At 68.4% G+C, this 107,636-nt stretch carries 74 protein-coding genes, 1 tRNA gene and 1 pseudogene; 34 read left to right on the forward strand and 42 right to left on the reverse strand.

From position 1 onward, the window contains the following. Positions 1–34: 34 nt before the first annotated feature. The 5 genes from ACFFJC_RS01435 to ACFFJC_RS01455 all read right to left on the reverse strand — a co-directional run bounded on the left by ACFFJC_RS01435 (position 35) and on the right by ACFFJC_RS01455 (position 8,784). The gene (locus ACFFJC_RS01435) at positions 35–1,336 is read right to left on the reverse strand and encodes an APC family permease (RefSeq protein ID WP_379485798.1); all 1,302 of its coding nucleotides are present in this window, start codon (positions 1,334–1,336) and stop codon (positions 35–37) included. Next, positions 1,333–2,802 (reverse strand): S10 family serine carboxypeptidase-like protein, encoded by a 1,470-nt coding sequence (locus tag ACFFJC_RS01440; RefSeq protein ID WP_379485799.1) that lies wholly within the window; start codon positions 2,800–2,802, stop codon positions 1,333–1,335. The genes ACFFJC_RS01435 and ACFFJC_RS01440 overlap by 4 nt, the downstream gene beginning before the upstream one ends. A gap of 1 nt (position 2,803) precedes the next feature. Beyond that, a complete protein-coding gene (locus ACFFJC_RS01445) occupies positions 2,804–4,000 on the reverse strand; it encodes a pyridoxal phosphate-dependent aminotransferase (RefSeq protein WP_379485800.1) in 1,197 nt (398 codons plus the stop codon). A gap of 73 nt (positions 4,001–4,073) precedes the next feature. Beyond that, positions 4,074–7,166 (reverse strand): TonB-dependent receptor domain-containing protein, encoded by a 3,093-nt coding sequence (locus tag ACFFJC_RS01450; RefSeq protein ID WP_379485801.1) that lies wholly within the window; start codon positions 7,164–7,166, stop codon positions 4,074–4,076. A gap of 160 nt (positions 7,167–7,326) precedes the next feature. Continuing rightward, positions 7,327–8,784: a S10 family serine carboxypeptidase-like protein gene (locus tag ACFFJC_RS01455; protein WP_379485802.1), complete on the reverse strand. Its 1,458-nt coding sequence runs from the start codon at positions 8,782–8,784 to the stop codon at positions 7,327–7,329. 177 nt (positions 8,785–8,961) lie between these two features. Here ACFFJC_RS01455 and ACFFJC_RS01460 point away from each other — a divergent pair, with 177 nt between their 5' ends. The 3 genes from ACFFJC_RS01460 (at position 8,962) to ACFFJC_RS01470 (ending at position 13,960) form a co-directional block, all read left to right on the forward strand. Beyond that, complete coding sequence (locus ACFFJC_RS01460) at positions 8,962–10,194, forward strand: aminotransferase class V-fold PLP-dependent enzyme (protein ID WP_379485803.1); 1,233 nt, start codon at positions 8,962–8,964, stop codon at positions 10,192–10,194. Positions 10,195–10,214: 20 nt separating this feature from the next. Then, positions 10,215–11,738, forward strand: a complete 1,524-nt coding sequence (locus ACFFJC_RS01465; RefSeq protein ID WP_379485804.1) for a S10 family serine carboxypeptidase-like protein — start codon at positions 10,215–10,217, stop codon at positions 11,736–11,738. A gap of 71 nt (positions 11,739–11,809) precedes the next feature. Beyond that, positions 11,810–13,960 (forward strand): TonB-dependent siderophore receptor, encoded by a 2,151-nt coding sequence (locus ACFFJC_RS01470; protein ID WP_379485805.1) that lies wholly within the window; start codon positions 11,810–11,812, stop codon positions 13,958–13,960. Positions 13,961–14,005: 45 nt separating this feature from the next. Here the strand turns inward: ACFFJC_RS01470 and ACFFJC_RS01475 are convergent, their stop codons facing one another. Further along, a complete protein-coding gene (locus ACFFJC_RS01475) occupies positions 14,006–14,827 on the reverse strand; it encodes a rhamnogalacturonan acetylesterase (protein ID WP_379485806.1) in 822 nt (273 codons plus the stop codon). Positions 14,828–15,266: 439 nt separating this feature from the next. On the opposite strand from ACFFJC_RS01475, the gene ACFFJC_RS01480 reads away from it, so the two are divergent. Then, positions 15,267–18,629 (forward strand): TonB-dependent receptor, encoded by a 3,363-nt coding sequence (locus tag ACFFJC_RS01480; RefSeq protein WP_379485807.1) that lies wholly within the window; start codon positions 15,267–15,269, stop codon positions 18,627–18,629. 208 nt (positions 18,630–18,837) lie between these two features. On the opposite strand, the gene pelA is transcribed toward ACFFJC_RS01480, so the two are convergent. Continuing rightward, complete coding sequence (gene pelA, locus ACFFJC_RS01485) at positions 18,838–20,130, reverse strand: pectate lyase (RefSeq protein ID WP_379485808.1); 1,293 nt, start codon at positions 20,128–20,130, stop codon at positions 18,838–18,840. Positions 20,131–20,150: 20 nt separating this feature from the next. Beyond that, on the reverse strand, positions 20,151–22,778 hold the full coding sequence (locus tag ACFFJC_RS01490; RefSeq protein ID WP_379485809.1) for a glycoside hydrolase family 3 C-terminal domain-containing protein: 2,628 nt from the start codon (positions 22,776–22,778) through the stop codon (positions 20,151–20,153). Positions 22,779–22,881: 103 nt separating this feature from the next. Here ACFFJC_RS01490 and ACFFJC_RS01495 point away from each other — a divergent pair, with 103 nt between their 5' ends. From ACFFJC_RS01495 to ACFFJC_RS01505, 3 genes are all read left to right on the forward strand, one after another. Next, the gene (locus tag ACFFJC_RS01495) at positions 22,882–23,958 is read left to right on the forward strand and encodes a LacI family DNA-binding transcriptional regulator (protein ID WP_379485810.1); all 1,077 of its coding nucleotides are present in this window, start codon (positions 22,882–22,884) and stop codon (positions 23,956–23,958) included. 158 nt (positions 23,959–24,116) lie between these two features. Beyond that, positions 24,117–27,248: a glycoside hydrolase family 2 protein gene (locus ACFFJC_RS01500; RefSeq protein WP_379485811.1), complete on the forward strand. Its 3,132-nt coding sequence runs from the start codon at positions 24,117–24,119 to the stop codon at positions 27,246–27,248. After that, complete coding sequence (locus ACFFJC_RS01505; protein WP_379485812.1) at positions 27,248–28,231, forward strand: pectinesterase family protein; 984 nt, start codon at positions 27,248–27,250, stop codon at positions 28,229–28,231. Before ACFFJC_RS01500 ends, ACFFJC_RS01505 begins: the two co-directional genes overlap by 1 nt. 41 nt (positions 28,232–28,272) lie before the next feature. Here ACFFJC_RS01505 and ACFFJC_RS01510 read toward each other — a convergent pair whose 3' ends face one another. After that, on the reverse strand, positions 28,273–29,289 hold the full coding sequence (locus ACFFJC_RS01510) for a hypothetical protein (protein ID WP_379485813.1): 1,017 nt from the start codon (positions 29,287–29,289) through the stop codon (positions 28,273–28,275). Between the two features lie 233 nt (positions 29,290–29,522). On the opposite strand from ACFFJC_RS01510, the gene ACFFJC_RS01515 reads away from it, so the two are divergent. Together ACFFJC_RS01515 and ACFFJC_RS01520 are read left to right on the forward strand one after the other, a co-directional pair. After that, positions 29,523–33,422 carry a LamG-like jellyroll fold domain-containing protein gene (locus tag ACFFJC_RS01515; RefSeq protein ID WP_379485814.1) on the forward strand — a complete coding sequence of 1,300 codons (3,900 nt, stop codon included), beginning with the start codon at positions 29,523–29,525 and terminating at the stop codon, positions 33,420–33,422. Beyond that, positions 33,419–34,084, forward strand: a complete 666-nt coding sequence (locus ACFFJC_RS01520) for a LamG domain-containing protein (protein ID WP_379485815.1) — start codon at positions 33,419–33,421, stop codon at positions 34,082–34,084. The genes ACFFJC_RS01515 and ACFFJC_RS01520 overlap by 4 nt, the downstream gene beginning before the upstream one ends. A 189-nt stretch (positions 34,085–34,273) precedes the next feature. Here ACFFJC_RS01520 and ACFFJC_RS01525 read toward each other — a convergent pair. Then, positions 34,274–34,348: transfer RNA gene (locus tag ACFFJC_RS01525), tRNA-Gln, on the reverse strand. Positions 34,349–34,469: 121 nt separating this feature from the next. Continuing rightward, positions 34,470–35,318 carry a glutathione-dependent disulfide-bond oxidoreductase gene (gene yghU, locus ACFFJC_RS01530; protein WP_379485816.1) on the reverse strand — a complete coding sequence of 283 codons (849 nt, stop codon included), beginning with the start codon at positions 35,316–35,318 and terminating at the stop codon, positions 34,470–34,472. A 195-nt stretch (positions 35,319–35,513) separates the two neighbouring features. Here yghU and ACFFJC_RS01535 point away from each other — a divergent pair, with 195 nt between their 5' ends. Next, the gene (locus tag ACFFJC_RS01535; protein ID WP_379485817.1) at positions 35,514–36,116 is read left to right on the forward strand and encodes a DUF7700 domain-containing protein; all 603 of its coding nucleotides are present in this window, start codon (positions 35,514–35,516) and stop codon (positions 36,114–36,116) included. 54 nt (positions 36,117–36,170) lie between these two features. On the opposite strand, the gene ACFFJC_RS01540 is transcribed toward ACFFJC_RS01535, so the two are convergent. After that, a complete protein-coding gene (locus tag ACFFJC_RS01540) occupies positions 36,171–37,271 on the reverse strand; it encodes a branched-chain amino acid aminotransferase (protein WP_379485818.1) in 1,101 nt (366 codons plus the stop codon). A gap of 617 nt (positions 37,272–37,888) precedes the next feature. Further along, on the reverse strand, positions 37,889–38,431 hold the full coding sequence (locus ACFFJC_RS01545; protein WP_379485819.1) for a hypothetical protein: 543 nt from the start codon (positions 38,429–38,431) through the stop codon (positions 37,889–37,891). A gap of 49 nt (positions 38,432–38,480) precedes the next feature. Between ACFFJC_RS01545 and ACFFJC_RS01550 the strand changes: the two genes are divergently transcribed. The 7 genes from ACFFJC_RS01550 (at position 38,481) to ACFFJC_RS01580 (ending at position 43,552) form a co-directional block, all read left to right on the forward strand. Beyond that, positions 38,481–39,305, forward strand: coding sequence for a TlyA family RNA methyltransferase (locus tag ACFFJC_RS01550; protein WP_379485820.1), 825 nt, complete (start codon positions 38,481–38,483; stop codon positions 39,303–39,305). 90 nt (positions 39,306–39,395) lie between these two features. Next, positions 39,396–39,950 carry a TspO/MBR family protein gene (locus ACFFJC_RS01555; protein ID WP_379485821.1) on the forward strand — a complete coding sequence of 185 codons (555 nt, stop codon included), beginning with the start codon at positions 39,396–39,398 and terminating at the stop codon, positions 39,948–39,950. 41 nt (positions 39,951–39,991) lie between these two features. Further along, positions 39,992–40,243 (forward strand): accessory factor UbiK family protein, encoded by a 252-nt coding sequence (locus ACFFJC_RS01560; protein ID WP_379485822.1) that lies wholly within the window; start codon positions 39,992–39,994, stop codon positions 40,241–40,243. Positions 40,244–40,307: 64 nt separating this feature from the next. Continuing rightward, a complete protein-coding gene (locus ACFFJC_RS01565; RefSeq protein ID WP_379485823.1) occupies positions 40,308–40,583 on the forward strand; it encodes a hypothetical protein in 276 nt (91 codons plus the stop codon). Positions 40,584–40,625: 42 nt separating this feature from the next. Beyond that, positions 40,626–41,231, forward strand: a complete 606-nt coding sequence (recO, locus tag ACFFJC_RS01570; protein ID WP_379485824.1) for a DNA repair protein RecO — start codon at positions 40,626–40,628, stop codon at positions 41,229–41,231. Positions 41,232–41,243: 12 nt separating this feature from the next. Beyond that, the gene (leuB, locus tag ACFFJC_RS01575; RefSeq protein ID WP_379485825.1) at positions 41,244–42,302 is read left to right on the forward strand and encodes a 3-isopropylmalate dehydrogenase; all 1,059 of its coding nucleotides are present in this window, start codon (positions 41,244–41,246) and stop codon (positions 42,300–42,302) included. A gap of 53 nt (positions 42,303–42,355) precedes the next feature. Further along, positions 42,356–43,552, forward strand: coding sequence for a glycosyltransferase (locus ACFFJC_RS01580; protein ID WP_379485826.1), 1,197 nt, complete (start codon positions 42,356–42,358; stop codon positions 43,550–43,552). A 46-nt stretch (positions 43,553–43,598) separates the two neighbouring features. Here the strand turns inward: ACFFJC_RS01580 and ACFFJC_RS01585 are convergent, their stop codons facing one another. Continuing rightward, the gene (locus ACFFJC_RS01585; protein ID WP_379485827.1) at positions 43,599–45,236 is read right to left on the reverse strand and encodes an AMP-binding protein; all 1,638 of its coding nucleotides are present in this window, start codon (positions 45,234–45,236) and stop codon (positions 43,599–43,601) included. Between the two features lie 153 nt (positions 45,237–45,389). On the opposite strand from ACFFJC_RS01585, the gene ACFFJC_RS01590 reads away from it, so the two are divergent. From ACFFJC_RS01590 to ACFFJC_RS01600, 3 genes are read left to right on the forward strand one after another with little or no spacing between them, the layout of a single operon-like run. Then, positions 45,390–46,568, forward strand: a complete 1,179-nt coding sequence (locus ACFFJC_RS01590) for an aromatic ring-hydroxylating oxygenase subunit alpha (RefSeq protein WP_379485828.1) — start codon at positions 45,390–45,392, stop codon at positions 46,566–46,568. 57 nt (positions 46,569–46,625) lie between these two features. Beyond that, positions 46,626–47,417, forward strand: coding sequence for a sugar phosphate isomerase/epimerase family protein (locus ACFFJC_RS01595; RefSeq protein ID WP_379485829.1), 792 nt, complete (start codon positions 46,626–46,628; stop codon positions 47,415–47,417). Further along, positions 47,414–47,791, forward strand: coding sequence for an EthD domain-containing protein (locus ACFFJC_RS01600; protein ID WP_379485830.1), 378 nt, complete (start codon positions 47,414–47,416; stop codon positions 47,789–47,791). Before ACFFJC_RS01595 ends, ACFFJC_RS01600 begins: the two co-directional genes overlap by 4 nt. A gap of 12 nt (positions 47,792–47,803) precedes the next feature. Here ACFFJC_RS01600 and ACFFJC_RS01605 read toward each other — a convergent pair whose 3' ends face one another. From ACFFJC_RS01605 to ACFFJC_RS01615, 3 genes are all read right to left on the reverse strand, one after another. Further along, positions 47,804–49,249, reverse strand: a complete 1,446-nt coding sequence (locus ACFFJC_RS01605) for a L,D-transpeptidase family protein (RefSeq protein WP_379485831.1) — start codon at positions 49,247–49,249, stop codon at positions 47,804–47,806. Positions 49,250–49,336: 87 nt separating this feature from the next. Further along, positions 49,337–50,023 carry a murein L,D-transpeptidase catalytic domain family protein gene (locus tag ACFFJC_RS01610; RefSeq protein ID WP_379485832.1) on the reverse strand — a complete coding sequence of 229 codons (687 nt, stop codon included), beginning with the start codon at positions 50,021–50,023 and terminating at the stop codon, positions 49,337–49,339. 122 nt (positions 50,024–50,145) lie between these two features. Next, positions 50,146–52,920 (reverse strand): putative bifunctional diguanylate cyclase/phosphodiesterase, encoded by a 2,775-nt coding sequence (locus tag ACFFJC_RS01615; protein WP_379485833.1) that lies wholly within the window; start codon positions 52,918–52,920, stop codon positions 50,146–50,148. A gap of 210 nt (positions 52,921–53,130) precedes the next feature. On the opposite strand from ACFFJC_RS01615, the gene ACFFJC_RS01620 reads away from it, so the two are divergent. Next, positions 53,131–55,395 (forward strand): putative bifunctional diguanylate cyclase/phosphodiesterase, encoded by a 2,265-nt coding sequence (locus ACFFJC_RS01620; RefSeq protein ID WP_379485834.1) that lies wholly within the window; start codon positions 53,131–53,133, stop codon positions 55,393–55,395. Between the two features lie 89 nt (positions 55,396–55,484). On the opposite strand, the gene ACFFJC_RS01625 is transcribed toward ACFFJC_RS01620, so the two are convergent. Both ACFFJC_RS01625 and ACFFJC_RS01630 read right to left on the reverse strand, forming a co-directional pair. Further along, positions 55,485–56,924 (reverse strand): aromatic ring-hydroxylating oxygenase subunit alpha, encoded by a 1,440-nt coding sequence (locus ACFFJC_RS01625; RefSeq protein WP_379485835.1) that lies wholly within the window; start codon positions 56,922–56,924, stop codon positions 55,485–55,487. A gap of 186 nt (positions 56,925–57,110) precedes the next feature. Then, positions 57,111–59,420 carry an ATP-dependent helicase gene (locus tag ACFFJC_RS01630; protein ID WP_379485836.1) on the reverse strand — a complete coding sequence of 770 codons (2,310 nt, stop codon included), beginning with the start codon at positions 59,418–59,420 and terminating at the stop codon, positions 57,111–57,113. Between the two features lie 115 nt (positions 59,421–59,535). Between ACFFJC_RS01630 and ACFFJC_RS01635 the strand changes: the two genes are divergently transcribed. After that, complete coding sequence (locus ACFFJC_RS01635; protein WP_379485837.1) at positions 59,536–60,126, forward strand: hypothetical protein; 591 nt, start codon at positions 59,536–59,538, stop codon at positions 60,124–60,126. Between the two features lie 590 nt (positions 60,127–60,716). Here ACFFJC_RS01635 and rsmD read toward each other — a convergent pair. After that, on the reverse strand, positions 60,717–61,271 hold the full coding sequence (rsmD, locus tag ACFFJC_RS01640; RefSeq protein WP_379485838.1) for a 16S rRNA (guanine(966)-N(2))-methyltransferase RsmD: 555 nt from the start codon (positions 61,269–61,271) through the stop codon (positions 60,717–60,719). Further along, positions 61,268–62,566: a pseudouridine synthase gene (locus ACFFJC_RS01645; RefSeq protein ID WP_379485839.1), complete on the reverse strand. Its 1,299-nt coding sequence runs from the start codon at positions 62,564–62,566 to the stop codon at positions 61,268–61,270. The genes rsmD and ACFFJC_RS01645 overlap by 4 nt, the downstream gene beginning before the upstream one ends. A gap of 95 nt (positions 62,567–62,661) precedes the next feature. On the opposite strand from ACFFJC_RS01645, the gene ACFFJC_RS01650 reads away from it, so the two are divergent. Continuing rightward, a complete protein-coding gene (locus ACFFJC_RS01650; RefSeq protein WP_379485840.1) occupies positions 62,662–63,999 on the forward strand; it encodes an AmpG family muropeptide MFS transporter in 1,338 nt (445 codons plus the stop codon). An 18-nt stretch (positions 64,000–64,017) separates the two neighbouring features. Here ACFFJC_RS01650 and ACFFJC_RS01655 read toward each other — a convergent pair whose 3' ends face one another. The 4 genes from ACFFJC_RS01655 to trpB all read right to left on the reverse strand — a co-directional run bounded on the left by ACFFJC_RS01655 (position 64,018) and on the right by trpB (position 67,759). Continuing rightward, complete coding sequence (locus tag ACFFJC_RS01655; RefSeq protein WP_379485841.1) at positions 64,018–65,334, reverse strand: bifunctional folylpolyglutamate synthase/dihydrofolate synthase; 1,317 nt, start codon at positions 65,332–65,334, stop codon at positions 64,018–64,020. Positions 65,335–65,484: 150 nt separating this feature from the next. Continuing rightward, positions 65,485–66,270: a tryptophan synthase subunit alpha gene (gene trpA, locus ACFFJC_RS01660; protein WP_379485842.1), complete on the reverse strand. Its 786-nt coding sequence runs from the start codon at positions 66,268–66,270 to the stop codon at positions 65,485–65,487. Then, positions 66,270–66,521, reverse strand: coding sequence for a hypothetical protein (locus ACFFJC_RS01665; protein ID WP_379485843.1), 252 nt, complete (start codon positions 66,519–66,521; stop codon positions 66,270–66,272). Before ACFFJC_RS01665 ends, trpA begins: the two co-directional genes overlap by 1 nt. Then, the gene (trpB, locus tag ACFFJC_RS01670) at positions 66,518–67,759 is read right to left on the reverse strand and encodes a tryptophan synthase subunit beta (RefSeq protein ID WP_379485844.1); all 1,242 of its coding nucleotides are present in this window, start codon (positions 67,757–67,759) and stop codon (positions 66,518–66,520) included. Before trpB ends, ACFFJC_RS01665 begins: the two co-directional genes overlap by 4 nt. A 269-nt stretch (positions 67,760–68,028) precedes the next feature. Here trpB and ACFFJC_RS01675 point away from each other — a divergent pair, with 269 nt between their 5' ends. Continuing rightward, on the forward strand, positions 68,029–68,496 hold the full coding sequence (locus ACFFJC_RS01675; RefSeq protein ID WP_379485845.1) for an outer membrane protein: 468 nt from the start codon (positions 68,029–68,031) through the stop codon (positions 68,494–68,496). Positions 68,497–68,649: 153 nt separating this feature from the next. Here the strand turns inward: ACFFJC_RS01675 and ACFFJC_RS01680 are convergent, their stop codons facing one another. The 9 genes and pseudogenes from ACFFJC_RS01680 to ACFFJC_RS01720 all read right to left on the reverse strand — a co-directional run bounded on the left by ACFFJC_RS01680 (position 68,650) and on the right by ACFFJC_RS01720 (position 75,107). Continuing rightward, on the reverse strand, positions 68,650–69,294 hold the full coding sequence (locus ACFFJC_RS01680; protein ID WP_379485846.1) for a phosphoribosylanthranilate isomerase: 645 nt from the start codon (positions 69,292–69,294) through the stop codon (positions 68,650–68,652). A 94-nt stretch (positions 69,295–69,388) separates the two neighbouring features. Next, positions 69,389–70,147 (reverse strand): SIMPL domain-containing protein, encoded by a 759-nt coding sequence (locus ACFFJC_RS01685; RefSeq protein ID WP_379485847.1) that lies wholly within the window; start codon positions 70,145–70,147, stop codon positions 69,389–69,391. 96 nt (positions 70,148–70,243) lie between these two features. Next, the gene (gene pyrF, locus ACFFJC_RS01690; RefSeq protein WP_379485848.1) at positions 70,244–70,924 is read right to left on the reverse strand and encodes an orotidine-5'-phosphate decarboxylase; all 681 of its coding nucleotides are present in this window, start codon (positions 70,922–70,924) and stop codon (positions 70,244–70,246) included. Next, positions 70,921–71,304 carry a LapA family protein gene (locus ACFFJC_RS01695; RefSeq protein WP_379485849.1) on the reverse strand — a complete coding sequence of 128 codons (384 nt, stop codon included), beginning with the start codon at positions 71,302–71,304 and terminating at the stop codon, positions 70,921–70,923. Before ACFFJC_RS01695 ends, pyrF begins: the two co-directional genes overlap by 4 nt. A gap of 147 nt (positions 71,305–71,451) precedes the next feature. Further along, complete coding sequence (purB, locus tag ACFFJC_RS01700) at positions 71,452–72,762, reverse strand: adenylosuccinate lyase (RefSeq protein ID WP_379485850.1); 1,311 nt, start codon at positions 72,760–72,762, stop codon at positions 71,452–71,454. Between the two features lie 85 nt (positions 72,763–72,847). Then, positions 72,848–73,204, reverse strand: coding sequence for a hypothetical protein (locus ACFFJC_RS01705; protein ID WP_379485851.1), 357 nt, complete (start codon positions 73,202–73,204; stop codon positions 72,848–72,850). Between the two features lie 123 nt (positions 73,205–73,327). Beyond that, positions 73,328–74,074 carry an NRDE family protein gene (locus tag ACFFJC_RS01710; RefSeq protein WP_379485852.1) on the reverse strand — a complete coding sequence of 249 codons (747 nt, stop codon included), beginning with the start codon at positions 74,072–74,074 and terminating at the stop codon, positions 73,328–73,330. A 4-nt stretch (positions 74,075–74,078) separates the two neighbouring features. Beyond that, positions 74,079–74,243: pseudogene (locus tag ACFFJC_RS01715) on the reverse strand (JAB domain-containing protein); the annotation flags it as partial. Positions 74,244–74,477: 234 nt separating this feature from the next. Beyond that, positions 74,478–75,107: a Fic family protein gene (locus ACFFJC_RS01720; protein WP_379485853.1), complete on the reverse strand. Its 630-nt coding sequence runs from the start codon at positions 75,105–75,107 to the stop codon at positions 74,478–74,480. Positions 75,108–75,225: 118 nt separating this feature from the next. Between ACFFJC_RS01720 and ACFFJC_RS01725 the strand changes: the two genes are divergently transcribed. The 3 genes from ACFFJC_RS01725 to ACFFJC_RS01735 are packed head-to-tail and all read left to right on the forward strand — an operon-like array spanning position 75,226 to position 78,624. Continuing rightward, a complete protein-coding gene (locus ACFFJC_RS01725) occupies positions 75,226–76,791 on the forward strand; it encodes a recombinase family protein (RefSeq protein ID WP_379485854.1) in 1,566 nt (521 codons plus the stop codon). Beyond that, positions 76,788–77,696 carry a plasmid partitioning protein RepB C-terminal domain-containing protein gene (locus tag ACFFJC_RS01730; protein WP_446686264.1) on the forward strand — a complete coding sequence of 303 codons (909 nt, stop codon included), beginning with the start codon at positions 76,788–76,790 and terminating at the stop codon, positions 77,694–77,696. Before ACFFJC_RS01725 ends, ACFFJC_RS01730 begins: the two co-directional genes overlap by 4 nt. Beyond that, positions 77,689–78,624, forward strand: a complete 936-nt coding sequence (locus ACFFJC_RS01735; RefSeq protein ID WP_379485855.1) for a plasmid partitioning protein RepB C-terminal domain-containing protein — start codon at positions 77,689–77,691, stop codon at positions 78,622–78,624. Before ACFFJC_RS01730 ends, ACFFJC_RS01735 begins: the two co-directional genes overlap by 8 nt. Positions 78,625–78,850: 226 nt before the next feature. Here ACFFJC_RS01735 and ACFFJC_RS01740 read toward each other — a convergent pair whose 3' ends face one another. The 8 genes from ACFFJC_RS01740 to ACFFJC_RS01775 form a co-directional block, all read right to left on the reverse strand. Then, positions 78,851–79,081, reverse strand: a complete 231-nt coding sequence (locus ACFFJC_RS01740; RefSeq protein WP_036288946.1) for a helix-turn-helix transcriptional regulator — start codon at positions 79,079–79,081, stop codon at positions 78,851–78,853. Between the two features lie 277 nt (positions 79,082–79,358). Further along, on the reverse strand, positions 79,359–81,911 hold the full coding sequence (locus ACFFJC_RS01745) for a helicase-related protein (protein ID WP_379485856.1): 2,553 nt from the start codon (positions 81,909–81,911) through the stop codon (positions 79,359–79,361). Beyond that, a complete protein-coding gene (locus ACFFJC_RS01750) occupies positions 81,824–82,507 on the reverse strand; it encodes a hypothetical protein (RefSeq protein ID WP_379485857.1) in 684 nt (227 codons plus the stop codon). Before ACFFJC_RS01750 ends, ACFFJC_RS01745 begins: the two co-directional genes overlap by 88 nt. Next, positions 82,497–84,353 (reverse strand): phospholipase D family protein, encoded by a 1,857-nt coding sequence (locus tag ACFFJC_RS01755; RefSeq protein WP_379485858.1) that lies wholly within the window; start codon positions 84,351–84,353, stop codon positions 82,497–82,499. The genes ACFFJC_RS01750 and ACFFJC_RS01755 overlap by 11 nt, the downstream gene beginning before the upstream one ends. After that, positions 84,343–85,521: a DUF6361 family protein gene (locus tag ACFFJC_RS01760; RefSeq protein ID WP_379485859.1), complete on the reverse strand. Its 1,179-nt coding sequence runs from the start codon at positions 85,519–85,521 to the stop codon at positions 84,343–84,345. Before ACFFJC_RS01760 ends, ACFFJC_RS01755 begins: the two co-directional genes overlap by 11 nt. A gap of 4 nt (positions 85,522–85,525) precedes the next feature. After that, entirely contained in the window at positions 85,526–88,927 is a 3,402-nt protein-coding gene (locus ACFFJC_RS01765; RefSeq protein WP_379485860.1) for a UvrD-helicase domain-containing protein, read from the reverse strand. Continuing rightward, positions 88,924–91,578, reverse strand: a complete 2,655-nt coding sequence (locus tag ACFFJC_RS01770) for a PD-(D/E)XK nuclease family protein (protein WP_379485861.1) — start codon at positions 91,576–91,578, stop codon at positions 88,924–88,926. The genes ACFFJC_RS01765 and ACFFJC_RS01770 overlap by 4 nt, the downstream gene beginning before the upstream one ends. Positions 91,579–91,598: 20 nt before the next feature. After that, positions 91,599–91,742 (reverse strand): hypothetical protein, encoded by a 144-nt coding sequence (locus ACFFJC_RS01775; RefSeq protein ID WP_165608586.1) that lies wholly within the window; start codon positions 91,740–91,742, stop codon positions 91,599–91,601. A 123-nt stretch (positions 91,743–91,865) separates the two neighbouring features. On the opposite strand from ACFFJC_RS01775, the gene ACFFJC_RS01780 reads away from it, so the two are divergent. The 7 genes from ACFFJC_RS01780 (at position 91,866) to ACFFJC_RS01810 (ending at position 107,612) form a co-directional block, all read left to right on the forward strand. After that, positions 91,866–92,750, forward strand: coding sequence for a BrxR family helix-turn-helix transcriptional regulator (locus ACFFJC_RS01780; RefSeq protein ID WP_039244284.1), 885 nt, complete (start codon positions 91,866–91,868; stop codon positions 92,748–92,750). Between the two features lie 22 nt (positions 92,751–92,772). Further along, positions 92,773–96,276, forward strand: coding sequence for a DUF8742 domain-containing protein (locus ACFFJC_RS01785; protein ID WP_379485862.1), 3,504 nt, complete (start codon positions 92,773–92,775; stop codon positions 96,274–96,276). An 8-nt stretch (positions 96,277–96,284) separates the two neighbouring features. After that, positions 96,285–96,776, forward strand: coding sequence for a hypothetical protein (locus ACFFJC_RS01790; protein ID WP_379485863.1), 492 nt, complete (start codon positions 96,285–96,287; stop codon positions 96,774–96,776). Continuing rightward, positions 96,773–101,002, forward strand: coding sequence for a sacsin N-terminal ATP-binding-like domain-containing protein (locus ACFFJC_RS01795; RefSeq protein ID WP_379485864.1), 4,230 nt, complete (start codon positions 96,773–96,775; stop codon positions 101,000–101,002). Before ACFFJC_RS01790 ends, ACFFJC_RS01795 begins: the two co-directional genes overlap by 4 nt. After that, positions 100,986–103,718 (forward strand): DUF1156 domain-containing protein, encoded by a 2,733-nt coding sequence (locus ACFFJC_RS01800; protein ID WP_379485865.1) that lies wholly within the window; start codon positions 100,986–100,988, stop codon positions 103,716–103,718. Before ACFFJC_RS01795 ends, ACFFJC_RS01800 begins: the two co-directional genes overlap by 17 nt. 13 nt (positions 103,719–103,731) lie before the next feature. Next, positions 103,732–107,028, forward strand: coding sequence for a DUF499 family protein (locus ACFFJC_RS01805; protein ID WP_379485866.1), 3,297 nt, complete (start codon positions 103,732–103,734; stop codon positions 107,026–107,028). Positions 107,029–107,141: 113 nt separating this feature from the next. Beyond that, the gene (locus ACFFJC_RS01810) at positions 107,142–107,612 is read left to right on the forward strand and encodes a LysR family transcriptional regulator (protein WP_379485867.1); all 471 of its coding nucleotides are present in this window, start codon (positions 107,142–107,144) and stop codon (positions 107,610–107,612) included. Positions 107,613–107,636: the final 24 nt, after the last annotated feature.

Below are 107,636 nucleotides of genomic sequence, written 5' to 3' on the forward strand. Positions count from 1 at the left end.
TGCCATCATCTTCTGGTGCAATTGAGTCCGGAGCCTAGCCCGACCGCGCCCGCCGGTGCAGCGCGCGAAACGCCGCGCCGATGACGATCCAGCCGCCGAGCAGCGCGTAGGGCCGCCAGTCCGCCTCCAGCCCCACCAGCGCCAGTCCCAGCGCACAGGCCGCGCCCGCATAGGCGAGCGCGCGCATCCTGGGCCGCGCGAACTTGAACGCGGCGGCCTCGTAGAGATCCTCGTGGCGCTCGACCACGCGCGCGGCCGAGAGGCAGATGCTGGCGTACTTGAGCAGGTTGGGGATGTTGACCGCGAGGAACAGGAAGGTCAGCTCCATCGGCAGCAGCAGCCCCGCGCAGCCGATCGCGAAGACCGCCAGCAGCGCGACGTGGGGCGTCCGCCAGCGCGGGTGGACGCGGCCGAGCGCGGCGGGGAGCATGCCGGCGGTGCCCATCGCGTAGAGGCTGCGGCTGAACATCGCGAACATGGCGTTGAGCGACTTGCCGATCGACAGCACCGCGGCGAGCACGATCACCGGCGTCGCGACGGGACCCATGAAGGCCTTCGCGGCGTCGAGGATCGGCGCCTCGCTGGAGCCGAGCGCCGGCGCGCCCAGCACGCCGAGCGCGACGAAGCCCACCGCGAGGTAGAGCAGCGTCGCCGAGCCGATCGACAGCGCGATGCCGAGCGGGATGGCACGGCGGCTGTCGGCCACCTCGGCGCCCGCCTCGGTCGCGGCCTCGATGCCGAAGAACAGGCCCATCAGCAGCGGCATCGCGGCGACCATGCCGTGCAAGCCCTCGGGGAACAGCGGCTGGAGGCGCGAGAGGTCCACCGCCGTGGCCCCGCCCCAGGCGATGAACACCGCGAACAGCACCAGCATCGCGCCTAGCAGCCACTTCTGGACGGTGGCGGCGATGTGGACGCCGAACAGGTTGGCGAGCAGCGCCAGCACCAGCACCGCGAACATCGTCGGCTTGACCGGCAGCGGCAGGATCATCGAGCCGTAGCGCACCAGGACCAGCGCCAGCACCACCATGGCGCCCATGTTGGCGATGATCCGGGCCCAGGCGATGAAGAACCCCAGGGCCGGGTGCAGGAACCGCGCCGGCCAGGCGAACGAGGCGCCCGACACCGGCAGCGCCGAGCCGAGGAAGGCGTAGCTCACCGCGATGAGGTACATCGGCAGCGCCGCGACGAGCACCGAGAGCAGCATCGCCGGCCCGGCCACCGCCGTGGCGGGAGCGATGGCGGAGAAGATCGAGACCCCCACCGCGGTGCCGAGGCCCAGCGCCACCACGCCCCACAGGTCGATGCCCTTGGCGAGCGCGCGTTCGTCGCTCATGGGCGGGTGCCGGCGAGCACGAAGGCGCGGATATCGGCGACGAAGGCGCGCCAGCTGGCGTCGTCCGAGTAGGCGACGTGGCCGGCGGGATAGCGCCGGTTGACGAAGCGGTCGGCCGCCAGGCCCGACTGCGCGAAGAGGTAGTCCGCAGCTCCCACCGTGGTGGTCAGGTCGTAGAGGCCGGTGCCGACGAACAGGCGCAGCTCGGGCTGCGCGGCCATCGCGGCTTCGAGCCGGGCCATGAACGGCCAGTCGTTGAACGGGCTGTCGCCCGCGCCGTAGGACCACTCGCCCGCAAAGCGCGCAACCACCTTGTAGCGGGCCGGGTCCTGGACCCCGATGCGCGCCAGCTGGCCGATCACCGCCTTGCCGTAGAGGTCCGACACGGCGGAGAACGCGTCGGGCCCGACCACCTCGCCCGCGTCTGCGGGGCGCGGGGCGGTGTAGCGCGCGTCGTAGCGGCCCAGCACCTTGCCCTCGGCGCGCAGCAGTTCCACGCGGAAGCGCTCCTTGGAAATGCGCAGGTCGTTGGCGAGGTAGAAGCCGCGAGGAATGCCCGTCAGGTCCTCCAGCCTGGCCGCCACCGCGGCGCGCGCCGCGTCGTCCAGCGCGCGGCCCTTGTAGAGCGCGTCGAGGTAGGCCGGCCCGAACGCGGCGGCCTCCCGCGCGCTCTGCGCCGGATCGCACGGGGCGGGGCGCTTGCGGTGGTAGCAGGCCAGCGCGGCGAGGGTGGGCAGCGAGACCGGGTAGGTCACCACGTTGTCCGGCCGCTGCGAGGTCTCGATCATGTTCAACGCCTGGCCGAACAGCAGGACGCCGCGCACCTCGAGGCCTGCGTCCTGCGCCCGCAGCGCGTCCACCATCGCGGCGGCGCGGATGGTGCCGTAGCTCTCGCCCAGAATGAACAGCGGGGCGCCGGTCCGCCCGGCGGCGGCGAGCCAGGCCCGGGCCGCCTGCGCGACGGCATCGGCATCGCCCTGCACCGATTGGTAGAAGCCCTTGTCGGCATCGTCGGCGATGGCGGAGAAGCCGGTGCCCGGGGGATCGAGGAACACGAGGTCGGCGATGTCGACCAGCGAGGCCGGGTTGGCCGCGACGGGCGCCTCGGCCGGGAGCGGTGCTTGCGGGTCCTGCGGCACCTGCGCGCGCATCGGCCCCAGCGCGCCCATCTGGAGATAGGCCGAAGCGGCGCCGGGTCCGCCGTTGAACACGAACAGCACCGGCCGGTCCGGCCGCGCGCCCTTGCGCACGTAGGCGACGTAGCCCGCGCTCGCATCCTGCCGGCCCGGCGCGCTGGACACCGGCAGCACGCCCGCCTCGGCCGTATAGGCCAGCCGCTTGCCGGCGACGGTGATGGACTGCTCGGCCCGGCCCTCGATCCGGGCCGCCGGGCCGGACGTCGGCTGCGCCAGCGCGGGCGTGCCGGACAGCAGCGCTGCCAGCGTCGGGATCAGCCAGGTGCGCATCTCAGTAGGTCCCCTTGCGTGCCTGCAGGTCGCGGTAGCGGACCAGCCCGTCGGTCAGCGCCTGCAGGCCATAGTCCACGTCGGCCGGCGCCTGGGCGAAGCCGATGCGGATGTGGCCGGCGGCGCCGAAGTACTCGCCCGGCGCGACGATCACGCCGCAGCGGTCGGCGAGCCATTCGGAGAAGGCGATCGTGTCGTCAATCCCCGTCAGGCGCGGGAAGGCGATGCAGCCGAAGCGCGGGAGCGCGCCGGTCACCAGGCCCTCGGCCTGCCAGTGCGCATGATAGCTCTCGATGATCGGCCGAGCCCTGCGCATGGTCGCGGTGCGATAGGCGTCGAACGGCTCGGGCCGCTCCAGCACCAGCGCGGCCACCGCATGGGCGAGGTTGGAGACGCCGAACTCGATCTCCTCCGCCAGCGCGCGGATCCGGCGCATCGGCGCTGCGTCCGCCACGATCCAGCCGCAGCGCAGGGTGCTGAGGCCATAGGACTTGGTCAGGCTGTCGATGCCGATGATCGCGGGCGAGAGCGACACCGCGGAGGCGGGGCGCTGGTCTGCGTCGACGTAGGCGGCATAGACCTCGTCGACGACGACGTGGATGCCGCGGGCCTCGGCGATGCGGGCGACGGCGAGGAGGGTGTCCTGGTTCACCGCCATGCCCGAGGGATTGTGCAGGTTGGACAGCACGATCAGCCGCGTCGCGGGCGTGATCCGCGCGGCGATCTCGTCCGGGTCCACCGCGAAGCCGGGCCCGCGCCGCGTGAAGTGGTCCACCCCCAGGCCGTGCAGGCGGGCGATGGTGTGGAACAGGTCGAAGCCCGGCGTCTCGACCAGCACCGCGTCACCCGGCGCCAGCAGCGCCCGGTAGATCAGCGAGAGCGCGCCCGTGGCACCCGTCGCGCACAGCACCCGCTCGGCGGGCACGCCGTAGCGGCGCGAAAGCTGGCCCACGACGTAGGGGTTGCCGTTGAAGGCGCTGGTGTAGCGCGAGGTGATCGGCTCGGAGAAGCCTTCCAGCATGATTTGGCGCAGCAGCTCGACCGGCTCGGGCACGGCGCTGTCGAACAGGCTGACCAGCAGATTGCGCTCGGACCGCACCGAGCGGATCACCTTGCGGATCCATTGCGAGTAGGACCCGATGCCCGGCTGGGCCTCGTCGGCAACCGGGAGGAGGATGGGGGGCACCGGCCGGGTCATCGTCTGTTCGTTTTTTCCGTTCGATGCGGGAAAGAGGACCGCCGCCCGGTAGGGGACCGGGCGGCGGATCAGGTCACTTCAGCTTGATGCGCGCGCCGACGAAGAAGCGGCGGCCGAGGATGTCGCCATAGGCGATCTGCGGATAGGACGGGGACTTGTCGGTCAGGTTGTCGATGCCGGCGCGGAAGGTGATGTTGCCGGCTTCCAGCTGCGCCGAGACCGAGTGGACGATGTTCGACTTCAGGATCGGGTTGGGATTGGTCTCGATCGTGGCGTCGTAGGCGGCGCGGGTGCGGCCCAGGTAGTCGAGCTGGTAGCTCACGCGCAGCGGCCCCTTGTCCCACGCCGCGTTGAAGCGGCCGACCCATTCCGGGCTTTCATAGGTGTCGTCGGTGCGCGTGAAGGTGGTGCCCGTCACCGATCGGGTGAGCAGCGTGTTGTGCGTGGCGTTCGCGGTCAGGCGCAGGCTGCCGAGGTCGCGGCCGCCGAACAGGTCGCCCGGCGTGAAGGCGTAGTCCACCGTGTAGTTCTCGCCGCGATACTTGATGACGCCGGCGTTGAACGTCGTCGTGGTGCCCGTGACGATGGTGCCGCCGATGCTCGTGGCGTCGGGGCCGGCCAGCCGCGTGAAGGCGTCGCACACTTCGGCTGCGGGGTTGGGATCGTCGAAGCAGGCTGCGGCGAAGTCCTCGGTCGTGAACGGCGAGAGGCCGTCCTTGAGGTCGATCTCGATGCGATCGACGCTGATCGTCAGGCCCGGCACGAAGCGCGGCTGGAGCACGATGCCGTAGGTCAGCGTGTCCGAGATCTCGTTGCGCAGGGTGGGGTTGCCGCCGCTGATCACGGTGGTGCGGTTGAAGTTCTCCGCCGGATCCTGGAAGCGGGCCAGGCGCTCGGCCGGGCTCAGGCCGGACCCGGTGCCGTCCGGGTCGACGCCGTAGCCGGGATTGGCCGTGAACAGCGCCAGGCAGCTCTGGTAGCGGACCGCCGGGTTCGAGCCGGCGTTGATGCGGTCGGCGTCGCACGGATCGTAGCCGGAGGAGGCGAGCGTGCTGGTGCTGGGGGCCAGCAGCTGGGTCAGCGTGGGCGCGCGGAAGTTGCGGCTGCGCGATCCGCGCAGCGTCACCCCGTCGGTCACTTCCCAGCGCAGGCCCGCGTCCCACACGTTCTCGGTGCCGGCCAGCGAGTTGTCGACATAGCGGAACGCGCCCTTGAATTCGAGCAGCTGCACCAGCGGCAGGGTGAAGTCGCGGCCCACCAGCGGCACCACCAGCTCGGCCGAAAGCTCGTCGGTGTTGTAGCCCCCGGACTGGGCGACCTGGACCGAGCCGTCGCCGATGATGCCGGTGCGGTTCGCCTCCAGCGGGCTGAACGCGGCCTGCTCGTCGCGGTGTTCATAGGCGGCGCTGAACTGCACGTCGCCCATCGGCAGCGTGAACAGCGTGCCGCCCAGGGTGGCGAGCAGGTCCACCTGCTCGTTGGTCCAGTCGATCCCGGCGCGGGTGCTCACGTAGTTGCGCGCCGCGTCGCTGACGGTGCGGGAGCCGAAGGGGTTGATCGGCGCGCACGAAGGATCGTCGTTGGCGGTGCTGGCGTCGGCGTTGATGGCGCAGACCGGGGTGCCGTTCGACAGGACCGAGTTGATCGCGTTGTTGAAGCGGCTGTTGACCACTTCCCAGTTGCGGCGCTTGCCCTCGACGCGCGCGTAGCTGCCCGAGACCGACCAGTAGAAGTTGCGCTCGCCCACGTCGAAGTCACCGTCGAGCGAGAGGACGCCGCGCCAGGTATCGGTGGCGTAGGTCTGCACCGGGTCGGGCACCAGGTCGTAGAAGTACTTGGACAGGAACAGCGGGGCACCGGCGGCGAAGCTGGGGCGCGCGGCGATCAGCGCCGCCTTGGCGGCGTCGGTCAGGAAGGCGTTGTTGATGTTGAACGAGATCGGGCCGAGGTAGGTGCCGGCATTCAGCACGGTGCGGCTGTTGCCCTGCGGAATCTCGCGGCCCTTGACGTTGGCGTAGAGGAACTCGGCCGAGAGGGTGATGCGGTCGGTCAGGTCGTAGTGGCCGACGGCGTTCGCAGTCAGGCGCTCGACGCCGGTGCGCAGGCCGGCCAGCTCCTGGTAGGGAAAGCCCTCGCCGTCGGAGGCGAAGGGGATGCCCTGGATGGTGCCCGGGTTGTAGGGGATGACGCTGCCGTCGGTGCCGAACTGCAGCGGGCTGCCGGCGCCGTTGCGCAGCAGGAAGTTGGGCGGCGGGGCGGGGGCGGTGAAGATGACGCCGTTGCCGTTGAAGGGCCAGAAGCCCGCGTTGAAGATCTCCCGCAGCGCAGGGATGCCGTCGCTCGGCCCGGTGTCGGCGGCGTTGGTGACGGTGAGGCGGCCGAGGTTCGACAGCGGTCGGTCGGAGAAGCGCAGCGAAGGCGTCTTCGACCAGCCCACGTCGACCGCGAAGTTGCCGCGCCCGTCCGCGAAGTTCGTGCCCGCGGTGCCGCGCAGGGAATAGGTGCCGTAGTCGCCCCGGTCGGAGATGCCGGTCTGGCCGTCGAGCTCGAGGCCGGTGAAGTCCTTCCTGAGGATGTAGTTCACCGTCCCCGCGATCGCGTCCGAGCCGTAGACCGCGGCGCCGCCGCCCTGGAACACCTCGACCCGCTCGAGCAGGCCGATCGGCAGGATGTTGGCATCGACCTGCGCGTCGCCCACGCCGCCCGGATCGCCGATTCCCGAGCTGCTGGTCACCATGCGCCGGCCGTTGATGAGCGTCAGCGTGCGCCCGGCGCCGAGGCCGAAGAGGTTGGGGGCCTGGATGCCCGAGCCGCTCGACTCGCCCGAACCGTCGGCCTGGTTGAGCGAGGGGACGTTGGAGGGCAGGTCGTTGAGCGCGTCCGCGACGCTGACGTAGCCGCGGTCGAGGAGCTGCTGCTGCGCCACCTGGACCACCGGGGCAGCGCTGGAGTTTGCGGCCTGGCGGATTCGCGAGCCGGTCACGACGATGTCCTGCCCCACGTCCTCCATCGCCGCGCCGGGCGTGATGTCCTGCGCCTGCGCCGGTGCCGCGGAGGCGATCGCCGCGAACGCGCCGGTCAGGGCGGTGGTGGCCAGCAGGCCGCGAAGCCCCAAAGTTTGCTTGCCCAAGGTCGGCTTGCCCAGTGTCTGCGTGCGAAGTGTCATGCCCGTGTCCCCAGTCTGTCCCTGAAGGCCGCCGCATTCTCGCGGCGTTTCCCTGGACGGCATGATAGCGGCTGGACGCGGGAATGATCTTGCGTTCGCGAAGGGTGCTGCGCATCGCTCAGGCGAGGCCGTGTCGCGCCCTCGCCAAGACGCGCAATATCTATGCGCCTCCCAGGAGAAATGCGGAGAACTCACGCCCGAAGCGCTGCGTTTCGCGATCATCCTCATACATCATGTGGCCGCCTTCGTAGCAGCGCAGGACGAAGCGCACGGCGACCGCGGCGGGCAGGGCGGCGACCGTCGCCGCGTTGGCGGCGCAGCTGTTGAGCGAGTCGAAACGCCCCGCGGCGACCCAGGTGCGCAGCGCCGGTGCCTTCTCCATCGCGCGCAGCGACCAGGGCTGCGAGGGGCTGGGCGGACCCTCGCCCGCCATCGCGCGCGCCAGCGACTCCTTCGTGATCGGCGCCTGGTCGTACTGCCACCGGCCGCCGGCGTCAGGGGCGGGCGCGTCGATCCCGGCGTAGGCACCCTCGCGGTAGCCGAGCGTGCGGCGGTAGTAGTCCAGCACCAGCGCGGCCTCGGCGGCATCGTCGGCTTCCCCGTCGGTGCGGCGCATGTCGAAGATGCCGAGCGTCTTCTTCTCGCCCGCGAGCAGCGCCGTGCGGAACTGGCGCGGGGAGACCCACAATGTCTCGCGATCGATGACGGCGGGGGCGAGCCCCTGGTAGGCCGCCAGCCTGGCCACGATCTCGGCGCGACGGGCGGGTGCCAGCGCGCCTGGCGCGGCGAGCGCGGGGGCATAGTCCCGCACCGCCCAGGCGCGGGCCTGCGCCAGCGTCTTCGCGCGGTCCGCCTGCAGCGGCGGCGCGAGGCGGCCGAGGGCATGGGCGGTGGCGATGCGGCTGTCGAGCGAGAGCGCGCGCATCAGGTTGCGGTCCGGCATGTCGCCGAGCGGGATCCCGCCCGAGATCAGCGCGACCCCCGCCACCGGCGTGCCGGCATCGACCAGCGCCTCGGCCACGCCGGCCGCGCGCCAGGTCCCGAAGCTCTCTCCTGCCAGGTACAGCGGCGCCGCGGCCCGGCCGTACGCCGCGCGCCAGTCGCCCACGAAGCCCGCTACCGAGGCGATGTCGGCGCGCGTGCCGTAGAAGTCGGCGGCATGCTCGGGCGTGTCGGCGCGGCTGAACCCGGTCCCCACCGGATCGACGAAGACGAGGTCGCTGGTCGCGAGCGGGCTCACCGGATTGTCGGCGAGGCGCCCCTTCGCCACCACCCGGGGGCCGAGCGCGTGGAAGTGCAGCAGCCGCGAATCCGCGCCTGGCCCGCCGTTCCACACGAAGGTGAGCGGGCGGGGCTTGCGGCCGGGAACGAGATAGGCGGTGTAGAAGATCCGCCCGCGCACCTCGCCCTCGAGGTTGCGCACCGGCAGGGTGCCGGCGCAGGCGGCATAGGCGATGCGCTTGCCGCCGATCACCGCGTGGTGGTGCGTCTCCACCGCGCCGGCGCGGCACGCGGGCGCGGCCGGAGCGGGTGCGGCCGGTGCCGCCCGCGCGGGGGCAGCCGGGGCCGCCAGCGCGGCGGCGGTCATCAGGGCGGGGATAGCGGCCAGTCGCAGCATCGTCGGTCTCTCCAGGTCCGGGCCGGACGATAGCGGCGCGGCCTCGGCATTTTTATGCGCAGTTGCCCGCAGGCGCGGGGGGATGTCTGCCGCGGGAAGGGGACCCGCGCGCGCAACATCGGTGAAATCTATGCGCCGGGGCTGGACTAACGTGCATGATGACGAGGACAGGAGCGCATGGGACCCATCGCAATGACACGGCGCGGCCTGCTGGCCGCAGCAGGCGCAGCGCCGATCGCCGCCCGCGCCGCCACGCCGGCGGCGCTCGCGGCAGCGCTGCCCGACCGCGCCGCCTTCGCCCCGATGGCCGCCACCTATCTCGACAGCGGGACCATGCACCCGATCCCGCTCGGCGCACGCGCCGCGGTGCAGCGCTATCTCGACCAGCGCACGGCGATGGACGGCCACTATCCCACCGACGCGGTCGAGAAGCGCGTGAAGGACGGCTTCGCGCGCCTCATCAACGCCGCGCCCGAGGAGATCGCCTTCGTCCAGAGCACCACCGCGGGCGAGCAGCTGGTGATCGAGGCGCTCGACTTCCCCAGTGGCGGCGGGCGCATCGTCACCGACACGCTCCACTTCTTCGGCTCGTTCTACCTCTACCAGGAGCTTGCCCGGCAGGGCGTGGACGTGGCGTGGCTGCGGCCGGACCAGGGGCGCATCTCCGTCGAGGCGTACGAGCGCGCGATCACGCCGAGCACGCGGCTCGTCGCGCTCTCGCTGGTGTCCACCTACAACGGCTTCGAGCACGACCTGAAGCGCATCTGCGACATCGCCCATGCGCGCGGCGCGCTCGTCTATGCCGACATCATCCATGCCGCCGGCACCATCCCGATCGACGTGCGCGCCAGCGGCGTCGATTTCGCCGCCAGCGCCAGTTACAAGTGGCTGATGGGCGACTTCGGCCTGGGCTTCCTCTATGCCCGCGCCGACTTGCGCGCGCGGCTGAAGCGCACCCGCTTCGGCTACTACCAGCTCGCCGGCTTCACCCCGCACGTCTATCCCTTCGACCCACCGGGCGACACCATCGCCGACACCGTCCCGCGTGACGACATGGAAGGGCTGTTCGCGGGCGGCACCCGCTCGCACACGGTGCTGGCGCAGCTCGACTGGACGCTGGACTACATCCTCGGCCTCGGTATCGAGCGGATCGTCGCGCATCGCCTGCCGCTGCTGGCACGGCTGCGCGCGGGGCTGCGCGACAAGGGCTACGCCATCGTCACGCCCGAAGGCTCGCGCACGCCGCTGGTGACCTGCGCGCTGGAAGGCGCCTACGCGCGGCTGTCCGATCCGCTCAAGGCCGCCAACGTGCGCATCACGTTGTCGCGCAACCGCTTCCGGGTCTGCCCCTCGGTCTTCACCGAGGAGCAGGACATCGACCGCCTCCTTTCCGCGCTGCCCCGCGCCTGACCGTCACAGGAACCGTTCCCATGCGCCGCTTGCCCGTCCTTGCCGCACTGCTCCTGGCCGCCGTACCCGCCGCGCCCGCCGCGACCCGCGCCCAGGACGGAGACGCCCCGATGTCGCCCGCGTTCCTGCGCGCGATGGAGCCGATGGTCCCGCGCGAGAGTGCCGCCCCGCGCGTCGTCACCACCCGCCACCACGTCCGCCTTGCCGGGCGCAAGCTGGCCTACAAGGCGATCGTCACCGAGCTGCCGATGCCCGGCGCGGACGGCGCCCCGGTGGCGATGGGGGTGAGCTATGCCTACGTGGCCGAGACCAAGGCCGATGCGGCCTCCCGCCCGGTCGTCTTCGTGTTCAACGGCGGGCCGGGCGCCTCGTCCTCGCCGCTGCACATGGAGGCGTTCGGCCCCCGGCGCATGGCCGGGCAGGGCGACGCCGCGCGCCTGGAGGACAACCCGCACAGCCTGCTCGACGTCGCCGACCTCGTCTTCATCGACCCGGTGGGGACCGGCGCCAGCATGCCGCTGAAGGATCGCGACGCGTCGGCCTACTGGGGCGTGGGCGGCGACGCACGCGGCGTCTCGGCGATGATCGAGGCGTGGCTCCAGGCCAACGGCCGCACCGCCTCGCCCCGCGTGCTGGTGGGCGAAAGCTACGGCACCTCGCGCGCGCTGGCGATCCTCAACGAGGACGCCAAGGCCGGCAAGCCGTTGCCCGACGGCGTCGTGCTGCTCTCGCTGGCGATCGGCGATGCCGACGGGCCGGTGCTGTCCGATGCGGTCCACCTCCCGACCTTCGCCGCGGTGGCGTGGTACCACGAGGCGATCGACCGCGGCGGGCGCACCGTGGCCGAGCACTACGCCCGCGCGCTTGCCTTCGCGCAGACCGAATATGCCTCGGCGCTGATGCGCGGCCCTGCCTTGTCCGACGCCGAGCGCCGGCAGGTGGCAGAGCGGATGTCGGCGCTGATCGGCATCCCGGCCAGCACGATCGCGGCCAAGAACCTGCGGCTGGACAACTACGACTTCATGCTGGCGCTGCTGGCCGAGAAGGGCCTGCGCACCGGCCAGCTCGACGGGCGCGCCACCCGGGCCATCGCACAATCCAAGTTGCGTCCGCCGTTCGACGATCCCTCGATGTCGCTGGGCACCGGCTCGCGCGACGGGATCGAGCGCTACCTCAAGGACGAACTGGGCTACGCGCTGCCCAGCCCGTACCGCAGCCTGAACCTTGGCATCAACTTCCGCTGGAACTGGGACAAGGAGTATGGCGGCAGCTACCGCGCAACCTCCTTCGCCCCCTACCTCAAGGCGGCGATGGACGCGAAGCCCACGCTCAAGGTCTTCGCGGCCGGCGGGTACTACGACATCACGACGCCGGTCTATGCCGGGCAGTTCGCGCTGGAGCAGGCCGGGGTGCCGACCGACCGTGTGACCTACGCGCGCTACGCGGCGGGCCACTCTGTGTTCGAGGATGAAGGCGAACTGGCCAAGCTGAGCTCCGACCTGCACCGCTTCGTGACCGGGCTTTCCACAAGACCCACGCAGTAAGGCCTCCGCTGGCATGGTATTGCAATTGATTCTCATTAGAGATATTCACCACGTCAGCAGTGGGGGATATGATGAGACAAATTCTGGCGATGGCGCTGTCGGTATCGGCGCTGCCTTTATCAGCGCTGGCAGGGGCCACGAGCGCGCAGGCGCAGGAGGGCGATCCTGAAAACCGCGACGCGATCCTGGTCACCGGGACGCACCTTCAGGACGCCGTCGTCGCCGGCAAGGCGGACATTCCGCTGCTGGAGACGCCTCAGGCGATCTCCGTCGTCTCCGCCCGGGACATCGAGGCGCGCGGCGTCACGCGGCTCTCGGAAGCGCTGCGGACGGTGGCGGGCGTATCGCGCAGCACGACCTACGGCTTCTACGATGCCTACACGATCCGGGGCTTCGACGCCGCCTACGGCAGCGTCTACCTCGACGGGCTGATCAACGAGGCCGGCGTCGGCCTCAACCAGGAGCTGTCCGCCGTCGAGCAGATCGAGGTGCTCAAGGGGCCGGCCTCGATGCTGTTCGGCCAGGCGCCGCTCGGTGGGCTCATAAACCTGGTGAGCAAGCGCCCGGTCGAGGAGGCCTTCCTGAGGGTGACCGCCTCAACCGGGTCGTGGGACCTCGTCGAAGGCACTGTCGATGCCAACGCGCCGCTCGACGATGGCGGCACCTTGCTGGGGCGCCTGACCCTGACGTATCGCGACGCGGACAGCTTCGTGCGCAATGCCGGCATCAACCGCATCTTCGTCGCGCCCGCGGTCACCTGGCGTCCCGGCCCGGACACGACCCTGACGGTGCTGGGGCGCTACCAGCGCGACCACGACAACCCCATCTCGCCGCTGCCCGCCTATGGCACCGTCCTGCCGGCGCTGGTGGCGATTCCCGAGGACTTCGCGATCAATAACGCCGGCCGCCAGCGCGTGGCGAACAACCGCGATCGCATCCAGGCCGGCTACATCTTCGACCACCGCTTCAGCGAGGCGCTCACCCTCTCGCAGACGCTGCGCTACACCCGGCGCAAGGAGTACTGGAACCGCTGGATGTTCGCGGCCGGGTTCATCGACGCCGAGGGCAACTATTCCGACGTGCCGACCGACACCATCGGCCGCTACTTCTACGGTCCCTACAACGCCACCGACAAGGACTTCGCCGTCGACACCCGCCTCAAGGGCAAGTTCGGGACGGGCGGCATCGCGCACGAGTGGCTGGCGGGCGTCGACTATCGCCAGAACCGCAGCCATTCCTACAGCGCCGGGGACTACGACCCCACGCACTTCCCGCTGAACATCGTCAATCCCGACTACGACGCGATCTACGACACCAGCGCCGTCGCGGGTGCGCCAGCGCAGAGCAAGGCGCACCAGACCGGCATCTACCTGCAGGATCACCTGAAGTTCGGAGAACTGGTCACGCTGACGCTCGGTGGCCGCTACGACTGGGCCGAGGCCTCCGGGCAGAAGGACCACGCGTTCAGCCCCCGCATCGGCGGGACGCTGAAGCTGACCTCCGGCGTCAACGCCTATGCCAGCTGGTCGCGGTCCTTCGTGCCGCAGCTCTACAGCCAGCAGGTGGTGGGCTTCGACGCGCAGGGCAATCCGATCGGCGGCCCCGTCTCGCCCGAGCGGGGCAAGAACATCGAGCTCGGCGTCAAGTTCGCGCCGGAGGGCACGCGCCTGGGCGGCAGCCTGGCGATCTACCAGCTCACCCGCGAGAACGTCACGACGGCTGATCCGGTCTACATGGACTTCGTCGTCGTCACTGGGGAGCAGCGCGCGCGCGGCATAGAAGCGGAACTGCAGTGGCAGCCCGTGGCCGGGCTCAGCCTCAATCTCGCGTACACCTACGTCGATGCGAAGGTGACGAAGGACAACTTCTTCACCGTCGGCGCGCCGCTGTCGAACGTGCCCAAGCACAACATCGGCGCCTTCGCGCAGTACGAGCTCGCCTCCGGTCCCCTCGCCGGGCTGGGCGCGACGTTGGGCGTGACCTACAACAGCAAGCGCAACGGCGACATCTATTCGACCCGGCCGGACGGGTCGGTGCTGCTCTGGCTGCCGGCCTACACGCTGGTCGATGCCGGGCTGTCCTACCGGCGCGAGGGCTGGCGGGGGCAGCTGACCGTCGCCAACATCTTCGACGAGCGATACTTCCCCGACACCGGCGGCATCGACCGCGTCACTCCCGGCAATCCCCGCAACTGGCGTCTGACGCTGTCGCGGGAATTCTGAGCCAGGTTCGGGCTCAGGCCGTCGAGGCGGCCTGGAGCGCCGGCGTCACGGCAGCAGCAGCGGCCGCATCTCGGGCACCGCTTCCGACAGTTCGCGGGTCACCAGCGCGGCGAAGACGTTGGCGCCCTCGGTGCCGAGGTGGGTGTAGTCGAACGAGAGCTTGGGTGAAGCCATAGGCTGGACCTGCACTTCGGTGGCGGCAGGCGTCGTCGGAGCCGTCACCGCCGCCGCGGCGGTGCCCTTGGGGACCTGGGCGAAGCGGTTGGCATAGTCGCTCCCCAGCGCCTCGACCAATCGCGCGCTGTCGCGGTTGAGGTCGAGCAGCGGCACCTGCATCTCCGCCGCCACCCCCCGCGTCGCCTCGGCCCAGGGCGCGAGGTCGTTGACCAGCTTGCCGTCCTGGAAGATGCGGCGCGTGAGGGGGGTGACGAGCACCGGGATCGCACCCGCGGCCCGCGTCTCGCGCACGTAGCGGCGCAGGTTCTCGGGATAGCCGGTCTTAAGGTCGGTCGAGCGGCCGGGCTTGCCGGGCTGGTCGTTGTGTCCGAACTGGATCAGCACCCAGGTGTGCTGGTAGCCTTTCGCCTGCATCTCCGAGAGCGCCACCGCCCACGATCCCTCCCAGCGGTAGTTGCCCGAGCTGCGTCCCCCGCGCGCGAGGTTGAGGCAGGCGGCGAACGAGGTCACGTGGTAGGCGCAGAAGCTGGGGCCCCAGCCGCCCGCCACCGCCGTGGTGGAATCGCCGACAAGGATGATCTTCGAAGGCCGGATCGGCGTCACGGGCGGGGAGCCGGGCGGCGGCGTCATCTGCGCCTGCGCAGGGACGGCGAGCAGCGCGGCGGCTGCGGCAAGGATCGCGGATCGCATGAGGTTCCTCCCGTGGGACGACCGCTACGGCCGTTCTCCCGGGCCATGAAGATAGCGCTAACTTTTTGCTTGTCCAGCCCGTCCGTTTGCAGTACGCCTGAGACACAGTCCAGATAAATACTGGTTCGGAAAAGGGGTAGGATATGCACGAAGGCAGAAGGGGCATTTGAAAGTCAGGCAATAGCATTCGGCGAACGCATGGAGCACCAGCGTAGCCGGCAGGCCTGACTAGACGACAATCGTAGCGCGAACTTCGCTCGTATCGACTGGATCGAGGCGGGGAATGGTCGTGTCCGGCGTCGTCGATCGCAATCATGACCATGTGAGTAACGCCGAAGAGGAGCAGCTTCGGCGGTGGGTTCTTGCGTCCTTCTGTCGCGTGTCTCGCTCGGGACCGGGCGTGCGGAGGCGTCTTGGCCCCAACAGGGAGAGTACAACGATGTCGAAGTCCACCACTGCGTCGCGCACCCGCCTGGTGCTGACGAGCGCCGTTGCCGCGATGGCGACGGCCTGTGCGTTCCCCGCCCTGGCGCAGGACGCGGGCGAGGCCGTGCCGCCCGCGGGCGAGCCGGACGCTGCCGAGATCATCGTGACCGGCTTCCGCGCCAGCCTCGAGAACGCGATCAACACCAAGCGCAACGCGACCGTCATCGTCGATGCCATCAATGCCGAGGACATCGCCGACTTCCCCGACGCGAACCTCGCGGAATCGCTGCAGCGCATGACCGGCGTGTCGATCGACCGCGACAACGGCGAGGGCCGCACGATCACCGTGCGCGGCCTGGGCGGCGACTTCAACATCACCCGGCTCAACGGCCTGATGGCGCTCTCCACCTCGGGCTCCAACGATTCCGGCACCAGCCCGAACCGCAGCCGCTCGTTCGACTACAACACCTTCGCGTCCGAGCTGTTCAACTCGCTGAAGGTGCAGAAGACCGCCTCGGCGGCCACAGACGAGGGCGCGCTGGGCGCCAACATCGACCTGCAGACCGCCCGCCCGTTCGACTTCAAGGAAGACCGCTTCGCGCTCTCCACCGAGGGCAGCTACCAGAAGAACTCGAAGGCCTGGAGCCCGCGCATCGCGGGCCTCGTCTCCAAGAAGTTCCTCGACGGCGACATGGGCCTGCTGGTCTCGTTCGCCTACAACAAGACGCGCAACGAGCTCGATTCCTACCAGCGCTCGGCGGGCTCCTCGGACTACCTCTACCGTGGCTCCGATTTCGCAGGCAACGAGAACCCGCAGCGCGGCGGCTTCTCCGCCCCGGTCGGGACCAACCTCGGCGCCGGCGTCACCAACCCCTCGGCGATCGACGTGCTGACCGGGTCCGATCCGGAGGCCTACGCCAAGCTCTACCCGGGCGCGCCCTACAACACGCCCGGCCGCTTCGACGATTCCACCGTGCGCATCCCGGCGCTGCCCTCGATCCAGCAGCAGAACGTGAAGAACCAGCGCCTCGGCATCACCGCCGCCTACCAGTGGCAGGTGGCCGACCGCACTCGCCTCAACGTGGACGGGCTCTACTCGCGCTTCAAGAACAGCAGCACCAAGTACCAGGTCGGCACCGTCGGCCTCAACCGCAACAACACCAACGCCGCCTACAACACCGCCGGCAGCAACCTGACGCCGAGCGCCGCCCGCGCCCTCTACCCGGGCATCTGCACCCCGCGCGCGAGCTCGGACATCACCTATGGGCAGGACTGCGGCGAGAGCCTCTACGGCACCACGCCCGCGTTCGGGACCGCGCTGGACGCCAGCGGCAACACCGTCGCCTCGCAGTACGGCACCAACATCTTCAGCAGCAACCCGTACAACCTCGACCCCTACGACTACTACAACAACCCGAACTCGGTCGGCTACATCCCCTCCACCAACCGCCTTGCCTATCGCGGCGAGCTGATCGGCCGCCCGGGCGTCGACGTGCTCGACGCCAACGTCGAGAACGGCACGGCCAACTACCTGAAGCTGCGCAACGTCGACTGGCGCTCGGGCGCCGACCGGCAGGACTACACCACCGAGTTCTACCAGTGGTCTGTCAACGTCGACCACGAGTTCACCGACACGCTGCGCGGCAACTTCGTGTACGGCCAGTCGAAATCGACCAATGATTCGCAGGGCCTGCTGGTCGAGTTCAACCGCATGAACGCGCCCGAGATCTTCACCTACGACGAGCGCGACGGCGGCTCGATGCCGGTGTTCGATGCCGGGTTCGACCTGTCCAACCCGGACAACTGGACGACGGTCAAGGGCTTCTCCGCCATCCGCAACTACAAGCGCACCGTCGAGAACTCGCAGAAATCGGTGAAGGCCGACTTCCGCTGGGACGTCGACACGCAGTTCGCGGTGTCGTTCGGCGGCACCTGGCGCAAGTTCGGCTTCTACACGACGCAGTACGAGCGCGCCGTCGACACGCTCAACCCCACGCTGCTCGAGGCCGGCGTCTCGGCCTCCCAGGTGGGCAAGGTCGTGAACTTCGGCCAGGGCCTCGACGTACCGGAAGGCACCGCCAGCAGCTTCTTCGTGCCCGACATCGAGAAGTTCAACGACCTGTTCGACTTCACCTGCAACTGCATCAACAAGTGGGGTGACTGGCGCATCTGGAACACGCGCAACAACACCGCCACCTTCGGCGTGAACGAGAAGGAATACGCCTTCTACCTGCAGGGCGACTGGGACCTGACCGTGTTCGACCGCCCGTTCCGCGGCAACGTCGGCACCCGCGTCGCGGTCACCGACCTGACCTCCACGGGGCGCACCACTGCCGGCCGGCCGATCACGGGCACCAACAAGTACACCGACTGGCTGCCTTCGGTGAACCTGATCTACGAGCCGATCGACGACGTCGTGGTCCGCTTCGCCGCGGCCAAGGTGATGGCGCGCCCGCTGCTGGGCAACCTCTCGCCCACCGTCAGCAGCATCTCGATTCCCAACACCGGCGACACCACCGGCGGCACGCTGACGGTCGGCAACCCGAAGCTCAAGCCGTTCTACTCCACCAACCTCGACTTCAGCGCCGAGTGGTACTTCGCCAAGGGCGGCCTGCTGTCGGTCGCGCTGTTCAACAAGAAGATCAAGTCGTTCCCGCAGACGATCCTGTTCTCGGGCCCGCTCTCGCAGTTCCTGGATGCGCAGGCGCTGGAGGAGCTGCGCGCGCAGTTCACCAATGCCAACCAGCTCGCCTACATCGACAACGACTACGAAGTCACCGCGCGCCAGTTCCGCGACGCGCCGGGCGGCTACATCCGTGGCATCGAGCTCAGCTATCAGCAGAACTTCGACTTCCTGCCCGGCTTCCTCAGCCACTTCGGCGGCATCATCAACTACACGCACATCGAATCGGAGCTGACCTACATCCTCGATCCCGGCACCGCGACCAAGCCGCAGACACTGGGCAAGGCGCCGTTCCTGGGCGTCTCGCCTGACGCGCTCAATGCCACGCTGTTCTACGAGACCGAACGCTTCCGCGCCCGCGTCTCCGTGGCCAAGCGCAAGGGCTACAGCACAACGTACCCGCTCTCGGCCGGTGACTGCGCCCCGGGGCTGAGCAACTCGCCCGCTGATCCCTCGGTGGCGGGGACGATCTGCAACAGCCCGCTCATCAACGACTTCGCGTTCAGCAAGGGAACGACCAACGTCGATGCCTCGATCAGCTACAAGCTGACGGACTTCGCGACGGTGACGGTGGAGGGGCTCAACCTCACCAACCAGACCTCGAACAACTACGCCTACCAGGACTCGCCGGTGGTGACGAACTACTCGAGCTCGGGCCCGGTCTATCGCGTGGGCGTGCGCGCGCAGTTCTGAACCGGCTACTCCCCTGCGTGCCGCCGCTTCCTCCTCGCGGCGGCACGCTTTTTTTTTGGAGATGCGTGGCAGGACGCTAGCGGGGGAGCCGCCCGCCCGCTGCGTCAGCAGACGCGCTGGCACCTCCCCGAGCAAAGCTCAGGGAGAACGTGTTCGTGTGCGATCCACCCCGTTCCACAGGAGTGGGGTGGTGCAGGGGAAGGAAAGCTCAGCCCGCGGCGTGCGCCTTCGCCCAGGTCTCGTAGGCCTTGAGCGCCTGCGCCGGGCCGGCGCCGTACCAGCTGTAGCCGTTGCGGCGTTCCAGGCTGATGTCGTTGACGTCGTCTTGGATCGACTTGTCGCGGTCGCCGAAGATCGGCTTGAGCGTCTTCATGTCGTAGAAGCGCGCCCAGATCGGACCGGCGCCGGGCCTGTCGGCCAGGTGCTTGCCGGGGATGCCGTCGTCGGCGAGGCCCCAGGCCTTGTCGCGCACCGCGGCCGCGCGCAACCAGGCGATGCCGGCGTGGACCGCCGCGACCAGCCGGGGCGAGGGGGCGGGCTGCTCCATCAGCAGCATCAGCAGCCGCGCGCTCTCGTTGCTGGACAGCGCCGCCGGCTCGAAGTTGCGCGCGCCGACCGGGGCCAGCGTCAGCGGGTCGTGCTGCTGCGACCAGCCGGTGAGCCGCCCGCCCGTCCGCACCTGCGTCGCCAGGATCACGGCGATGCCGCGGGCGTGGGCGGCCTGGGCCCGGGCCGCCTCTGTCGGCGTGGCGAAGGCGAAGTCACCCTCGCGCGCCGCGACATCGCCCAGCAGCGACAGCACGTGGGCCATGGCATCGTCGTTGTAGGTCAGCGCATCGTGATAGCCGCCCTGCAGCGGGAAGACCTGCGGCCAGCCGCCGCTCGGGTACTGGGCTGTGAGCAGATAGGCGAGGCCCTTGCGGAACGCGGCGCGGGCGGCGTCGCCCTCGTGCCCCGGAAGCTGCGCCTGGACGCGGGCGAGGAAGCGCATCTCGTCCAGCGTCGCGTTGTTGTCGATGGTCCCGACATAGCGCCACTCGGGCGTGGCGCTGGTGATGTCCTCGCGCGCGTTGGCAGGCAGGTTCTCGTACGGAACCCAGCTCTGCCCGGGAACCCGCAGCGGGCCGGAGCGGTCCATGTTCTTGCCCCAGCCGCCGGCGGGCGTCTGGAAGCTGATGATGTTGGCGGCGATGTGGCGCGCCTCGGCGCCCGCATACCAGGCCGCGGGCCGGTCGAGCGGCATGCCGCCCCCGCCGGAGGGGCCGCCCGGCGCGTTGGCAGCGGGATGGCTCCTGCGCTCGGCGGCAAGCGCGGCCTTGTCGGCGGCCATGAGCGCTTCCGAGCGGGCGAGGTAGCGATCCCACGCGGCCTGCTCGGCCTTGGGCAGGGTGTCGATCCGGGCGGCGGTGACCGGCTCGGCCGGGGTCATGGTGCCGATCGTCGCCGCCTGCGCCGAAGTGGCGAAGGCGCTGGCGAGCAGCAGGATCTTCCAGTGGCGCATCGTTCTCTCCCGTCGTGATCTCATCGGGGCAGGGCCACTGCCTTGCCGGTCATGCGTACCCGGGCCCAGCCGCCGGGGGCGCCGGTGTCGGGCTGGCCGCCGCCGACCCAGACCTCGATCTCGCCTGGCTGCACGCTGCGCCGACCCGCGGCATCGACGGTGCTCAGCGCCCGGGGATCGAGCGTGAAGCGGACGGTGCGGCTCTCCCCGGGCGCGAGGGGAATGCGCGCGAAGCCCTGCAGCGCATGGCGCGGGCCGGCGGTGCCGGGATGGCGCACGTAGAGCTGGACCACCTCGTCGCTCGCGCGCGCACCGGCGTTGGTCACCCGCGCCGAGACCTCCAGCGGCTTGCCCGCCTCCACCTGCGGGGCCGTCGCGGGCGGCTCGTAGGCGAAGCGGGTGTAGCTGAGGCCGTAGCCGAAGGGATAGAGCGGCTTGCCCGCGAAGTAGCGGTAGGTGCGCCCCTTCATGGCGTAGTTGCCGAAAGCGGGAAGCTGGTCGGCCGATGCGTAGAAGGTTACCGGCAGGCGGCCTGCCGGGCTGAAGTCGCCGGCGATGAGGTCGGCCACGGCGCGCCCGCCGACGCCCCCCGGGTACCAAGCCTCGACGATGGCGGGCAGGTTCGCCTGCGCCCAGTTCACCCCCATGGCGCTGCCGCTCATCAGCACCAGCACCACTGGCTTGCCGGTCGCGTGGAGCTGCTCGAGCAGCCGCTGCTGCGGGGCGGGCAGATCGAGGCTGGTGCGGTCGCCGCCCGCGAAGCCGGCCGCGTTGACGCGCATCTCCTCGCCTTCCAGCCGCGCGTTGAGGCCGGCGGCGAAGATCACCAGGTCGGCCTTGCGCGCTGCGGCGAGCGCCGCGTCTTCCTGCTCGCGCAAGTCGGTCCACAGCAGCGACTGGTCGCCGCGGTCGCCCTCCTGCCGCGCCTCGACGGTGATCCGGTGCGGCTTGCCGGCGGTCAGCACAACGCCGTCATTGTGGATCGAGGGCGGGTCGCCCGGGTCCCAGGCGTCGGCGATCTCGCGCCCGTCGATGCTGATGCGGTAGCCATCGTCCACGTTCATGCGGAAGTGGTACTCGCTGGTCGCCTCGGGCACGATCCACCCGGTCCAGCGGATCGTGCTGCGGCGCTGGGCGCGGGTCGGGCGGCCCCAGTCGAAGCGCACCTCGGTGCCGGTGGCGCGGCGGACCGGCTGGCCGGCGAGCTCGGTTCCCGCGTACTCCTCGATCGTCACGCCCCTGGACGCGCACTGCGCGTCGAGGCAGAGCGCCGCCCGCGGCACCGGCTTGAGCGGCGGGCCGACGTGGCCGGTGCCCTGCACGTAGTCGATCCGCGCCTCCGGGAAGCGCTGGCGCAACCCTTCCAGCACCGTAACGGGGCGCGAGGGCGTTCCGTTGTAGTTGCCGACCAGGGCATCGACGCTGTCCGCGTTGGGCCCGATCACCGCGATGGCGCGCGGTGCCCGGGCGAGCGGCAGCAGCCCGTCGTTCTTGAGCAGCACCATCGCTTCGCGCGCCATCCTGCGGTTGAGCTCGGCGTGTTCGGGAGTGTCGTTGTTCTCGGGCGCGATGCCGGAGTAGGGGGTGGTCTCGGGGGGGAGACCAAGGCGCAGGCGGTCGGCCAGCGTGCGCTCCACCGCCCGGTCGAGCAGGCCCTCGGGCAGCAGCCGCTGGCGCACGGCTTCGACGATGATCGCCGGGTCGGACGACTTGTCGCGCCCGAACTCCAGGCAGATGAGGTCGGTTCCGGCGCGCACCGCGGTGGCGACCGCCTCCACCGGATTGCGGCTGTAGGCGTGGGCGTCGGCGTCGAAGAAGTCGGCCATCGCCGCGCAGTCGGTCACGACATGGCCCTTGAACGCCCAGTCGCCCCGCAGCCGCCCGGCCAGCAGCGGACTGCCGCAGGCGGGTACCCCGTCGATGGCGTTGTAGGCGCACATGATCCCGCTCGGCCGCGCCTCGGTCACCACCGCGCGAAACGCGGGAAGATAGGTGTCCTCCAGGTCGTAGGCGGAGGGGTGGACGTCCTCGCGATGGCGGTTGCCTTCCGGGCCGCTGTGGACGGCGAAGTGCTTGGCCACGGCGGCCGTCTTGTAGAACACCGGGTCGTCACCCTGGAGCCCGCGTACGAAGGCGACGCCCATGCGGCCGGTGAGGTGCGGATCCTCGCCGAAGGTCTCCTGCCCGCGGCCCCAGCGCGGATCGCGGAAGATGTTGATGTTGGGCGACCAGACGGTGAGCCCGCGATAGCGCTTGGAGCTGCCGTCGGGTCCCAGCGTGGCGCGGTACTTGGCGCGGAACTCGGTGGCGATGAGGTCGGCGGCCTGCTCCACCAGCGAGGCGTCGAATGTGGCGGCCATGGCGATGGCCTGGGGGAACACCGTCGCCTCGCCGGCGCGGGCGACGCCGTGGAGCCCTTCGCTCCACCAGTCGTAAGCGGGGAGGCCGAGCCGCGGAATGGCGGGTGCCTCGGCCTTGAGCTGCGCGGCCTTCTCCTCCAGCGTCATCGCCTGCACCATCCCCGCCGCGCGGCGCTGGATCGTGGCAAGCGAAACGGCCTCTGCGGAAGGCGCGGCGTCCTGCGCCTGGGCGGCTGTCGGCAGGATGATGGTGGTCGCGCACAGCAGCAGCCGGAGTCGAGGTGTCACGAGGCTCTCCCTGTTATTGTTGATAGCGCTATCAAGCGCCGGGGCGCATTGCAAGCGACTTGCAGCCGGGGTAGCGGCATCGAGCTAGAGGAGGGCAGGGACCATGGCCGAAGACATCGCCGCACCGCGCATCCGGCCCCGCACCTCGCGCCGCTCGCGAGCGGGCGCGACCATCGCCGACGTCGCCAGCGAGGCCGGCGTGTCCCTCATGACCGTGTCGCGGGTGATGAACGGCACCGCCAAGGTGCGCGACGAAACGCGCGAGCGGGTCGAGGCCGCGATCAAGGCGCTGAACTATTCGCCGAGCGCGGCGGCGCGCAACCTGGCCGCGGCGAGCGAGATCCGCATCGGCCTCCTCTACAGCAATCCGAGCGCCGGCTACCTCAACGAGTTCCTCGTCGGCAGCCTCGACCAGGCGAACCGGTCCAACGTGCAGCTGGTGGTCCAGCTCTGCGACGTGGAGGAGACGCGCGCCGGGATCGTGCAGCGGCTGGTGGAGGACGGCGTCGATGGCATGATCCTGCCGCCCCCGCTGTGCGACGCCGCGGAGATCCATGAGGTTCTGCGGGAGGCGGAGGTGCCCGCGGTGGTGGTGGCATCCGGCCGGCCGCCGGCGTTCTTCTCCTCGGTCAACATCGACGACCGGGCGGCGGCGGCGGCGATGACGCGGCACCTGCTGGCGCTCGGCCACAGGCGGATCGGGTTCATCGCCGGCAATCCCGACCAGACCGCCTCCGCGCTGCGCCTCCAGGGCTTCCGCGAGGCGCTGGGAGAGGCCGGGCTGGCCGCCGATCCGGCGCTCGAAGTCGAAGGGCTGTTCACCTACCGCTCCGGCATCACCGCGGCGCAGGCGCTGCTGGGACGGGCGGAGCGGCCGTCGGCGATCTTCGCCAGCAACGACGACATGGCGGCGGCGGCGATCTCGGTCGCGCACCGGATGGGGCTCGCGGTGCCGCGCGACCTCACCGTCGTCGGCTTCGACGATGCACCCCAGGCGACCACGACCTGGCCCGAGCTGACGACGATCCGCCAGCCCATCGCCGACATGTCGCGCGCCGCCATGGGCCAGCTGGTGGAGGACATCCGCACACGTCGCGCCGGCGGGCCGTTCACGCCCACCAACATGCAGATGGCGTACGAGCTGGTCCGCCGCGAATCGGACGGCACGCTCCCAAGCTGATCCCGCCGCATTAAATTCGTCATCGCGCATTGAGCTGCGCAAAGAGAGATGATAGCGCTATCCTAATCTGGACCGACCCGCAGCAAAGCGGGCGGCGGAACTCGGGAAGGGGATGGCATGATATCGCAAGAACCCACGCACCTGCAGGGCATCGCCGCATGAGCGCGCTCGACCGCCGCGGCTTCCTAGGCGTGGCCGGCGCGTCCGGTGCAATGACGATGCTGCCTGTCGCCGCGGACGCGGCGCAAGCCGCGCACACCGCGCAAGCCGGCAACCGGCTCTCCCTCCCCGACGAGGGATGGCGGCTGTGGCTCGACCGCGAGGCGCGCTTCGAGGATGACGCCATCGTGCTGCCCTCCCGGGTCGACCTGAAGCGCCTTCCGGTGCGCCCGCCGAGCGGGGGATGGGGCGTGCTGGACAGCGCGCCGCCGGTGGCAGTGACCCTGCCCACCACGGTCGAGGAGCACCTCTGGGGCAAGGTCGGGGAGCGGCCCTACACCGACGACGAGTACCGCTACGCCAACGACGATCCGGTGCCGCAGAACGGGGCCTACCGCGGCGTCTCGTGGTGGACGCGCGACTTCGATGCCCCGGCCGCGTTCGCGGGGCGGCGCACGCTGCTTCACATCCGCGGGGCGCGACTGCGTGCGGAGGTCTTCCTCAACGAGACGCTCGTCGGCTACTCGATCATGGCGGAACTGCCGATCGTGTGCGACCTGACCGCGGCGCTGCGGCCCGGCGCGCGCAACCGGCTCGCGATCCGCATCACCAATCCCGGCGGCCGCTACGACTGGCGCGATTCGACGACGATGACTTGGGGTGCGGTCAAGCTGTTCCGCTCGCACGGGTTCGGCGGGCTCGATCGCGACGTCCACATCACCAGCCATCCGCTGGAGGCGCATGTCGCCGACGCCTGGGTGCTGAACACGCCCGATCCCCATGTCGTCACCGCTCACATGGAGGTCGCCTGCAGCGATGCTGCGCTGGCGGCGCGCGGCAGCAAAATGGCCAAGGCGGTGCTGCTCGACGCCGCCGGCAAGCGGGTCCGTGCCCGGGTGGTGCTGGAGGAGGCGCGCGCCGAGGGTGCCACCGCGCACCTGCGCTTCCGCGTCGAGGCGCCGTCGGCGCGGCTCTGGGACCTCGACGAGCCGGTCTTGCACCGCTTGCGCCTCTCGTTCGGGAAGGACGCGCGCGAGGTCCGCTTCGGGTTCCGCTGGTTCGCGCCGGAAGGGCTGGGCAGCGACGCGCTGCTGCGGCTGAACGGGCGCCGGATCAAGCTCTACTCCGCGATCTCTTGGGGCTACTGGGGCTTCAACGGGCTGTGGCCGCGGCCCGAACTGGCGGTGCAGGAGGTCGAGTCCGCCAAGGCGCTGGGCCTCAACTGCCTCCACTTCCACCGCAACGTCGGCAAGCGCGAAGTGCTCGACCGGCAGGACGAGATGGGCCTGCTGCGGGTGATGGAGCCGGGCGGCGGCCGCTTCGCCATCGCCAATTACGACAAGAACGGCGCCTTGTCCGACGCCGACCGCTTCGCCCGCGACTACCAGGTGGAGAAGTGCGTGGCGATGGTGCGCGCGTTCCGCTCGCACCCTTCGCTGGTGCAGTACACGCTGCAGAACGAACTCGGCGCCGACCTCGCCAACCCGGACGTGCAGGCGGTGCTGCTGGCGATGCACCGCGCCGATCCGAGCCGCACGGTGATCCTCAACGACGGCTTCGTCCAGCGGGGCGCCGCGCAGGCGATGTACCTGCCCTACAGCGATCGCTACTACCGCTCGGACGAGGTCGAGTGGGGCGGCTGGTGGGACAACCACCAGGGCGCCGGCGACCAGTGGTACGATGCCTTCTACAAGGGGCCGGACGACTACATCCACCGCCAGACCGGCAAGCCCTTCATCGTCGAGTTCGGCGAGATGGAAGGGTGCGCCGTGGCCGACGATCATGCGGCCATGGTCGAGACGATCCGCAAGGGCGGCGGTCGCTCCTACGACCTCGCCGACCACGCCGAGATCCTTGCCGGGACCGAGGCGTTCCTCGACCGCTGGGGCTTCCGCCGGGCCTTCCCCACCGCGCAGGACCTGTTCCGGTCGATCGGCGGCAAGTGCTACGACGCCTGGGCCAACTACATGGAGAACATCCGCATCGGCGACGAGGTGGACGTGGCGGCGATCAGCGGCTGGGAGACCACCGCGATCGAGAACCACTCGGGCATCGTCGACAACTTGCGCGGCTTCAAGGCGGACCCGGCGCTGGTGCGCGCCAGCCTGCTGCCGGTGCGGCCCGTCGCCAAGCAGCGGCGGCTGGCCTACCAGGCGGGCGAGAGCGCGGTGCTCGACCTGTTCGTGTTCAACGACACCGGCAAGCGGATCTCCGGCGAAGTGGTGCTGTCACTGCGCGATCCGCGTGGCGCGGTGCGGGAACTGGGGCGCTACCCGGTGGCGCCGGCCGCGCCCGACCGCTTCGTCCAGCTCGTCGCGCGCGACGTCACGACCCCGGCGCTCGTGAGCGAGGGCGAATGGCAGGTGCGCCTGTCCTTCTCGGGCGCGCCCGACGCCACCTTCAGCCGGAGCCTGTGGGTCACGGCCCTGCCCGCGCAAGTGGCTCATGGGCGCCGCGTGGCCGTGTCCGGCATCGCGCGCAGCTTGCGCACGCAACTCGAAGGCTTGCCCGGCCTCCAGCTGGAGGAGTTCCGGCCCGGTCAGCGCTACGACCTCATCATCGCCTCGGGCCTCAAGGCGGAGGAGATCGCGCGGCGCCAGATCGGTGAGCAGACCGGCCTCGAAGCGCAGCCGAAGAAGGGCGAGAAGCCCAAGCTGGTGCTGGGCGAACTGGCGCCGCCGGTGCTGGCGGCGGTGAAGGCGGGCGTCCCGCTGCTGGCCTTGGTGCCCGAGGACGGGCTTTCCGAAGGCGTGGCACGGCAGCTCGCCGCGCTCGGCCTGCTGCGCTTCGACGGCGCGGTGGGCGATATCCGGGCGCCCTGGATGGGCAACTGGAACTACCTGCGCGCACATCCGCTGTTCGCCGGCATCCCGGCCGACCGCGCCGCCGGCATCTTCCACCAGGTCGACGGGCGCCTCTCCAACGGGTTGCTGGTGGAGGGCCCCGGCGTCGAGATCGTGGCGGGCTACAGCCGCGACCACGATCGCCACAACGGCGCCGCGACCCTGGTCGCCGCGAACAAGGGCATGCGGGCGGTGCTGCACCGGATGCCGGACATGGTGGCGCCCTTGCAGCGCCGTTTTCTCGCCAATGCCATCGCGTGGCTGGCGGAACAGGGGAGGACTTCGTGATGCACCGGCTGATTCTTGCGGCACTCTGCGCTCCGGTCGTACTGGCGGCGCCGGCGACGGCGCGCACCGTCCACGTCGATGCCGCGCGCGAAGGCGCCTTCCACACCGTCCAGGCGGCGATCGACGCCTTGGCCGCGGAGGGCGGGACGATCCTGATCGCGCCGGGCACCTATCGCGAGAAGCTGACGGTGGCGGCGGACGACGTGACGCTTGCGGGCACCGGCAAGACGCCCGACGCGGTGGTCCTGGTCTATGGCGATTCCGCCATGACCGCCGGCGGCACCTTCAAGTCGGCGACGCTGAGCGTCACCGGCGCTGGGTTCACCATGCGCAACCTGACCGTCTCCAACGACTGGTGGCTGGACCCCGCGCATGCGCCCTCGCAAGCGGTGGCGGTCTCGCTGACGGGCGACCGGGCGGTGGTGTCCCAGGTGCGGATGCTCGGTCACCAGGACACGCTCTTCGTCAACAACGGCGCGGGCGGGCGCAAGACGCGCGCCTACTTCGAGGACTGCTACATCGCCGGCCACGTGGACTTCGTGTTCGGCAACGCCAAGGCGTTCTTCCGCAAGTGCCAGCTCCACGGCGAGGCGCACGAGTCCGTCATGTACACCGCACAGAGCCGCAACGCGGCCGACGAGGACAGCGCCTTCGTGTTCGAGGACTGCCGCCTGACCGCGGACCCTGCCGCTAGCAACGTCTCGCTCGGGCGCCCCTGGCGCGACTACGCCGCCGTCGTGTTCCTCGAGCCGGTGCTGGAGACGCCGCTGGCCCCGGGCGCCTTCACCGAGTGGACCCCGGGCAAGACCAACAAGCTGCCGACCACCCGCTACGGGCTCTACGCCCCGACCGGGTCCGGAACGAGGGGCCTGACGCTCATCAAGGAAGCGGCGTGGCTGGACCGCGACGCGGCCGATGCCTGGCGGCTCGAGCGCTTCTTCGGTGGCGACACCGGGTGGGTGGTGAGGCAAGTCCGGCGTTGAAGCCCGGCGCCACGTTTCGTCGCTGAGGCCAGGCGGTCCACTCAGCTGCTGGCCGGCGCGCCGCTGGTGAGACTGCGCAGGCGAAAGCCGAAGCCGTTCTCGCGCGTCCAGATCAGGGTGGCGGGGATGCCCACGGCGCGGGGATCGGACGAATCTTCCGGCAGGATCGTGCCCTCGATCCGGACGCGGTCCGGCGTCTCGCCGTAGATCCGGGCCACGAGGAAATGAGCCTTGGCCGCCTGCTCGGCCCAGACGCGGGACGCGGCTTCCCAGCCGGTCACGGCGGGTTGACCCGGCCACGACAGCTCGGCCCGGTCGTGGAACAGGTAAAGGAGCGGGCGAGCGAAGTCCGGCCCGCCGGGCGAGGCGAACCAGGGCGTGCGGAACACGTTGTAGGCCTGAGCCGCGGCGGCGCGGTCGCCGGTCAGCAGCGTGCAATCCGCCAGCCGCGTGACATCGTTGCGTGTTCGTTCGGGATCGAGCAGCGCGCACGACGGCAGAGCGGCGACGGCCGCCTTGGCGATCCTGAAGCCGTAGCGCGCGACGAGGCCGGAAACGCACGTGCTTTCGACGCTTGCATGGCTCTTTCCGCCGGCGTCGACGGTCTCGACCCGAACCACCCAGCCGTGCAGGCAGATCGACAGCTCGGCGCTCGCCGGTTCGGGCGCCAGCGGGCGGTCGAATACCTCGCCGTCCGCCTGCAGGTCTTCCCACGTCGCCAACGGTACGACGCTGGAGAGCCGCACGCGAGGATCGTCTGCCGGCCCGGCAAGCGGCTGCATCCATTCGACCCTGGGCTCCGACGCGGGGCCCCGCACGAAGCTCACCAGCCCGACGTCACGGCCATAACCGTCGACGAAGAAAGCCCGGATCACCTGCGCGCCCCTGGCACCGAGCGCGTCTATGGCCTCTACCCCGTACGCCTTCTCCTGCCGTCTCAGCGCTTCGGGGGCGCAGCGCTCCGCCCCGTTGTCGTCGCGGCATCCGCGATCCTTCGCCGCAACCGGAACGACGGTGGTGGCGATGCCCAAGGCTAGAATGGCGGCTACGAGCCTCACAGGCGGGTCCCCTCGGAAGTCTCGCGTATCATGCGGTGTCGCCGGAGCGCGAGCAAGCCAAGAATAATGGCGCGCGCCCAGTGGGTTCTGCCGCGAGCGCGGGTTCGGGAAATTGATGCCGCGGAGGAGAGGATAAGCACTTGCAGCGCCATTGATACCGGTGTCATAGAAGGCGCTCCAGAGGCGAACGGGAAGGGCCCGCCGGTCTGATCCCGCAAGGGAGAGACATCTGCGTGCTGCATACCTTTCGGCGTTTCGTGGCCCATCGGGCCTGTTCCTCGCTGGCCCTGGCCGTCGCCGGCCTGGCCGCCGTTCCCGCGGCTCAGGCTCAGGCTCAGGCTCAGGCTCAGGCTCAGGCTCAGGCTCAGACTCGGGCCCAGGACGCCGGCGGGCTGCTGTTCCACGCGCCGCTGGATGACGGGTTCGATGCCAGCGTCGCACAGGGCGCCGCCGTGCCCAACTTCAAGAGCGATGTCGCGATCGTGCCGGACGGCGCGGCCAACGGCGCGGGGCGCTGGAGCGACGGCGGCTACGTCGCATGGGAAGCGCCGGGCAACATCTATGCCCAGCGCGGCACGCTCTCGTTCTTCTGGCGCAGCCACACGCCGGTCGGCGAAGCCCCCTTCGTGATCTTCCGTGCGAGCGCGGGCGACCACTCGAGCTGGGACATGGCGTTCCTGCGCATCGACTGGAACGGCCACGGCTTCGACGCCTTCGTGACGGACGCCAACCTCTCGCGCATCCGGGTGAGCTGGACGGTCCCGACGCCCCCCACGCCCGACGCATGGCACCACATCGCCTTTGGCTGGGACGAGACGCAGGGCGTGCGCCTGTTCTGGGACGGCAAGCTCGTCGCCGCCAAGCAGCAGGCGGCCGACCTCGACATGGCGCTGGACCAGTTCGGGCTCGCGGGCCGCGTGATCGCGCCGCACCAGGTGCAGAGCCGCTACAACTTCATGCGCGGCTCCGACCTCGACGACATCCGCGTCTACGACCACATGCTGGACGAGGCGGGCGTCGCCCGGCTGGCCGCGCGGCAGGAGCCCGCCGCGCCGGCGGCGGCGCCGACCGCCTCGGCCCTGCGCACCGCGTGGCTGCACCGCTTCGGCTGGGACACGGCGAGCCCGCCTCCGCTTTCGGAGGATACCACCGTCGTGCGAAAGGTGGAGTTCGCCGACGCCAAGGACCTCAAGGAGTGGATGTGGAAGGGCGTGGACGGCATCGCCGAGACCACCTGGCCCGGCGTCTACAACCGCTCGCGCCTGCCGGGGCGTGACGACTACTTCCAGCTGCCCGACTGGAACGTCTATGTCGAAGGCGGCAAGGCCTACGAACTGACGCTGCCGCAGGACGCCGCCTTCAACCGCGTCGAGATCCGCGGTGCCGCTTATGGCGCGCTGGAGTGGTCGCCGGACGGCAAGTCCTCGTGGCGCAAGCTGGCGGCGCGCAGCAAGGGCTTGGTGCGCTCTCTCACCGACACCCCCACGAAGACGGGTGGCGTGCTGCGGTTCACCAACGTGGTGCAGGAGCAGCCGATCCAGGAGATCTGGGCCTACGACGTGCGTCCGGGGCAGGTGCCTGCCGGCACGTTCCAGCTGAGCTATACCGTCAACGCCGGGGCGGCCTCGGACTTGGGTGCGCTGGACCGGCTCAACCGCTTCATCGCCGGGCGCTATCCCGCCCGTGAGCGCGCCACGGTGGTCGCGCTGCCGAGCAGTGGGGTAAAGGCGGCGGTCGGTGCGGGGAGCGCCGGCGCCTCGGGCACCGCCAGCCGCAGTGCGCAAGACCTGCCGATCGTCCACGTCCTGATCCCCTCCAACTTCGGCGAGGCGCCGGCCGATCGTCCGCTGGCGCGGGCGTGGAACTACGGTTGGGAGAACGTCCATGACGGACTGGACGGCGTGGCGCTGGATATCCCCGCGATCGACGCCAAGCCCGACGCCCGCGGGCTGATCCCGCTCAACATCCGGATCAAGGACCCGATCTGGCCGGAGCGCGACATGATCGACGTCCAGGTCTCCGTCCGCCCCGGCCAGCCGCGCACGCTCTGGCTGGACTTGCGCGACCGCATCCTGACCGTCGACAGCCTTTACCTCACCGTCGCCTCCGCGGCGCCGGACTTCGGCGCGAAGTCGCTGGACGGCATGAAGGTGCGCATGGTCTTCAAGGACCGCCAGGCGGCCAAGGCCGAGCACGTCACCGACCGCTTCAACCAGGTGAAGGACAACTGGGCCTTCCTGGTGGAGGAGCACACCGCCTCGAAGCGCGCCGCTCTCTATCGCCGGCTCTATGGCGACATCACCGACCTGCTGCGCGTCGATCCCGACAACCTGGAGGCGCGGCGCTACTGGGCGGACATCGGCTACTCGCAGGACCAGCTGCCGCCCTTCGTCCAGCCCGAGCCGCCGGCCGGCATGCCGCTCTGGGCCTTCCGCCAGCTGGAGGACCTCAAGCTCACGCGCCACTTCGTCAACTGGTGGATCGACAACCGGCAGGTGCCCTACGGCGATTTCGGCGGCGGCATCTCGGATGACACCGACCTTACCCAGCAGTGGCCCGGGCTGGCGCTCATGGGGGTCGATCCGGACAAGATCAACGCCTCGCTCAAGGCGCTGTCGGACGCGGTCTACAAGAACGGCATGATCGTCAACGGGCTGAGCTACATCAGCACCGACGAACTGCACGTCTACGAAGAAGGCATCAATTCCGACGCCGAGCGGCTCTACCTCAACTGGGGCGAGCCCAAGGCGGTCGAGCGCATAATGGCGACGGTGCGCGGCCTCAAGGACGTGATCCGCGTCAATCCCGCCGGGCACATGCACATCTCCTCCAGCTGGTTCGGCGGGCGCAAGATCTACCGCGACGAGCCCTGGGCCTGGCAGAAGCCCTATGGCTTCGTCATCATGCACACGCCGGTGCTGCTGGGCGTGTTCAACGCCGACCCGACCGCGCGCGGCCTGGTGACCGGGCTCATCGACGGCCTGCTGGCCCACGGCAAGCAGGGGGCGGACGGCCTCTGGACGTTCCCCAACGACATCAGCTTCGACCACGACAGCGAGCGGGCGGGCGATGGCGGCGGCGCTTCGCTGCCGATGCAGTCGGCCTGGGCGGCATGGCGCTTCACTGGGGACGACAAGTACCTGCGCCCGGTGCTCGGCCGGCTCGGCAAGAGCAGCTTCGGCCCGCTGACCGAGATCAACGAGAACGCCATCACCGTGCTCGACAAGCGCAGCGCCTGGCGCGACGCGGTGCTGAAGGCGGCGGCCGGCGGCAACGACTTCGCCCGGTTCGAGGCCTGGAACACGACCGGCGACCGCTCCTGGCTGGAAGCGCTGAACGCCGCGGGCATCGCCGACAAGTCGCAGCACATGTACATGTACACCGAGGGCCACTGGTGGAGCGACCGCGTGGATGCGCCCAACGATCTGCTCCAGCGCGAGCGGCTGGGCGGCATCGCGCTCAAGCGCAACCAGACCTACCCGGGCAACGCCGTCAGCTGGCGCTTCACCGATCCGGAAGGCGCGGTGAAGGTGGCCCTGCTGGTGCGCGACGCCACCCCCGAGGGCTTCACCGTGATCGGCTACAACACCACCGACGCCGAGCAGCGCGCGGACATGGGCACCTGGAACGTCGTCGCCGGGACCTGGGAGATGACCCGCGGCCTCGCTCCGGACGGCGGCGACACCGCGCAGGGCGGGGTCGAGACCCGCAACGTCGAGCTGGAGCGCGGCGGATCGCTGCCGGTGACCTTCGCGCCCGGCACCACCACGGTCATGACCTTCCGCCTGCGCGACAGGGCCCCGGTCCAGCCCGAGCACCGGCCGGACCTCGGCATCGGTCCCGATGACGTGACCCGCAAGGGCAGCCGGATCGGCGTGACCGTCCACAGCCTCGGCTCGGTCGATGCGCCGGCGGGCAGGGTGACGCTGGAGACGCCGGAAGGCGAGGTGCTCGCCTCGGTCCCGGTCGCGGCCCTCGCCGCACCGCGCGACCTGTCGCCGCGCACGACGCAGGTGTCGCTCACGGTGCCGAAGGGCGCGCCCTCCGTGCTGCACCTGCGGGTCTCCACCGGCGCTGCCGAGGTCACGCAGCGCAACAACGTGGTCGTGCTGGACGGGGAGGCAATCCGATGAGCCTGCGCGCAGCGCTGCTCCTCGCGCTCGCGCTCGTGTCCGCACCGGCGCTGGCGAAGGCGCACCGGGTCACCTGGACCTTCGACAACCTCGACCGCATCGGCGCCTTGCAACCGCGGGTGCTGGGCGAGCCGAAGGTGGAGGACGGCCCGGTCGGCAAGGCGGTGGTGTTCGACGGGGTCGACGACGCGCTCTATCTCGGGCGCCATCCGCTGGCGGGCGCCGCGCGGTTCACGGCGGAGGCGATCTTCCGGCCGGACGGCGGCGCCTTCGAGCAGCGCTGGCTGCACCTGGCCTCGAACGATCCGGAAAACCAGACGCGGATGCTCTTCGAGATCCGCGTGGTGGGCAAGTCCTGGTATCTCGACAGCTTCGTGAAGGGGAAGGGCTATTCGCAGGTGCTGATCGACCCGGCCAAGCTGCACCCGGTCGGCCGCTGGTATCACGTGGCCCAGACCTTCGACGGCACCACCTACCGCAGCTATGTCGACGGCGTCCTCGAGTGCGAGACACGCCTCGACGGGTTCGTGCCGCAAGCCCCGGGCGAGACTTCGATCGGCGTCCGCCACAACCGGGTGAACTACTTCCACGGGGCCGTTCGCATGGCCCGCTTCACCGACCGCGCCCTCGCTCCGAAGGAGTTCGCCCTGCGCAAGCGATGAGGGCTTCGACCGGCTCAGCCTGAGCGGGTGCAGTCGCGCTCCTCGCTCCGCTCATGCTGAGCTTGTCGAAGCATCCGACTTGCGCCCTTCAGCGCGCCTGCGACGAGCTCAGGCGGAGCGGAGTTTTCGCCGGCGGCCCAGTCCTGGCAGATGCGGACACCCCGTGTCCGCCAGCGGCGCGGAAAAGCTTGGCTGGGGCGGCAGGATTCGAACCTGCGAATGCCGGTACCAAAAACCGGTGCCTTACCACTTGGCGACGCCCCAGCAGCCGGGCCGCGCGGGCGGCCGGTCGGGAGACAGCGCGCTTAGCGGCTAACGCGGGTGCTGGGAAGGGGGTTTTCCGTCCCGCCCCCTTCCGCGACCGGCACCCGCGATGCCACGGGCCTCAGGCGCCGAGGACGGCGTCGATGTCGGCCGCGCTGTGGCGTTCGGCGACGAAGCCTTCGCCCTTGCGGTTGACGATGCGGCCGCGGCGCACCGGCTCGCGCGCACCCAGTTCCTCGCCCCAGCGCATCAGGTTCTCGTAGCTGGCGACGTCGAGGAACGTCTTGGCATCGCCGTACGCGTCACCGCGCACGAAGCCGCCGAACCAGCCATAGGCGGCGATGTCGGCGATCGTGTACTCCTCGCCCGCCAGGTAGCGCGTCTTGGCCAGCTGCTTGTCGGCCACGTCGAGGATGCGCTTGGTCTCCATGGCGTAGCGATTGATGGGGTACTCGTACTTCTCGGGAGCATAGGCGTAGAAGTGGCCGAAGCCGCCGCCGATCACCGGCGCGGTCGACATCTGCCACATCAGCCACGACATGCATTCGGCGCGCGCCGCGATCTGCGTCGGCAGGAAGGCGCCGAACTTCTCCGCGAGGTGGAACAGGATTGCGCCCGACTCGAACACGCGGATCGGCTCCGGGCCTGAGCAGTCGAGCAGGGCGGGGATCTTGGAGTTGGGGTTGATCTCGACGAAGCCCGAGGAGAATTGCAGGCCCTCCTGGATGGGGACGAGCCAGGCGTCGTACTCGGCCCCGGCGTGGCCAGCGGCGAGCAGTTCCTCCAGCATGATCGTCACCTTCTGGCCGTTGGGCGTGCCCAGCGAGTAGAGCTGGAACGGATGCTCGCCGCGCGGCAGCTCCTTCTCGTGCGTGGCGCCGGAGATGGGGCGGTTGATGCTGGCGAACTCGCCGCCGTTGGGCGCCTCCCAAGTCCAGACCTTGGGCGGGGTGTAGGTGAGATCGGCCATCGGGAGCGCTCCTTGGGAGGTGAAACCGCGCCACAGGTAGGTCCGCCCAAGGTTTGGGGCAAGGGCGCCCGAGCGGCCGGGCGGGCTCCTCGTCTGGACGCGCGATCAAGCCACCGGCGTTGACACGGGGCGGACGTCGGCCTGCAATCGGCCGGGCCAGGGCTGCCGGGCCCCCATACAGCGGGAGATCGCACCATGACCGTCGCCACCGCCGCTTCTGCGGCACCCCGCGCACCTGCCGGCAACCGCACCGTCGAGACGATCCGCGGCCAGCTTCACAAGTTCATGCTCATCCCGATGATCGAGTGCCACGCGCGCTGGTTCGAGGCCGGGCCGGTCGCCATCGCGGTGGAGGCCCGGGCGCTGGGCGACAGTCCCCAGCGGATGGTGCGCGGCCCCAGCATCCACGTCTTCGACGCCGCCCGCAACGAGGAATACCTGCGCTTTGACGTCTTCGGCCAAGTGCTGCACTACCACTACATCCTGAACGATGCGGGCCACAACGTGCTCTGGGGCTACGACCCCGACGCGAACGGACCGATGATCCCCTGGGCCATGGCCGCGCTGCGCGAGCGGCTGCCGGTGCTGCTGCGGCGCGCCGGGGCCGCCGCTCTGGCGGACGAGGTAGAGCAGCAGGGCTGGGACGCCTCGGTGCTGCCCGAGGTGGCGCGCGCGGCGACTCTCGCGCTCGCCCCGCGCGACGACGACCTGCAGCGGGCGCGCGAAGGGATGGACTGGATGGTCGAGTGGAAGCGCATCCACCCGCAGTTCAACACGGTGGACCAGGGGGAATACTGAACGGAGGGGATCGCCGTTCCGCCGCGATCCCGCTCCGTCCCAGGTGCGGCAAGATCAGGCGATCTTGCGGATCCAGCCGTGGGTGTCCGCCGCCTCGCCGCGCTGGATGGCCACCAGGCGGTTCTTGAGCTTGGCGGTGAGCTGGCCCGGGCCGCCCGAGCCGATGGTGAACGCGCCGTCGCGGCCGGAGACCTTGCCCACCGGCGTGACCACGGCGGCGGTGCCGCAGGCGAACGTTTCCACCAGCTTGCCCGAGGTGGCGTCGTCGCGCCACTGATCGAGGCTGTAGCGGCCTTCCTGGACGGTCAGGCCTTCCTCGCGCGCGAGCTGGAGCAGGCTGTCGCGGGTGATGCCGGGCAGGATCGTGCCGGTCAGTTCGGGGGTGAGCAGGGTGCCGTCGTCGAACACGAAGTAGAGGTTCATGCCGCCCAACTCCTCGATCCACTTGTGCTCGGCGGCGTCGAGGAAAACGACCTGGTCATGGCCGCGGGCAATCGCCTCGGCCTGGGGCACCAGGCTGGCGGCGTAGTTGCCGCCGCACTTGGCGGCGCCGGTGCCGCCGGGCGCCGCGCGGGTGTAGTCGCTCACCCAGATCGACACCGCCGGTGCGCCGGACTTGAAGTAGTTGCCGGCGGGGCTGGCGATGACGATGAACTTGTACTGCTTGGCCGGGCGCACGCCCAGGAAGGCCTCGGTCGCGATCATGAAGGGGCGCAGGTACAGCGAGGCGCCTTGGCCTTCGGGGATCCAGGCGCGGTCGAGCCGCACGAGCTGCTCGATCGCCTCCACGAACAGCGCCTCGGGCAGCTCCGGCATGGCGAGGCGGCGGGCGGAATCGTTGAAGCGGCGGGCGTTCGCCTCGGGGCGGAACAGCGCCACGGCGCCGTCCGCCTGCTTGTAGGCCTTAAGGCCTTCGAAGATCTCCTGCGCGTAGTGGAGCACCGAGGCGGCGGGGTCGAGCGGGATCGGCTGGCGAGGCCCGATCACCGCGTCGTGCCACCCGCGTCCCTCGGTCCACTCGATCGTCACCATGTGGTCGGTGAAGTTCGTGCCGAAACCGGGGTTCGCGAGCACGGCCGCGCGCGCCTCCGCAGCGACGGGGGCGGGATGGGCGGTGGTGGTGAAGGTCAGGCCGGCATCGGCGAGAGTCGCCATTGAACGATATTCCTCTGTCTGCAACTGGGATGCGCCGTTGAACGAAAATGTCTCGGAACGCAACCTAAAAGCAATATTGCTTCTCAAGCCTCGTGTCTTAGCACGCGCGGCAGGGGAGGCAAATCGCCGGAAAACCCGGGAAAAGCGCGTGGGAGGAAAGCGACGCGCACAAATGAGAAGGGCCGCACCGGCTGGCCGGTACGGCCCTTCGCATGGTCAGCGGCCGGAAGTGCCGCCAGCGAAAGCCTTTATCGCTTCATCAAAACTCAGCGATAATGCCTCGCGACGGAAATTGCCGACCTCTCTGCTGAACCATGAGACATCGGATCACCTCCTTTCGCGCTGTTGAGCCATAGTGCGCCGCTTGTGCGACTGAGACTTCGGCAGGCTCCGGGCGCGTTTCCCGGGAGCCGTCGTCCTGATGAAAATGTGGGACATCCCGCAGCGCACAACAAGTCTTGAATTGAATTTTTTTGCCGTCATGATCGCGGCTTCCGGCCAGTTATCCCCAGCCTGGCGACAGCGCGAAAAGCGGTCGCGGAGGCGGGGAAACGGCGTGTCCGGTGCGCCCGCCCATAGCCGGCCAGAACGGCTCTCGGCAGACTTGGGGAAGGGCCTCAGCGGCAATCCTCGATCACGCGGGAGACCTCGGCCCAGCTCGGCACGAACAGAGTCGCTTCTCCGGTCACCGCCACGGCGAAGCGGCCGCGGCTGAAGGCCATCGCGTCCAGCCCCGGATCGCGGCCCGGCACCGTGGCGGCCACGCCTTGCGGAGTGCCGGCCGCAGCGAACATGCGTGTACCGCTCGACGTGGTCACCGCGATGGCGGCGGGTGAGCCGTGCGGCGCCCCTGCGCGCACGAGAGTGACGGTGCGGCTGCGGCTGTCGCAGCCGATCGTGAACAGGCCGCCGGCGAAGCGGGCGGCGGAGCCGGCGGCCGAAGGCGCGTAAACCCAGGTCCCGGCGCTGAGCGGCGCATCGCGCCAATCGGCCACCGGCGGCGGGGCGGGTGCGGGCCGCGCGATTGGCCCGGCCGCCGCGGGCGCCGGGGCGGGAGCGCGCTCGGGCGGCGGCACGCAGCCGGCGACGAGGGCCGAGCAGAGCACCGCGGATGCGAGGGAGGGGGAAACGATGGCGCGCGGGCGCGGATTTGCCTTCATGCCCGTGGTATGGAATGACGCGCGGCCCTTCTCAAGTGTGCACCGACCCATGACCGACCCGTCTCAGCCCCGTTCCGTCGAAAAGCCCGGTTCCGCCGGCCGGCCGACTTCTCCCGCGAAGCCGGCGGCCAAGGCACGCGTGGACCAACTCCTCGTCGACCGCGGCCTGGCCGAGAGCCGCACCCGCGCCCAGGCGCTGGTGCTGGCGGGTCTGGTGTTTTCGGGCGAGACCAAGATCGCCAAGTCCGGCCAGAGCCTCAAGGGCGATGCCCCGCTCGAAGTGCGCGGGCGAGACCATCCCTGGGTCTCGCGCGGGGGGATCAAGCTTGCCCATGCCATCGCGCACTTCCGGCTCGACCCGGCGGGGGCGGTGGCGATGGACATCGGCAGCTCGACCGGCGGCTTCACCGACGTGCTGCTGGCGCACGGCGCGGTGCGCGTCTTCGCGGTCGATTCGGGCACCAACCAGCTCGCCTGGAAGCTGCGCACCGATCCGCGGGTGACCGTGCTGGAGCAGACCAGCGCGCGTGTGCTGACGCCCGAGCTGATCGACGCGGCCTGCGACTGGGTGGTCTGCGACGCCAGCTTCATCGGCCTCTCCAAGGTGCTCGAAGTGCCCTTGCGCCTCGCCGCGCCACGGTGCCGGCTGGTGGCGCTCATCAAGCCGCAATTCGAGGTGGGTCGCGGCGAGGTGGGCAAGGGCGGCGTCGTGCGCGACCCGGCGCTCCACGCCCGGGTCTGCGACGAGGTGCGCACGTGGCTGAAAGGCGAGGGCTGGACGATCCAGGGCATCGTCGAGAGTCCGATCACCGGGCCGGAGGGCAATGTGGAATTTCTCGTTTCGGCACACCGCGGGGATTCGGGCGTTGTCTGAACGGCGCGGACGATTGCGCCGCCGATCGCGGCGTTTCAAACAACCGCCGAGCCTTCGGGCAAAGCCCTGATTCGGGAGAACCGCCCGCCCATGTCCCTGATAGCCTCCCCCGGTCAGCTGCGGGCCACGTTCGTGCGGTGGCTGCTCGTCTGCGTGCCGGCGATCGTGCTGCTGGGTTTCCTGTCGGGCCGCGCGGCGCAGAGCGGGCCGGGCAATCCCTGGTTCGATGAACTGGTCAAGCCCGCCGCTTTCCCGCCGCCCGCCACCTTCGGGATCGTCTGGACCGTGCTCTACGTGATGATGGGCGTGGCGCTGGCGCTGGTGCTGGCGGCCAGGGGTGCGCGGGGCAGGGGCCTGGCGGTGACGCTGTTCGCGGTGCAGCTGGTGCTCAACCTCGCCTGGTCGCCGGTGTTCTTCGCGGCGCACCAGATGACGGTGGCGCTGGGGGTGATCGCGGTGCTGCTGCTGGCCGCGGCTGGGACGACGGCGCTGTTCTGGCGCATCCGCCCGGCCGCGGGAGCGCTGCTGCTGCCCTACCTGCTGTGGCTGGCCTTCGCCGGCTACCTCAACTACGCCTTCCTCCAGGCCAACCCCGGCATGGACGGCGTGCAGCGATCGGGCGCGGTCGAACGCTTCGACATCTGATCCCCCTTGCGCGCGGGGGCGCGGCGCTCCATTTAGCGCCCATGCAAAGCGAAAACCCCTTCGTCGCCGACTTCGTCAAGCTGATGAACAGCGCCGCCGGCACGCTGGCCGGCATGGGCCGCGAGGCACGCGAGAGCGCGCGCGAGCGGTTCAAAGAGTTCATGGGCGACATGGACTTCGTCAGCCGCGAGGAGTTCGAGGCGGTCAAGGAAATGGCCGCCACCGCTCGTCTCGAGACCGAGGGCCTGAAGGCGCGGCTCGACGCGCTCGAGGCCAAGCTCAACCAGGGCTGACCGACGGCGGGGAACGCGCGGCGTTCCTGCAGGTTGTCATTCGCAAGCTCATGAAAGTCTTGCGATGTTCACCCAGCTCAATCCGACCGTTCCCCTCCACGTCCTTGGCAAGGGGGATGGCTATGCCCTTGGCGTGATCGACTACGGGCAAGAGCACAATCTCATCTGGGTGACGGCGCTCGACGCCTCCGGGGAGATCTGGTGCGCGCCCAATCACACCGTCCGCCTCGGGCGCAACTGGACCATGGGGCGCACCGAGAACCCGCTCATCACCCGGGACAAGCAGGAGGCCCGCGCCTCCGCTGAGGCGGGCGGCGAGGCGCAGCATCCGTGCAACTGACGCGGTTGCCCTGCGCCCTTTGAGCGGCCACACAGCGCGGCGATGCACTTTCGCGCTCCCGCCATCGTCTGCGCCGCGCTCCCCCATGGCGAGACCGCCGTCATCGGTCGGCTGCTGAGCGAGGCCCACGGTCTCGTCGCCGCCTATGTCGCCGGAGGGCGGGGCCGGCAGCTGCGGCCGGTACTGATCCCCGGCAACACGGTCGAGGCCGAGGTGCGCTCGAAGTCCGACACCCAGCTTCCCTTCGCCCGCGTCGAGCTGGTGCAGAGCCGCGCGCCCTGGCTCTCCGAGCCGCTGCCCGCCGCCGCGATCGGCTGGGTCACCGCGCTCACCGCCGCGGTCTTGCCCGAGCGGCAGCCGTTCCCCACCCTTTTTTCTGCGCTCGGCGGCGTGCTGGAGGCGGTCTGCGTCGCTCCGTCAGCGCGGGGCTGGGCGCTGGGCCTGCTGCGCTACGAGGTGCTGCTGCTGCGCGAGCTGGGCTACGGCGCGCCGGTGGGCCGCCCGCCCGCCGGCGACTGGGGGGCGCTTCTCGACAGCTTCGACCGCGTCGGCCGCGAATTGGCCCGCTACCCGCTTGCCGATCGCCGCAGAGACGTTATGGCGGCGCGCGTCCTGCTGCGCGAGCGGCTGGGGCGGATCGAAGGCTAAGGACCATAGAGCATGCGGATCGCGGTTTTTGCAGGTGACGGAATCGGCCCCGAGGTGACCGCGCAGGCCGTGCGCGTGCTGCAGGCGCTGGACCTTCCCGGCCTCGAACTGGTTGAAGGTGACGTCGGCGGCGCCGCCTACCGCAAGCATGGGCACCCGCTTCCGCCCGAGACGCTTGCAATCGCCCGCAGCTCCGAGGCCATCCTGTTCGGCGCGGTGGGGGATTTCACGCTCGACCACCTGGAGCGCGCGCTGCGGCCCGAACAGGCCGTGCTGGGCCTGCGCAAGGAGCTGGGCCTGTTCGCCAACCTGCGCCCAGCGCGCGTCTTCGCGGGCCTGGAAGACCTCAGCACCTTGCGCCCCGATGTGGCGGGCCGCATCGACCTGCTCATCGTGCGCGAGCTCAACGGGGACGTCTACTTCGGCGAAAAGGGGATGCGCACGCTCGACGATGGGCGCCGCCAGGGCTGGGACATGATGTCCTACGCCGAGGACGAGGTACGCCGCATCGCCCACGCCGGCTTCAAGGCCGCGCAGGGCCGCGCCAGGGACGGGCAGCCGGGCAAGCTCTGCTCGGTCGACAAGGCCAACGTGCTGGAAACCTCGCAGCTCTGGCGCGACGTCATGATCGAGGTCGCCAAGGACTACCCCGAGGTCGCGCTCACCCACATGTACGTGGACAACGCGGCGATGCAGCTGGTCAAGGATCCGGGCGCCTTCGACGTGATCGTCACCGGCAACCTCTTCGGCGATATCCTGAGCGACCAGGCCAGCATGTGCGTCGGCTCGATCGGGCTGCTGGCCTCGGCCAGCCTCGCGGAAGGGAGCTTCGGCCTCTACGAGCCGATCCACGGCTCCGCGCCCGACATCGCCGGCCAGGGCATCGCCAACCCGATGGCGACGATTCTTTCGGCGGCGATGCTGCTGCGCCACTCCTTCGGCCTGGAAGAGCAGGCCGCGCGCATCGAGGCCGCCGTCGCGGGCGCACTGGCCGACGGCGTCAAGGGCGGCGACCTCGGCGGCAGCGCCGGCACGCAGGAAATCGGTGACGCGATCGTCGCGCGCCTGTAACGTCCGCGACCGGCACAATCGTTTCTTGACGTTTACCACCTAGCAATGGGCGCATGAACATTAGCAGTTCCGACCTAGCGCAGGCCGCCGTGGCCGCCGTCGAGACCGCTTCGCCGCAGGCGAAGCCGCTCGAGCTGGCGGTCGTCCTGCCTACCTACAACGAGCGCAAGAACATCGCGACGATGATCGAGCGGCTCGACAAGGCGCTTTCCGGCATCGCCTGGGAAGCGATCTTCGTCGACGACAACAGCCCGGACGGCACCTCGGACGAGGCGCGCCGGCTCTCGCTCGTCGATCCGCGCGTGCGCTGCATCCAGCGCATCGGCCGGCGTGGCCTCGCCAGCGCCGCGATCGAGGGCATGTGCTCCACCGCGGCGCCGGTCGTCGCGGTGATGGACGCCGACCACCAGCACGATCCCGCGCTGCTGCCGGGCATGCTCCAGGCGATCACCTCGGGCGCCTACGACATCGCCTACGCCTCGCGCTTCGCCGAGGGCGCGAGCACCGAAGCGTGGGGACGCCCGGACCGCGTCAAGGCCTCGGGCCTTGCCAACCGCATCGCCAACAAGGTGACCGGGGTCGAGCTGACCGACCCGATGAGCGGCTTCTTCATGTTGCGCACCCAGACCCTGCGCAGCGACGCGCACCGCCTGTCGGGCGTGGGCTTCAAGATCCTCCTCGACATCCTGGCGACGGTGGACACCCCGCTGCGCGTCAAGGAATTCCCCCTGAACTTCGCCGCCCGCGCGGAGGGCGAAAGCAAGCTGGACCAGACCGTCGTGTTCGAATTCCTCGTCGGCCTCTACGACAAGTGGCTGGGGCGCATCATCCCCACCCGCTTCGCGCTGTTCGGCACCGTGGGCGCGCTGGGCGTGCTGGTGCAGCTGGGCGCCTTGTGGATCATGCTGCACCTCGTCTTCGGCGAGCGCTTCGTGATGGGCAACTGGTCGGAAAGCACGACCTTCAACATCGCCAATACCATCGCCGCGCTGGTGGCGATGTCGTTCAACTTCGTGCTCAACAACGAGCTGACCTATTCGGACAAGCGGCTGCGCGGCTTCGGCCCGCTGATGCGCGGCTGGGCGCAGTTCGCGGTGACCTGCTCGCTGGGGCTGCTGACCAACGTGGGCTCGGCCGCCGTGCTCAAGACCATTGGCGTCCACAGCGCCGTCGCGGTGGTCACCGGCATCGTGCTGGGCTCGGTCTGGAACTTCGCGCTATCGTCCAAGTTCGTATGGGGCAAATACTGAGGCGGATGCCTCGGCCTAGCGCGCTGCCACCGCCCCGAGCACGCGCTCAGGGCGGCGTTTCGGCACCCGCTGTTCCCGCCGCATCCACCCGCAGCAGATCCTTGCGCACCTTGCCCGAGGCGGTGCGCGGGAAGTCGGCGCGAAATTCGAAGCGTTCGGGGATCTTCTGCTTGGCGAGGCCGCTGGCGGCCACATGCGCCGCAAGGTCCGCGGCGCTGGGCGGCGGGCCGGCGGCGATGACATAGGCGCAGACGCCTTCGCCCAGCCGCTCGTGCGGCATGGCGACGACGGCCGCCTCGCGCACGCCGGGATGGGCGTGGAGGACGTCCTCGATCTCCTTGGCCGAGATGTTCTCGCCGCCGCGGATGATGAGGTCCTTCTTGCGGCCGGTGATGGTGATCGCCCCCTCGGCCGAGCGCACGCCGAGGTCGCCGGTGCGGAAGAAGCCGTCGGCGGTCAGCGCCTCGCGTGTCTGGGCGGCGTCGGCATAGCCCAGCATCATGCCGGGCCCGCGCGCCAGGATTTCACCCTCGCAGCCGTCGGGCAGGTCGCGCTCCTGCGCGTCGACCACGCGGACCTGGTAGTCGACGATGGCGCCGTCGGTGGTGGCGGCGAGCGTCTCCGCCTCGGGCCAGCCGAACGTCACCAGCGGCACCTCGGACGCCCCGAAGACGCGGAAGGCGCGGCAGCGGGCGAAGGCGGCGTTGGCGGCCGGGATCAGGTCCGCCGGGACCGCGGCGCCGCCGCAGGCGAAGAAGCGGAAGCTCGGCAGGCGCTCCCCGCTCGCGCGGGCGGCGGCGGCAAGCTCGACCAGGAAGGGCGTCGCGGCCACGGTGCCGACCGCCTGGTGCCGCGCGATCAGCGCCAGCGCCTCGGCGGCGTCCCAGCTCTCCATCAGCACCGTGCGGGTGCGGCAGACGAAGGGCGCCTCCAGTCCGTTGGCGTAGCCCGAGATATGCGTCACGGGCGAGGGCATCAGCGTCGCCTCGCCGGGCGCGAGGCCCCAGTAGGCGCCGCTCTCGCGCAGGATCCGCGCGATCGACACGTGGCTGTGCAGCACCCCCTTGGGCCTCCCGGTGGTGCCCGAGGTGTAGAGCACCATCTTGACGTCCAGCGGGTCCACCGCAGGCCGCGCGAAGGCGAGGCTCCGCCCTTCCTCCACCAGCGCGGTGAAGTCGTCCGGACCCTGGCCGCGCACCGTGAAGACGTGTTCCAGCGCCGGCAGCGTCGCGGCGAGGCGGCGGGCCATCGCGGCATAGTCGAAGCGGCGGAAGGTCGCCGGCACGAACACCGCGCGCGCACCGCAGTCGGCCAGCATCAGCGAGACCTCGTGGTCGCGGTAGATCGACACGATCGGATTGACGACAAGGCCGGACATCGCCGCGGCGAGGTTGATGACCATGGCCTCGCGCCAGTTCGGCACCTGGAAGGCGACCACGTCGCCCGGGCGCAAGCCGCGGGCGTGCAGGGCCGCGCTCAGCGCCTCGGCATCGGCGACCGCCTGCGCACGCGTGACGTCGCCGGCGTCGTCGCTCAGCACGACGAAACCGGGATCCTCCTCGGCCAGCGCCGTCGCCGCCTCTGCAATCGTCCGTTCGTCCCAGAGACCCGTGCCCGCATAGGCGGCCAGGTGCGGCGGGGGCGTCTCGAGCCATGCCCAGGGCGGGCTTATCCTCTCCATCATCCCCTCTGAGTGCCTTCGCCGGGCGGCTGCGGCCAACTGTCCAAAGTGCCAAGCCGGCGGGCGAGCGCCTTCGTCGCCTATCACCTTGCGCAGCTTGCCGCCACCCGACCGCTCGCGCAGGATCGCCCGGATAAGACCTTACGGGAGAAGACTGTGGATCGCGTCCAGCGCATTGGCGACGTCGCCGAGATCATGCTCGACTACGTGGAGAACAAGAAGACCTTCCAGACCGACAAGCCGCTGCGCGTCCCCACCAGCAGCTACACCGACAAGGACCAGTTCAAGGCCGAGATGGAGCTGGTGTTCAAGCGCGTCCCGCTGATGCTGGCCTTCACCGCCGAGCTGCCCCATCCCGGCGACTACAAGGCGATGGACGCGGTCGGCTCGCCGGTGCTCATCAACCGCGACAAGGCCGGCAAGGTGCGGGCCTTCCTCAATGTCTGCTCGCACCGCGGCGCGCCCGTCGCCCCCGAAGGCCGCGGCAACTGCGCGCGCTTCACCTGCAAGTACCATTCCTGGACCTTCGGCGCCGACGGCAAGCTGATCGGCATCGCCGAGCCGGGCACCTTCGGAGAGGTCGACAAGAGCCGCATGGGCCTGCGCGAACTTCCCTGCGAGGAGCGCGGAGGCATGATCTTCGTGTGCCTCACGCCCAACGCGCCGATGGACCTCGATCACTACTTCCGCGGCTACCTGGAGGATTTTGAGGCGCTCGACTTCGCCAACTGGACGTACCTCGGCAACCGCACGATCGAGGGTGCGAACTGGAAGATCGCCTTCGACGGGTACCTGGAAGGCTATCACTTCAAGTCGCTCCATCCCGAGACGATCTTCCCGCGCACGCCGTCGAACTGCACCCACTACGAAGGCTTCGGCCCGAACATCCGCATCGGCTTTCCGCAGCATACCATCGCCGAGCAGCTCAAGGACGTGCCGCGAGCGGAATGGGGCAGCCGGGAGAACTTCGGCTACGACTTCGTGCGCATCTTCTTCCCGAACGTCTCGATCTTCATCGCGCCCGAGATCACACAGGTGGCGCAGCTCTTTCCGGGGCCGACGCCGGATCGCAACCGCACCGTGCTCAACTACCTGCGCCGCGAACCGGTGAAGGACGAGGCCGACCGCGCGGCGGCCGAGGCGGCGATGAACTTCTTCCGCGACGTCACCTACGAGGAGGACTACGTGATCGGCCTCGAGATCCAGAAGGGGCTGCAGTCCGGCGCCCACGACGAGCTGACCTTCGGCCGCAACGAACGTGGCAACCAGTACTTCCACGAGTGGCTGAACTGGTATCTCGAGGATGACGCCTCGCTGCCCGAACCGACGATGTAAGCTGCGTCCCCGGCCGCGTTCGCCGGCCGGGGCAGGGATCGACGAGGACCCACGCTGATGCACAAGCTGTCCCTGGCATCCGGGGTCCTCCCCGAGTTCGACGCCGTCGCGGTGATCGAGGCGGGCGCCGCCGCCGGCTACGACGCGGTCGGGCTCTGGATCGACCCGCAGCAATGGACCGCGCGGGACACGGCCGAGGCGCGGGCGGCGCTCGCCCGCACCGGGCTGCCGGTGCTCGACGTCGAGGTCGTCTGGATTAGGCCGGAGACGGCGCTCGACGACCATCGCCGGGTGCTCGACATCGGCGCCGAGCTGGGTGCCGCCAACGTGCTGTGCGTCTCCTCGCATCCGGAAGAGGGCGCGGCGGTGGAGCAGCTCGCCGCGCTCTGCCGCCATGCCGAAGATTCGGGCATGCGGGTGGCGCTGGAGTTCGGGATCTTCACGGAGGTGAAGACGCTGGCGCAGGCGCTCCGCGTTCTCGACCGTGTGGCGCATCCTCTCGGTGCGGTGCTGATCGATCCGATCCACGTCGACCGTTCGGGCACGACGCTGGCCGAGGTGGCGGCGCTCGATCCGGCGCTGCTGCCCTACGCCCAGTTCTGCGATGCGCGGGCGGAGCGTCCGGACGCTTCGAACTTCGCCGAGATCATCGCCGACGCCGTCGACTTGCGCGAGCAGGCGGGGAAGGGCGCGCTGCCGTTGGCCGCGATGCTCCAGGCGCTGCCCGCCGCCATCCCGCTCTCGATCGAGCTGCGCTCCGCCGCCCTGCGCGCCGCCTTTCCCGAGCCGGAGGGGCGCGCCCGCGCGGTGCTGGACGCGACGCGCCGCTGGCTCGAGCAGGCGGCATGACGGTGACCGTCGTTACCCTGCTCACGCGTCGCCCCGGCATGAGCCGCGAGGCGTTCCGCGCTTACTACGAGACCCACCATCGCGTGATCGGCGAGCGGGTGCTGGCAGGGTACGCCACCCGCTACGTCCGGCGGTTCCTCGATCCGCTGGATGGGACCGAGGCGCCTTTCGATTGCGACGTGGTGATGGAGATCGACTTCCCCGACGAGGCCACCCGCGACACCTGCTTTGCAGCGCTTGCCGAGCCTGCGGTCGCAGCGATGATCGCCGAGGACGAGGAACGCTTGTTCGACCGCGGCCGGACGCGAACATTCTCGGTCATCGAGCACGCCTCGAGCTTGGCGCCCCTCGCGCCCGGAGCCTCCGCGCGCTAGGCCGGCTTGCGGTCACGGGCCGACATCGCCGCCCGAGGTCTGCAGCCGGTGGCCCTGCCGCGAAGCGAAGCCCAACGCCGCCGCGACGCGATCGTCCCAGCCGTAAGGGTCGGAGCGGATGACCGGCTCGCCGTCCTCTCCGAACACCACCGTCTGGTAAAGCAGCCTGACCGGGATCTCGCGCGGCAGGGGGACGAAGGTCTCCTTGCCGGTGGCCCGGGCGCGATGCCACGCGTCCAGCACGCCTTCGTCGCGCGCCAGCATCTCGGCGAAGCCCAGCGCGTCGTCGACGCGCACGCAGCCGTGGCTGCGCTGGCGCTGCACCTCCTGGAAGAGCTGCTTGGCCGGGGTGTCGTGGAGATAGATCTGGTGCTCGTTCTTCATGTCGAACTTGACCAGTCCCAGCGAGTTCTTCGGCCCCGGCTGCTGGACGATCCAGCCGTCCTTCCACGCCATGTTGTTGCGCTGCAGGTACGCGCTGCCCTTGCCTGCGATCTCCTTGCTCTGGATCGAGCGCGGCACCGTCCAGGTCGGGTTGGCGACCAGGCGGTAGATCGGCGATCCCAGCTGCGGCGTCTCGTTCTCGGGCTCCCCCACCACCACCTTGCGGCTGTCGGCCATCTTGCCGTCGCGCCAGTAGGCGAGGCGACTGGCGGCGATGTTGACGTCGATGCGGGTCTGGGGCGGCGCCCGGTCCAGCCAGCGTAGCCGCTCCATCGCCACGGCCATGGCGCGGGCCCGGTCGGCGTCGGACAGGTTGAGGATTTCCAGAGCGTCGCTGCCGATGACGCCGTCGGGCTTGATGCCGTAGTCCGCCTGCATGCGCTTCACCGCCGCGACCATCGCGGGGTTGTAGAGGTTTCCTTGCGCGGCGGCGCGGTCGAGGTAGTCCGACGCGACGAGCTGGCGGGCGATGGCCGGAATGCGCGCATCGTTGGCGCCGGGCTCCAGCGGCTTGCCCTTGTCCGGTATGGCGGCGGCGGGGGTCTCGCCTTCGCCCCTCAGCGCGAGGTAGGCCTTGGAGAGGCGGCGATAGCCTTCGTCCTGGGGGGCCAGGCTCTCGAGCCACTCGCCGAGCTTGCCGTCCGCCAGCGCCCGGGCCAGCCCGGACACCAGGTCGGGCTTAGGGCGTGGGACGGTGTAGATCTCGTGGAGCTTCGCCGGATCACCGGCGCCGCGGGCCAGCGCGGAGGCATAGCGCAGCGCGCTCTGCGTCAGGGCGCGGTCGCCTTCGGGGCTGCCGGGCTGTCCGTCGACTGCGAACGACATGCGGTCGAGCCCATGGGCGGCGCGGTGCTGGATCGCCTCGCGCAGCTGCCCGACGGCGTCGTCGTTCCAGTGAACCTGGTCGATGCCGACCGGGGCGTCCGGACGTTCGGGACTTTGGGGACGATCATCGCATCCGGCGAGCATCAAAGTCAGGGCTACGAAAGAATGAGCGATCAGGCTACGACGCACGCGGATCTCCTTGAAAGACCCGTCAAATAACGGAGGGGATCGCTACATGTTTCCGTTCGGCCCAGCGAAGGGGTGCGAACAGGCGGGCTAGGCCCGGGCTGCGTAGATCATCCGGCCTTGGCCGAGAAAGCCGAACACATCGTCCAGCTTGTCCTCGCCCACCGCGAAGCACCCCTGGCTGCGGCCCAGCTTTCCATGGGCCGCGATCATGTCGTCGTTGGCGTACCAGGCGCTGTGGACCACGATCGCACGGTCAAGCGCGTTGCTGTTGGTCGGGTCCAGCCCCAACAGTCGCTGCGAGCGGCCGTGCCGGCCCACGTAGTAGTCGGAGGCCAGGAATGCGCCCTCGCACGAAGCATTCGAGCCGAAGGCGTTGGAGAAGCTCTTGAGGTAGCCGGTGTGCCCCGGGTCCGAGCCCGAGCCATGCGCCACCAGCAGCCGGGTGGCCTTGCCGCTGACGACATCGAGGAAGTGCAACCGCGGCTCGGCGGATGGGGCGGTGAAGTCGACGACGGCGATGCGGTCGCGTAGCTTGATCCTGGCGGCATGCCGGTCGAGCGCGGCGAGCGCGCGTTCGAGCAGCCGCGGCTCCACCGCAAAGCGGGAGGAGGCAGGCTCGCTGCGCGGCACGGCCGGCACCTGCGGCAGGGTGACCGCGCGCGCCGGCGGTGCCAGGATCGGCCTTGTCGTCGACCGGGCAAGAGCGCCGACGGCAAGGGTCGCGCCCGAGATCATCAGCGCGCGGCGACTGGAGTGCAAGCGATGTTCGACCATGGGCCCAAATATGGTATCATCCTGCTGAATTTGAAGCCCTTTTTTCAAGAATCTGCGTGCACTTCCGCACACGGGGGGGCGCGGGTTTCCGCGCGGCTGCGCCCCGTCCAGAAGCGAGCATTTCAGCGTCCGCCCCGGGCGCGATCGGGGGCATGCGGCAGACCCGGCTGCGCGTCCCATCCCCCGACGTCTTGCTTCAGGTGCGGCCATCCCTCCAGGAACGATGCCACCCGCTGCGCGCTGAGGGCCCTGCCGAAGAGGTAGCCCTGCGCGATGTCGCAGCCGAGTTCGCGCAGCCGTTCGAGCTGGGCCGGATTCTCCACACCCTCGGCGACGGTGCGCACGTCCATGCGCCGCGCGATGTCGATGATGCCGTGGACGATGGCGATGTCCGCGCTGTTGTCGCTATCGAGCCGCGAGACGAATGCGCGGTCGATCTTGAGCACGTCGACGGGGAACTGCTGCAGGTGTGTCAGCGAGGCGTAGCCGGTCCCGAAATCGTCGAGCGCGATCGTCACGCCCTCGGCCCGGAGGGTGGAGAGCGCCCGCTCCACGGTGTCGGCGACCTGTCCGAGGAACACCGTCTCGGTGACTTCGAGTTCAAGGAGCGCCGAGGGCAGGCCGAGCCGGTGCAGTCGCCCGAGCATACGCTCGGCGAAATCGCCCCGCCGGAAATCGGCGGGGGAGCCGTTGATTGCGATCCGTCCGATCGGCTGTCCCGCGCTGCTCCAGGCGGCAATGTCGGCGAGCACCCGGTCTAGCATCCGGTCGGTCAGCAGCGTCGAGAGGGCGCTGTCCTCGAACGCCGCCTGGATCGCCTGGGGAGGCTGCAGACCTCGTTCGGGATGATGCCATCGCAGCAGCGCCTCGAACCCGACGACCTCGCCCGATCCGAGCGCGATTTTCGGTTGGTAGAACGGGATCACGCGATCGTCCGCCAGTGCCGCCCGTGCATCGCGGAGCATGCCCTTGCGCAGTTCGACCGCGGCCCGCATTTCCGGGCGGAAGCTCTCCAGCTTGCCGGCACCGTCGGCCTTCGCGGCATAGAGCGCGAGGTCCGCGCTCTTGAGCACGGCTTCCGCATCCGCTCCGTCGACCGGCCAGATCGCGGCTCCTGCGCTGATGCCGATCTCGACCACGCCCTCGTCGATGCCGACCGGCCGGCTCACCGCGTCCAGCAGCTGGGCCACCCGGTCGGCGCAGCCCTCAGGACCGACATCGGGCAGGACGAGCGCGAACTCGTCACCGCCCAGGCGGGCCGCCATGGCGCCCGGTGGCAGTTCCGCGGCGATTCGTGCGCCCACCGAGCGCAGGACCGTATCGCCAGCGGCGTGGCCCATGCTGTCGTTGATCGCCTTGAAGTTGTCGACGTCGATGACCACCACGCCGACGCGCCGGTCGCCCTGGCGCGCCGCCGCAAGGGCCTGCCCCAGCTGCTCGGCGAACCGGGCACGGTTGGGGAGGCCGGTGAGCGGATCATGGTAGGCGGCTCGGCGCAGATCCTCCTCCGCGCGCTTCTCCTGCGTAATGTCCAGCAGCGCGCCGACCGAGCGCTTGGGCCTGCCCCGTCCGTCGCGCACCACGTAGCCGCGCGAAAGCAGGTGGACATAGGACCCGTCCGCCGTGCGGAAGCGGCACTCGTGGCTCCAGCTGTCGTCCGTCCCGTCGATCACGCGATTGCACATCGCGTCCATTTCCGGGCGGTCTTCGGGGTGGACGAGCTCGACCCACCAATTCGGGGTGTTCCGCAGCCCCTCGGTGTAGCCGAGCACCCGTTCGACCCCGTCGGCCCACTCAATCTTGTCGGTCGCGTGGGACCAGTCCCAGATCAGGTCGTTGGTGGCGCGCGACGCCAGCCGGTAGCGCTCCTCGCTTTCCTTCAGCGCGGATTCGGCGGCGACCTGCTCGTCAATGTCTTCCAGGTTGCCGTACCACTTCACGATCCGCCCTTGTGCGTCGACGCGCGGATAGGATCGGGCGCGCACCCAGCGATAGGCTCCATGCGCCAGCCGCAAGCGGTAGCGCAGGTCGACCACCGCGGAGGGGCCGCCCTGAAGCGCGCGGGTCCATCGCTCAAGCACCTGAGGCAGGTCGTCGGGATGAACGGCGCGGGTCCAGCCGGTGCCCAGGCTTTCGGAGATCGAAAGACCCGTGAGCATCGTCCATCGCGGACTCAGCTCGCAGATGTGGCCGTCCGGATCGCTGATCCAGGGTATCTGTGGATTGAGATCGACCGAGAAGCGATAGTGCTCCTGGCTCTGCTGGAGCGCGGCCACCAGCGCGCTCATCTCCGAGCGCGACCTGAGCAGCTCCGAGAAGGCGGATCGGTTGGTCGCCAGCGTGCGCAGGATCACCGCCGCGACGAGAAGGAACGTCAGCCCGGTGCCGACGAGATACCAGTCCCCGGAGAGCAGCAGGCGGATGGTCACCGGCGCGGCCCCGAAAAGCAAGACCAGCCGTGCCGCTTCGGGCAGCGCCTGGAGGCAGTAGCAGCAGGCGATGGAGCCGACGAACGTGTAGAGTGCGATCGAGCTGCTGCGGACCGGGTCGACCTCGCCGAAGAGGAGCAGGCCCCAGCAGCCGAACAGCAGGCTGAGCACGGTGGCGGCCAGCAGGGTACCGCGCAAGTGCTTGCGCATGTCCTTGACCGAGACCGTCCTCTGGCGCCGCACCAGCCACACGCCGGCCCGCACCGCGACCAGCAGCAGCAGCAGGCTGGGCAGGCCAAGGCTGATGGCGGCGGGGACGGTACGGCTCGCCACGATGGCCAGGAAGGCGACGTTGATCGACATCAGCAAGTACATGAGCGGGATCTGCCGGCGCAGGCTCATGTACTGCTCGCGCAGTAGCGCATCCGACTGGCCGGTCGCGTCCATGGCGGGAGAGAGGCTGGTCACATCCACGATAGCACTTCGCTGATCCCCCTGCGCATCGTAACGCCGGACAGTTAACAGATCCTATTCCTGTGCTCGCCGTATCTCTGGCCAATCGCAACAGGTGGCGGCGCCCTGGAGAGAAATACTTTCCGCTCCGCGCCATGCGCGAAAACTTTTGTAAACCGCCGCATGCTAATTGCGTTGCAGCGGGAGGCAGGAGAGGTGAAGCGCGTGCAACGGTCCCTGGCCGATCCGACGACATTCCGCCGGCATTTCCAGAGGCAGGTGCTGCTGCCGGTGGCTCTGCTCGCCGCGGCCGTCGTGCTGATCGCCGGCTTCGGGCTGTATTGGGCGACGAGGACCAGCAACGACGTCTCGATGCAGCGCCAGACCCGCATCACGCGGCTGGCCCTCTCAAGCAGCGCCGACCAGATCGCGTACGAACAGCAGGGGCTGGCCACCTGGAAGCAGCTCTCGGACCAGCTGGCCGCCCCCGCCCGGGACCGCGCCTGGCTCGACACCGAGATCGGCCAGTGGCTGGCGGACATGTTCCGTCACGACATGACCTTCATCCTTGATGCGCGGGGGCAGCCAATCTATGCCTTCGTGGCGGGCCGTCCTGCCGAACCCTCGCGCTTCGCCGCGGTGGCGGCCGATCTCCAGCCGCTGCTCGACACGGTCGGGCGCGAAGCGCGCAGCCCGGCGCGCGGAGGCGGGTCGGCGGGCTTGCCCTCGCGACGCCGCGCCACCGTGCTGACGCGCTCCGGCACGATCTTCGCCAGCGATTCGACGGAGGTAGGCGGGCGCCCGGCAGCGGCGAGCGTCATGCCGATCGCCGAGAAGAACGCCAGCGCCCGCGGCCGGGCCGTACTCGTCAGCGTCCGCTTCCTCGATGGCGAGTACCTCCGCGAGCTTTCCGCATGGCACCTGATAGACGGTCTGCGCTTCTCGCAACAGGCGAACCCGGGACCTGGCGAGACCATCGTGGAGTTCACCGACGAGCGCGGCAAGCGGATCGGCTTTTTCTTCTGGAGGCCGGACCTGCCGGGTACGCGGATCCTGCGCGTGCTGGCACCGTCCGCAGCGCTCCTGATCCTGCTCATGTTCGCGGCGCTGGGCTTGCTGATCCGGTCGCTGTGGTGTTCGGGCCGGCGGCTCTCCGCGACGATCGTCGATCTCCAGGCCAGCGAGGCGCAGGCCCAGCACCTGGCGTTCCACGACGTCCTCACCGGACTGCCCAACCGCGCCTTGTTCCAGGACCGCATGGACCAGGCGCTGGCCCGCGCCCGGCGGGGAGAGTGCTTCGCCCTGCTCGCGCTGGACCTCGATCGGTTCAAGCAGGTGAACGATACCCTCGGTCACGCGGCCGGGGACGTGCTGATACGCGAGTTCGCCGGCCGCCTAGGCGCTGCCGTGCGAGCGATAGACACGGTCGCCCGCATCGGCGGGGACGAGTTCTCGGTGCTCCTGGGGAGCGCCCACTGCCGCGAGGATATCGAGCAGGTCTGCGAACGCATCCTCGAGACCGTCCAGCAGCCCTTCGTGCTGATGGGCAACCAGGTCTTCGTCGGCGTCAGCATGGGCGTGGTGATGGTGCCCGAAGCCGGCACCGATCGCGGCGAACTGATGCGCAAGGCCGACATCGCGCTCTACCATGCGAAGCGGGCCGGGCGGGGGCGTTGCTGGATCTTCGCGCCGCACATGGACGAGACGGTCAAGTTGCGCAGGCAGATCGAGGCGGACCTGCGCAGCGCCATCGGGGCGCGATCGGGGCTGGAGGTCCACTACCAGCCCGAGGTGAACGCCGCGAGTGGCCGCGTCCTTGGCCTGGAAGCGCTGCTGCGCTGGACGCATCCGACGCGCGGTCCGATCCCGCCCGAGCAATTCATCCCGATCGCGGAGGAGACCGGCCTGATCGTGCCGCTCGGCGAATGGGTGCTGGAGCAGGCGTGCCGGGTGGCGGCGCGCTTCCCCGACCTGTTCGTGGCGGTGAACCTGTCCGCCGTGCAGTTCCGCTCGCCCGAGCTCGCCGCCACGATCATCGCCATCGCCCGGGACGCCGGCTGCTCACCCTCGCAGATCGAGCTGGAGATCACCGAGAGCGTCCTGCTGGGGGACGACAGCGTGGCTGCGGAGATCCTGCGCTGCCTGCGCGAGGCGGGCTTCCGCATCGCGCTCGACGACTTCGGGACGGGCTATTCCAGCCTGAGCTACTTGCGCCACTTCAAGGTGGACAAGATCAAGATCGACCGCTCCTTCACCCAGAACCTGGCGCACGACCACGAGGCCGCGGCGATCGTGACCTCGGTGGTGACGCTGGGGCATGCGATGGGGCTGACGGTGACCGCGGAAGGCGTGGAGAGCCGGGACCAGATGCACCTGCTCTCCGCCGCGGGCTGCAACGAGCTCCAGGGCTACCTCTTTGCGCGGGCGCTGCCCGAGACGGCGCTGGAGGACTTCGTCGCGACCGGTGCAGGTCTGCCCGACGTGGCGTGACAGGGCCGGCGCCCAGGGCCCGCCTCGCGACCGGTGAGGGAAGGGCGCGTCGCCATTGACGATGGGGAGCCCGAGGGCTCCCCGTCGGGTCAGAAGCCCAGGTCCTCGATCTTGCCGTCGAAGTTGCCGCCCAGCAGGTTGGTCGCGCTCGCCAGCTTGTCCTGCGGAACGCCGGCGATGTAGCCGTCGATGATCCGCTGGTAATTGCTGATCATGCCCTCGACGCGGCTGGACAGGCGCATGAACTCGAAGCCGCTGGCGTGCAGTCCCTTCTGCTGCAGCGGGATGTTCGAGTAGTCCTGCCGCGGGATCGGTGGGAAGTCCGGGCTGTCGTAGGGCAGCACGATCGGCTCCATCACCGGCTCCGGCTCCTCGCCTTCGGGGAAGAAGGTCAGCGACCAGATCTCGAAGAAGCAGCTCTCGGGACCCAGCGGGCGGATGCGGTAGGCCGACATCGAGCTGAAGTAGGGCAGCAGGAAGTAGTGCGGGAACAGGAACTCGACCGCGTTGACGGGGTCCGACTGGGCCACCGCGCACAAGTCGGGCACCGGCTCGCCGCGCGCCTTCAGCTGGGCGCCGACCTGGTGCATGACCATGCCGAGCCACATCATCATGGCCTGGCCCTTGTCCTCGGGCAGCCCCTCGGTCGCGCGGCGCAGGCTGCGGGCGATGTCCACTTCCTTCTCGTGGATCATGCCGGCCATGCCTTCGCTCAGCAGCTCCATGTTGCGGATGGTGGCGTCGATGTTCTGCTCGATCGACTGGTCGGGATCGGCGATCATCGGGATCCGCTCGGGATTGTGGGCCCAGGCGTACATGCTGTCGTACATCTGCGGCGCCGCGTGCTGCAGCTGCGGGTGCGTCTGCATCACGTGGTAGCCCTCCATGAAGGCCTCCATCGCGATCTTCCAGTTGGCGGGGAGCACGGCGCCGTAGCACCATTCCGCGCGCAGCTGGCCGATGTGGTGCGCGTCGAGGCGATCGGCGACGGGGCCGAAGCTCTCGCGCACCGAGGGCGCGTCCTCGTCATGGTTGATCCACACGCAGCCGCCCCAGACCTCGGCGCGGCAGGGAATCAGGTTGATGTCGTCGTCCTGGAGCTGGCGCTCGGTGAACAGGTGCTTGCCGTAGACGAGGGTGTTCTCCCCATCCATGTTCCAGCGCCAGCCGTGGAACGGACAGACGAACCCGGTCTTGGCGCAGTTGCCGTGGGCGGTGGGATGCGAGGAGCCGAGCGGCGAGCCACCGGCGAACGGCACGCCGCGGTGACGGCAGGCGTTGTGGAACGCCTTCACGCCGCTGGCGGTCCGCACCACGATCACCGACTTGCCGACGTTCTCGTACTCGATCCAGTCACCGACCTCGGGGATCTGCTCCACGCGGCAGGCCATCTGCCAGACGTGCGGCCAGAGGTGGTCCAGCTCGGCCTGGTAGAAGTCCGCGTCGAAGTAGCGCTTGACCGGGATGCGTTCGGGATCGTCGATCGGGAACGGCACCGGCCGCAGGCCGCCGTCTGCTGATTTGAGCACTCCCAATACCTCTCGCTTGTGACTCTTGTTCCTGTTGAACCAGTGTACAGTGCGGGGTGGCAGAGGCAATGGCGCGAGCGCCGCGGCTCATCGCAGCCACGGTAAGTGGGATTGACCGGGAGTGAGCGGGCGCCCCCCGGGGGCGCCGGTGCGCAAGTGCGGGCCGGGCGCTCGTCGACCCCGTACTCAGGCAGGCTTGACGAAGCTGTCGATCACCCGCTTGCGGCCGGCCTGCTCGAACTCGATCTCCAGCTTGTTGCCTTCCTGCTCCACCACCGCGCCGTAGCCGAACTTCTCGTGGAACACGCGCGCACCCACGGCGATGTCGCTGCGCGGCTTGGCGGCGAAGCTGGCGGCGCTGCGCGAGGCTTCGGCGACGCGCTTGGGCTTGGGGTCGTAGTCCTGCGCCGCGGCGCGCTGCCAGCCGGGCCCGCGGGTGGTGATGCGCGAAGGCTGCAGGCGCGCGACGTCGGCGAAGGGATCGGCATGTTCGGACCACTGCGCGCGCCACAGCGAGGCGCCGCCCGACAGCGTGGTCTCGCTCTCGACGTGGTCCTCGGGCAGCTCGGCGATGAAGCGCGAGGGGATCGAACTGGTCCACTGGCCGTAGATGCGCCGGTTGGCCGCGTGCAGGATGGTGCACTTGCGCCGGGCGCGGGTGATCGCGACGTAGGCGAGGCGGCGCTCCTCTTCCAGGCTGGCGAGCCCGCCTTCGTCGAGCGCGCGCTGCGAGGGGAACACGCCCTCTTCCCAGCCGGGCAGGAACACGTTGTCGAATTCCAGCCCCTTGGCGGCGTGCATGGTCATGATCGTGACCTTCTCCTCGTCCGCCGCGTTCTCGTTGTCCATGACGAGGCTGACGTGCTCAAGGAACTGCCCGAGGCTGTCGTACTCCTCCATGGCGCGGGCGAGCTCGGCGAGGTTCTCCAGCCGGCCGGTGGCCTCGGCGGTCTTCTCCGCCTGCAGCGCGTCGGTATAGCCGCACTCGTCCATCACCGTGCGCAGCAGGTCGGCCGGGCCTTCGGTGGCCGAGAGGTCGCGCCAGCGCGCGAAGTCGCGCATCAGCGCCAGGAAGGTGTTGCGCGCGCGGGCCGGGAGCTCGTCGCTGTCGGCAATCTCGACCGCGGCGGTGGTCAGCGGGATGCCGCGCCGGCGGGCGAGGGTGTGGATGCCCTCCAGCGCCTTGGCGCCGAGCCCGCGCTTGGGCGCGTTGTAGATGCGCTCGAAGGCGAGGTCGTCGGCGGGCTGGGCGATCACGCGCAGGTAGGCGAGCGCGTCGCGGATCTCGGCGCGCTCGTAAAAGCGGAAGCCGCCGACGATGCGGTACTTCATGCCGATCGAGATGAAGCGGTCCTCGAACTCGCGTGTCTGGTACTGCGCGCGCACGAGGATGGCGATCTGGTCGAGGGGGGCGCCTTCGCGCTCCAGCCGCTCGATCTCGTCGCCGACGCGGCGCGCCTCCTCCGGTCCGTCCCAGACGCCGATCACGCGCAGCTTGTCGCCCGCGTGGCGCTCGGTCCACAGCGTCTTGCCGAGCCGCTGGGTGTTCTCGTCGATGAGGCCCGAGGCGGCGGCGAGGATCTGCGGCGTGGAGCGGTAGTTCTGCTCCAGCTTGATGACCTTGGCGCCGGGAAAGTCCTTCTCGAAGCGCAGGATGTTGGCCACTTCGGCACCGCGCCAGGAGTAGATCGACTGGTCGTCGTCGCCCACCACGCAGATGTTCTGGCGACCCTGCGCGATCAGGCGCAGCCACAGGTACTGGACCTGGTTGGTGTCCTGGTACTCGTCCACCATGACGTACTTGAAGCGCTGCTGGTACTGCTCCAGCACTTCGCGGTGGGTGCGCAGGATGTTGAGCATGTGGAGCAGCAGGTCGCCGAAGTCGCAGGCGTTCACCGCCCGCAGCCGGTCCTGGTAGAGCTGGTAGAACTTCTGCCCCTTGCCGTTGGCGTAGGCCTCGCTCTCCCCGGCGTCGAGGTCGGCCGGGTTCAGCCCGCGGTTCTTCCAGCGGTCGATGCAGCCGGCGAGCTGGCGCGCGGGCCAGCGCTTCTCGTCCAGCCCCTCGGCCTGGATCAGCTGCTTGAGCAGGCGCAGCTGGTCGTCGGTGTCGATGATCGTGTAGTTGGGCTGCAGCCCCACCAGCTCCGCATGGCGGCGCAGCATCTTGGCGGCGATGGCGTGGAACGTGCCCAGCCAGGGCATGCCTTCGACTGCCGGGCCGATCAGCCGGCCCACGCGCTCGCGCATCTCGCGCGCGGCCTTGTTGGTGAAGGTGACGCACAGGATCTCGCTCGGCCAGGCGAGGCGGGCACGGATCAGGTGCGCGAGTCGGGCCGTCAGCGCCGCGGTCTTGCCGGTGCCGGCGCCCGCCAGCATCAGCACCGGCCCCTCGGTCGTCAGTACCGCTTCGCGCTGCGGCGGGTTGAGGCCGTCGATCAGCGGATCGGTGCCCTGATCGCCAGGGGGACCGGGGGGAGGGGCTTGCAGATTGTTCACCGTGAACAACTAGGGAACGGGGCAACGCGGTGCAAGCCCGCTTCGTCGCACGGGAGGAACAATTGCCGGGCATGTTCGTCGATCGGGCAACCAGAAGCACATACGGAGAGAGACAATGCGCAAGTTCATGCTCGCCGGCTCCGCTGCCCTCCTGCTCGCCGTCCCCGCGGCGCTCCAGGCCCAGGGCGCACCCGCTGCCCCGTCTTCGACCTCGCCCGCCACCTTGTCCGCCGCGCCGACGCTGACGCCCGAGCAGAAGGCGGTCTACGACGCCTGGAGCCCGGCGCAGAAGACCGACTACGAGTCCTGGCCCAATGACTACAAGGTCTACTACTGGACGCTCACGGGCGAGCAGCAGAAAGGCTACTGGGCGCTCACCGGCGACCAGCGCGGCCAGATCTACAGGATGACGCCCGAGCAGCGCCAGATGGCATGGAACTCGGTGATCCAGCAGATGAACGGGCAGACCCCGTCGACGCCTCCGGGCCAGGCGAACCCTCCGGGACCGGGGATGCCGACCGCCGGCGTGCCGGACCCGCAGAACGCCTCGCAGGCGGCGCGCCCGGCCATGCCCGCCGACGAGAACTACCAGGGCGGTCCCTACAAGGGCGCGCTGACCCCGCCGCCGGCCACCGCGATGGACAAGGACTATCCGGTCTGCAGCAAGACGGTGACCGACAACTGCCGCAACCGCGGCGGCAAGTAAGGGAAGATGACCCCGCCACCCCCCCCTGCGCGGGCGGTCCCCCTCCCCATTCCTGCGGAACGGGGAGGAGCGGGGCGCGGGCGATCCTCCCTGTCGCAAAGCGATGGGGAGGTGGCAGCGCGTCAGCGCTGACGGAGGGGTTCGAGGGCACGCTTCATTGCCCGCTGGCGAATGCGGGGTAACGCCTGGGGAAAGTCGCTGGCGAACATCGGGCCGGCGTCGGGGCGTCCCTGCAGGCGCGCGGGGACGGTGCGAAGGTCGCGTCGCGAACGACCGGGTAGCCATCGCCGCAGCCCGGTTCGGCCCTGGCGGAAACGGTCCGGACCGGCGCTGCGGGCTCGCAGACAGGGGCCGGTCCTCTCCCGCGGCGTGGACCTGGACGACAAGCGCCAGCGACCGGTGCGCGGGAGCGGGGGTGGAGAGGGCCGCAAGCCGCCCCGTCCGTGAACCGCTTCCGGGAGGACGCTCGTGGCGTGGTCCACGGCTTTCAACCCGCGCACGGCCCACGACGCCGACCCGATACACCGTCCCGGAACGTGGCCACGCTCCAGTGCGGATGGCGAGGCTTATAACCTAAATGGTTCTAAATGTCAAGTCCGGCGGAGAAGGTGCAGCCGCGCCTTGCCGACGTCGCGCTCCGCATCGGCCTCGAAGCCGCGGATCGCCACGCTCTCGCCCTTGCCGGTCTCGAGGCTGACCCAGGTGCCTTCGCCGATCCACCCCAGGCGCGCCAGCTTGTCGACGGCGACGGCGCCCGCGCCGGTGTCGTAGGGCGGGTCCAGCAGCACGAGGTCGAGCGGCTCCCGGGCAGGGCCCAGCGACAGAACCGAGGAGGCGCGCACGTCGCTGCGCGGCTGTGCCTTGAGATTGGCGATGTTGGCGCGGATGGCGCGGATGGCGGCGGGGTCCTGGTCCACGAAGAGGCAATGCGCCGCCCCGCGCGAGAGCGCCTCCAGCCCCAGCGCGCCCGAGCCGGCGAAGAGGTCCGCGACCCGCAGCCCCTCGAAGTCGCCGAGCCGGCTCACCAGCATCGAGAACAGCGTCTCGCGCGTGCGATCGGCGGTGGGGCGGGTGGTGTCGCCCTGCGGCGCGAGCAGCTTGCGGCCGCGCCACTCGCCCGCGACGATGCGCAGGCCGCCGCTCAAGCCGCGCCCTCCGGCAAGGTGCGGCGGAAGTTGTCGAGGTCGCGCTGCGAGATCTCGCCGGCCGCGCCCTTGGGCAGGTCGCCGAGCCGGAAGGGGCCGTAGGCGACGCGGATCAGGCGGCTGACCTGCAGGCCCAGCGCTTCGAGCACGCGGCGCACCTCGCGGTTCTTGCCTTCGGTCAGGGTCATCTCGATCCACTGGTTGCGCCCGGTGCGGCGCTCCATGTTGGCGTCGATGCGGCCGTAGATCACGCCGTCCACCTCGATGCCTTCCATCAGCTCCTCGAGCCGGGCCTGGGTGATGTCGCCGAAGGTGCGGGCGCGGTAGGTGCGCGGGACGCCCGTGGCCGGCAGCTCCAGCTGGCGCTTGAACGCGCCGTCGTTGGTCAGCAGCAGCAGACCCTCGGTGCTGAGGTCGAGGCGGCCGATCGGCATGACCCGTCCGGCATTCTCCGGCAGCGCGTTGCGCAGCGCGGTGTAGATCGTCGGCCGCCCGGCGGGATCGCGCTCGGCGGTGATGAGGCCCGCCGGCTTGTGGAACAGGAACAGGCGGGTGGCCTCCGGGTCGCGGACGGGCGTGCCGTCCACGGTGATGCCGGCGAGGCTGGTCAGCACCGTGGAGGGCGCGTCGATCACCTGGTCGCCCTGCTTGACGCGGCCTTCCGCGATCATCCGCTCCACTTCGCGGCGGCTGGCGACGCCGGCGCGCGCGAGCAGCTTGGCGATGCGCTCGCCCTCGCGCGCGGGAAGGGTAGGGTCTTTGGGAGTCGGTGCGGCGGCGCGCGGCGCCGGGCCCGGCCGGGCGGTGGAACGTGTGGTCGAATGGGGGGAGCCGGGTCCCTGGCTGCGCCGCTGACCGCCATAGCGGTCCTCGGTTCCGCGATCGCGCGCAGGGCGCCTGGGGCCGCGCTCCCCCTCTGCCGCGCGGGGCCGCTCGTCGCGGGGCCTCTCGTCGCGCAGCCGCTCGTGACGGGGTCCTTGGCGATAGCCGCCCTCGCGCGGAGCGGTGTCGCGCGCGCCTTCGCGTGCAGGGCCAGCGCGATAGCCGCCCCCGCGCCGCTCGCCTTCCTGCCGTCGCTCGCCGTCCTGCCCCCGCCCGCCGCGCGGCGCGTCTCCGCTGCGGTCGCGGCCGCGGGGTGCGCTGTCGCGCGATGCGCCCGCTCGGCCCTCGCGAGAGGGCCCGCCGCGGGATGGTCCCCCGCGGGAGGATCGGCCGGAGAAGGCGCCGTCGCGGGAGGAGCCGCCGGGCGGGCGGCCGCGGCCTGCGCCGCCGGACTTGCTGGGAGGTTTGGACATGCGAGCGCCCATACCTGTTGATCGCCGCTTCATCCAGCCTTCCCTTCGCGCCGGGGAACGCTAAGTTGCCGGCCATTCGCAAGCGGGAGACAGGCGTGGACGCCGGTAGCAGTGCAGAGCGTCGCAGCGTCTGGGACTCGATCAAGCCTTATTTCGAGAAGGAATCGCTGGCCGCCTTCCTGCTCGGCCTGTCCTCCGGCTTCCCCTATGCGATGATCGGCGCAACGCTGACCACGCGCCTGGCGCAGGACGGGATCGACAAGAAGACCGTCACCGCCTTCACCCTCGCCTTCCTGGTCTACAACCTCAAGGTGTTCTGGGCCTGGGTGATCGACGGCGTCCACCTGCCGGTGCTGCACCGCATGGGCCAGCGCGTCTCGTGGATGCTGGTCTGCGGCGTCGCAGTGATCGCGGCCGTCTTCAACCTCGCGCTCGTCGACCCGGGGGCGGGCATCGGCGCCACCGTCGCCGCCGCGGTGCTGGTGGGCGTGGCCGGAGCGAGCTACGACATCGTCATCGACGCCTATCGCATCGAGACGCTCAAGCCCTACCAGCTCGGCACCGGCTCGGGCATGAGCCAGTACGGCTGGCGGATCGGCTCGGCAGGCGCAGGTGCGCTGGCCCTGGTGGTCTCGGCCCGTCACGGCTGGAGCGCGGGCTACATGGCCTGCGCGCTCTTCGCCTTGCCGGCGATGGTGACCGCGCTGGTGCTGGGCGAACCGGAGCGCCGCAAGGTGGTGGTGGAGAAGCGGGGGATGGCCGAGGTGTGGTCCTCGATCGCCGGCCCCTTCGGCGAGTTCTTCCGCCGCAACGGCGCCCTGCTGGTCCTGCTGTTCATCCTCGTCCACAAGATCGGCGACACGCTGGCGAACCTGACCTTCCGCCTGCTGTTCGACGACCTCGGCTTCAGCAACGACGAGATCGCCATCTACGACGTGGGCCTGGGCTTCTGGGCCTACCTGATCGGGGTGTTCATCGGCGGCATCGCCTATGCGCGCCTGGGGCTCAAGCGCTCGGTGCTGCTGTCGCTGTTGCTGATGGGCGTCTCCAACCTCAGCTTCGCCGTGCTCGCCGCGGCGGGCCACAGCAACTGGGGCATGGCGGGCGCGATCGGGTTCGAGAACGTCGCCTCGGGCTACGGCGGCGTGGTGGTCATCGCCTATTTCTCGGCGCTGTGCGACTTGCGCTACACGGCGGCGCAGTATGCGCTGATCTCGGCCGGGGCGAGCGTCGTCGGCCGGCTGGTGACCGGGACCACCGCGGGCGCGCTGATCGAAGCCATGGGCTACGTCAACTTCTACCTCCTGACCACGCTCGCCGCGCTGCCGGGGATCGTGCTGTTCTGGTGGATGAGCCGCTCCGGCCTGGTCGACCAGGCGATGGGCTCGGCCGGCGAGGTGGGGGACAAAGACACGGACGACGTCTTCGGCTGAGCGCCGCCTCCAGACGCCTCAGTCCGGCAGCTCCCCGTTCGCGCGCAGCACGGCGCCGGCGAGGTAGAGCGAGCCGGCGATCAGCACCGCGCGCGGGTTGCGCGGCTCCAAGCGGGCGAGGGCGCTCGCCACGTCCGGCGCGGTGGTGGTCTCGACCGGCCAGCCGGCGAAGGCTTCGGGCGGGTGGCACTCGTGGCCGGGAACGGGCACCAGCGTCACGCTCTCCACCAGCGGGTGCAAGGGATCGAGCAGCGCCGCCGGGTCCTTGCCCGCGATCATGCCGAGGATGAGGTGCGGGGCCAGCTCGCGCTCGCGCAGGAACGCCTCCAGGGCCAGGCCGGCATCGCGGTTGTGCCCGCCGTCGAGCCAGACGGGAGTGCCCGGCACCAGCCGCGTCAGCGGGCCGTCGCCCAGCCGCTGCATCCGCGCCGGCCAGTGCGCGGCCCGAATGCCCTGCGCCAGAGCGGCCGGGCTCACGCGCAGGCGGTCCTGCCGGCGCAGCATGGCGACCGCCAGCGCGGCATTGTCCGCCTGGTGCGCGCCGGGCATCCCGGGAAGGGGCAGGGTGACCGAGCCGTCCTGGTCCTCGAACCAGATGGCGTCGCTAGTCACCTGCGCCTTCCAGCTCTCGCCCCGCGCGAAGAGCGGAACGTGGTCGGACGCGGCGAGCGACTGGAGGATGGCCATGACCTCGTGCGGGTAGGCCTGGGTGACCAGCGGCACCTGCGGGCGCCGGATGCCCGCCTTCTCGAAGGCGATGCGGGAGAGCGGCTCCGCCGGGGTCCCGTCCTCGGGCGCGAGGAGGAAGCGCTCGTGGTCGATGCCGAGCGTGGCGATGCCGCAGACCAGCGGCGCGGGCAGGACGTTGGTGGCGTCGAACCGCCCGCCGAGCCCCACCTCGACCACGCAGGCGTCCGCGGGGTGGCGCGCGAAGGCCAGGAAGCTGGCGCCGATGGTGACCTCGAAGAAGCTGACCTGCAGCCCCTCGGCGGCATCCAGCACTTCGCCCAGCAGCGCCGCGAGCGCGTCGTCCTCCACCAGCCGGCCCGCGATGCGGATGCGCTCGTTGTAGCGGACGAGGTGGGGACTGGTGATCGCGTGGACCGACAGCCCTTCCGCCTCCAGGATCGCGCGCAGGTAGGCGCAGGTCGAGCCCTTGCCGTTGGTGCCGGCGACGTGGAAGGCGGGCGGGATCGCCAGGTGCGGGTCGCCCAACCGGGCGAGCAGCGTGCGGATCGCCTCGAGGCCGAGGCGCCCCTGCGGCAACGACAGCGCGGCGAGCCGGTCGAGCTGCGCCTGGACGGCGGGTGCGTCCGAAACCGCGAAATCCTTCATTGGTGCCTCCGCGATGCCTCGCGCGCCGGGGCTTCGACAGGCTCAGCCCGAGCGGGATACAGAGCAACTTCGCAAGCCATCGAACCGAGACTTTCTCTCAAATCCGCTCGGGCCGCGCTTGTCGAAGCCCCTGCCGTCCAGCGGAACAGGTCAAGCCTCGTCGCGGGCCGAGTGAACCGCTTCGGCCAGCGATGCCGTGTAGTCCTGCAAGGGCCCCGGAGCGGCGTCGCCGTGCTGCTTGACGATGTCGACGAAGGCCGAGCCGACGACCACCCCGTCGGCGACCCTGGCGATGGCGGCGGCCTGCTCGGGCGTGCGCACGCCGAAGCCGACCGCGACCGGAATGTCGCTGGCCGCCTTGAGCCGGGCCACCGCGTCTTCGATCGAACCCTGCGCCGCCTGCTGCATGCCGGTGATGCCCGCGACCGAGACGTAGTAGAGGAAGCCCGAGGAGCCCTCCAGCACCTTGGGCAGGCGCGCCGCGTCGGTGGTCGGCGTGGCAAGGCGGATCAGCGACACGCCGCGCGCGCGCAGGGCCGGGCCGAGCGCGGCGTCCTCCTCGCTGGGGATGTCGACGCAGATCACGCCATCGACGCCGGCCGCGGCGCATTCCTGCGCGAACCACTCGGGGCCGCGGATGGTCATCGGGTTGGCGTAGCCCATCAGCACCAGCGGCACCTGCGGGTGACGCTGGCGAAAGGCGGCGGCGATGGCGAAGATGTCGGCGGTGCGGGTGCCCTTGGCGAGCGAGCGCAGGTTCGCTTCCTGGATCGCCGGGCCGTCCGCCATCGGATCGGTGAAGGGCATGCCCAACTCGATCACGTCCGCGCCGCCCGCGACCAGCGCGTCGAGGTTGGCCGCGGTGTCGCCGTCGCCCCCGGTGATGAAGCAGACGAGGGCAGGCCCCTTGGCGAAGGCGGTTTCGAAGCGGGTCATCAGGAGAACAGCGTCTTTCCGGAGAAGCGGAGAATGGCGGCGGTCAGGCCGATGTACAGGGCGAGGTAGGCCAGGCTGATGGCGATCTCGCCCCAGCTCCCGCGGAATGCGAAAGCCCAGAAGTAGCCGGCGCCGGAGAGATCGAAGCTGCGGGCCCGCACCAGCTCGGCCAGGACCTTGATCGCCGGGAACACCGCCACCCACAGGAGGGCGGCGTCGATCAGCGACCGCTGCCACCCGCCCTTCTTCAAAGCTCCACTCCCAGCGCCTCGGCCACCGTGAAGATGTCCTTGTCGCCGCGGCCCGAGACGTTGACGACGAGCAGCCTGTCGGCGTCCATCTCGGCCGTCAGCTGCGGCAGCGCGGCCAGGGCGTGAGCGCTTTCGAGAGCGGGGATGATGCCTTCCAGCGCGCAGCAGAGCTGGAACGCCTCGAGCGCCTGCGCGTCGGTGATCGGCAGGTAGCGGACGCGACCGCTCTCGTGCAGCCAGGAGTGCTCGGGGCCGAGGCCCGGATAGTCCAGCCCCGCGCTGATCGAATGGGCCTCGGTGATCTGGCCGTCCTCGTCCTGGAGCAGGTAGGTCTTGTTGCCGTGGAGGATGCCCGGCCGGCCGCCGGTGAGGCTGGCGGCATGCTGGCCGCTCTCGATCCCGTGGCCGGCGGCCTCGATCCCCACCATCGCCACCTCGGGATCGTCGAGGAAGGGGTGGAACATGCCGATCGCGTTCGACCCGCCACCCACCGCCGCCACGAGCATGTCGGGCAGGCGGCCCTCGGCCTCCAGCATCTGCTGCTTCGTCTCGGTGCCGATCACGCTCTGGAAGTCGCGCACCAGCTCGGGATAGGGATGCGGGCCGGCGGCGGTGCCGATGATGTAGAAGGTGTCGTGGACGTTGGCGACCCAGTGGCGCAGTGCCTCGTTCATCGCGTCCTTGAGCGTCTCCGCGCCGCTGGTGACAGGCTGCACCTCGGCGCCCAGCAGCTTCATGCGGAACACGTTGGGCTTCTGCCGCTCGACATCCTTGGCGCCCATGAAGATCGTGCAGGGCAGGCCGAAGCGCGCCGCGACGGTGGCGGTGGCGACGCCGTGCTGGCCGGCCCCGGTCTCGGCGATGATCTTCGTCTTGCCCATGCGGATGGCCAGGAGAATCTGGCCGATGCAGTTGTTGATCTTGTGCGCGCCGGTATGGTTCAGGTCCTCGCGCTTGAAGTAGATTTTCGGGCCCTTGCCTTCGGGCGCGAGGGCGCGGAAGTGCTCGGTGATGCGCGGAGCCGGGTAGAGCGGGCTGGGCCGCCCCACGAAGGTCCGCAGCAGGTCCTCGAACTCGGCCTGGAAGGCGGAGTCGCCCTGCGCCTTGCGGTACTCTGCCTCGAGATCGAGGATGAGCGGCATCAGCGTTTCGGCGACGTAACGGCCGCCGAACTGGCCGAAGTGACCGGTTTCGTCGGGCAGCGAGCGCAGCGAGTTCGCGGGCGGTTGAGCAGTCATGATCCGGGCGATTGGCAGAGGGCTAGTCCCTTGTCCAGACGCCATTCGCGCAGCCACCCGGGCAAGCGTGCGATGGTGATCGCAAGTGCCGCTTACAATTGCAAATGTCGCAACTCGGGTCAGGCCAAAAGCATCAAAGTGTCTCCGCCCGGCAGCTTTGTGACGTTCCTGCTGATCCCGTGAAATTTTCGTTCATGTGACCGCAAGGAACCCAGGCCCAGCGGCGTGCTCCCCGGTGAGGGCCGGGATGAAATACTGGAGTACAGAATATGCGTATTGCACTTGTCTCGCTCGCCGCGGCTGCCGCCGTGGCCGCCGCCACTCCCGCCCTGGCCAACGAGGCCCGCATCGAGGCGCGCACCGGCGTGATCTGGGACGGTAGCGACAGCGATGCAGTTGCGGGCGTTGCCGTGGGCTACGACTACGACCTCGGCGAAAAGCTTTTCGTGGGTGTGCAGGGTTCGGCCGACAAGGTGCTGACCGGCGGCACCCGCGTCTCGTGGGGCGCCGGCGGCCGCATCGGCGCCCGCGTTCTCCCGGCCACCAAGGTCTACGCGCTGGCGGACTGGCAGTCGAAGAACTGCCGCAGCTGCAACAGCGCGGTGGGCGTGGGCGGCGGCGTCCAGCAGGACCTCGGCTCGCGCACCTACCTCAAGGCCGAGTACCAGCACCTGCTGGTCGGCGACCACACCACCGACGCCGATCGTGGCCTCGTCGGCGTGGGCGTGAAGTTCTGATCGCTTGGAGCCTGCGCGCGCCGCAAGTCCCGAGTGGGCGTGCGCAGGCGTCGAGACAGGGCGGTCCGGAAACGGGCCGCCCTTTTTCGTGCACGGGCCCCCTCGGGCGGCAGAGTCTGACGGCAGAGTTTGGCGGCAGAGTTAGCGGCAGGGTCAGGCGGCGGAGCGGACCGCGGCGCAGAAGGCAGCGATGCGATCCGCGTCCTTGACGCCCGGCGCGCTCTCGACGCCCGAGGAGGTGTCGACCAGCGGCGCTCCGGTCTGCCGGATCGCCTCGGCCACATTCGCGGGATCGAGACCGCCGGCCAGGCCCCAGGCGACGGGACCTTTCCAATGGGCGACGAGGCTCCAGTCGAAGCTCAGTCCCATGCCGCCGGGCAGGGTGCCCTTCGGCGTCTTGGCGTCGAACAGGACGAGGTCCACGGCGCCCGCGTAAGCCGTCGCGCGCGCCACGTCGGCCGCGGTCGCCACGGGCAGCGCCTTCCACACCGGGATGCCGAAGCGGGCGCGCAGCTGGGCGGTCCGCTCGGGCGTTTCGGCGCCGTGGAGCTGGAGCGCGTCGAGCCGGGCCGCGGCCTGTGCCTCGCCGATCAGCGCGTCGTCGGCATCGACGAAGAGCCCGACGCGCCCGACGCGCCCGGCGGCGCGCTCCGCAAGGGGGGCGGCCTCGGCCGGCGTCACTGCCCTTGGGCTCGGGGCGAAGAACACCAGCCCGATGTGCGCCGCCCGCGCGCGGATCGCCGCTTCGAGCGCCGCGGGGGTGCTGATGCCGCAGATCTTGATCGCCGCGGTGGGCATAGGCGCTCCTGTCGTGTCGAGAGGACCGGTATCTAGCGGCCCGCGCGCAGCCCGCAAGCGCGCAGCCCGCAAGGACGCCGCGCGGGTCCGCGCCTCAGGGCGCCAGTTCGAACTGCACGGTCACGTTGACGGTCATCTCGAGCTCGCCGGCGGCGACCGGCGGGGCCGGTGCGGCAGCGGAATCCATGGCCGCCTTGCGCACGTACATCACCGGTTGCGGCACGTAGCCGCCGCTCTCGCTGATGGAGACGATGCGCGCCACGCGCAGCCCCGAGGCGCGGGCGTAGAGCTCGGCGCGGGCACGGGCGGACTTCATCGCCTCCGCGCGCGCCTCGTCCTGCGCCGCCTGCGGCTCGGCGAGCGTGAAATTGGGGCCGTTCACCTGGTTCGCCCCGGCGTTGACCAGCGCATCGATGACCTTGCCCATGTCGCCCAGCTTGCGCTGCCGGACCGAGACGGAGTTGTTGGCCTGGTAGCCGACGATGCGCTGGGGGCCTTCCTCGTAGCTGCCGTCGGGCAGGCGCTTGGGACGCGCGTAGACGGGATTGACGCTCAGGTTGCTGGTCTGCACGTCCTTGTCCGCGATGCCGGCGCGCTTGAGCGCGGCGATGACCTGGCTCATCTGGGCAGAATTGGCGGACAGGGCCTCGCTCGCGGTGGTTCCCTGCGTGGTCACCCCGGCGGTGTAGTTGGCCAGGTCCGGCTCGCGCGTGGAGGACCCTTCGGCCATGACGGTGAGCAGGGTGTGCCCCGCCTCGATGGCGGGCACGGGCATCTGCTGCGCGAGCGCCGGCGCGGCGGAGATCGCCAGCGCGCCGAGGGCGGCCGCTGCGGTAAGGCTCAGGCGGTTCATGTGATGTCGCACTCCCATGGCTTTCGATCGGGATGAACGATCTGGATGGGAGCAGGTTGCGACGGGCTGAACGACCGCGTCGACGGATGGCGCGCTTCAGAGCGTGGCTTCGATCGCCCGCGCCGCGGCGAGCGGGTCCTCCGCCCGGCTGATCGGCCGCCCGATCACCAGCACGCTGGCGCCCGCGTCGCGTGCTTCGCGGGGCGTGACGGTGCGCTTCTGGTCGCCGCTGGCCTTGCCGCTGCCGGGCCGCAGGCCGGGCACGACGAAGTAGCCGTCCTTCCACTGCTTGTGGACCGCACCCACCTCGTGGCCCGAGCAGACGATGCCGTCCAGCCCGGCCGCGTGCGCCAGCTCGGCGAGGCGCAGCGCCTGGTCGTGGGGATCCGCGCTCACCCCGATGGCGGCGAGGTCGTCCCCGTCGAGGCTGGTGAGCACGGTGACGGCCACCACCTTGCAGTTCTCTCCCGCCGCGGCCTTGGCATCCTCCATCATCGCGCGGCCGCCTGCGGCGTGGATGGTGACGATGGAGGGCTGTAGCACGTGGATCGCCTGCATCGCGCCGGCAACCGTATTGGGGATGTCGTGCAGCTTGAGGTCGAGGAAGATCGGCAGGCCGACCTTGTGGAGTTCGTGGACGCCGTGGTGGCCGTGGGCGCAGAAGAACTCCAGCCCCAGCTTGATCCCGCCGATGTGCCCGGAGACCTTGCGTGCAAGCGCCTCGGCGGCATCGAGCCGGGGCAGGTCGAGGGCGAGGTAGACGGGATTGCGGTTCATGTCTTCGGGGTTTCCACTGGTGTGTCGAGCGGGGTGCCGGATCCAGCCTCGGGAATGGCGGACGGCGTGGTGATGGCGGGGGTGACCGGGGCGGGCGCCGCGGTGGTCGTCGGGGCTGCCGACGTGGCGCGCAGCGAGTTCTCGAGCGTGGCGATGCGGCGGTGCAGCCCCCAGCGCACGGCACGCAGGTAGAGCCACATGGGCAGCATGCCGAGGCCGAAGAACAGCAGCGCGACGACGCCGACCGGCCATTCGAAATGGATGTAGTTCCCGTCCTGCAGCGGCCAGAAATTCACCGGAACCTTGTTCCAGTTCATGGCGATGAACGCGACGAGTATGGCGGTGGCCACGATCCACGCGATGGTGCGGATGACCTGCATGCTTCCTCCTGCTTATCCCCCGCGTGAGCGGCCGATGCTAGGCGGGATTTCGGGGCAAGGGAAGGGGTTGGGCGTGCCCGGTCGACACCGCGCGTCCGTTCCCGCCGGCTTCGACCGACCCGGGCCGGTCGAAGCGGGTCGCCGGATTCAGCCGAACACGCGCGCGAAGATGGTGTCGACGTTCTTGAAGTGGTAGTCGAGGTTGAACTTGTCCTCGATCACCTGCGCGGGAAGCGCCGCGGCCACTTCGGGATCGGCCTTGAGCAGTTCGAGCAGGCTCAGCGCGCCGTCCGATTCCCACACCTTCATCGCGTTGCGCTGCACCAGGCGATAGCTCTCGTCGCGGCTGAGGCCGGCCTGGGTCAGCGCCAGCAGCACGCGCTGCGAGTGGACGAGCCCGCCCATGCGGTCGAGGTTCTTCTGCATGCGCGCGGGATAGACCAGCAGCTTGTCGATCACCCCGGTGAGGCGGCCCAGCGCGAAGTCGAGAGTGATGGTGGCGTCGGGGCCGATGAAGCGCTCGACCGAGGAATGCGAGATGTCGCGCTCGTGCCACAGCGCCACGTTCTCCATCGCCGGGACGACGGCCGAGCGGACCACGCGCGCGAGGCCGGTGAGGTTCTCGGTCAGCACCGGGTTGCGCTTGTGCGGCATCGCCGACGAGCCCTTCTGGCCGGGCGAGAAGTATTCCTCCGCCTCGAGCACTTCGGTGCGCTGGAGGTGGCGGACCTCGATCGCGAGGCGCTCGATCGAGCTGGCGATGACGCCCAGCACGGCGAAGAACATGGCGTGGCGGTCGCGCGGGATGACCTGGGTGGAGACCGGCTCCACGGCGAGGCCCATCTTGTCGGCGACGTACTGCTCCACCGCCGGGTCGACGTTGGCGAACGTGCCCACCGCGCCGGAGATCGCGCAAGTGGCCACCTCCTCGCGTGCGGCGAGCAGGCGCTTGCGGCAGCGCGCGAACTCGGCGTAGGCCTCGGCCATCTTGAGCCCGAAGGTCACCGGCTCGGCGTGGATGCCGTGGCTGCGGCCGATCGTGGGGGTGTACTTGTGCTCCTCGGCCCGGCGCCGGATCGCGGCGAGCAGGGCGTCGAGGTCTTCCAGCAGGATGTCGGCGGCCTGGACGAGCTGCACGTTGAGCGTGGTGTCGAGCACGTCGGAGCTGGTCATGCCCTGGTGCATGAAGCGCGCCTCCGGGCCGACCTGCTGGGCCACCCAGTCGAGGAAGGCGATGACGTCGTGCTTGGTCACCGCCTCGATCGCGTCGATCGCGGCGACGTCGATCTTCGGGGCGGTCGCCCACCAGTCCCACAGGGCCTTGCCGGCGCTCGGCGGCACGGTGCCCATCTCGCCCATCTTGACGGCCGCGTGGGCCTCGATCTCGAACCAGATGCGATAGCGCGCCTCGGGCTCCCAGATCGCGGTCATCGCGGGGCGGGCGTAGCGGGGGACCATGTTCGACTCCTTCAGGCTGGCGCGCCTGCCGCTAGGCGGCGCGAACCCGAAAGGCAAGGGCGGCAACCCTGCCGCACGCCCATGCTCAGAGCGTGAATGCGTCCTTCAGATCGGTCGTGAACTTCTCCCAGGCGGGCTTCACCAGCCGCTTCAGCTCGGCCAGCCCGACGAACAGGAGGAACACGCCGATCAGCGCCAGCGCCGCCGCGGTCACCCCGGTCGCCACCTCGATGGCGAAGGCGATGGAGACGATGCCGGTAAGCCCGTACACCAGCTTCATGAAGCTGGAGGCGTTCTGGAAGTTCTCCCGCACGTTCTGCTGCATGGTGGCCTTCAGTTCCGCGGCCTCGCGGGACTTCACCTGCAGAAAGCCCTTGAGCTGGCAGACCTTGACGTTCAGCGTGTCGCGCGAAATCCCCAGAGTATCGGCTACGTAATTCACCCTGGCCGATTCGCTTTCATTGAGTACTGCCTCGCCCCACATCGCCCATGCCTCCGATGATTACTCGCGCGCACCATATGGCGCGGTCCCCGGAAGTCCAGCGCCCTCTTCACGTTCTTGCGGTCAGCTGGCCGGCCAGGAGAACCGCAGGCGCACGTCCCCGCTCCGGGCTGCCGCCGCATCGAAGCTGCGCTCCACGATCGTCCCGCGGCCATGGCGGTCGATGGTGATGACCGTGCTGCACCGCGTGCCGTACGTCTCGTCCCGGATGAACACGGGAGCGAAGCGGGGCTCCGGAGCGGCTGCGGCGGTGTCGGCTGCTTGCGCGGGCGTCTCGTCGCGCAGCACCGCCAGCAAGGGCTCGAGTTCGGCATCGCCCGCGGCCAGCCAGCGCTCGATGGCGGCGCCCACCTGCAGCGTCTTGGGCCAGGGCACGTCGAACCCGCCGTTGGAAAGCCCGTGGATGCCCCGGACGAGCGGGCGCGCCTCCACGTGCGGATGGTTGGTCAGGAAGGTCGCCCGGTCGTGCCCGGCGAGGATCAGGTTGAACGGGTTCATCGCCGCCATCGGCCCGGCGAGATCGTGCGGCGGAGTCCCGGCAAGCAGGTCCGTCACCAGCTTCCCGCGCGAGGGCCGGCCGGGCTGCGCGCCCTCCGGCACGCGGTAGTTGGTGACCAGCGCGAAGCGGCCGGCCTCGGTCACGCCGAGCCAGGTGCCGCCGCCGGTCAGGTCGGTGCCGGCGATCAGCCCCGACCCATCCCGCCACCGCGCAAGCGGCGCGGCGGGGCGGGCGTGGAACTCGTCGCGGTTGCCGGCGACGACGAGCAGCCAGTCGGGATGGGCGTCCCAGGCGATCGCGGCGACGCACATCGGCTCAGATCAGGCCCTTGGCCCGCAGCGAGACGTGCCCCTCGCGCCCGATCACGACGTGGTCGTGGACCGTGACGCCGAGCAGGCGGCCCGCTTCGGCGATCCGGTGGGTGACCTCGATGTCGGCGCGGCTTGGCTGGGGCGAGCCGGAGGGATGGTTGTGCATCATTCCACGGCGTCCATTATCATTTTGATATTCAATGATTTTTTTGAAGAACCCCTGAAGGTGGTGCCGTGGTTTGGGAGCTGCACTTAGTGCGCTATCGTGATCGTCACGGGCGATCATCAGCGCGCTCAGCGAGTTCGCGTCACGCACGGCACCGAACTTCATCCTTTCCGCCTCACAATTCAAGCCCACCGATTCGGCGGAGCCCCTCGGGGCATCCACGAGCTGGCATTCCGGCTATCCAGTCGTCTTGCGATACCGCCCTTTCCTCGGTGATCCAACATAGCATATGAGATCTGCCGCCTTGAGCGCGGCGATGTCCCGTCGCGCGGTTTTCAGACTGACGTCCCAAACAGCCGCGATCTCCCTGGCGTCGCATCGACCCTCGACGACTCGGCCCAGAAACCAGCGTTGTCGCTCATTGATCTCTGCCCGATCAGGGACATTTATAGGGTCACGTTCAGGGACACGTTCAGGGTCATATTCTCGCGCACCCGTTGCTGAATGTCCGCCAGCGGCTTCGCCGGCGGCATAGGCTTCACGGGCTCTGGCAAGCGATATGCGATCCACCGGGCCGGTCAACGTGATCGCCGCCGGGCCTTCGAGCAGGCCGAGAACGAAGGCCCTGATGACGGGCGACGAAACCACCAGGCGCAGGAAATACACCGTATCCGGCCCGTGCTGCGCTGAGAGCCAATGCTTCACGGTCCTCTCGCTCGCATCCGTCTGACGCATGAGCTGCTTGATCGCACGGCGGCTGTCTCCATGCTCTTTGCGCAGCAGCTCGGCGATGGTCTGCGCGTAGGTGTCGCGTCCGCCAAGAACGCCTGTCCATAGGGGAAATTTCCTGCCCGTTTTCGGCAACATCTTCCGTTTTCTCCGCAGCTAAACTGGTTTCCGTGCGGAGTGGCGGCAGAGGCCCGTCATGCGCTGCGGCGGTAGGTCGCCCGGACCGCCGCAGGCAATTTCGGGAGGGCGTAATGTGATGGGCCAGCGACTTTACGATGATCGGTCAGGGCAGCCTGAACGTCCTCTTCGGGCTGCCGAATACGTCCGCATGTCCACGGACCATCAAAAATATTCGACCGAAAACCAGTCCGACGCGATCAAGCAGTATGCTGAAGCCCGCGGAATAGAGATCGTCAGAACCTATGCCGATGCGGGGAAAAGCGGCCTCAAGATTGAGGGACGCGACGCGCTCAGACAGCTCATCGAGGACGTGCAGTCCGGGAACACCGATTTCACCTTGGTTCTCGTCTATGACGTCAGCCGCTGGGGGCGTTTTCAGGATGCCGACGAGAGCGCCTATTACGAGTATATCTGCCGACGCGCCGGCATCGCCGTCGAGTATTGCGCGGAGCAATTCGACAACGACGGCAGCCCGATCTCGACCATCGTCAAAGGCGTCAAGCGTGCGATGGCCGGCGAGTATAGCCGTGAGCTATCGACCAAGGTGTTTGCGGGCCAGGGCCGGCTGATCGAGAAGGGCTATCGTCAGGGCGGACCTGCCGGCTTCGGTCTCCGCCGAACCCTGATCGACGAGCATGGCGTCATCAAAGGGGTTCTGGGCCGTGGGGAGCACAAGAGCATCCAGACCGATCGGGTGATCCTGACGCTTGGCCCGGCGGAAGAAGTCGATCTGGTGCGCGGCATCTACCAAGCCTTCGTCCATCAGGGATACAGCGAGCGGGAGATCGCTGCCGATCTCAACCAACGGGGCCTACCGACCGATCTTGGACGACCCTGGACCAGGGGGACGGTCCATCAGATTCTGATCAACGAGAAATACGTCGGCGACAACGTATGGAATCGCCGCTCCTTCAAGCTGAAGAAAAAGCGCGTCCAGAACGATCCCGAGATGTGGATCAGGTCGCCGGACGCCTTCGTGGCCGTCGTCGAACGGGAATTGTTCGAGGCGGCCAGGACCATCATCAGCGCGCGCTCCTTCCGTTTGAGTGACGAGGAGATGCTCCAATCTCTGAGGAAGCTCTACCAACAGAAGGGTTTGCTGTCCGGCATCGTCATCGACGAATGCGAGGGGATGCCATCCAGTAGCGCCTATAGCTCTCGCTTTGGCAGCCTGCTTCGCGCCTACGGCCTCGTGGGCTTCACGCCGGATCGCGACTACCGATATGTCGAAATCAACCGCGAGCTGCGCAAGCTCCATACCGAAATCGTCCGCGAGGTGCTCGACGGATTGCGGGCTGCGGGTAGCGACGCCTGGCAGGATCTTCAGACCGACCGGGTGATCGTCAACGGCGAGTTCAGCCTCTCGGTGGTGGTAGCCCGGTGCGTCGAGACGGCGACTGGGCTGCTGCGGTGGCATCTGCGCTTCGACACCTCGCTCGCGCCCGACATCACGATCGTCGTGCGAATGGACAGCGCCAATCGCGCGCCGTTCGACTACTACCTGTTCCCGCGTATCGACATGCTCTCCGAAAAGCTGCGGCTGGGAGAGGAGAATACGCTCGGGCTCGACACCTATCGCTTCGACGGCCTCGAGCTTCTCTACGACATTGCCACGCCCATTCCTCTTGGGGAGGCCGCATGATGCCTGCCGTCCGTCCGAACAGGATCGAAATGATCCCGATCTCTCGGATCACCGTTCTGAACCCACGCGCGCGCAACAGGCGTCAGCACCGGGAGATCGTGAACAACATTGAGGCCATCGGCCTGAAGCGTCCGATCACGGTGAGCCGCCGTGATGGCGCCGGGGGGCCGAGATACGATCTCGTCTGTGGCGAAGGCCGGCTGGAAGCCTTCCAGATGTTGGGTCAGACGGAGATTCCGGCCGTGGTGATCGAGGCCAGCGAGAGCGAGTGTCTCGTGATGAGCCTGGTCGAGAATATCGCGCGGCGCACCCCGCGGCCCATAGACGTCATGAAAGAGATCGGCGCTCTGAGGTCTCGCGGCTATAGCGATGCCGAGATCGCCGAGAAGATCGGCGTCGGGGCGTCCTGGGTGAATATGATCGCTTCGCTTCTTGAGCGCGGCGAGGAACGGCTGGTGGCCGCGGTCGAAACCGGGCTCATTCCGATCACCCTGGCGATGGAGATTTCCAAGGCGGAGACGGAAGAGGCACAGAATCTGCTCCTTGACGCCTATGAGACCGGCAAGCTCAGGGGCAAGAAGCTGGCCGCCGTCCGCCGCCTGCTCGACATGCGGATGCGAAGCCAGCGCAAGGGAGGTTTGCCCGCCGGTCGGTTGGGTCGGAAAGGCACCGGGGTCCGCCGAATGACGGCCGCCGCTCTCATGCAGGTCTATCAGCGTGAGGCGGAAAAGCAGCGCCTGCTCGTCAAGAAGTCGGATTTCACGCAGACCCGCCTGCTGTTCGTCGTCGAGGCGCTGAAGGATCTGCTCGCCAACGACGGCTTCATCAATCTGCTGAGAGCGGAAGGGCTGGCGACCATGCCTCGGGCGCTCAAAGTCCGCGTTTCGGGAGGCGATCATGGCTGATGAACCGAGGGGCCGGGAGGATGGGCGTATTCATCTCGCCTTCGACCGAGACTTCCTGACAATTCCTGTCGCGGCGATCGTTCCGCTCAAGACGTTGCCGAACGGCGCCAAGGCGAGCCGGTCCTATTCGCAGGTTCTAAGTTCCATCAAGGCGATCGGTCTGATCGAAGCGCCCGTCGTTATGGCGGATGAAAAGAACCCCGGAACCTGGTTTCTCCTGGATGGCAACCTTCGGCTGGAAGCGCTGAAGGAACTCGGCATTGCTGAGGTGGAGTGCCTGCTCGCCTCTGACGACGACACCTATACCTACAACAAGCGCATCAACCGCATCCCGCCGATCCAGGAGCACCGGATGATTGCGCGCGCGATGGATCGAGGCGTGTCATCCGCCGACATCGCCGCGGCCCTGAACCTCCAGGTCGAGTCAGTGCTGCGGCGTTTCCGGCTGCTGGAAGGGATCAGCCCCGAGGCGGCCGAGATGCTGAAAGACACGCCTTGCTCGATGAAGGTGTTCGACATTCTGCGTCAGATGACGGCCGTGCGGCAGATCGAAGCCGCCGATCTGATGATCGGCCAGAACAATTTCACGGTCATGTTTGCCCGCGCGTTGCGCGCGGCGACATCCGAAAACCAGCTTGCCGCCACCAAGAGGGGAAAGGGCGGCGGCAAGCCGACGCCCTCGGGTCAACAGATCGCCCGGATGGAGCGGGAACTGGCGGCGCTCCAGACGCAGGTCAAGTCGGTCGAGGAAACCTACGGGATCGACAATCTGCATTTGACCGTCGCGCGTGGATACGTCGCCAAGCTCCTTGCGAACAATCGCGTGGTCCGTTGGTTGGCGACCCATCAGCAGGACTATCTCAGCGAGTTTCAGAAGATCGCCGAGATCGACACGCTCGGCCCGATCGCGGAAACGCCGAGCGCCTGAGTCAGATATGGGGACCCGGACCCGATAAGCGCGGGGACCATGGGAGAAGCCGCACCGTGGGGCGGATCAAGCATGGCGGTGGGAATGGCGGCGAACCCGCATGAGGCCCACCAGGCTGGCCGTCATATGGTCCAGCCGCATGAGGGGCGGTTCGCCTCGCATGAACTGAAGGCGGGCGGGCGCGTCGGGAGCGCCAACCGGCGCGCCCGCCATTTGTGCTGAGCGATCAAGCTCGATCCATGGCGCTTTGCTCAATTCGCTTCGGGGCGCGGCACTGCACACGATTCCTGTCGTCCCACGCCTCAAGCTCGTCGATCCGGTAGAGCACCGCTTTGCCGATTTTTACGAACGACGGCCCGATCTTCATCGCACGCCAGTTCCGAAGGGTGCCGACCGAAACGCTGCCACGATAGCGTTCGGCCACCTCTTCCGGCGTGAGGAATGTGGTCTCTGACATACGCCCTCCTTCGGCAGGAGACCTGCCGCTGATGATCGTTGATGGTCGAGCGCGAGACGCATTTCGTAATGCGTTGGTCATTCAGAGGCACCGACACGCTGGCCGAGCTTCGATGGCGCACGCTCCTGCACGACCGAACATGAGCGCGCGGAAGTGGCCAGGGAAGTATCAATCGTCAGGCGTAGGGAAGGCGGATGGTGGGGGATATAAATAGGCGGGGATGCGGAGTGGTCTTCCCACTCGCAAAGGGCATTTGGAGCCAGGCGCGGTGAGGTCATCACGCTGACCTGTCGAACACCTCTGGCTCAAGCCGAATTTGCAGATCTGTAAGCAGGTTGGAGTCCATGCCGTCGCCGGCCAGGGTTTGCAGGTAGTCGAGCAGATCGTCCTGCCGCGGTTGACCGAAGGCCAGTCGATAGACCGTGAGGCTGCGTTTGAGCCAGGCGAGTCGCGTGACTTCCCGACTGAACGGCAGCATCGGCACGCGCCGTTCGACGCGCACGGAACCTTCGTAGATCCAATAGGGGATGAGATCGGTGTCGACCGCCGCCTCGGATCGCGCGTGCTCGAACATCAGCTTCCACGGATCGTCAGGAGCCTGCCCACGGCCCCTGACGACCGCGGCCTGGCGTTCGGCCAGATTGAGGCGCACGGCATGGCCCTTGAAGCGGTGGACGCGGCCTTCGCGCTGCTCGAGGTCCACCGGGTTGCCCGGCAAGTTCCAGTGATAGACGCGATAGCAATAGGGATGGAAGTCCAACCCTTCCTGGCCGACTGACGTGGTGGCGAGAACGAACGGCCGGAACGGTGAGTTGAAGGCGTCACGCACGCCTCCGAGCCGCGCGACGGCACCGTCTTCGTCCTTGTAGTCGGCGAGCCGCATCGCGAAGCGTCCGCGCATCTGGAACTTGCTGATGGCGAGGGACTCTCCATCGACCTGCACGTCATCGACATCGATCTGCGACGGGCGGATAGCGAGGGCCTGGGCCATGGCGCGAGCGACACCGATTGCGCGGTCGTCGGCTGGGCGGGCGCCGAGACCTTCGGCATCGACGAGGTAATGTGCGTATTCGTCCAGGACGGCCTGTAGGTTGTGCTGGGCGCAATAGGCCAGCACGCGGCGCCAGTAGTGATCGTCGGTATCCCGTCGCAGCAAGGCGACCGCGTCATGCTGATTGAACAGCGCCCGGAACGACCAGGCGACCTCAGCGGCGGCGCTGAGCAAGCGTGGGTCATCCCACGCCAGCTCGGGCGCGATCCGCTTGAGGGCGCGAAGCGCGCAGACGGCCGGACTGCCGAGCGCGACGTCAACCAGCAGGTCCGAAAGATCGTCGGACAAAGCGCCGATGTCGTGCGTCTTCACCGCTGCCGCCAGTTCGGCGATATGATCGTGGAAGGCGTCTTCGCTCGCCAGGGCGCGCATGCCGTGGGGCGCTTCCAGCCAGGCGCGGGATCGCGCGCCCAGCAGGTCATCGATCACGGCTGGGGCGGCCCACTCGGCGCTGTGCGCATCCTGATGCGACACCGCGCCTTCCTTCAAAGCACCGAGGGCGGGCTTGAGGCGGTCGCCCACAGCGGAGCGCATTCCCTCCAGCGACAAGGCGACCCCCGTCTCCCTGAACACCGCCAGCGGATCGGCCAGCTCGGCCAGCGCCGGCGAGGGATAGATCAGCAGCAGCGCGCGCAGACCCGCGAGCCGGCCATGATCCTGCCGGAACTGCAAGGGACGCAGGCGATGCTGCTCGAAATAGCGCCGGCCGGATTCGCCGACGCCCATGCGCCGTTCGGCTTCGTAGGACAGCAGGGCTGCGATCGCATCGGGCACCATGGACCAGGACGAAAATATCAGCGCCTTGGTCAGCGGCGCCCCGGCTCGCGCCTCGCCGTAATAGGGCATAGCGGCGGGTATCCAGAGGTTCTGTTCCAGATGCTGGCCGAAGATGTCGTCCATGATCGCGCGCATGCGACCGTTAGCCGGGTCCAGCGGCGCATAGGCGTCGATGGCGTCGTGATCGAGCATGGCCGGTCGAGCCGCCTGGATTGCGGTGCGGAGCACGGCCGAAGGCGCGTCGATCTGGTCTTCCAGCAGCCGCTTCAGGCTGTAGTGGCGCATGAAATTGAGAAGATAGGGCGAAGACTTCCAGTATTCGATGATCTCCGGCGCATCGAGCGTGCGCGCCACCTGAGAAACGGCGGATGCCTGCGCGAGGTCGGCGGGCGCGATCGAGACCGTAATGGGAGGCTCGCTCATCATGGAGTCGCGCTCGACCGTGGATGCGACCCGCTCGGTTCGGGCGATCACACGGCGCAGGCGCCGTTCGATGGTCTGGCGGGTCTCGACCGCTGAGGCATGTGACTGTGGCAGGGCATGCAAGAGGCCGCGGAAGGCGCGCATTTCACGCGCCAGCGTGGCTGCCACCTCCGGCCCCTTTTCCCGGCCGTAGAGGAAACTCAGGGTCTCAAGGAAGTCCTGATAGTGGTCGCCTTCGTCGGGCTCGTCGCCGGCGAGCGTGAGCATCCGGTAGGGTGTGGCGGAGAGCAGCAAGGTGCGGGCGGCGTGCCCGTCGCCTCCCGAGTAGTCGAACAGTTCGCGCGCGAGGATCGCCGCGTCGCTGTCGCCATGCAGCAGATCCCGAAACCGCTGGAACTCGTCCATGATGATGAGGTCGGGTTGCAGCGCATCCACGCAGGCGTGGGACAGCTTGGCGCGGAGCCGGGCGACCAGGCTGTTGCGGGGCTGTGTCATTTCTGCGGGATAGGTGTCCCGGCGGCGCGGGAAGAGTTCGCAAATCCGTTCGAGTTCCTCGAAGAGGTCGCGATCCGCCTGCACGTCGCGGCGGAAACGCTCGATGATGCGCTTGTCGACGCCTTCGAGGGGAGGTTGTCCACGGCGCGGTTCCAACCCTCGACGCCGGCCGTGACCTGCAACAGGTTGTGCAGGCCGCGCGGGCGCGTAACGAGGTCGCGCAGGAGATGGAACAGCAAGGCGCGTTCCTGCGTCACGCCCGTCGCGGAGCGCAGATCGAAGGTCGTGCCCGGCGTCAGGCTGATGAAGTTCACCCTGTTGGCGTCGAGGCCCGCCTGGTCGCGCAGTTGCAGGGGCACGAGCGTCATGCGGGTCGGCAGGGCCAGCTCGCGCCGCCCGAGGACGTTCAGCCGGTTGAGGTTCTGGGCGGCGATCGCCTGGTTCGAGCAGATATAGAGGATGTCGATCCGCTTGGTGCTGTCCCACAGGTGTTCGATCATGCGGGCGATGACCCCGCGCGCCACCATCGTCTTGCCGAGGCCGACTTCGTCGGCGACCAGGAACTGGCGGACAGGATCGTCCTGGCCGTAGAGCCGATCGAAGACGTAGTCGACGGTGCGCCGCTGAAAGACCTTGAGGGGAGCGAGCGCCGTGTCGGCGCGAAACCGTTCATTCGGCATGCGCGGCATCCTGCGTGGCGAGCGCAATTCGGAATGTGTTCCAGAGTGCGCGGAACTCGGCCGGAATCGGATCGGTATCGTCACCGTCGCCGGTTTCCAGGCGTGCGATCAGCCGTTCGATGGCGCGAAGCTGGTCCCCGCCCCTGCAGAAGGCCCGAACCATCTCCTCGAGGATGGGCGCGTCGTCGCTTGCCGCGCGCCAGACGCCCTGACCTGACCCGTCCTGCGCCGCGAGGGCTGCGGCGAAGGGATCGCCCAATTCGGAGAGGAGCAGCCGGAGATAGCGGAAGAAGGCGTCCTTGCTGTCGATCACCCAGCGCAGGATGGCGGCGTGGCGCTCTGCGGGCAGCCCCTCCATCTTGAGCCCGGTGCTGAACAGGATCGAGACGTCTTCCGTCTCGTCCGTCAGGTGACAGGCGAGGAACCGGGTAAGGTCGACCAAGGGCATTGCGCCAAGGTCGGCGGGCTGTCCCTGTCGGAGCGGCTCCAGCACATCGCGCGCATGTCCTTCGCCCCGCGTGATCGGCCAAACTCGCAGCGCACCGAGCCCGGTAAGGGGCAGCGGTTTGGACGGGATCAGCCAGACCCGCCAGACCGGCGCGCCATCGGCGGCGTGCTCGCCGCGCTCGCAACGGAGCGTGAGGCCGCTGCGGCAAATCTCGCGCCGGGCCTGATCCAAACGAGCCTCGGCGGCTCGTTGCGCGGCATCGGCGGCTCCCGTCTCGTCGCGGACGAACGGCCGCGTCAGCCGGCCAAACCCCTTGTCGCCGAGGATTTCCTCGACGCTGCCGACCCGCGATCGCTTCCCGGTCAGGGTGGTGAAGATCTCGACATTGCTGCCGGTCAGCAGCGCCGGCCGCGTGGCGTTTCCCGAGCCGACCGTGATCGCGGTGTCCCAGCCGCGTTCGGCGATGAATGCCTTGGCATGGAGCCCTTGCAGGGCCGCTGCGTCCTCCTCCTCGCCATCTTCCGTGGCCGCCATTTCGTCGAGCACGGCCACGCGGGCAAAGCCATCGAGCGTGGTGCCGGGCACCTGGGCGAGTTCGTCGGATCGCCCGATGAAGATGGGCTTTTCGGCGCTGGCCAGACCGGCGAGCATCGACAAGGTTTGATCGTCGCAGAAGGGCGACACCACGCCCAGCCGAACGCAGGGTTCCGGGCGCCATGGCTTTCCGCCGAGGCCGTTGACGGCGAAGGAGACGCTCTGGAACGGTTCGGACAGGCTCCATTCGGCGCGGCGCATGTCTTCGGCCAGGTCATCGACAAGCGTCTTCGTTCCGTCGGGAACGCCGACGGTCGCGAGGTCGGGGAGCTGGCGAAGGAAGTCGGCGACCGGGCGGTTGACGGCTTTGGGCTGCCTGGTGATCACGCCATCGAGGGTGGCGGCAATGTCCCATGAGCGATCGCGCGTCAGGTTTCTGGAGAGAATGAGCAGACGCAGGCGGGCGGGGTCTTCGGGCTGCAACGGCGTGAAGCGCAGCGCCCACATCTTGGGGTGGAAGGCCCCGCCTTGAGGGGCGGCGACCTCGACGATGATGCGTTCGAGCAGCGAGCAAAGGCGGGAATGTGGCCGGGCGCTCGCCTGGATATGGCCGGCGTCGGTGAAGACGACGAGGCGGCCGGCGATGCGCTCGGCGCCTTCCAGCAGCGCCAGAGGATGAGAGAGAATGTCGTCGCGGTTCTCGGCGGCGAAGAGCGCCAGACTGACCGGCACGGCGAGCGCGGTCTCGAAGTCGAGCGAGAAGGTCGTGGCGACCGCCGCGTCGAAGACATAGCCCGCCGGCGGCTGAAGATTGGCGCCGTAGAGCGTTCGCTGTTCGGGATCGAGGCTGCGCCTATTCAGCATGGGCGAGATCCCGCAGGTGGGATTTGGCCTGCGCCCAGCGGAAGCTGAGGCGGTCGGCGCCCGATGCGCCGGTCCAGCGGTCACGGACAGCGTGATTGGCGTAGCGGGACTGGCTGGTCTTGAGCCGGCGTTCGCGCTCCTCGACGAGCCGCCGCGCCGCGGGCGCCGAGATTACCTGCTCCGTCCCGGCTAGAACCAGATCGCGCCACTCGCTCACGAACCGCTTGGCGGCCGGTCGGACGGCGTGCGCCGGGTGCTCCATGACATTCCAGAAATCATCGAGCGACCACGCGCGGACGGCGCCGGTGTCGAGTTCGTCGCTCCAGGCTTCAAGCCGAGCGCGATAGTCCTCGATCCAGTCGTCGCGCTGGCGCAGCTCGCTGAGCGCGAGGTTATAGAGCAGCGCGGCGCCGTGCATCACATGGGAGAAGATTTCCCCATGCTGGACGAGGCGCCGCGCTGCGGATGGAAACGCCGACAGATGGGGGTGCGTCCAGATATAGTCGCAGTCCGCGTCGATGCCTTCGCGCGCCAGCATCGTGAGCAGTGCGGTGGGCTGGCTGGCGATCAGGCGGTCGATGAGGAATTGCGCCTCGTCGGTGGTCAGGCGGAAGACGGCGTGCTCAAGCAGGTCGCCGGGCATCTGGGGCAAGGCCGGATTCCAGACGGCGGGCGTCTGGGCGCCGGCCAGAGCGTCTTCGCCGCTGGATGCACCGCGCGACCGGCCACGGCCACGCAAGGCGACGAACAGACTGTCGAGCGAGCCGGGAAAGACCCGGATGCCCCACGCGCCCAGGCCAGCCCAATAGACGGAACTCGGCAACCGCTGGAGCCGTGGTCCTGCATCCCGGCCGATGATGCCGTTGGACTCACCGCCGGCTTTCAGGGCGTCGGCAAGCCGGATTTCGGTGTCGCGCGCCTCGGTGCAGAGCTGCGCTTCAGGGACTTCGCGCTTTTCCAGCGCCCGATAGAGCCAGGGAATGAACAGCATGTATCGCAGGCGCGTCTGGATCGTGCTCGTGCCCGGAAAGAGATGATCGGCGATGGAATCCCGGATCGCTCCCAGACCCAGCTCGTCGCGGGTCTCGCGCTCCTGAAAGAGCGCCATGATGCGCTGCGCGCGCTGCCGCTCGGCTTCATCGAAATCGATCCAGGCAAGAGACGACATGGGCTCAGGCCGCCTCGCTCTCGGTCGGCTTCGTCGGCAGGACGGGAATGACGGCGCCGGAGGTCATCAGCACGATCAGTCCGCGCTCGGCGCCGGTCATGTCGAGATAGGCCCGCACCTGCGCGCGATAGTGATCGAGCGTTCCCGTTGCCGGCGTCACATCGCTTTTCCAGTCCACGACGACGGCGGGGCGGCCCTCGGCCGTCAAGGTCAGGGCATCGGCGATCCCGGCCGTTGCGGTTTCCACGCCGTCGGCCGCCTGTGCGGAATAGACGGGAAATTCGGCCAGAAGACCCGGCCGCAGGGCCGCGATGTCAGGCAGAGCCAGGGTCCGGGCCACACAGGCCGCCAGTTCCTGCGCCGACAGCCCCGTCGCCGGGTCGGCGACCGGAGACTGGCCGAGGGCGCGGATGAGGTGGCCAGCCCGTTCGGTCAGGGCGGCTTCCGCTTCTGGGACTTCGCCAGTCAGCACCTCTTCCATGAGTTTGTGGAGGATCAGCCCGCGCTCGCGGCCACCCTGCACGAGGACGGCTGCTTCCAGCTCGGGGGGCTGATCGTCGCCCGATCCCGTCCAGAGCGCGGCTTCTTCTTCCCGCAGCACGGTCCCAACGGCGTTTTCGTCACGGCTGGGCGCGAGCCAGGTCAACCGCGTCTGCGCGGCCGCGATGGCTTCGGCTTCGGCGGCGAAGCTCGCGCGCGTCTGGGTGTTGCCCGCGCCCGCACCTGCGGCCGCGAGACCGGCAGGCAGGTGAGAGACGTCCAGGCCGGGCAGGTCGGCGAGCGACAGATCGACGAGGCCGATCCAGGCCGATTTCGACGGCGTGGCGTCGAGCCGAGGCAAGACGAGGAGTTCGCGGGCGCGGGTGGCCGCGACATACCAAAGCCTGATGCGTTCGCGGTCCAGCTCCTCCTTTTCCGCTTGGCGCGCGGTTTCGTAGCCCTCGGGTGTGACGCCCAGGACCGGGCAATAGAAGGTCTCGGTCTGGCGGTCGATGACGGCGCTGTCGGGTGCCATGACGCCGGTCATGGTGTTGACCGGAATGACGATCGGCCATTCCAACCCCTTGGCCGCGTGCATGGTGAAGAGCGCGACCGCTTCCTCCTGGGCGTCGGGCCGTCCCTCGACGGCGCGGGCCTCGTCGGACCACGCCGCTGTCATGGCCTCGGCGAAGGCGCGCAGGCCGCGCACGGCGTAGCCCGTCGACAGGCTGAGATAGAGATCGACATTGGCGAGCACGCGCTCGGCCTGACCGCGATGGCGCTCGAGGAGGAGCGGACGGACGCGCAACACGTCCACGGCCTGCGAGAGCAACTCGTGCGGGGTCGTGCTGTTGCCGCGCCGGGAGAGCGATTGCAGCCGCTCGATGACTTCGCGCGCGAGCGGGTGCGCGATGACGGCAGGATCGATGCTGAGATCCAGGCGCGGAATCCGATCCGGCTGTTCCTCGGAGCGCGGAAGTCCCCAGATGATGTCCAGCAGGTTTTCTTCGGTGAGGCCGACCAGAGGCCCGCGCAGCAGCGCGCCGAGCGCCAGGGTGTCGCGGCGGTCGGCCAGAACGCGGGTCAGCGCGATCAGATCCTGGACCTCCTGGCGGCGGAACAGCCCCTTGCCGGCTTGGGTCGCGACAGGGATGCCGCGGCGTTCCAGGGCTTCCTCATAGCGCCACAGCTCCGCGCCGGTTGGCGCCAGCAAGGCGATGTCGCCCGGCTGGCAGGGGCGCTCGGCGCCGCTGCGACAGTCGATGATGGGGTGGCTTTCGATCAGCCGGGCGCACAACTCGGCGATGGCGTCGGCTTCGGCGTCGCGCTGCTGTTCGGCGCTGGCCTTGCCGTTTTCGTCGGCCACGGCGATGTCGAGAGCCGCCACGCACAGGCCGCTCCGATCGTCATGGAACGGGTCGAGAGCGGTGAAGCCCGGCTGGCCGTCGGCCGAGAGCACGGCCTCGAAGCGCTCGTTGACGAAGGTGAGGATCGAGGCGCAGGAGCGGAAGTTGGTGGAGATCGACAGAAGGCTGCCGGGGTCCAAGGCGCGGAAGGCGTCGCGCGCCTGCACATAGGCGCCGACGTCGGCGCCCCGGAAGCGATAGATGGCCTGCTTCGGGTCGCCGACCAGGAAGAGCGCGCCCGGCCGGATTTGGAACCGGGTCCAGTCGTCATCGCCATCGACCGGCTCGCCACACAGCCGCCAGAAGATTTCGGTTTGCAGGGGATCGGTGTCCTGAAACTCGTCGACGAGGACATGGGCGAAACGCTGTCCCAGCGCCTGGCGCACGGCGTCGTGGTCGCGCAGCAAGTCGCGCGCGGCGAAAATCAGATCGTCGAAATCGAGCTGGGCGCTGGCGCGCTTGTGGTCGCGATAGCGTTGCAGGATCGGACGCGCTTCGTCGATCAGCGCGGCCAGGGCATGGCCGGCGACGGCCTGCGCCAACGCGACCCAAGCGTCGCAACAGGCGGTGTAGTGGGTCTCGGCGGCGTCGTTCAGCCGGTCGCCATCGGCCTTGGAGAGACCGGCCTGTTTGGCCGTGGCGGCCCATTTGCCCTTCTTGCGATAGGAGGCGAAGGCGCCGGTCCTGGTGCAAAGATCCGGGTGGGGCCGCGAGGTCAGGAGCCGAACGAGGCCCGCGGGCGTCGCGGGATCGGGACCGTTCGCCACGGCGGTCGCCATTTCGGCCAGCCGCTCGACGATCGTCACCGTTTCCGGCTCGGCCGCCGCCGTGCCATCTATGAAGTTCGCGAAATCCGCCGTGGCCTGCCGGAACGCCGTGAGGTGGCCGCCAAGTGGAGACACGGGCGGGGCCGTGAGCGTGGGACGACGGCGCATATTCTCGGCGATCTTATGGATGAGCGCCACGGTCTCGCCGGGGCTGTGCAGCACCATCTCGGCCAGGATACCGCCCTGACCGCCGGACAGGCGTTCGCGCAGCCAGCCATCGACAATCTCAAGGAAGGTGAGGTCGGCCTGGTTGCGATCCATGACGCCGGCGCCGGGATCGATGTCGGCCTCTGCCGGATAAGGCTTGATTAGGCGCTGGCAGAAGCCGTGGATGGTCGAGCAGGTGATTTCGTCGATCGCGGCGCTGGCGGCGGCGAGATTGTCGCGATGGGCCTGGGACAGCCCATCGGGCAGCGCCACGCGCAGCTCGGTCGCGATCGTGCCGGCCGAGAGATCGGCGACGAACTCGCGGACACGCGACAGCAGCTCGCTCGCGGCGAGTTCGGTGAAGGTGACGGCGGCGATGGAGCGCGGCGCAACGCCTTCGGCCAGCATGGCGGCGATGCGGCCGGCCATGACGGCGGTCTTGCCTGAGCCCGCGCCGGCCTCGACCAGGATCGAGCGATCATGGAGGCTGATCGCATCGCGGCGCGCGCCGTCGTCCTTCAGCACCTTGGACACGCTGCTCATCATTCCGCCTCCCAGACCTGAGCGACTTCGCCAAGCCGCTCCGTGGCGGCCGGCATTTTGCGTTTGCAATAGGTGGCGCTGGCGTTGGCCGGCAGGGCGAAGGCGAGGTCGTCATAGTCGCCGCCGGTATCCGGGCCAGGCAGGGCCGCGCCTCCGGCGAGACTCGACCGTGCCGCGCGCAGATAGCCGGTGATCTCTGCCAGCACGGCCTCGGGATCGTCGAGCTGGAGATCGACGGGCTCGCGCGGGTAGAGCAGCGAGGCGCTGATGGCGACATCGTCGCCGAGGAGCGCCTTCACCGCGAAGGCATAGAGGCAGCGCTGAAGCTCCCGTCCGCCATTGAGGCGGATGTCGCCGCGCGGCAGCCGTCCGGTCTTATAGTCCCGCACGAGGGCGCGCTTGCCGTCGCCCGAGATGTCGAGCCGGTCGATATAGCCGGCGATGTTGAAGCCCGTGTCGGGAATCGTGACCGGCGCGCTCGCATCCCAGGGCGTTTCCGCGTCGGATTTCGGCTCCAAGCCGCCGAAGGGCACCTCTCCGTAGGAGCGTGCGCCCGGCAGGACAGCATCACCATAGGACAAGGCGCGGCCCGCCATCACGCGGGCGTCGTCGATTGTGCGGCTCCAGATGACGGCCGGCGGAACCGGACGCTCGCTTTCCCAGTCGGCGGCGACGGCTTGCGCGGCCCGCGCCACCGCGGCTTCGATGGTCTCGGCGTCGGCGGAGGCAAGACCGTCTCCGGTTTCGAGGTCGCGCAAGGCGCGGTCGAGAACCAAGTGAACGAGATCGCCGATCCCGAGCGCGTCGAGCACGAGCGGTTCGGCGCTGCTCTGCGGTTCACGCCATCCGAACGCATAGACCCACACGAAACTCAGCGGATTGCGCAGCAGGCGGCGCAGCGAGCTGGCCGACTGGGTGCGGCCGAGGATGGCGAGAACGAGCGGATGATCCGCCCGCACGAGCCCGTCATGGGGAGTAATCTCGGCCTGCCGCCAGTCGCGCCAGCAGCCCTGCGCACCGACCGCTTGCGGATCGGCTGCGAACTCCTGGGGCCGGGCCATGAGGCGGTCGGTCTCGCTGAAGGCGTGCGCCGGCGTCGCGTTGCGGCGCAGATAGGTTTCGTCGCCACGCCCGGCGAGCAGAGGGCTGCGACCCAGGAGACGCCCGTCGCTGTCGCGCCGGGCGCGCGACAGAACGACGGTGTCGGCCGTTGTGGCGAGGATCGTCTCGAAGTCGCGGCGGTCGGCGAGGTTGACCGGCAGCGGGTCGAGCACCGGAGTCGGGATGATATGGTCTGGGATCAGCCGATCTTCGGCGATCCCGCGCGGCCAGCGCGAGGAATTAAGCCCGAGGAGCCGCACGAAGCGGCGGGGCGACGCCGCGAGCGCGCTGGCCGGCATCCAGGCGACGCAGACGCACGCTTCCAGTCCGTCGTCCTGCTTCAGGGTTTCCAGTGTGGCGTCGATCGAGGCGGCGGGGCCAGCGAGCAGAGCCTTGCGCCAGATCGCGAGCGCGCGGCCCTTGAGGAAGGCTTCTCCGATCTCGCTGGCGGCCTCCGATCCTTTTGCCAGGGTCTCGACTGCCGTGCGCAGCGCGGCAACGTGGTCGACGCCGTCGGGCCAGTCTTCCGGCGTCAGCCGGGCCAGCAGGCGGTTCCAGGCGCCCGGCGTCGAGAGCGGCGCATCGGTCGGCAGGACCCGCAGCCAGCCTTCGGGCAGAGTCTCGAAAGGCCCGCTGTCCCGGCAGAGCGCCGCGAGGCGGCGCAGCCGCGACTGCGACAGGCCGCGAACCACGATGTCGGCCAGCGCCGCAGCCGCTTGGCCCTCGCGGGTGGCGACGGTGCGGATACCATGGACGAAGTGCAGGTCGATGTTGGCGTCGGCGCGCAGGGCCAGGAAATGATCGTCATAGTCGGCGGGCGAGGCGGTCGCGATAGCGATCTCCGAAGCCGGGACGCCCGAGGCGAGCAGGCTGCGCGCCCAGCGCATCGCCTCAATGGCCTCGTGATAGGCCGTCGCCGCGCTGGCGAGGCTGATTCCCGGCGCATGCGCCGGTGCGCGCGCGACCGTGACGCCGGTGCCGTCCAGCCATGCGGGAACGCTCCTGGGGCCGGCCGTCCATCGCACGGGGATATGGGCGGTGAGCGCCTGGAGCAGCGGCCGCCAGCAGGGTGAGAGTTCGGTGAGGCCGACGATCTCCAACGGGCCGAGGAGCGCCGGGGCATGACCGATACGGGCGGTTGCGGCGGTGACGATGTCGAGAGGCCGCATCATGCCGGGCGGAAGCTGGTCGAGGACGGCCGCTTCCAGGCGCGCGATAGCGGCGAGACGCGGATGATCGGCCGCGCGTGCGGCAAGATCGATGCCCGCGCGCCAGGCTTTGTGGAGCGTGTCGGCCGCCGCGTCGATCATGCCGGGAAGAGCCTTGATGCTCTCCAGCTCCCCCATCGGCGTGGCAGGCAAGGCCGCCTGGATGGCCGCGCGCAGGCTCTCGTCGTCGATGGGGCGGGCGAAGCCGCCCGCCAGCCGGACGGCGGCCTGCTCGAAGGACATGATCTGGAGGCCGTGGCGACCGTCACGGCCCGCCGCCAGGCGGCTCTCCCGCATGGCGAGGCGGCCGTGAACGACTAGTGTGGATCGACTCGCGACGGCCATGGTTGCCCTCCTTTCGGGTGCTACTTCTTGTTCGGACGCTGAGTCAGCGCCGAAGCAGCCGCCGTCTTCGCGGCCTTGCTGCTGTTGGGGTTGCGCAACACCTTGGCGGCGGCACTGGCCGCCCGCTTGCTGGTGACTTCGCCCTTGGAACCGCGTTTCGGCATGCCTTGCCTCCCAATCCGTGCGCCGATCACCATTGACGAGCGCCTCTAATGGGAATAATAATTACACGGACTATGATAGATTGTCCATATAGTTTTTATGCTCACTGACGCGAGACGGAAGCAATGGCAGAGGCTGCAACGGCGTTGAAATGGGGGGTGGGGCGCCGGCTCGAGTTCATCGAGTTCCGGCTGTTCTGGGAGGGCTCGATCAACCGGGCCGACCTCGTTGAGGCGTTCGGCGTGTCGGTGCCGCAGGCGTCCAAGGATTTGACGCTTTACCAGGAGCGCGCGCCGGGAAACATGGAGTATGACACCCGCGCCAAGCGCTATGTCGCCGCCGAAAAGTTCGTTTTGCGCTTCCTCGAGCCGGACCCTTACATCTATCTCTCTCAGCTTCGTTCGGTCGCCGAAGGCGCCGTGCCCGCGAGCGATTCGTGGATCGCGGCGCTTCCCAGCGCCGATGTCGCACTGACCCCCAGGCGGGACATCGACATCGCCGTGCTGCGTAAGATTCTCGACGCCAGCCGCGAGGGTGTCTCGATCGACGTCTTCTACCAATCGATGAACAAGGTGCGGCCGGACCCCATCTGGCGGCGGATCACGCCGCACGCCTTCGGCTATGACGGGTTCCGCTGGCACGCGCGGGCCTATTGCCACCTTGAGCACAAGTTCAAGGACTTCCTGCTGCCGCGCATCCTCGAAGTTGGTGGGAAGGGCGAACCTGGGGAAGCCGGCGAGCGGGACTGGCTCTGGAATAACTATTTCGATGTCGTCATCGGCCCGCATCCGGGGCTTACGGCGAGCCAGAAGAAGGTCGTCGCCAAGGATTATGGGCTGGATCAGGGAAATGGTGTGCTCTCGGTCCGTTACGCGATGCTCTTCTATGTTTTGAAGCGCCTGGGTTTGCTTGGTGACGCCGCGAAACAGAGCGCCCATACGCAGCATATCGTAACGATAAACCGCAAAGAAACTGAGGCTGCGCTTGAGAAGGCGGAGCTTCAGTTATGAGAGAATCGGGGGGCGCCGGCTAATGGCGGCAAGGCTTGAGGAAATAAAGAACGGCGCATCCGTGCGGGGGATTGCTTCGGCGCAGGCCGTGCATGTGATCTCGGTGGACTGGATCGGCGATCAGGCGATCAGCGTCGTTTTCCGCGATCACAATGGCACGGTGGCCGAGGCTGTTCTTTATCGGGACGACGAGCACCGGCTTGAGGTCGAGCAGAGCGGACGGCCATGGTCGTTCGACGCCGACGGCGCGTTGCTGCGCCTGGTGACGGAAGCCAACCGCATCAAGCTGGCGCACTATTTCGACCCGTATCTGGCGATCCACACGAGTCTGGTCGATCCACTGCCGCACCAGATTTCGGCGGTCTATGGCGAGATGCTGCCACGGCAGCCGCTTCGCTTCCTCCTCGCCGACGATCCCGGCGCCGGCAAGACGATCATGGCCGGGTTGCTGATGAAGGAGCTGATTGCCCGCAGCGATCTCGAACGGTGCCTCGTCGTCGCGCCGGGCAGCCTGGTCGAGCAATGGCAGGACGAACTCGGCCAGAAGTTCAATCTCGAGTTCGACATCCTCTCCCGCGACATGATCGAGAACTCGCGGTCGGGCAATCCGTTCAGCGACCGGGATCGGCTGATCGTCCGCCTCGACGTGCTGGCGCGCAACGAGGAGCTTCAGGAGAAGCTCATGGGCGCGCGCGAATGGGATCTGATTATCTGCGACGAAGCGCATCGCATGTCGGCCACCTATTTCGGCGGCGAGGTCAAATACACGCGGCGCTATCAGGTCGGTCAGAAGCTCGGTCAGGTCTGCCGGCACCTGCTGTTGATGTCGGCGACGCCGCACAACGGCAAGGAAGAGGATTTCCAGCTCTTCATGGCTTTGCTCGACGGCGATCGGTTCGAGGGCCGGTTCCGCGATGGCGTTCATTACGCCGACACCGAAGACATGATGCGGCGGCTGACCAAGGAGGAACTGCTCAAGTTCGATGGCCGGCCGCTCTTCCCCGAGCGGCGGGCGCGCACCGTCAAGTATCAGCTCTCGGAAGGAGAAGCCGCGCTCTACACCGCCGTCACCGAATATGTTCGCACCGAGATGAACCGCGTGCAGCGCTTCGCCGAAGGTGACGGGAAGAAGCGCAATAATGTCGGCTTCGCCTTGCAGATTCTTCAGCGGCGTCTCGCCTCATCGCCAGCCGCCATCTACCAGTCCCTCAAGCGCCGCCGCGAGCGGCTGGAGAACGAGTTGGGCGAAGCGCGCCTTGCCGCCAAGGGCCGACGGGCCGGCGCGAGCGAACCGACGATCAACGCCGACATGCTGGGCAACATCGAGGAATATGGCCAGGAAGAGATCGACGAGCTTGAGGATCTGATCTCCACGGGTGCGACGACGGCCGAGACGGTCGAGCAGCTCGCCCTGGAAGTCGAGACGCTGAAGGGCCTGGAGACGATGGCGCTCGGCGTGCTGCGCTCGGGCGTGGATACGAAGTGGAGCCAGCTCAATCGTATCCTCGACGACGATCTGATGGTCGACGCGGCCGGCAATCGCCGCAAGCTGATCATTTTCACCGAGCCCAAGGACACGTTGCACTACCTGCTCGACAAGGTGCGGGCGCGGCTCGGCAATCCCGAGGCCGTGGAGGTGATCCACGGCGGCGTTTCGCGTGAAGAGCGGCGCAAGGTCGTCGAGCGCTTCATGCAGGACAAGGACATGCTGGTCCTGATCGCCAACGACGCGGCCGGCGAGGGTGTGAACCTTCAGCGCGGCCACCTCATGGTCAACTACGATCTGCCGTGGAACCCGAACAAGATCGAGCAGCGGTTCGGCCGCATCCACCGCATCGGCCAGACCGAGGTTTGCCACCTCTGGAATCTCGTCGCGGCGGATACCCGCGAGGGCGAGGTTTACGCGCGGCTGCTCGAAAAGCTGGAGGCTGCGCGCGAGGCGCTGGGCGGCCGTGTCTATGACGTGCTCGGCGAATTGTTCGACGGCGTCGCGCTCAAGGACTTGCTGTTCGAGGCGATCCAGTATGGCGAGCAAGAGGACGTCAAGGCGCGCCTCTTCCAGCAGGTGGATGGCGCTGTCGACCAGGCAAATCTGCTCGAGCTGCTGCGTCGCCGCGCTCTGACCAACGACACCATGCCGGAGGCGAAGGTCGAGGAACTGCGGCTCGAAATGGAGCGGGCCGAGGCGCTGCGCCTACAGCCACATCACATCCAGAGCTTCTTCGTCGAGGCGTTCCAGCATCTGGGCGGCCGGATCAAGCGCCGCGAGGAAGGGCGTTGGGAAATCACCCATGTCCCGGTGCGTATCCGCGAACGGGATCGCCAGATCGGGACCGGCGCCCCGCTTCAAACCCAGTATGAGCGGATCTGCTTCGAGAAGGACAAGATCAACCAGCAGCCGGTCGCCGCCTTCGTCTGCCCCGGCCATCCGCTGCTCGAAGCGGTGATCAGCCTGATCCGCGAGCAGTATGAGCAGATCATGCGGCAGGGCGCGATCCTGGTGGACGACACCGACGCCGGCGGTGGGCTGTCGGCGATTTTCCTGCTGGAGCACACGGTCCAGGACGGACGTGTCACCAGCGCCGGCAAGCCGCATGTGATTTCGCAGCGCCTCCAGTTCGCCGCGATCGACAAGACCGGAAACACCGTCAACGCTGGCATCGCACCGCATTTGAATCTGCGCCCCGCCAAACCGGAGGAGGTCGCCAGCGTGCGCGACCTTCTGGACGAGAGCTGGCTGACCACCGATCTGGAAAAGGCCGCGATCCGGTTTGCGACGGTCGAACTGGCGCAAGGCCATGTCGCCGAGGTCAAGGCGCGGCGCCTGCCCGAGATCGAAAAGGTCGAGCAGGAAGTTCGCGCCCGGCTGAAGAAAGAGATCAACTACTGGGACTCGCGCGCCTTCGAGCTGAAGGAAGAGGAGCGCGCCGGCAAGAAGACGCGCGTGAACTGGCAGAACGCGCAGCGCCGGGCCGAAGACCTGGCGGATCGGCAGAAGCGCCGTATGGACCAGCTTGAACGGGAACGGTTCATCTCATCGCAGCCGCCGCGTGTGCGCGGCGGCATGGTGGTCATCCCTCGGGGCCTGTTGGAAGCACGTCAGGCGCCAAGCATCCCGGACCATTTCGCGGAAGACCCCGCTGCGCGCCGGGCGATCGAGCTGGCGGCGATGGAAGCCGTCATGGCGGCCGAGCGGGCGCTGGGCAATGAGCCGGCCGACGTCTCCGACCAGAAGATCGGCTACGACATCGCTTCCCACGATCCGAGGGCGGGGCATCTGCGCTTCATCGAGGTCAAGGGGCGGATCGACGGCTCCGACAGCGTGATGGTCACGCGGCAGGAGGTCATCACCTCGCTGCACGAGCCGGATAAGTTCATTCTCGCCATAGTGTCGGTCGCCGCGGGTTCCGCCCATGCGCCGCGCTATGTGCGCGGCCCTCTGGTGGAGCGAGAACCGTCGTTCCTCGAAACCGCGATCCAGTTTGACCTCCGACGCCTGCTGGAGCGGGCGCAAGAGCCGGCATAGGGGGCGAGATGACCGGCATTTCGGATTTTTCCATCCTGGCCCCCGTGCCGCTGGAGCACCTTCAATCCGGGGGCGCAATCGCCAGCGCCACGGGTTTCGTCGCCTTCGGATCGCGGAAGTGGGAGCTATTTCGCAAGGTCGATGAACTGCGCGGTGGCGCGCGCGTGCCGGTCCTGATCTATCCGTCGCACGAGGACGTGGTCGCCAAGCTCAGTTTTGTCGTGTCCTGGCTGGGTTGGTATGTCGGCTGCGAGGAAAGCGGAAACGGCAAACATTCAAAGGGAATGACGCATCGCCCGCCGACGACGGGCCAATATACGTCCGACAATCAGGGCCATTGGGCGGTGTTCTGGCACGTTTGCGATCTGCACGAGCTGCCGGCCGCGCAACGGTTGCCGATCTCCGCCATCCAGACCGTCAAGGGCGGTTGGCGCAAGACAGCCCCGCCGCGCGGACCCGAACTGGTCGCCACGCCGTCGACGCTGGAGGTGCCGCTATGAGCGCGGGCCGCCAGATCGAGGCCATCCTCGCCGATCCTCCCGACTACTTCCGGTCGATCCAGGAACGCGCCACCAAGCGCTGGGACCAGCTTGAGGCGGACCCGGAGCTTGCTGGGCCTTGGCACCAGCTCTTCAAGCAGGTGCAGAGCCCCCGTCATATCCTGTCCGAGCTGCTCCAGAACGCCGATGACGCCGGCGCCAGCGAAGCGCGGGTTTCGATCGAGAACGATCGCTTCGTGTTCGAGCACAATGGCGAGGACTTCATCGAGGCCCACTTCGCTTCGATCTGCCGCTTCGGCTATTCCAATAAGCGCGCGCTGCACACGATCGGCTTCCGCGGGATCGGATTCAAGAGCACGTTCAGCCTGGGCGATCGGGTCGAGCTGTTCACGCCGACCCTGGCCGTGGCCTTCGAGCGAGCGCGGTTCACCGAGCCCCACTGGATCGACAGCCGCTACCAGACATCGGGAACCACGCGCGTCGAAGTGGCGATCGCCAACCCGCTGCTGCGCCGCGAGGTCGAGAAGAACCTCGACGAGTGGCTGAAGAGCCCGGTGTCGCTGCTGTTCTTCAAGAAGATTCGTCGCTTGCGGATCGGCGACAGCGAGGTGCATTGGCAAAGTCTCGGGCCTGGCCCCATCGCCGAGAGCGAATGGATGGCTTTGGATGAGAAAGCGGATGATCCGTTTCTCCTCGTGCGGTCGGGGGAGGAAGCCTTCCCGGCCGAGGCGCTCGATGAGATCCGCAAGGAGCGGATGCTGGGGGCCGAGGACAGCGGCGATTTCCCGCCCTGCCGCGTGGAGATCGTGCTGGGCGCGAAGGGCCGGCTCTATGTCGTGCTGCCGACCGGCTTGGAAACGACGCTACCTTTCGCCTGCAACGCGCCCTTCATCCAGGACCCCGCTCGTCTCAAGATCAAGGACCCGGAGACATCGCCGACCAACCGCTGGCTCCTGAACCGCGCTGGAGAATTGGCCGCCAGCGCCATGATGGAGTGGTTGGAGCAGACGAAGACCAGCGCGCGGGATCGGGCGGACGCCTATGGTCTGCTGCCCGACGTCGACCGCGAGGCGACCACGCTCGAAGGGGCCTGCGGCGCGATCGTCGAACTGGCGTTTGACGCGGGCATCGAAGGCCGACCGATGCTTCTGACCGAAGAGGGACGGCTGGTCGACGCCAAGGCCGCGATCACCGTGCCGCGGCCTGTCTTCGACATCTGGCCGGCTGACCAGGCCATGACGCTGCTCGACGCCAAATCCCGGCCGGCGCTGTGCCAGCATGTCTCGGCCAAGAACCGGACTAAGCTGGCTCGCTGGGGTCTGGTCGAGGAGTTCTCGAAATCCGATTTGCTCGAGCGCCTGCGCAGCAATCATCTGCCGCGGCCCGCGACCTGGCGGCACCTGTTGAACCTGTGGGCCTATATCGCGCCCGAAGTGACGGGTTGGCAGTGTCACGACACCGACGGCCTGCGGATCGTGCCTGTGCAGGGCAAGGAGGTGCTCTACGCGGCGTCGGAGATCGTTCGGCTCGGCGAGAAAAAGCTGCTTCAGTCGGAAGAGGATTGGGAGTTTCTCGCCAGCCATCTGATCGTCCTCAATCAGAACTGGACCCGCTTCCTCGCCGAGCAGCGCCGTGACAAGGCGGAGGGAGAGAGCCGCAACGACCCGGTTGAGGCGGCCTTCGCGGTGCTGGAGGAGATCGGCCTCGAAGGAACGAGCGACGTCAACGCCGTGATCGAGCGGGTCGCTGCCGACTATTTCGCGGCCGGGCAGCCGAAGCTCGCCGAGTGCGTCCAGCTCGCCCAGATCGCGGCCAAGCTGGGCGTCACGATCGGCGACTCTTTCCGGTATGCCTGCGCCGACCTGAAACTCCGGCCGATCGGCAAGGGGGTGTTGTTCGACGAGAATGGCGCGCTCGAGGAGTTGCTGCCGGAGTCCGTCCGAAAGACGCAGCTCCTGCACGGTGACTATGTGGCGAGCTTCAAATCCTGCACGGGGGAGGATTGGCTGCGCTGGGTATCGTCAGGCCGTTCGGGGCTTCAGACGATGGCGCCGCTCGCTCAGAAGCGGACCAGCCTCTATGGACGCCAGCGCGCGGTGACGGAGGCCCAAGCGCGCGGCCAGCGCCAGGCGCTTTACTATGCCTATGTCACGGAGAGCTTCGTTCTCGATGATTGGGACTTCCCGGCCGATTACTGGCGGCATTGGGAGGCGTTGTCGAAGGCCGATCCCGGCATCTGGGCCAAGGTGGTTGGAAAGATTCTGGAACAGCGCGACGCCTACTGGTCGCGGGCGTCGAGCGCTCGCCTGTTGCAGGTGGCGACCACCGGATCGACGCGATCGGTCAGTTCGGAGCCGTTGCTGGCGGACTGGTTGCTGAAGTTGCGGGCCAAGCCCTGCCTGCCTGACATCCGCAACATGATCCAGCTTCCGGCCGACCTGGTGCGCAGGACACCGGAGACGGAGGCACTGATCGACGTCGAGCCCTTCGTGCATGGCTTGCTCGATCGGGAAACGACGCGCCCGCTGCTTGATTTTCTCGGTGTCCGCAGCACGCCGAGCGGTCCCGGACGTCTGCTCGACCGCCTGCGCGCCCTGGCGAAATCCGACAAGGCTCCGGCGCATGAGGTCGAGAAATGGTATCGCCGCCTGGATCAGATGCTCGACGGGTGCTCGACTGCTGACGCGCAGAACATCAGGAATGCCTTCAAGGCTGAAAAGCTGATCCTCGCCCAGGACGGGACGTGGGCGACGTCCGGCGGCATCTTTCTGGCCGGGGACGAAGAGGATGTTCCCGGCGCGGCGGTCGTGCGTGCTTCCGTGCTCGACCTCAGCCTGTGGCATCGTATCGGTGTCGCCGACCGTCCGTCCGCGGATCTGGCGCTGCAATGGCTTGGGACGTTGGCCTCGGGGAAGGCGCTCTCGGCCGACGACGCCAGGCGTGTTCGCACGTTGCTGGTCCGATACCCGATCCGCATCTGGGAGGAGCGCGGGCACTGGCTGAACCTCGTGGGCGAGTGGGCGCCGGTCGATACGCTTGCCTATGGCCTGAGCATGCAGACCCTGTTCCGGTGGAGCCATCTGCACGAATGGGTCAAGCGCAAGACCGCCGATTTTCAGCGGCTGTCGGGGGAGACCGTGCAGGCGCCGCCATTCTCGGCGTTGCCGGCCTTGTCGGACCTCGTCGAGGAGCATTTCAACCAGCCGTCGCTGCTGGCCGGCATCGAAGATCGCCGCGCCTGGCTGACGGCGTTCGGAACCCAACTCGCGCGGATCGAGCTTGCCGATGCCGCCGAGACCGAGCGCGTGCGGGCGCTGGCGGAAGCGATCGCGATGACGAGCTGGGTCCAGACCCCCAAGCTGGAGGTCATTCCCTATCTCGACGGTGTGCCCGCCGGAACGGCTCGGCTCACCGACATTCTGTGGCTCGACGGCAAGCTGTTCGTCAGCCCGCTATCCAAGGCCAAGCTGGCGAAGCGGGTCCCGGAAGAGATTGGTAGGAGCTTGAGCGCGGATATTCGCGCGGCGCTGGCCTATGCGTTCGAGCGCTCGCCCGAGGACATCCGGGAATATCTCGAGGAAAACTTCACGCTCGGCCCCGAGCAAATGGTCTCTGCGCCGATCGCCGAGGCCCAACCGGACGCCGTTCCCGGCGATGATGATGAGAGCGACGAAACCGCTGAAGGCGCGGGGGACGACGCCGAGCCGGTCGATGCGGACGATCTCCACCTGGCGGAGGAGGACGAGTCCGCGACGCTCTCCGAACCCGCGCCTCCCACGGAAGAGCCAGATCGCGAGCTGATAGAAACGGAGGTTGCGACCAGGCCGCGCGCCGCGCCGAAGCCCCCACGCCCGAGCGTTATGGCGCGCTTTGCGTTGGCCCAGGGCTACAAGGTCGACGGCGAGGATCGCTTCTTTCATGCGGACGGGAGCTGGATCGGCCGCGGCAACGGCACGCGCTTTCCATGGGAGCGCCGCTCAGCGGGTGGTGAGATTCTTCGCCACTACTATCCAAAGGATCACTGCCTGGAGCAAGAACCGCTCCAGCTTGAGGCCGACGTCTGGGGTCTGCTCGACCAGAAGCCGGACCTCTATTCGTTCATTCTCATCAACCCCGAGGGTGATGCCGTCGAGATGACGGGCGCCCGCCTGCGCGCATTGCGCGACGGCGGCGAACTGACCATCCACCCTGCAACCTACAGGCTTGTTTATGACCTCGACGAATAACCCCAAGAAAAAACTCATCGAGGTCGCAATCCCCCTCGAAGCGATTAACAAGGCTTCGGCTCGAGAGAAGTCGATCCGCCATGGGCATCCGTCCACGCTGCATCTGTGGTGGGCGCGACGTCCCTTGGCGGCGTGCCGAGCGGTGTTGTTTGCTCAACTCGTTGATGATCCGGCGAGTCACCCGGAACAGTTCCCGACAGACGAGGCGGTGGAGGAAGAACGTCAGCGTCTCTTTCGGATTATTGAGGACCTAGTGGAGTGGGAAAACTCCACTAAAGATGAAGTTCTTGGTCGTGCTCGTGCTGAGATTCGCAAGAATTTCCCCGATGGCCTGCCATCGGTTTACGACCCATTCTCTGGTGGTGGTTCGATCCCGCTGGAGGCTCTTCGCCTGGGTCTTCCCTCCGAGGGGTCTGATCTCAATCCAGTCGCGGTAATGATTGGCAAGGCAATGATCGAATTGCCATCGCAATTCAAAGATCAAAAGCCTGCCCATCCCGGCAAACCAGAGCGCCTGCATTATCGCGGGGCGGAAGGTCTTGCCGAAGACATTCTTTGGTATGCACGGGCGCTAAGCGACAAGGCGTGGGAGAAAATTGGACATCTCTACCCGCAGGTCGCTCTTCCTAAGAAGGATGGAGGTGGCGAAGGCACCGTCCTTGCCTGGTTGTGGGCCAGGACCGTTGCCAGTCCGAATCCGGCAGTGCGGGGTGCTCATGTTCCCCTGATTTCCAACTACTGGCTTTGCAACAAGCCGAAGAAATCAGTGTGGGTGAAGCCGGTTGTCAGCGGCACCGACATCTCCTTCGAGGTGCATAATGGGAAGCCCGATGACGAAGATGCCGTGGCGGCCGGAACCAAGGCGGGGCGAGGCGCGAACTTCAGGTGCTTCCTGACCGGCGACGCCATCACTGCTGATTATGTGAAGGCCGAGGGCATGGCCGGTAGGATGGGCTGGCGCCTTCTTGCCATCGTCGTGGAAGGGAAAGGCGGGCGTCGATACGTCGCCCCGACCAAAGAGCACGAGGCTCTGGCTTTCAGCGAGAAACCCGACTGGAGACCGGAATATCCTCTGTCGCAGCACCCTCAGTATATGAGTGTGACCAACTATGGTCCCACCAATATCTCCGACCTCTTCATGGACCGGCAGACCATCGCATTGAATACCTTTATGGGCCTGATCCCGGAAGTAGTCCGAGACATTCCAGATTCCGCATACCGAAAGGTGATGCTCTCATACTTGGTATTGGGTGTGAGCCGTTTGGCGAACAGGCAATCCACGAGCACGTTCTGGCACACTTCCCGCGAAAACGTGGAGCAGGTGTTTGCCATGCAGGCCCTGCCCATGCGGTGGGACACGGCTGAAGGAAATCCGTTCTCGTCCTCCTCGGGCAATTTCATCGGTCAGGTCGAATATCTGGCCAAAGCCGTGGCCGCTCTTCCCTGTTCGGATCAGGGGGGCGTCGAACGCCAGATGGACGCCCAGAACGTAGATTTCTCAGGCTTCGTCATCTCTACCGACCCTCCTTATTACGATAACGTCCCCTATGCGGACTTGTCCGATTTCTTCTACGTCTGGCTGCGGAAGGGTCTGGCCGGCACCTACCCGGATCTCTTTTCTACCATGCTGGTCCCCAAGCAAGAGGAACTGGTTGCCGACTACAAACGCCATGGCGGCAAGGACGAGGCCGACAGCTTCTTTCTCGAAGGCATGACTACCGTCATGCGCAACATGGCGACCCAGGGCCGGCCCGATGTGCCCGCTGCGATTTACTATGCTTTCCGGCAAGGCGAGGTCGATGAAAGCGGTTTCTCGGTTAAGGGCTGGGCGACCTTCCTTCAGGCGATTGTCGACGCCGGCTATTCGATCGGGGCGACATGGCCAGTGCGGACCGAGCTTGTCGGCAACCTCAAGAAAAACAAGAACGCGCTCGCCACGTCTGTCGTGATGGCGTGCCGGCCTCGCGCGGCGGACGCCGAGACGATCTCTCGCGTCGAGTTTATCCGGGCGCTGCGCCGCGAGCTGCCCGCAGCCCTCAAGGAGATGCACCGCGCGAGCATCGCCCCGGTGGATATTCCCCAGGCGTCCATCGGCCCCGGCATAGCGATATTCAGCCGCTATGCGTCAGTGATCGAACGCGATGACAATCCGATGTCGGTGAAGACTGCCTTGCAGATCATCAACGAGGAACTGGATCAGTATCTTTCGTCCCAGGAAGGTGATTTTGATCCCGAGACGCGCTTTGCCGTGACCTGGTTCACGCAGCATGGCTACGAAAAGGGCGTATTTGGCGATGCCGATAACCTCGCCCGTGCCCGTGGCATCTCAGTGGACGACGTGCGCCATGCTGGCATCGTGGAATCGTCGGCCGGACGGGTCCGCATCTACAAACGGGAGGAATTGGACGAGGAGTGGGATCCCGAAACCGACCGCCATCTTACCGTGTGGGAATGCTGCCAGTATCTCGTGCGTCAGCATCAACTGGATGGCTTGTCGCATGATACGGCATTGCTCCTGAAGAAGTTCGGGAGCGACAAGGCCGAGGCGGTGAAGGATCTGGCCTACGTCCTGTACGAAATCAGCGACAAGCGGCGGCAGGACCGCCAAGAGGCCACGGCCTACAACGCGCTCGTCACCGATTGGACCGAACTGACGCGGCAGGCCGCGGCGATCCACGACACCGTCGGTGATCGCCAGATCAAGCTGGACATCTGAGGGGGGAGCGAACGTGGCAAAAAGCACGCGCCAATATGTGTTTGAAGGAATGGAGTTGCTTCCGGCGGCACTCATTCCGTTCGTGGAGAAGAGGCTGGAAAGTTCGCTCAAGGGGCACTGGCAAGTCCAGGTTCTGGAGAAGCTGCCGAGCCTGCGCCCCAACAGCAACGGCGAGGTCGGTTGGGACCAGGCCGCGCTGTTCAACGCGATGGACCGCTTCTGGAGCGAGGCGTTCAAGGCAGTTCTCGGCCGCGCCGAACGCTCGCTGGTCAATGAACTGGGCGATGTCCGCAACAAGCTCTCGCACAATGAGACCTTCACCTACGACGACGCCGAACGCGCGCTCGATTCCATGCGCCGCCTGATGGAGGCGATCAGCGCCGGGGAGACAGCCGAGCAGCTCGGCAAGATGCGCGACACCATCCTGCGCACGAAGTTCACCGAGCTTCAGCGCAATGAGGAGCGGCGGAAAACCCAGCGCCTCGAAATCTCGGTCGAGACGGTGGCGGGGCTTCTGCCGTGGCGCGAGGTGGTCGAGCCGCACCAGGATGTCGCCACCGGCGAGTTCCAGCAGGCCGAGTTCGCGGCCGACCTCGCCAAGGTGCATTCGGGCAGCGCGCCACCGGAATACCGCGACCCGCGCCAGTTCTTCAGCCGCACCTATCTGACGGAAGGTTTGAGCGCGCTGTTGATTGGGGCCGCGAAGCGGCTGTCCGGCACCGGCGGCGATCCGGTCGTCGAACTGCAAACCAACTTCGGCGGCGGTAAGACGCACTCGATGTTGGCCCTCTATCACATGGCGGGGCCGACGCCGGTGCAGGACCTCTCCGGCGTGGACCAGTTGCTCGAAAAGCAGGGGCTCAGCGTGCCGCAGGGTATAAACCGCGCCGTGCTCGTCGGCACATCGCGGGGGCCGCAGGACGTGCTCCACGCCGAGGGCGACCGGAAAATCCGCACGACCTGGGGTGAACTCGCCTGGCAGCTCGGCGGCGCCGACGCCTACGCGATGGTGGCGGAGAATGACGCCAGCGGCATCGCGCCAGGCTCGAACCTGCTTGAGGCGCTTTTCAAGAAGTATGCGCCGTGCCTGATCCTGATCGACGAATGGGTCGCCTATCTGCGGCAAATCTACAAGGTCGAGGGGCTGCCGTCCGGGTCTTTCGATGCGAACCTGTCCTTCGTCCAGTCGCTGACCGAGGCGGTCAAGGCCAGCCCCGGCACGCTACTGGTCGCGTCCTTGCCGGCCTCGCAGATCGAGGTGGGTGGTGAAGGCGGTCAGGAAGCGCTGGCGCGCCTCAAGCAGACCTTCAGCCGGGTGGAATCCTCGTGGCGGCCGGCGAGCCAGGAAGAGAGCTATGAGATCGTCCGGCGGCGGCTCTTCAAGGACATTCCCGGCGACAAGTTCCATCACCGCGACAACACGCTGAAGCAGTTCGCCAAGCTCTATCGGGAGAACGCGAACGATTTCCCGCAGGGCTGCGCCGACGAGGACTATCGGCGCAAGCTGGAGAAGGCTTATCCAATCCATCCCGAGCTATTCGATCAGCTCTATACGAGCTGGGGTTCGCTCGAAAAATTCCAGCGGACCCGCGGCGTGCTGCGTCTGATGGCGCAGGCCATTCACGAGCTTTGGATGAGCGCCGATCCGTCGGTGATGATTATGCCCGGCAGTGTTGCGGTGAGTTCGCCGCGCGTGGAGCCGGAATTGCTGCATTATCTCGAGGTTAGCTGGCAGTCGATCATCGCAGGAGATGTCGATGGCACGACGTCCACGCCCTACAAGATCGATCAGTCCGCGCCCAACCTGAACCGCTATTCGGCGACCCGGCGCGTCGCGCGCGCGATCTTCATGGGCACAGCGCCGACGCATCAGCAGCAGAACACTGGCCTCGACGACAAGCAGATCAATCTTGGCGTCGTGCAGCCCGGCGAGCGTCCCGCGATATTCGGCGACGCGCTGAGGCGGCTGACCAACCAGGCCAAGTTCATGCACGCTGATCTTGGCCGTTACTGGTATTCGATGTCCGCGAGCCTCAACCGCATCGCGGCGGACAAGGCGGCGCAGATCGAGGCGGCACTGGTCGACGTGACGATCGACGCGGAACTCGGGAAATATGTGAACGGCCTCGCCGATCGCGGTCATTTCGACGCCGTGCAGGTCGCGCCAGCCTCGTCGGCCGAAGTTCCCGACGAAGCCGGAGGCGTGCGGGCCGTGGTGCTGGGGGTGGCGTATCCGCACAATGGGCGCGACACCTCGGAGGCACTGACTGAGGCCAAGGATATGCTGATGCAGCGCGGCACCACACCGCGCGTCTATCGCAACATGCTGGTGTTTATCGCGGCGGATTCGCGCCAGCTCGACAACCTGAAAGACGCCGTGCGTGCATCGTTGGCCTGGGGCGAGATCGTCCGCGACACGGAGCGCCTGAACCTCACCCAGAGCGACAGCGCGCTCGCCAAGGCGAAACTGGCCGAAGCCAACGAGACGATGAAGACGCGCCTGAAAGAGGCGTGGTGCTATCTGCACTACCCGGCCCAGGAGAATGCCCAGGCCGATGTCGAATGGGTCTCCGGCAAGGTTCCGGCGCAGGACGGGCTGTTGGGACGGGCGAGCAAGAAGCTCGTCGCCGAAGAGGGATTATTGACCGAGCTGGGGCCGTCGCGTCTCGATCGTGATCTCCAGAAATACATCTGGAACGACAAGCCGCGGTTGTCGCTCAAGGATCTGCGGGAATATCTCAATCGCTACATCTACCTGCCGCGCCTGAAAGGGCAGGACGTCCTGGTGAAGGCTGTGCAGGCGGCGATCAGCGGCATGTTGCCCGGTCCTTTCGCCTATGCCGAGCGGTGGGACGAAAAGACGGGCACCTATCTGGGGCTCGCGATCGAACGTGCGGGCAACGCGCCCGTGGTCATCGACAGCGACAGCGTCATCATCAAACCGAATGAGGCCGAGGCGCACCGTCCGCCGCCGGTGCAACCTGGCCCTGGGGACGCACCTGGAAGCCCTGATGGCGGCACGCCGACGCCCGGCGGACACGATGTAGGCGGCGGGCCGGTGACACCGCCGACGGAGAAGAATCCGACGCGCTTCACCGGCGCCGTGATGATCTCACCGGAGCGGCCGGCGCGGGATATTCATCAGATTGTCGAGGCGATCGTCGAGCAGCTCACCACGCTTCCGGGCAGTCGCGTGAAGTTGAAGCTCGAGATCGAGGCCGATGTGCCTGGCGGTCTGGATCGCGCCAAAGTGAGGACTCTGGTGGAGAACGCCAATACCCTCGGATTCATAGAGAAGTCTGTCGAATGAGAGCATAGCAATGGTGGGTGGTCGCGTGGACTGAAACTATATTTGTTCAGGAGTGGGGGATTCGCCGTGATGTAACTTTCTGCTCGGCAGAATAGGAGGAAGGTGGCCCCGCTATGCTCAGGTTGCGTCATATCCAATACTTTGTCACCGCTTCCGAGCAGGGGAGTTTTCGCAAGGCGGCCGCCCTTCTGAACATCCAGGAGTCCGCCGTGAGCCGGCGCATCCGAGATCTTGAGGATCGGCTTGGCGCTTCCCTGTTCCACCGCCATCCCGGCGGGGTTTCGCTCACGGTGGCAGGGCAGCGTTTCCTTCGCCGCGTCCGCGTCGCCCTTCAGCAGATTGAGCTTGGCTTCAACGACGTCGCCGCGATCGGCCGATCCGAGGACGGAATCATCAAGGTTGGAATCTTCTCATCGCTGGCGTCGGGCTTTCTGTTCGAGTTGATGAAGACGCTCGACGACGAGCACCCGCGGGTGGCGGTCGAGCTGATCGAGGGCAATCCGTCGGTCCATGTGGCGGCGGTCCGCCAGCTCCAACTCGATGTGGCGTTCATCACGGGCACGTCCGAAGTATCGCTCCGGTGAGGGCCGCCTTGCGGTGATTGGCTG

Source organism: Novosphingobium soli (genome assembly GCF_042432915.1).
Lineage (GTDB): Bacteria > Pseudomonadota > Alphaproteobacteria > Sphingomonadales > Sphingomonadaceae > Novosphingobium > Novosphingobium soli.

Coding starts and splice junctions, on each gene's coding strand:
- ACFFJC_RS01785 (WP_379485862.1), top strand. CDS start 92,773: ATGGCGGCAAGGCTTGAGGAAATAAAGAACGGCGCATCCGTGCGGGGG.
- ACFFJC_RS01725 (WP_379485854.1), top strand. CDS start 75,226: ATGGGCCAGCGACTTTACGATGATCGGTCAGGGCAGCCTGAACGTCCT.
- ACFFJC_RS01710 (WP_379485852.1), bottom strand. CDS start 74,074: ATGTGCGTCGCCGCGATCGCCTGGGACGCCCATCCCGACTGGCTGCTC.
- ACFFJC_RS01580 (WP_379485826.1), top strand. CDS start 42,356: ATGAACATTAGCAGTTCCGACCTAGCGCAGGCCGCCGTGGCCGCCGTC.
- ACFFJC_RS01685 (WP_379485847.1), bottom strand. CDS start 70,147: ATGAACCGCCTGAGCCTTACCGCAGCGGCCGCCCTCGGCGCGCTGGCG.
- ACFFJC_RS01520 (WP_379485815.1), top strand. CDS start 33,419: ATGAGCCTGCGCGCAGCGCTGCTCCTCGCGCTCGCGCTCGTGTCCGCA.
- ACFFJC_RS01810 (WP_379485867.1), top strand. CDS start 107,142: ATGCTCAGGTTGCGTCATATCCAATACTTTGTCACCGCTTCCGAGCAG.
- ACFFJC_RS01750 (WP_379485857.1), bottom strand. CDS start 82,507: ATGCCGAATGAACGGTTTCGCGCCGACACGGCGCTCGCTCCCCTCAAG.
- ACFFJC_RS01720 (WP_379485853.1), bottom strand. CDS start 75,107: ATGTTGCCGAAAACGGGCAGGAAATTTCCCCTATGGACAGGCGTTCTT.
- ACFFJC_RS01435 (WP_379485798.1), bottom strand. CDS start 1,336: ATGAGCGACGAACGCGCGCTCGCCAAGGGCATCGACCTGTGGGGCGTG.
- ACFFJC_RS01470 (WP_379485805.1), top strand. CDS start 11,810: ATGAGACAAATTCTGGCGATGGCGCTGTCGGTATCGGCGCTGCCTTTA.
- leuB (WP_379485825.1), top strand. CDS start 41,244: ATGCGGATCGCGGTTTTTGCAGGTGACGGAATCGGCCCCGAGGTGACC.
- ACFFJC_RS01780 (WP_039244284.1), top strand. CDS start 91,866: ATGGCAGAGGCTGCAACGGCGTTGAAATGGGGGGTGGGGCGCCGGCTC.
- ACFFJC_RS01480 (WP_379485807.1), top strand. CDS start 15,267: ATGTCGAAGTCCACCACTGCGTCGCGCACCCGCCTGGTGCTGACGAGC.
- ACFFJC_RS01450 (WP_379485801.1), bottom strand. CDS start 7,166: ATGACACTTCGCACGCAGACACTGGGCAAGCCGACCTTGGGCAAGCAA.
- trpA (WP_379485842.1), bottom strand. CDS start 66,270: ATGACCCGCTTCGAAACCGCCTTCGCCAAGGGGCCTGCCCTCGTCTGC.
- ACFFJC_RS01535 (WP_379485817.1), top strand. CDS start 35,514: ATGACCGTCGCCACCGCCGCTTCTGCGGCACCCCGCGCACCTGCCGGC.
- ACFFJC_RS01550 (WP_379485820.1), top strand. CDS start 38,481: ATGACCGACCCGTCTCAGCCCCGTTCCGTCGAAAAGCCCGGTTCCGCC.
- ACFFJC_RS01635 (WP_379485837.1), top strand. CDS start 59,536: ATGCGCAAGTTCATGCTCGCCGGCTCCGCTGCCCTCCTGCTCGCCGTC.
- ACFFJC_RS01595 (WP_379485829.1), top strand. CDS start 46,626: ATGCACAAGCTGTCCCTGGCATCCGGGGTCCTCCCCGAGTTCGACGCC.
- ACFFJC_RS01680 (WP_379485846.1), bottom strand. CDS start 69,294: ATGCCCACCGCGGCGATCAAGATCTGCGGCATCAGCACCCCCGCGGCG.
- ACFFJC_RS01775 (WP_165608586.1), bottom strand. CDS start 91,742: ATGCCGAAACGCGGTTCCAAGGGCGAAGTCACCAGCAAGCGGGCGGCC.
- purB (WP_379485850.1), bottom strand. CDS start 72,762: ATGGTCCCCCGCTACGCCCGCCCCGCGATGACCGCGATCTGGGAGCCC.
- ACFFJC_RS01540 (WP_379485818.1), bottom strand. CDS start 37,271: ATGGCGACTCTCGCCGATGCCGGCCTGACCTTCACCACCACCGCCCAT.
- ACFFJC_RS01460 (WP_379485803.1), top strand. CDS start 8,962: ATGGGACCCATCGCAATGACACGGCGCGGCCTGCTGGCCGCAGCAGGC.
- ACFFJC_RS01755 (WP_379485858.1), bottom strand. CDS start 84,353: ATGCTGAATAGGCGCAGCCTCGATCCCGAACAGCGAACGCTCTACGGC.
- ACFFJC_RS01560 (WP_379485822.1), top strand. CDS start 39,992: ATGCAAAGCGAAAACCCCTTCGTCGCCGACTTCGTCAAGCTGATGAAC.
- ACFFJC_RS01505 (WP_379485812.1), top strand. CDS start 27,248: ATGCACCGGCTGATTCTTGCGGCACTCTGCGCTCCGGTCGTACTGGCG.
- ACFFJC_RS01730 (WP_446686264.1), top strand. CDS start 76,788: ATGATGCCTGCCGTCCGTCCGAACAGGATCGAAATGATCCCGATCTCT.
- ACFFJC_RS01735 (WP_379485855.1), top strand. CDS start 77,689: ATGGCTGATGAACCGAGGGGCCGGGAGGATGGGCGTATTCATCTCGCC.
- ACFFJC_RS01765 (WP_379485860.1), bottom strand. CDS start 88,927: ATGATGAGCAGCGTGTCCAAGGTGCTGAAGGACGACGGCGCGCGCCGC.
- yghU (WP_379485816.1), bottom strand. CDS start 35,318: ATGGCCGATCTCACCTACACCCCGCCCAAGGTCTGGACTTGGGAGGCG.
- ACFFJC_RS01675 (WP_379485845.1), top strand. CDS start 68,029: ATGCGTATTGCACTTGTCTCGCTCGCCGCGGCTGCCGCCGTGGCCGCC.
- ACFFJC_RS01770 (WP_379485861.1), bottom strand. CDS start 91,578: ATGGCCGTCGCGAGTCGATCCACACTAGTCGTTCACGGCCGCCTCGCC.
- ACFFJC_RS01495 (WP_379485810.1), top strand. CDS start 22,882: ATGGCCGAAGACATCGCCGCACCGCGCATCCGGCCCCGCACCTCGCGC.
- ACFFJC_RS01500 (WP_379485811.1), top strand. CDS start 24,117: ATGAGCGCGCTCGACCGCCGCGGCTTCCTAGGCGTGGCCGGCGCGTCC.
- ACFFJC_RS01610 (WP_379485832.1), bottom strand. CDS start 50,023: ATGGTCGAACATCGCTTGCACTCCAGTCGCCGCGCGCTGATGATCTCG.
- ACFFJC_RS01445 (WP_379485800.1), bottom strand. CDS start 4,000: ATGACCCGGCCGGTGCCCCCCATCCTCCTCCCGGTTGCCGACGAGGCC.
- ACFFJC_RS01465 (WP_379485804.1), top strand. CDS start 10,215: ATGCGCCGCTTGCCCGTCCTTGCCGCACTGCTCCTGGCCGCCGTACCC.
- ACFFJC_RS01795 (WP_379485864.1), top strand. CDS start 96,773: ATGAGCGCGGGCCGCCAGATCGAGGCCATCCTCGCCGATCCTCCCGAC.
- ACFFJC_RS01565 (WP_379485823.1), top strand. CDS start 40,308: ATGTTCACCCAGCTCAATCCGACCGTTCCCCTCCACGTCCTTGGCAAG.
- ACFFJC_RS01455 (WP_379485802.1), bottom strand. CDS start 8,784: ATGCTGCGACTGGCCGCTATCCCCGCCCTGATGACCGCCGCCGCGCTG.
- ACFFJC_RS01655 (WP_379485841.1), bottom strand. CDS start 65,334: ATGAAGGATTTCGCGGTTTCGGACGCACCCGCCGTCCAGGCGCAGCTC.
- ACFFJC_RS01600 (WP_379485830.1), top strand. CDS start 47,414: ATGACGGTGACCGTCGTTACCCTGCTCACGCGTCGCCCCGGCATGAGC.
- ACFFJC_RS01585 (WP_379485827.1), bottom strand. CDS start 45,236: ATGATGGAGAGGATAAGCCCGCCCTGGGCATGGCTCGAGACGCCCCCG.
- ACFFJC_RS01800 (WP_379485865.1), top strand. CDS start 100,986: ATGACCTCGACGAATAACCCCAAGAAAAAACTCATCGAGGTCGCAATC.
- ACFFJC_RS01545 (WP_379485819.1), bottom strand. CDS start 38,431: ATGAAGGCAAATCCGCGCCCGCGCGCCATCGTTTCCCCCTCCCTCGCA.
- ACFFJC_RS01440 (WP_379485799.1), bottom strand. CDS start 2,802: ATGCGCACCTGGCTGATCCCGACGCTGGCAGCGCTGCTGTCCGGCACG.
- recO (WP_379485824.1), top strand. CDS start 40,626: ATGCACTTTCGCGCTCCCGCCATCGTCTGCGCCGCGCTCCCCCATGGC.
- ACFFJC_RS01645 (WP_379485839.1), bottom strand. CDS start 62,566: ATGTCCAAACCTCCCAGCAAGTCCGGCGGCGCAGGCCGCGGCCGCCCG.
- ACFFJC_RS01695 (WP_379485849.1), bottom strand. CDS start 71,304: ATGCAGGTCATCCGCACCATCGCGTGGATCGTGGCCACCGCCATACTC.
- pelA (WP_379485808.1), bottom strand. CDS start 20,130: ATGCGCCACTGGAAGATCCTGCTGCTCGCCAGCGCCTTCGCCACTTCG.
- ACFFJC_RS01760 (WP_379485859.1), bottom strand. CDS start 85,521: ATGTCGTCTCTTGCCTGGATCGATTTCGATGAAGCCGAGCGGCAGCGC.
- ACFFJC_RS01790 (WP_379485863.1), top strand. CDS start 96,285: ATGACCGGCATTTCGGATTTTTCCATCCTGGCCCCCGTGCCGCTGGAG.
- pyrF (WP_379485848.1), bottom strand. CDS start 70,924: ATGAACCGCAATCCCGTCTACCTCGCCCTCGACCTGCCCCGGCTCGAT.
- ACFFJC_RS01475 (WP_379485806.1), bottom strand. CDS start 14,827: ATGCGATCCGCGATCCTTGCCGCAGCCGCCGCGCTGCTCGCCGTCCCT.
- ACFFJC_RS01740 (WP_036288946.1), bottom strand. CDS start 79,081: ATGTCAGAGACCACATTCCTCACGCCGGAAGAGGTGGCCGAACGCTAT.
- trpB (WP_379485844.1), bottom strand. CDS start 67,759: ATGACTGCTCAACCGCCCGCGAACTCGCTGCGCTCGCTGCCCGACGAA.
- ACFFJC_RS01555 (WP_379485821.1), top strand. CDS start 39,396: ATGTCCCTGATAGCCTCCCCCGGTCAGCTGCGGGCCACGTTCGTGCGG.